Source organism: Pseudomonas sp. P135 (assembly GCF_020312125.1).
Taxonomy (GTDB): domain Bacteria; phylum Pseudomonadota; class Gammaproteobacteria; order Pseudomonadales; family Pseudomonadaceae; genus Aquipseudomonas; species Aquipseudomonas fragariae.
On sequence record NZ_JAGPYR010000008.1, the window covers coordinates 1 to 113,068 of the forward strand.

103 protein-coding genes, 3 pseudogenes and 2 riboswitches are annotated in these 113,068 nt (G+C 59.9%); of the genes and pseudogenes, 56 read left to right on the plus strand and 50 right to left on the minus strand.

Annotation, left to right across the window (positions count from 1 at the left end; genetic code table 11):
• The 10 genes and pseudogenes from KBY08_RS14050 to KBY08_RS14095 all read left to right on the plus strand — a co-directional run.
• A pseudogene (locus KBY08_RS14050) lies at positions 1-139 on the plus strand (hemolysin secretion protein D); the annotation flags it as partial.
• A gap of 59 nt (positions 140-198) precedes the next feature.
• Positions 199-2,754, plus strand: coding sequence for a calcium-binding protein (locus KBY08_RS14055; RefSeq protein WP_164920499.1), 2,556 nt, complete (start codon positions 199-201; stop codon positions 2,752-2,754).
• A gap of 322 nt (positions 2,755-3,076) precedes the next feature.
• Positions 3,077-3,988 carry a LysR family transcriptional regulator gene (locus KBY08_RS14060; protein ID WP_080267595.1) on the plus strand — a complete coding sequence of 304 codons (912 nt, stop codon included), beginning with the start codon at positions 3,077-3,079 and terminating at the stop codon, positions 3,986-3,988.
• A gap of 278 nt (positions 3,989-4,266) precedes the next feature.
• Positions 4,267-5,295, plus strand: a complete 1,029-nt coding sequence (locus tag KBY08_RS14065) for a nucleoid-structuring protein H-NS (protein WP_024651176.1) — start codon at positions 4,267-4,269, stop codon at positions 5,293-5,295.
• Complete coding sequence (locus KBY08_RS14070) at positions 5,292-6,482, plus strand: isocitrate/isopropylmalate dehydrogenase family protein (protein WP_111522318.1); 1,191 nt, start codon at positions 5,292-5,294, stop codon at positions 6,480-6,482. The genes KBY08_RS14065 and KBY08_RS14070 overlap by 4 nt, the downstream gene beginning before the upstream one ends.
• The gene (locus KBY08_RS14075) at positions 6,466-7,185 is read left to right on the plus strand and encodes an RraA family protein (RefSeq protein ID WP_058821932.1); all 720 of its coding nucleotides are present in this window, start codon (positions 6,466-6,468) and stop codon (positions 7,183-7,185) included. Before KBY08_RS14070 ends, KBY08_RS14075 begins: the two co-directional genes overlap by 17 nt.
• A 34-nt stretch (positions 7,186-7,219) precedes the next feature.
• On the plus strand, positions 7,220-7,582 hold the full coding sequence (locus KBY08_RS14080) for an antibiotic biosynthesis monooxygenase (protein WP_177410937.1): 363 nt from the start codon (positions 7,220-7,222) through the stop codon (positions 7,580-7,582).
• A 77-nt stretch (positions 7,583-7,659) separates the two neighbouring features.
• Positions 7,660-8,631, plus strand: coding sequence for an NAD(P)H-dependent flavin oxidoreductase (locus KBY08_RS14085; protein ID WP_058821931.1), 972 nt, complete (start codon positions 7,660-7,662; stop codon positions 8,629-8,631).
• Positions 8,632-8,717: 86 nt separating this feature from the next.
• Positions 8,718-9,497, plus strand: coding sequence for a hypothetical protein (locus tag KBY08_RS14090; protein ID WP_024639605.1), 780 nt, complete (start codon positions 8,718-8,720; stop codon positions 9,495-9,497).
• Positions 9,494-10,351 (plus strand): DUF6282 family protein, encoded by an 858-nt coding sequence (locus KBY08_RS14095; RefSeq protein ID WP_024639604.1) that lies wholly within the window; start codon positions 9,494-9,496, stop codon positions 10,349-10,351. Before KBY08_RS14090 ends, KBY08_RS14095 begins: the two co-directional genes overlap by 4 nt.
• 51 nt (positions 10,352-10,402) lie before the next feature.
• On the opposite strand, the gene KBY08_RS14100 is transcribed toward KBY08_RS14095, so the two are convergent.
• The 3 genes from KBY08_RS14100 to KBY08_RS14110 form a co-directional block, all read right to left on the minus strand.
• Complete coding sequence (locus KBY08_RS14100; RefSeq protein ID WP_003400502.1) at positions 10,403-11,581, minus strand: LLM class flavin-dependent oxidoreductase; 1,179 nt, start codon at positions 11,579-11,581, stop codon at positions 10,403-10,405.
• An 82-nt stretch (positions 11,582-11,663) separates the two neighbouring features.
• A complete protein-coding gene (locus tag KBY08_RS14105; RefSeq protein WP_011268189.1) occupies positions 11,664-12,641 on the minus strand; it encodes an LLM class oxidoreductase in 978 nt (325 codons plus the stop codon).
• Positions 12,638-14,203, minus strand: a complete 1,566-nt coding sequence (locus KBY08_RS14110) for an MFS transporter (RefSeq protein ID WP_024642689.1) — start codon at positions 14,201-14,203, stop codon at positions 12,638-12,640. Before KBY08_RS14110 ends, KBY08_RS14105 begins: the two co-directional genes overlap by 4 nt.
• 158 nt (positions 14,204-14,361) lie before the next feature.
• Here KBY08_RS14110 and KBY08_RS14115 point away from each other — a divergent pair, with 158 nt between their 5' ends.
• Entirely contained in the window at positions 14,362-15,258 is an 897-nt protein-coding gene (locus tag KBY08_RS14115; RefSeq protein ID WP_024642688.1) for a LysR substrate-binding domain-containing protein, read from the plus strand.
• A 42-nt stretch (positions 15,259-15,300) separates the two neighbouring features.
• Positions 15,301-15,927 carry a glutathione S-transferase gene (locus tag KBY08_RS14120; RefSeq protein WP_111522316.1) on the plus strand — a complete coding sequence of 209 codons (627 nt, stop codon included), beginning with the start codon at positions 15,301-15,303 and terminating at the stop codon, positions 15,925-15,927.
• A gap of 118 nt (positions 15,928-16,045) precedes the next feature.
• Here the strand turns inward: KBY08_RS14120 and KBY08_RS14125 are convergent, their stop codons facing one another.
• Complete coding sequence (locus KBY08_RS14125; RefSeq protein WP_003400519.1) at positions 16,046-17,374, minus strand: sensor histidine kinase; 1,329 nt, start codon at positions 17,372-17,374, stop codon at positions 16,046-16,048.
• A gap of 450 nt (positions 17,375-17,824) precedes the next feature.
• Between KBY08_RS14125 and KBY08_RS14130 the strand changes: the two genes are divergently transcribed.
• The 8 genes from KBY08_RS14130 to KBY08_RS14165 all read left to right on the plus strand — a co-directional run bounded on the left by KBY08_RS14130 (position 17,825) and on the right by KBY08_RS14165 (position 27,073).
• Positions 17,825-19,432: a M10 family metallopeptidase gene (locus tag KBY08_RS14130; RefSeq protein ID WP_111522315.1), complete on the plus strand. Its 1,608-nt coding sequence runs from the start codon at positions 17,825-17,827 to the stop codon at positions 19,430-19,432.
• Positions 19,433-19,743: 311 nt separating this feature from the next.
• A complete protein-coding gene (locus tag KBY08_RS14135; RefSeq protein WP_111522314.1) occupies positions 19,744-21,147 on the plus strand; it encodes an amidase in 1,404 nt (467 codons plus the stop codon).
• Between the two features lie 80 nt (positions 21,148-21,227).
• Positions 21,228-21,986: a DeoR/GlpR family DNA-binding transcription regulator gene (locus KBY08_RS14140; protein ID WP_024639596.1), complete on the plus strand. Its 759-nt coding sequence runs from the start codon at positions 21,228-21,230 to the stop codon at positions 21,984-21,986.
• Positions 21,964-23,244 (plus strand): M20 family metallo-hydrolase, encoded by a 1,281-nt coding sequence (locus KBY08_RS14145; RefSeq protein ID WP_111522313.1) that lies wholly within the window; start codon positions 21,964-21,966, stop codon positions 23,242-23,244. Before KBY08_RS14140 ends, KBY08_RS14145 begins: the two co-directional genes overlap by 23 nt.
• 10 nt (positions 23,245-23,254) lie before the next feature.
• A complete protein-coding gene (locus KBY08_RS14150; RefSeq protein ID WP_024639594.1) occupies positions 23,255-24,208 on the plus strand; it encodes a phosphotransferase family protein in 954 nt (317 codons plus the stop codon).
• Entirely contained in the window at positions 24,205-25,140 is a 936-nt protein-coding gene (locus tag KBY08_RS14155) for a choline kinase family protein (RefSeq protein ID WP_003400536.1), read from the plus strand. The genes KBY08_RS14150 and KBY08_RS14155 overlap by 4 nt, the downstream gene beginning before the upstream one ends.
• A 146-nt stretch (positions 25,141-25,286) precedes the next feature.
• Entirely contained in the window at positions 25,287-25,547 is a 261-nt protein-coding gene (locus tag KBY08_RS14160) for a hypothetical protein (protein ID WP_003364607.1), read from the plus strand.
• On the plus strand, positions 25,544-27,073 hold the full coding sequence (locus KBY08_RS14165; protein ID WP_054091918.1) for a sodium:solute symporter family protein: 1,530 nt from the start codon (positions 25,544-25,546) through the stop codon (positions 27,071-27,073). The genes KBY08_RS14160 and KBY08_RS14165 overlap by 4 nt, the downstream gene beginning before the upstream one ends.
• 13 nt (positions 27,074-27,086) lie before the next feature.
• On the opposite strand, the gene KBY08_RS14170 is transcribed toward KBY08_RS14165, so the two are convergent.
• On the minus strand, positions 27,087-27,983 hold the full coding sequence (locus KBY08_RS14170) for a LysR family transcriptional regulator (RefSeq protein ID WP_011268178.1): 897 nt from the start codon (positions 27,981-27,983) through the stop codon (positions 27,087-27,089).
• Positions 27,984-28,108: 125 nt separating this feature from the next.
• On the opposite strand from KBY08_RS14170, the pseudogene KBY08_RS14175 reads away from it, so the two are divergent.
• Positions 28,109-28,971, plus strand: a pseudogene (locus KBY08_RS14175) (aldo/keto reductase family oxidoreductase).
• 67 nt (positions 28,972-29,038) lie between these two features.
• Here the strand turns inward: KBY08_RS14175 and KBY08_RS14180 are convergent.
• A complete protein-coding gene (locus KBY08_RS14180) occupies positions 29,039-29,875 on the minus strand; it encodes a pirin family protein (protein WP_024660003.1) in 837 nt (278 codons plus the stop codon).
• A gap of 112 nt (positions 29,876-29,987) precedes the next feature.
• Between KBY08_RS14180 and KBY08_RS14185 the strand changes: the two genes are divergently transcribed.
• Positions 29,988-30,899, plus strand: a complete 912-nt coding sequence (locus KBY08_RS14185; protein ID WP_003400544.1) for a LysR family transcriptional regulator — start codon at positions 29,988-29,990, stop codon at positions 30,897-30,899.
• Positions 30,900-30,929: 30 nt separating this feature from the next.
• On the opposite strand, the gene KBY08_RS14190 is transcribed toward KBY08_RS14185, so the two are convergent.
• The 7 genes from KBY08_RS14190 to KBY08_RS14220 form a co-directional block, all read right to left on the minus strand.
• Positions 30,930-31,379, minus strand: a complete 450-nt coding sequence (locus tag KBY08_RS14190) for a helix-turn-helix domain-containing protein (protein WP_011268175.1) — start codon at positions 31,377-31,379, stop codon at positions 30,930-30,932.
• 284 nt (positions 31,380-31,663) lie between these two features.
• Positions 31,664-32,287 (minus strand): membrane integrity-associated transporter subunit PqiC, encoded by a 624-nt coding sequence (locus KBY08_RS14195; protein ID WP_011268174.1) that lies wholly within the window; start codon positions 32,285-32,287, stop codon positions 31,664-31,666.
• Positions 32,284-33,963, minus strand: coding sequence for an intermembrane transport protein PqiB (locus KBY08_RS14200; protein ID WP_003400549.1), 1,680 nt, complete (start codon positions 33,961-33,963; stop codon positions 32,284-32,286). The genes KBY08_RS14195 and KBY08_RS14200 overlap by 4 nt, the downstream gene beginning before the upstream one ends.
• Positions 33,956-34,570 carry a paraquat-inducible protein A gene (locus KBY08_RS14205; protein ID WP_003315385.1) on the minus strand — a complete coding sequence of 205 codons (615 nt, stop codon included), beginning with the start codon at positions 34,568-34,570 and terminating at the stop codon, positions 33,956-33,958. Before KBY08_RS14205 ends, KBY08_RS14200 begins: the two co-directional genes overlap by 8 nt.
• On the minus strand, positions 34,567-35,196 hold the full coding sequence (locus KBY08_RS14210; protein WP_003400553.1) for a paraquat-inducible protein A: 630 nt from the start codon (positions 35,194-35,196) through the stop codon (positions 34,567-34,569). The genes KBY08_RS14205 and KBY08_RS14210 overlap by 4 nt, the downstream gene beginning before the upstream one ends.
• Positions 35,197-35,461: 265 nt before the next feature.
• The gene (locus KBY08_RS14215; protein ID WP_003400556.1) at positions 35,462-35,761 is read right to left on the minus strand and encodes a protealysin inhibitor emfourin; all 300 of its coding nucleotides are present in this window, start codon (positions 35,759-35,761) and stop codon (positions 35,462-35,464) included.
• A 30-nt stretch (positions 35,762-35,791) separates the two neighbouring features.
• Positions 35,792-36,862: a M4 family metallopeptidase gene (locus tag KBY08_RS14220; protein ID WP_003400558.1), complete on the minus strand. Its 1,071-nt coding sequence runs from the start codon at positions 36,860-36,862 to the stop codon at positions 35,792-35,794.
• 267 nt (positions 36,863-37,129) lie between these two features.
• Between KBY08_RS14220 and KBY08_RS14225 the strand changes: the two genes are divergently transcribed.
• On the plus strand, positions 37,130-37,471 hold the full coding sequence (locus KBY08_RS14225; RefSeq protein WP_003319121.1) for a hypothetical protein: 342 nt from the start codon (positions 37,130-37,132) through the stop codon (positions 37,469-37,471).
• 93 nt (positions 37,472-37,564) lie between these two features.
• On the opposite strand, the gene KBY08_RS14230 is transcribed toward KBY08_RS14225, so the two are convergent.
• Complete coding sequence (locus KBY08_RS14230) at positions 37,565-37,882, minus strand: DUF883 family protein (protein WP_003400563.1); 318 nt, start codon at positions 37,880-37,882, stop codon at positions 37,565-37,567.
• A 153-nt stretch (positions 37,883-38,035) separates the two neighbouring features.
• Here KBY08_RS14230 and KBY08_RS14235 point away from each other — a divergent pair, with 153 nt between their 5' ends.
• From KBY08_RS14235 to KBY08_RS14245, 3 genes are all read left to right on the plus strand, one after another.
• Positions 38,036-38,290: a hypothetical protein gene (locus KBY08_RS14235; RefSeq protein ID WP_003315380.1), complete on the plus strand. Its 255-nt coding sequence runs from the start codon at positions 38,036-38,038 to the stop codon at positions 38,288-38,290.
• Between the two features lie 113 nt (positions 38,291-38,403).
• Positions 38,404-39,765, plus strand: a complete 1,362-nt coding sequence (locus tag KBY08_RS14240) for an MATE family efflux transporter (protein WP_011268172.1) — start codon at positions 38,404-38,406, stop codon at positions 39,763-39,765.
• Between the two features lie 22 nt (positions 39,766-39,787).
• Positions 39,788-40,438, plus strand: a complete 651-nt coding sequence (locus tag KBY08_RS14245) for a TetR/AcrR family transcriptional regulator (protein ID WP_011268171.1) — start codon at positions 39,788-39,790, stop codon at positions 40,436-40,438.
• Between the two features lie 16 nt (positions 40,439-40,454).
• Here KBY08_RS14245 and KBY08_RS14250 read toward each other — a convergent pair whose 3' ends face one another.
• The gene (locus tag KBY08_RS14250) at positions 40,455-43,196 is read right to left on the minus strand and encodes a glycoside hydrolase family 3 protein (protein ID WP_111522312.1); all 2,742 of its coding nucleotides are present in this window, start codon (positions 43,194-43,196) and stop codon (positions 40,455-40,457) included.
• On the minus strand, positions 43,193-43,435 hold the full coding sequence (locus tag KBY08_RS14255) for a hypothetical protein (protein ID WP_003400578.1): 243 nt from the start codon (positions 43,433-43,435) through the stop codon (positions 43,193-43,195). The genes KBY08_RS14250 and KBY08_RS14255 overlap by 4 nt, the downstream gene beginning before the upstream one ends.
• A gap of 582 nt (positions 43,436-44,017) precedes the next feature.
• Between KBY08_RS14255 and KBY08_RS26500 the strand changes: the two are divergent.
• Positions 44,018-44,314: pseudogene (locus KBY08_RS26500) on the plus strand (hypothetical protein); the annotation flags it as partial.
• Positions 44,315-44,351: 37 nt separating this feature from the next.
• Here the strand turns inward: KBY08_RS26500 and KBY08_RS14260 are convergent.
• Both KBY08_RS14260 and KBY08_RS14265 read right to left on the minus strand, forming a co-directional pair.
• Complete coding sequence (locus tag KBY08_RS14260; RefSeq protein WP_054091923.1) at positions 44,352-45,230, minus strand: glycoside hydrolase family protein; 879 nt, start codon at positions 45,228-45,230, stop codon at positions 44,352-44,354.
• 129 nt (positions 45,231-45,359) lie between these two features.
• Entirely contained in the window at positions 45,360-45,839 is a 480-nt protein-coding gene (locus KBY08_RS14265) for an LEA type 2 family protein (RefSeq protein WP_003400587.1), read from the minus strand.
• 190 nt (positions 45,840-46,029) lie between these two features.
• Here KBY08_RS14265 and KBY08_RS14270 point away from each other — a divergent pair, with 190 nt between their 5' ends.
• On the plus strand, positions 46,030-47,238 hold the full coding sequence (locus KBY08_RS14270) for an acetyl-CoA C-acyltransferase (protein ID WP_024642674.1): 1,209 nt from the start codon (positions 46,030-46,032) through the stop codon (positions 47,236-47,238).
• A gap of 90 nt (positions 47,239-47,328) precedes the next feature.
• Positions 47,329-48,102, plus strand: a complete 774-nt coding sequence (locus tag KBY08_RS14275; protein ID WP_058821917.1) for an enoyl-CoA hydratase — start codon at positions 47,329-47,331, stop codon at positions 48,100-48,102.
• Here KBY08_RS14275 and tssI read toward each other — a convergent pair.
• The gene (gene tssI / locus KBY08_RS14280; RefSeq protein ID WP_111522311.1) at positions 48,042-49,664 is read right to left on the minus strand and encodes a type VI secretion system tip protein TssI/VgrG; all 1,623 of its coding nucleotides are present in this window, start codon (positions 49,662-49,664) and stop codon (positions 48,042-48,044) included. The genes KBY08_RS14275 and tssI overlap by 61 nt on opposite strands.
• Positions 49,665-49,990: 326 nt before the next feature.
• On the opposite strand from tssI, the gene KBY08_RS14285 reads away from it, so the two are divergent.
• Positions 49,991-50,695 (plus strand): YebC/PmpR family DNA-binding transcriptional regulator, encoded by a 705-nt coding sequence (locus tag KBY08_RS14285; protein WP_003364547.1) that lies wholly within the window; start codon positions 49,991-49,993, stop codon positions 50,693-50,695.
• Positions 50,696-50,715: 20 nt separating this feature from the next.
• On the opposite strand, the gene KBY08_RS14290 is transcribed toward KBY08_RS14285, so the two are convergent.
• Positions 50,716-52,020: a leucine-rich repeat-containing protein kinase family protein gene (locus tag KBY08_RS14290; RefSeq protein WP_060401086.1), complete on the minus strand. Its 1,305-nt coding sequence runs from the start codon at positions 52,018-52,020 to the stop codon at positions 50,716-50,718.
• Between the two features lie 78 nt (positions 52,021-52,098).
• Complete coding sequence (locus tag KBY08_RS14295) at positions 52,099-52,644, minus strand: TetR/AcrR family transcriptional regulator (RefSeq protein ID WP_011268164.1); 546 nt, start codon at positions 52,642-52,644, stop codon at positions 52,099-52,101.
• A 106-nt stretch (positions 52,645-52,750) separates the two neighbouring features.
• Between KBY08_RS14295 and KBY08_RS14300 the strand changes: the two genes are divergently transcribed.
• On the plus strand, positions 52,751-53,980 hold the full coding sequence (locus KBY08_RS14300; RefSeq protein ID WP_111522310.1) for an MFS transporter: 1,230 nt from the start codon (positions 52,751-52,753) through the stop codon (positions 53,978-53,980).
• Positions 53,981-54,016: 36 nt separating this feature from the next.
• On the opposite strand, the gene KBY08_RS14305 is transcribed toward KBY08_RS14300, so the two are convergent.
• The 3 genes from KBY08_RS14305 to KBY08_RS14315 all read right to left on the minus strand — a co-directional run bounded on the left by KBY08_RS14305 (position 54,017) and on the right by KBY08_RS14315 (position 56,766).
• On the minus strand, positions 54,017-55,153 hold the full coding sequence (locus KBY08_RS14305; RefSeq protein ID WP_011268162.1) for a M14-type cytosolic carboxypeptidase: 1,137 nt from the start codon (positions 55,151-55,153) through the stop codon (positions 54,017-54,019).
• A 100-nt stretch (positions 55,154-55,253) separates the two neighbouring features.
• A complete protein-coding gene (locus KBY08_RS14310; RefSeq protein ID WP_011268161.1) occupies positions 55,254-55,805 on the minus strand; it encodes a DUF4880 domain-containing protein in 552 nt (183 codons plus the stop codon).
• A gap of 493 nt (positions 55,806-56,298) precedes the next feature.
• Entirely contained in the window at positions 56,299-56,766 is a 468-nt protein-coding gene (locus tag KBY08_RS14315; RefSeq protein WP_002553253.1) for an Lrp/AsnC family transcriptional regulator, read from the minus strand.
• Between the two features lie 172 nt (positions 56,767-56,938).
• Between KBY08_RS14315 and KBY08_RS14320 the strand changes: the two genes are divergently transcribed.
• Entirely contained in the window at positions 56,939-60,421 is a 3,483-nt protein-coding gene (locus tag KBY08_RS14320) for an indolepyruvate ferredoxin oxidoreductase family protein (RefSeq protein WP_111522322.1), read from the plus strand.
• A gap of 87 nt (positions 60,422-60,508) precedes the next feature.
• On the opposite strand, the gene cobM is transcribed toward KBY08_RS14320, so the two are convergent.
• The 4 genes from cobM to KBY08_RS14340 are packed head-to-tail and all read right to left on the minus strand — an operon-like array spanning position 60,509 to position 62,633.
• Complete coding sequence (cobM, locus tag KBY08_RS14325; RefSeq protein WP_111522309.1) at positions 60,509-61,258, minus strand: precorrin-4 C(11)-methyltransferase; 750 nt, start codon at positions 61,256-61,258, stop codon at positions 60,509-60,511.
• Between the two features lie 32 nt (positions 61,259-61,290).
• Positions 61,291-61,740 carry a cobalamin biosynthesis protein gene (locus tag KBY08_RS14330; RefSeq protein ID WP_024639573.1) on the minus strand — a complete coding sequence of 150 codons (450 nt, stop codon included), beginning with the start codon at positions 61,738-61,740 and terminating at the stop codon, positions 61,291-61,293.
• On the minus strand, positions 61,718-62,440 hold the full coding sequence (locus KBY08_RS14335; RefSeq protein WP_104684340.1) for a CbtA family protein: 723 nt from the start codon (positions 62,438-62,440) through the stop codon (positions 61,718-61,720). The genes KBY08_RS14330 and KBY08_RS14335 overlap by 23 nt, the downstream gene beginning before the upstream one ends.
• A gap of 10 nt (positions 62,441-62,450) precedes the next feature.
• Positions 62,451-62,633, minus strand: coding sequence for a CbtB domain-containing protein (locus tag KBY08_RS14340; protein WP_003342053.1), 183 nt, complete (start codon positions 62,631-62,633; stop codon positions 62,451-62,453).
• Positions 62,634-62,731: 98 nt separating this feature from the next.
• Positions 62,732-62,947: riboswitch (cobalamin riboswitch) on the minus strand.
• Positions 62,948-63,005: 58 nt separating this feature from the next.
• Positions 63,006-63,230, plus strand: a riboswitch (cobalamin riboswitch).
• Between the two features lie 118 nt (positions 63,231-63,348).
• Here KBY08_RS14340 and cobW point away from each other — a divergent pair.
• The 4 genes from cobW to KBY08_RS14360 are packed head-to-tail and all read left to right on the plus strand — an operon-like array spanning position 63,349 to position 69,880.
• Entirely contained in the window at positions 63,349-64,413 is a 1,065-nt protein-coding gene (gene cobW / locus KBY08_RS14345; protein ID WP_024641521.1) for a cobalamin biosynthesis protein CobW, read from the plus strand.
• 3 nt (positions 64,414-64,416) lie between these two features.
• A complete protein-coding gene (gene cobN, locus KBY08_RS14350; RefSeq protein ID WP_011268156.1) occupies positions 64,417-68,181 on the plus strand; it encodes a cobaltochelatase subunit CobN in 3,765 nt (1,254 codons plus the stop codon).
• Positions 68,181-69,215: an ATP-binding protein gene (locus KBY08_RS14355; RefSeq protein WP_011268155.1), complete on the plus strand. Its 1,035-nt coding sequence runs from the start codon at positions 68,181-68,183 to the stop codon at positions 69,213-69,215. The genes cobN and KBY08_RS14355 overlap by 1 nt, the downstream gene beginning before the upstream one ends.
• 53 nt (positions 69,216-69,268) lie before the next feature.
• A complete protein-coding gene (locus tag KBY08_RS14360; RefSeq protein ID WP_024641520.1) occupies positions 69,269-69,880 on the plus strand; it encodes a vWA domain-containing protein in 612 nt (203 codons plus the stop codon).
• Between the two features lie 157 nt (positions 69,881-70,037).
• On the opposite strand, the gene KBY08_RS14365 is transcribed toward KBY08_RS14360, so the two are convergent.
• Entirely contained in the window at positions 70,038-70,304 is a 267-nt protein-coding gene (locus tag KBY08_RS14365) for a hypothetical protein (RefSeq protein ID WP_003315350.1), read from the minus strand.
• A gap of 317 nt (positions 70,305-70,621) precedes the next feature.
• Between KBY08_RS14365 and KBY08_RS14370 the strand changes: the two genes are divergently transcribed.
• On the plus strand, positions 70,622-71,947 hold the full coding sequence (locus tag KBY08_RS14370) for a sigma-54 dependent transcriptional regulator (protein WP_011268154.1): 1,326 nt from the start codon (positions 70,622-70,624) through the stop codon (positions 71,945-71,947).
• Here the strand turns inward: KBY08_RS14370 and KBY08_RS14375 are convergent.
• Both KBY08_RS14375 and pnuC read right to left on the minus strand, forming a co-directional pair.
• Positions 71,924-72,469 (minus strand): AAA family ATPase, encoded by a 546-nt coding sequence (locus KBY08_RS14375; RefSeq protein ID WP_024641519.1) that lies wholly within the window; start codon positions 72,467-72,469, stop codon positions 71,924-71,926. The two genes, KBY08_RS14370 and KBY08_RS14375, sit on opposite strands and share 24 nt — an antisense overlap.
• On the minus strand, positions 72,466-73,029 hold the full coding sequence (gene pnuC, locus KBY08_RS14380; protein WP_003400615.1) for a nicotinamide riboside transporter PnuC: 564 nt from the start codon (positions 73,027-73,029) through the stop codon (positions 72,466-72,468). The genes KBY08_RS14375 and pnuC overlap by 4 nt, the downstream gene beginning before the upstream one ends.
• A gap of 251 nt (positions 73,030-73,280) precedes the next feature.
• Here pnuC and KBY08_RS14385 point away from each other — a divergent pair, with 251 nt between their 5' ends.
• Both KBY08_RS14385 and KBY08_RS14390 read left to right on the plus strand, forming a co-directional pair.
• Positions 73,281-74,111, plus strand: coding sequence for an undecaprenyl-diphosphate phosphatase (locus tag KBY08_RS14385; protein WP_003400617.1), 831 nt, complete (start codon positions 73,281-73,283; stop codon positions 74,109-74,111).
• On the plus strand, positions 74,108-74,542 hold the full coding sequence (locus KBY08_RS14390; protein ID WP_011268152.1) for a DUF1294 domain-containing protein: 435 nt from the start codon (positions 74,108-74,110) through the stop codon (positions 74,540-74,542). The genes KBY08_RS14385 and KBY08_RS14390 overlap by 4 nt, the downstream gene beginning before the upstream one ends.
• Here the strand turns inward: KBY08_RS14390 and KBY08_RS14395 are convergent.
• Positions 74,537-74,905 carry an MmcQ/YjbR family DNA-binding protein gene (locus KBY08_RS14395; RefSeq protein WP_011268151.1) on the minus strand — a complete coding sequence of 123 codons (369 nt, stop codon included), beginning with the start codon at positions 74,903-74,905 and terminating at the stop codon, positions 74,537-74,539. The genes KBY08_RS14390 and KBY08_RS14395 overlap by 6 nt on opposite strands.
• A gap of 126 nt (positions 74,906-75,031) precedes the next feature.
• Between KBY08_RS14395 and pcaD the strand changes: the two genes are divergently transcribed.
• The 4 genes from pcaD to KBY08_RS14415 all read left to right on the plus strand — a co-directional run bounded on the left by pcaD (position 75,032) and on the right by KBY08_RS14415 (position 78,963).
• Positions 75,032-75,823, plus strand: a complete 792-nt coding sequence (gene pcaD / locus KBY08_RS14400; protein ID WP_011268150.1) for a 3-oxoadipate enol-lactonase — start codon at positions 75,032-75,034, stop codon at positions 75,821-75,823.
• Between the two features lie 80 nt (positions 75,824-75,903).
• On the plus strand, positions 75,904-76,863 hold the full coding sequence (locus KBY08_RS14405; RefSeq protein ID WP_111522308.1) for a LysR substrate-binding domain-containing protein: 960 nt from the start codon (positions 75,904-75,906) through the stop codon (positions 76,861-76,863).
• 74 nt (positions 76,864-76,937) lie between these two features.
• A complete protein-coding gene (locus tag KBY08_RS14410; RefSeq protein ID WP_011268148.1) occupies positions 76,938-77,546 on the plus strand; it encodes an FMN-dependent NADH-azoreductase in 609 nt (202 codons plus the stop codon).
• Positions 77,547-77,922: 376 nt separating this feature from the next.
• Positions 77,923-78,963, plus strand: coding sequence for an alpha/beta hydrolase family protein (locus KBY08_RS14415; RefSeq protein WP_011268147.1), 1,041 nt, complete (start codon positions 77,923-77,925; stop codon positions 78,961-78,963).
• A gap of 9 nt (positions 78,964-78,972) precedes the next feature.
• Here KBY08_RS14415 and KBY08_RS14420 read toward each other — a convergent pair whose 3' ends face one another.
• From KBY08_RS14420 to glgA, 10 genes are all read right to left on the minus strand, one after another.
• Positions 78,973-79,626: a glycosyltransferase gene (locus tag KBY08_RS14420; RefSeq protein ID WP_003400627.1), complete on the minus strand. Its 654-nt coding sequence runs from the start codon at positions 79,624-79,626 to the stop codon at positions 78,973-78,975.
• Complete coding sequence (locus KBY08_RS14425; RefSeq protein WP_060409404.1) at positions 79,595-80,221, minus strand: SAM-dependent methyltransferase; 627 nt, start codon at positions 80,219-80,221, stop codon at positions 79,595-79,597. The genes KBY08_RS14420 and KBY08_RS14425 overlap by 32 nt, the downstream gene beginning before the upstream one ends.
• The gene (locus KBY08_RS14430; protein WP_054091933.1) at positions 80,218-80,991 is read right to left on the minus strand and encodes a PIG-L deacetylase family protein; all 774 of its coding nucleotides are present in this window, start codon (positions 80,989-80,991) and stop codon (positions 80,218-80,220) included. Before KBY08_RS14430 ends, KBY08_RS14425 begins: the two co-directional genes overlap by 4 nt.
• A gap of 13 nt (positions 80,992-81,004) precedes the next feature.
• Entirely contained in the window at positions 81,005-82,018 is a 1,014-nt protein-coding gene (locus KBY08_RS14435; protein ID WP_111522307.1) for an acyl-CoA dehydrogenase family protein, read from the minus strand.
• Positions 82,015-84,198, minus strand: a complete 2,184-nt coding sequence (gene glgX / locus KBY08_RS14440) for a glycogen debranching protein GlgX (protein WP_011268142.1) — start codon at positions 84,196-84,198, stop codon at positions 82,015-82,017. Before glgX ends, KBY08_RS14435 begins: the two co-directional genes overlap by 4 nt.
• A 156-nt stretch (positions 84,199-84,354) precedes the next feature.
• Complete coding sequence (locus KBY08_RS14445; RefSeq protein ID WP_011268141.1) at positions 84,355-84,756, minus strand: DUF2934 domain-containing protein; 402 nt, start codon at positions 84,754-84,756, stop codon at positions 84,355-84,357.
• 17 nt (positions 84,757-84,773) lie between these two features.
• Positions 84,774-87,557: a malto-oligosyltrehalose synthase gene (locus tag KBY08_RS14450; protein ID WP_111522306.1), complete on the minus strand. Its 2,784-nt coding sequence runs from the start codon at positions 87,555-87,557 to the stop codon at positions 84,774-84,776.
• On the minus strand, positions 87,554-89,632 hold the full coding sequence (malQ, locus tag KBY08_RS14455; protein WP_024641515.1) for a 4-alpha-glucanotransferase: 2,079 nt from the start codon (positions 89,630-89,632) through the stop codon (positions 87,554-87,556). The genes KBY08_RS14450 and malQ overlap by 4 nt, the downstream gene beginning before the upstream one ends.
• Positions 89,622-91,436, minus strand: a complete 1,815-nt coding sequence (gene treZ, locus KBY08_RS14460; protein WP_111522305.1) for a malto-oligosyltrehalose trehalohydrolase — start codon at positions 91,434-91,436, stop codon at positions 89,622-89,624. Before treZ ends, malQ begins: the two co-directional genes overlap by 11 nt.
• Before the next feature lie 16 nt (positions 91,437-91,452).
• Positions 91,453-93,051 carry a glycogen synthase GlgA gene (gene glgA, locus KBY08_RS14465; protein WP_011268137.1) on the minus strand — a complete coding sequence of 533 codons (1,599 nt, stop codon included), beginning with the start codon at positions 93,049-93,051 and terminating at the stop codon, positions 91,453-91,455.
• Positions 93,052-93,667: 616 nt separating this feature from the next.
• On the opposite strand from glgA, the gene KBY08_RS14470 reads away from it, so the two are divergent.
• Positions 93,668-94,159 carry a GNAT family N-acetyltransferase gene (locus tag KBY08_RS14470; protein WP_003400653.1) on the plus strand — a complete coding sequence of 164 codons (492 nt, stop codon included), beginning with the start codon at positions 93,668-93,670 and terminating at the stop codon, positions 94,157-94,159.
• A gap of 160 nt (positions 94,160-94,319) precedes the next feature.
• On the opposite strand, the gene KBY08_RS14475 is transcribed toward KBY08_RS14470, so the two are convergent.
• Positions 94,320-94,493, minus strand: a complete 174-nt coding sequence (locus tag KBY08_RS14475; RefSeq protein WP_003400675.1) for a DUF6026 family protein — start codon at positions 94,491-94,493, stop codon at positions 94,320-94,322.
• Positions 94,494-94,754: 261 nt separating this feature from the next.
• On the opposite strand from KBY08_RS14475, the gene gnd reads away from it, so the two are divergent.
• The 4 genes from gnd to KBY08_RS14495 are packed head-to-tail and all read left to right on the plus strand — an operon-like array spanning position 94,755 to position 99,983.
• A complete protein-coding gene (gene gnd / locus KBY08_RS14480) occupies positions 94,755-95,780 on the plus strand; it encodes a phosphogluconate dehydrogenase (NAD(+)-dependent, decarboxylating) (protein ID WP_412548560.1) in 1,026 nt (341 codons plus the stop codon).
• Positions 95,780-97,312, plus strand: a complete 1,533-nt coding sequence (gene zwf / locus KBY08_RS14485) for a glucose-6-phosphate dehydrogenase (protein WP_024641511.1) — start codon at positions 95,780-95,782, stop codon at positions 97,310-97,312. The genes gnd and zwf overlap by 1 nt, the downstream gene beginning before the upstream one ends.
• Positions 97,305-98,114, plus strand: a complete 810-nt coding sequence (locus KBY08_RS14490; RefSeq protein ID WP_011268135.1) for a Cof-type HAD-IIB family hydrolase — start codon at positions 97,305-97,307, stop codon at positions 98,112-98,114. Before zwf ends, KBY08_RS14490 begins: the two co-directional genes overlap by 8 nt.
• Positions 98,115-98,165: 51 nt before the next feature.
• Entirely contained in the window at positions 98,166-99,983 is a 1,818-nt protein-coding gene (locus tag KBY08_RS14495; protein ID WP_111522303.1) for a glycoside hydrolase family 15 protein, read from the plus strand.
• Here the strand turns inward: KBY08_RS14495 and alkB are convergent, their stop codons facing one another.
• Genes alkB through KBY08_RS14510 form a run of 3 tightly spaced genes read right to left on the minus strand, consistent with a single transcriptional unit; the run spans position 99,984 to position 101,197 of the window.
• A complete protein-coding gene (gene alkB / locus KBY08_RS14500) occupies positions 99,984-100,670 on the minus strand; it encodes a DNA oxidative demethylase AlkB (protein ID WP_111522302.1) in 687 nt (228 codons plus the stop codon).
• Positions 100,671-100,694: 24 nt separating this feature from the next.
• Complete coding sequence (locus KBY08_RS14505) at positions 100,695-100,877, minus strand: hypothetical protein (RefSeq protein ID WP_003400691.1); 183 nt, start codon at positions 100,875-100,877, stop codon at positions 100,695-100,697.
• Between the two features lie 14 nt (positions 100,878-100,891).
• Positions 100,892-101,197 carry a DUF1883 domain-containing protein gene (locus tag KBY08_RS14510; RefSeq protein WP_003364463.1) on the minus strand — a complete coding sequence of 102 codons (306 nt, stop codon included), beginning with the start codon at positions 101,195-101,197 and terminating at the stop codon, positions 100,892-100,894.
• A gap of 167 nt (positions 101,198-101,364) precedes the next feature.
• Here KBY08_RS14510 and KBY08_RS14515 point away from each other — a divergent pair, with 167 nt between their 5' ends.
• Positions 101,365-101,718, plus strand: a complete 354-nt coding sequence (locus KBY08_RS14515) for a hypothetical protein (protein WP_003400692.1) — start codon at positions 101,365-101,367, stop codon at positions 101,716-101,718.
• A gap of 55 nt (positions 101,719-101,773) precedes the next feature.
• Here KBY08_RS14515 and KBY08_RS14520 read toward each other — a convergent pair whose 3' ends face one another.
• Complete coding sequence (locus KBY08_RS14520; protein WP_003400694.1) at positions 101,774-102,055, minus strand: hypothetical protein; 282 nt, start codon at positions 102,053-102,055, stop codon at positions 101,774-101,776.
• 372 nt (positions 102,056-102,427) lie between these two features.
• Here KBY08_RS14520 and galU point away from each other — a divergent pair, with 372 nt between their 5' ends.
• From galU to KBY08_RS14535, 3 genes are all read left to right on the plus strand, one after another.
• Positions 102,428-103,267 (plus strand): UTP--glucose-1-phosphate uridylyltransferase GalU, encoded by an 840-nt coding sequence (galU, locus tag KBY08_RS14525; RefSeq protein ID WP_003364457.1) that lies wholly within the window; start codon positions 102,428-102,430, stop codon positions 103,265-103,267.
• A gap of 101 nt (positions 103,268-103,368) precedes the next feature.
• Positions 103,369-104,727: a glutathione-disulfide reductase gene (gene gorA / locus KBY08_RS14530; RefSeq protein ID WP_054091940.1), complete on the plus strand. Its 1,359-nt coding sequence runs from the start codon at positions 103,369-103,371 to the stop codon at positions 104,725-104,727.
• 92 nt (positions 104,728-104,819) lie between these two features.
• Entirely contained in the window at positions 104,820-106,094 is a 1,275-nt protein-coding gene (locus tag KBY08_RS14535) for a PAS domain-containing sensor histidine kinase (protein WP_011268130.1), read from the plus strand.
• Between the two features lie 9 nt (positions 106,095-106,103).
• Here the strand turns inward: KBY08_RS14535 and KBY08_RS14540 are convergent, their stop codons facing one another.
• A complete protein-coding gene (locus KBY08_RS14540; protein ID WP_058821899.1) occupies positions 106,104-107,114 on the minus strand; it encodes a DNA-binding protein in 1,011 nt (336 codons plus the stop codon).
• Positions 107,115-107,291: 177 nt separating this feature from the next.
• On the opposite strand from KBY08_RS14540, the gene KBY08_RS14545 reads away from it, so the two are divergent.
• The 3 genes from KBY08_RS14545 (at position 107,292) to ahpF (ending at position 110,612) form a co-directional block, all read left to right on the plus strand.
• Complete coding sequence (locus tag KBY08_RS14545) at positions 107,292-108,251, plus strand: site-specific integrase (protein WP_011268128.1); 960 nt, start codon at positions 107,292-107,294, stop codon at positions 108,249-108,251.
• A gap of 110 nt (positions 108,252-108,361) precedes the next feature.
• Entirely contained in the window at positions 108,362-108,925 is a 564-nt protein-coding gene (gene ahpC, locus KBY08_RS14550; protein ID WP_002553298.1) for an alkyl hydroperoxide reductase subunit C, read from the plus strand.
• A 124-nt stretch (positions 108,926-109,049) separates the two neighbouring features.
• Positions 109,050-110,612, plus strand: a complete 1,563-nt coding sequence (gene ahpF, locus KBY08_RS14555; protein WP_003315309.1) for an alkyl hydroperoxide reductase subunit F — start codon at positions 109,050-109,052, stop codon at positions 110,610-110,612.
• 93 nt (positions 110,613-110,705) lie between these two features.
• Here ahpF and gloA read toward each other — a convergent pair whose 3' ends face one another.
• Positions 110,706-111,227 carry a lactoylglutathione lyase gene (gene gloA, locus KBY08_RS14560; RefSeq protein ID WP_003315308.1) on the minus strand — a complete coding sequence of 174 codons (522 nt, stop codon included), beginning with the start codon at positions 111,225-111,227 and terminating at the stop codon, positions 110,706-110,708.
• A gap of 100 nt (positions 111,228-111,327) precedes the next feature.
• Between gloA and KBY08_RS14565 the strand changes: the two genes are divergently transcribed.
• On the plus strand, positions 111,328-111,936 hold the full coding sequence (locus tag KBY08_RS14565) for a DUF4946 domain-containing protein (RefSeq protein WP_060401079.1): 609 nt from the start codon (positions 111,328-111,330) through the stop codon (positions 111,934-111,936).
• 473 nt (positions 111,937-112,409) lie between these two features.
• Here KBY08_RS14565 and KBY08_RS14570 read toward each other — a convergent pair whose 3' ends face one another.
• Entirely contained in the window at positions 112,410-112,772 is a 363-nt protein-coding gene (locus KBY08_RS14570) for a histone-like nucleoid-structuring protein, MvaT/MvaU family (protein WP_002553302.1), read from the minus strand.
• Between the last annotated feature and the right edge of the window lie 296 nt (positions 112,773-113,068).

Genomic DNA, 113,068 nt, shown 5'->3' on the forward strand with positions numbered 1-113,068 from the left:
GAATGTGAATGGCGTGGACATCAAGTTGTCGCCGGGCATGGCGGTGACGGCGGAAGTGACGACGAACAAGCGGCGGGTGATTGAGTATTTCCTGAGTCCGTTGCAGCAGCATGCGTCGGAGAGTTTCAGGGAGCGGTAGTAAGTGGAAATCTGGATTAATAACAGTAACTCAATCGGTACTGACTCATGGGCGATACAATGGCAACTATTATCAACGGGCAGAGTGGCGATGATTGGCTTTATGGCACGTCGGCCAATGACATACTGGATGGCGGTGCGGGCAACGACAGGCTGTCTGGCGGCCTTGGCAATGACACCTATCTTTTTTACCGAGGCATGGGGCAGGACACGGTCACTGATTTCGACTGGACCGTTGGCAATATCGATACGATCAAGGTAGCAGCCGATATTGCGCCCGCCGATGTGACGGTTAGTCGCGATGGTACCTACCTGTATCTTTCGATAAAGGGAACGACTGACAAAATGTCGGTCACGTTCTTCAATAACATCAACTATCAGGTGGAGCGTGTCGAGTTTGCCGATGGGACGGTATGGGATATCGATACCCTGAAAACCATGACTCGTGGCGTGGCCAGTGATACGGCTGATACCTTGTATGGCGATGTCGGGGATGATGTGCTCGATGGCCTCAATGGTAATGACAAGTTGTATGGTGAGGAAGGCAATGATTTGTTGAGCGGAGGTGAGGGTAACGACACCTTGAATGGAGGCACAGGCAACGACACATTGAACGGCGGGGCAGGCAACGATTCCCTCAGTGGTGATGATGGCGATGACACCCTGGACGGCGGTGCCGGTAATGATTACTTGTCGGGGTCTCGTGGCAATGACACTTATCTGTTCTACAGAGGGATGGGGCAGGACACGATCAGCGAGTTTGATACGACCGCTGGTAATGCAGATACCATTAAAGTGGCTGCCGACATTATTCCTGACGATGTCGTCGTGAGGAGAGAGAACACAGATCTTTATCTCTCCATAAAGGGCACCACTGACTGGATGAAGATCTACAGTTATACCGATTCCGGTTATCAGGTTGAACGAGTCGAATTTGCTGACGGGACAGTCTGGTCGGTTAGCGATCTCAAGCGTCTTTCGCGGGTCGTGGCCAGTGAAGGAGCAGAAACAATCTATGGAGACGAGACCAGTGAGCAGCTCGATGGGTTGGGTGGTAACGATCAGATCTATGGTCTTGCTGGCAACGACGTGCTTCTGGGCGGCGCAGGCGATGACTTGCTTGATGGCGGAATGGGGTTAGATACGCTGGATGGTGGCGCTGGTAATGACATGCTTTATGGCGGCTCCGGCAATGACACGTATCTGTTTCAGCGTGGCGGCGGTCAGGATGTGATCAATGATCGCGACTGGACCGCTGGCAATATCGACACGCTCAAACTGGCACCAGGTATTGTTTCAACCGATATCAAGGTTTCGCGCGCAGGAAACAATCTTGAGCTGGCGATTATCGGTACATCGGACAAGATAACGGTTCGTGACTGGTTTTATTCTGCCGATTCGCAGGTCGAACAGGTTCAGTTTGCGGATGGCACACTCTGGGATGTAGCCACCCTGAACGCGATGGTCAAAGGCGTTGCAACTGAAGGCAACGACGTCCTGCAAGGGGAGGAATCTGTCGCAGATACCCTGAACGGATTGGGGGGGGACGATACACTTTACGGTCTGTCGGGTAATGACACGCTCAATGGCGGTGCCGGCAACGACACGCTTTACGGTGGTGCAGGTGCGGATACCCTTGATGGTGGCGCCGGCAACGACACGCTTTATGGTGGTGCAGGTGCGGACACCCTTGATGGTGGCGTCGGCAATGACAACCTTTATGGTGATGCTGGCAATGACACCTATCTTTTCTATCGTGGGGCCGGGCAGGACTGGATCAGTGATTACGACAGTTCTGCAGGCAATCTGGATGTCATCAGGGTCTCCGACAGTCTCACGCCTGCCGATATCCAGCTCAGCCGCAGTGCGTACGACCTGTATGTAGGCATCGCTGGGTCAGCCGACAAGCTTACGGTGTCTGGATGGTTCTCAAATACGTCGACCCAGGTCGAACAGATTCAGTTCTCCGATGGAACAACTTGGGGCATTGATGCGATCAGGGCGATGAGCAGTGGTACGGCCAGTCAGGGCAACGATGTTCTTTACGGCAATGATGCGCTGGCGGATTCGTTGAGCGGTCTTGATGGCGACGATGAAATCAACGGGCTGGGCGGCAACGACATCCTGTCGGGAGGGGCTGGTAATGACCGGCTTTACGGTGATGCAGGCAACGACACTCTGACAGGTGGAACCGGCAATGATCAGCTTGATGGCGGTCGGGGTAACGATCTCTACCAATTCGAGCGGGGCGACGGTCAGGATGTAATTAATGATTTTGATCCTGATGCAAACACCGACGTGCTGCAGTTCGGTGCCGGTATCGCTGCTGATCAACTGTGGTTCAGCAAAAACGGTTGGGATCTGGAAGTCGGTGTCATCGGCACGGCTGATAAAGTGACGGTATCCAACTGGTCATTCTGGGGCGCTGGCAGTTGGGAGAAGGCTCAGCAGATCGAGCAGTTTCGCACTGATGATGGCAAGGTCCTGCTGGGAGGGCAGGTTGATCAACTGGTAGAGGCCATGGCGGCTTTCGCACCGCCTGCTGCCGGTGAACTTAAGCTGTCTGAGAGTTACCAGGCTTCGTTGAACGTGGTGATTGCGAGCAACTGGCAATAACAGTAATTCAGGCTGTCGTACCCGGAGGTGCGGCAGCCTGAAGCGTTTTCTATCATTAATACGTTGCGCGAGTGAGCTAAACACTCATACAGCTAGTTATAACCTAAAGAAACGACTCCGGACACCCCCGTCCCCAATCATCCGAACCCCACTCCGCAATACCCACCCCTCAATAAACTAAACTACCCAGCGGCACCCGCTCGCTATTCGGGCCTGAGGAAGTTGTCAGCCTTATCCTTATCGTTCCACGCACCTGCCAATGCTCGGTTTAAAACATAACAGAACTACCTATTCGCACGAACCGCATAAGGATAAGGCTTGGATGACAATGACTCCAGTGGATGGATCGGCTACCTTCGAGGTTAATAACCTGTTCAGAAACCCCAGGATCTGTTTTGACTGGGAGGACCTGCGTTACTTCGTGATGTTTTCCACGGTCAGCTCCCTGAGTGGCGCTGCAAGGATGCTGGGTGTGGAGCACGCCACTGTGTCACGCCGTATCGCTTCGCTGGAGAAGTCTCTGAATGTAAAGCTTGTCGATCGTCGCAAGCGGTTGTACGAACTGACGGATGAGGGACGGCGTGTGGCGGCGATCGGGCGACAGATCGAGGCGCAGACTCAGGCTGTTGGCCGTCTCGCGGTTGCGGCTCAGGTGGTGCAGGGTGTGGAGGTGACCATCAGTGCGCCGCCGTCGGTGGCGGTCGAGAAGTTGGTGCCGCAATTGGGGGCGTTTCGGGCGATGCATCCCGGTATTGTGTTGCGGTTGTTGGGCGATCATCAGTATTCGTCGTTATCCAGCTGCCAGTCTGACCTGTGTATACGGTTTTCCAGACCTGTTGAAAGCGGTATCGTCGCGCGGCGGATTGGCACGGCTTCCTTTTCATTTTATTGCGCACGTTTTTATCTGGAGCAACGCCCTCCGGAGCATTACGAGTTTATTGCTTATGACAATGAACTGATGAGTGACAGTCAGAACGGTTGGTTGAGGGATATCGTCGGTGATCGACCCTTTGTGCTGGAGGCCAAAACGGTGGAGTTGCAAATTCGTGCTGCGGAAACCGGTGTGGGCATCGCGTTACTGCCCAGTTTTGCCGTAGAGGATAATAATCGTCTGTGCCGGGTGGAGTTGTCGGCTCCGCTGGAAGTCGATGTCTGGCTCGGCGTGCATGAAGACTTGCGCGCGGTGGCTTCCATCCAGGCTGCCATGAATTATGTGGAAAGCTGTTATCTCTAGGCAGGCCTGAGTTCGCGCTGGTCATGTTGGCGGTAAAACAGTCTTGCGGTGAAAAAATTCCCATCCCCTCATCAAATATCGACAGTTTACAAGTTCGGCTGTTTTGACGAGGATCAATATCGAGTGGAGCAGTTCATGACTCGAAACTCCGAGACGTTAAGGTGTCGGCTCGGCAAGGTTTGTTAGATGGCGCGCTGTTGGATAATTATAAAAACTCAAGCAGTGGCAAGACCATCTCAAGCACCCTGATGACACCCTAAGGACAGCCGGAGATTCTCATGGCCGACGTAAAAATTCTCGACGTTACCTTGCGTGACGGTGGTTATCGGAACAACTTCAACTTCACAGAAGATCAGGCGCAGATAGTGGTCGCTGGCTTGGCCAGTGCGGGTGTCGACCTCTGCGAAATTGGTTATTGCAAAGGATCCTTCGCCCCGAAAGGCGAGCACGGTCTGACCAGTGATGTAGGCGCAGGCTTCATTGAAAAGATTGCGCAGGCGGCCAACGGCCGTATCGAACTGGCCGTCATGGTTCACCCCAGAAACATCACCACGGATGACTTCGCCATGCTCAAGGAGCAGGGCGTTTCGATGATCCGCGTCTGTTTGAGGCGCGATCAACTGGATGAGGGGCTTGTGACCTTGTCGCTGGCTCGCGATCACGGCTTCAGCGTCAGCGCCAATGTGACGCATGTCACCTCGCAGACGCCAGGCAGCGTGCTTGATACGGCAGTGCGCGCGGAGGGTGCCGGTGCAGATATCGTTTGCTGTGCGGATTCCAATGGCCACATGTTGCCAGCCGATGTAGACCGACTGTTCAGTCGTCTCTCAAGCCGGCTGTTGGTGCCGCTGGGCTTTCACGCGCATAACAATCTGTCGTTGGCGCTGGCGAATGCAGCGGCCGCCATAGAAGCCGGCGCTGAATACATCGACACGTCCATATGCGGCATGGGCAAAGGGGCCGGCAATCTTCACCTGAGTATGCTGGTTGCCTACCTGGAGCGTACGGGCGTCAGTCATGGTTATGACCTGGTGAAAGTGATGGAACTGTCGGAAGCCACGGCCCGCGCGGTACCGCACAACAATATGCCCAGCCCGCTGATGGATGTCATTCTGGGCACTTACAACTTCCCCTATGACAGCAGTCAACGCGTGCGCGACACCCTCGAGCGCTTTCAGTTGACCTCCGAGTACCGAGCGATCGAGGTCATGTATCAGCAGGACAAGGTGGCGCGCCTCGCGCCGCGAGCGGTGTTGTCGACCATCGCCACCGGCTTGCCGAACGGCGCGAAGGGAGTCGCGCTATGACCACTCAAATGCTCCGAAAGCGCATATGTGTCTTGCCCGGTGACGGGATCGGTATTGAAGTCATGGAGGCGGCGCTTCCGGTGATTGCGGCGCTGAACCTGCCGTTCGATCTGGTACCGGCGGACATAGGTTGGCAATGCTGGAGGGCCGAGGGGGAAACCGTTCCGGCCCGGACCTGGGAGATCATGGCCAGTTGCGATGCGACATTGCTTGGCGCAATCACCAGCAAACCTCTAGCAGAGGCCGAAGCAGAGTTGCCACTGGCGCTTCAGGGCCAGAACCGCCGCTATGTCAGTCCGGTCATTCAGCTCAGGCAGAATCTCGACCTGTACGCCAATGTCCGCCCGGTCAGTGACATGACTGGCGAAAACAGATTTCGCTTTGTCGTGATCAGGGAAAACACCGAAGGGCTTTATGCGGGGCTGGACTTCGGTTGTATCCCGGATGCACTGGTGCCGCTGCTCGAAGAGCGGGAAGCCCTCGGCGCGGCGTGGCAGCGAGAAGGGCAGGATGATGCGACGGTGACGTTGCGCCTGCAGACGCGAAGTGGCCTGACGCGTATTTTCGAATACGCCTTCGAGTACGCCCGCAAGAACCACTTCACGCGGGTCACGTTTGTCGACAAACCCATGGTCCTGCGGCACAGCAGCGCCTTTGCACGGGGCATCTTCGAAGCAACAGCTCAGCGGTATCCGGACGTGACCGGGGTCATCGAGAATGTCGATGCGGTTGCCCTGTGGATGGTGCAGCGTCCCGAGCGGTTCGGGGTGATCGTTGCCGAGAACATGTTCGGCGATATTCTTTCCGATCTCGGCGCCGGAGTCATGGGAGGCCTGGGGTTTGCGCCCAGTGGCAACTTCGGCAATTCAGGGGCTTATTTCGAACCGGTACACGGCAGCGCTCCTGCCCATGCGGGGTTGAACAAGGCCAACCCCGGCGCGATGTTCATGGCCATCGCACTGATGCTGGAGCATTTGGGGTTCCCGGCCGAGTCGGCGTGTATCAGCCAGGCCGTCAGCCTGGTTTCTCGTACATCCACACGCACGTATGACCTTGGCGGTTCCCATTCCACGGCCCAGGTGGGCGACGCGATCGTTCAACAGTGCATCGAGTTGCAGTCCCGCACGTTCGGGTATGGCAACGAACAGGTTGCAGCACAGGGAGAACGTCATGTCAGCGCACTTTGAAGCTGTACCCATTGCGCAAGCCGTGCTGGAGGCATGTGAACATCTCGACACTGCGTCCTTGTCTGACGCGCTGGACAGCCTGGGGATCCAAGGTGGGCTTTCGGGTATTGCCTCGCAAGTACCTGGCACTCGTTGCGTAGGTATCGCATTTACCGTGCAGTACGAGCCGGTCGATGCCTCTGCGGCCTTCAAGGGTGCTGCCAACTATATCGATCACGTACCTGCGGGTGCGGTGATTGTCTCCTCAAACAACGGACGCCAGGACTGCACGGTATGGGGCGATATCATGACCCGCTTCGCGTTGGCCAATGGCATCAAGGGCACCGTGATCGATGGCGTGGCACGCGATATCGATACGGTCATCGAGTGCAGTTACCCATTGTTCAGTCGCGGACGTTTCATGCAGTCAGCAAAGAATCGCGCTCGACTTCAGGCTGTACAGGTGCCTCTGCTCATCGCTGGCGTAGCGGTCCGGCCCGGCGACCTTCTGGTGTGTGATGGCAGCGGGTGCGTGGTGATTCCACAGCAACTGGCCGTCGAGGTCGTACGCCGTGCCCAGGCGATCGAGCACACAGAGCGCAGCATCATTGAAGCCATATCGGCTGGCTGGCCCCTGGAAAAAGCCCGCAGCACCTATCGATACGACCAGCCCTGGCTGACTGACGCTGAAAAAGTCAGCGTCGCTGTGCCTTCACAGGCGTGAACCGATCTGCCTTCCCACTTGAATGGAAATGATGATGAAAATGGAATTGTTCGACGCTCAATCCGTCACCGATGACAACGCGGTCTATCTGGTCAATGTCGTACAGGTAAACGAGGGGGCTCAGGATCTGGCCATTCAGATTCTCGAAGAAACCGTCAGCTACGTGGCACGCACTTACAGTGCCTTCAAATGGAGCCGATTGATGAGAAGCACCGACGGCAAGACCGTCATCAATCAGGCGCAATGGAGCGATCGCAGCCAGTTCGAGTCGCTGTTTAGCGACGCAGAGTTTCTGTCGCGTTACTCGCGGTTGAAAGAAACCGGCACCTGGGAATATCACCTGTACAACGTGGCCGAGTACATCACCCCTGAAATTGCCTTACAGAAGGCCGGCTGAGCCACGACCGGCAGAAGAGGGCGGCGCACAGGCCGCCTTCGTCTGACATTCACTCGGATTTGCACAGGGATTATGCGATGACCACGATCAATACAGCACTGACCTCACTTCTGGGTATTGACCACCCGCTGATTCTGGCGCCCATGGGCGGCGCGTCCGGTGGGCGTCTGGCGGCTGCGGTTTCCCGTGCCGGTGGCCTTGGCCTGGTGGGTGCCAGTTACGGCGACCCGCAATGGATGGCGCGTGAACTGGAGATGATGCGCGAGGTGCAGCAACCCTGGGGCGTAGGCCTGGTCATGTTTACCGTGGCCAAACAGTTCGAATTGCTTCACCTGGCGCTGGAGTATCGTCCGGCGGTGGTTGCCCTGTCGTTTGGTGATGTACGCCCTTTCGTCAGGCCCATCCATCAGGCCAATGCCAAAGTCATCGTTCAGGTGCACGACGTCGATCAGGCGCTTGAAGCGCTGGACGCTGGTGCCGATGCGCTGATCGTACAAGGCGCCGAGGCGGGTGGTCACAGTTTGCGCCGCGCTTCATTGCCGCTGTTCCCGGCGGTCCGCGACGCGGTGGGTGAGCATGTCGTGCTGATCGGTGCCGGCGGGATCGCCGATGGGCGCGGCATGGCTGCTGCGCTGGCGCTGGGCATGGACGGCGTGATGATGGGCACGCGTTTTCTGGCTTCGCAGGAGGCACTGCCTTCCGAACGGGTAAAGCAGCGACTGCTGCAGGCGGTTGCGAGCGATACGGTGCGAACCCGGATCTTTGATCAGGTGCGCGGCATCGACTGGCCGGAGGGCTACAGCGGACGCGTGATCGGCAATGACTTTTCCGCTAGCTGGGCGGGTGAGGAGCAGGCTTTCGCTGCCTCAGCCGGTCAACTGCGCCTGGACTATGAAGCCGCGCTGGCGGCCGATGATGTCAGTATCCGGGCCATCTGGGCGGGCGAAGTCGCGGACCTGATCAAGGAAGTGCTGCCTGCGCAACGGATTATCGAGTCGACCCTGCGCGGGTATGCCGCCAGTGTCGAACGCCTTCGCACGCCCCGCTGAGCCTTCACGATTGAGCCCTCACGATGGAGCAACGACCGGACCCGCTTGACAAGGCGGGTCTGGTTCTTTTTGCAGGAGCAAAAGCCATGAGTCATTGCATGACCTTCCGGACCTTTGGTGTCGGGCATTCGCGCGTCTTTATTCTGTCACCGGTGATGCCGGTCTGGGACGAGGGTGGATTTGCCCAGCCGCTGATCGAGCACTTCACCGCCGCCGGTTTTCAGGTCACGGTGTTTGATTCCCTGTCGCTGCCCGTTATGCAGGGTGAGGACTTTGGTGCCTTTACCGAGCGCTGGGCCTGCGCGCTCGAGCCATGGGGTGTGCCGGATGTACTGGTCGGCGTTGCCTTGGGCGGTGCATTGGCGCAGGCACTGGCAGGCACTTCATTTCTGCAGTCGACACCTGCCTTGCTGCTGCTGTCTTCCCCGGCCAAGGCCGACGGGTTACTCGATTCCAGGCTGGGACATATGGCGGACCTGGCCGAACAGGGGCATGTCGAGCAAGCCAGGCATCTGCTGGACAATCTGGTACTGCCTGACGGGCAGTCGCATGAACGAGTAGGCCTCGCCGGCGACGAGAGTGACGCGACGCTTTCGATGCAGGGGCAGCGCTTGACAGTGGGTTTCAGGTTGCTGGCTGGTGTCGATGTCAGTGAATGTCTGCTCGATTACCAGGGCCGCGTGTTGAGCGTGTTCGGTGAAAAGTCGCAATTGGTGAGTGCACGCCATGTACTGCGTACCAGTGGCCTGCAGCAGCGCTCATTGTGCATAGACGGCGGCGGGATGCGTCCGCTGGCGGATGACTTGCAGCAGGTGCTGGACAGCATCGACACGTTCCTGATGACCCGCCAGGAGTGCGTGCAATGAGTCAGGTCGATGCGCTGAACTTCATTGATGTGCATTACCACGCCAATCCTGACGCGTTCATTCGTCGTCATGGTGCGATCGAGGCGGGCAGGTGCTACGCGCGGGTGCAGGGCAGGGTGGTGCTGAAGAATCATCTGGGGTGTACGGCAGCCCAGGCGTGGGAAGCGCGCGATCAGGGGTTTCCGGTCAGCGGCTCGGTGGTGCTGAACGAGATTGCCGGCGGCATCGACTACCGTGTGGTCGAGCGCAGCCTGTGTTTGCGTGGCGATGAGCCCGGGCGTTTCCTGGTTCACTTGCCAACCGTGACCGGCAGGACGCATGCCAGTACGCTGACCCGCAACCTGAGCCATCCGCTGTTGCGGGACAAGCCCATCAAGCCTGCCAGAGTGACATCGGACAACGGCCGGCTGACGCCACAGACGCTGGATATTCTGAGAATGGCGCGTGACTATCCGCTGGTGATCTCGACCGGGCATGCCGATGCCAATGAAGTCAGGACGCTGATCGACGAAGCGCTGCGCATCGGTGTGCCAAGGTTGATGCTCAATCAGCCTGCCAATCCGTTGACCGGTCTTGACGCGGCCGAGCTGGCGCTGATCGGCACAGAGCCATCGGTCTACATCGAGCAGACCGCACTGACGTACTTGCTGGGTTATCAGGACCGGCAGGATTTCAGCGATGTGTTGAGCCATGTCGGCAATGTGGTCTACAGCTCGGACCTGGGGCAGACCAGTCAGATCGATGTCCACCAGTGGCTGTCGCTGAGCGGGCAGTGGTTCGACGCGTTCGGCTTGAGCGACGAGCGCCGCACCGAGGTGACGCTGCTGAATCCGCAACGCATGTTGGCCCTTTAAGCTGTCCGGATAAGCGCCTCCCTGGCCAGCACCGCCAGGGAGGCCCGGCCATCAGGCTACTTCTGCGGACACCTTCGAAGTCATCGCCTCCACAACCCTGGATTCACGCAGGCCCGCGTCCTCCATCAGTGGCAGTGTTTCCCTCACGAAGTCCTTTATACCCTCATGGTAATCGAGCCACGTCAGGGCAATGCCGTCGATCCCCCAGTCAGAATATTTCCTGAACAGCTCCACGATCTTCTCGGGTGTGCCTACCAGTGGCACCCCGGCGAATCCGGCCTTGAAATGGAAACGGAAACGCACGGCGTCTTCGGGGGTGAAAATGCCGGTCTGGATACCCAGCTCGCCGGTGATGATGTCGCAGCCCTCATCGTCACCGACCTGGTTGGCGTAATAGTCCAGGTAAGCGTCTGCTTCCTCTTGCGTGTCCTTCTGCACCACATAGCCATAACACCATATCTTTATGTCGCGGCCGAACTTCTGTTTCGCCAGGTCCTTGTAGGATGCAATCTGCTCACGCACGGCCTGTTCGCCGTCCAGATGTTTGACGATCAGGAACGCGGCGTCGCAATGTTCTGCACAGAAGAGTTTGCCGCGTGGCGACCCCCCTGCGTTGATCAGGTAGGGTTTATTCAGAGGTTGTGGCTGCGAGATTGCGCCGCAGATGTTGAAATACTCGCCTTTGAAGTCGAACGGGGTCTGCTGCTCCCAGGCATTTTTTGCAATGTGCAGCCACTCTTCTGCGTAGTCGTAGCGTTTGTCGTGCTCCATCATATGGCCGTTGAACATGCGCATTTCCGCGCCATACCAACCGCAAAGGATATTCAGCCCGAAGCGCCCGCCGCTGATGTGGTCGATGGTCACCGCCTGTTTGGCCGCGAACAGCGGGTGCACGGTGGGCAGGTGCGAGGTGGTGAACACGGCGATCTGACTGGTCAGGGCTGCAATCCCGGCAGCCCAGGTGTAGGTTTCGAAACAGACACCGCCGGTATTGTTGGTGCCGCCGAAACCTTTCCAGCGGCCGACCGGTATGAAGGCTTCAAACCCTGCATCGTCGGCAATCCGGGCGATTTCCAGGTTGCCTGCCCAATCGTCTCCGCGCAGGCGTTCAGGCGCGTTGGTGACGGTGCAGCCGCCCTCGGTATTGGTGGAGAAAACACCCAGCTGTATCTTGTTCGCGCTGCTGCGCATCGGGTTGGTTTTTATCGGATAGGATTTTTCAGCGCGCATCGTGACCTCCCAGGTCGATAGTTGGATCGTTCGTCCTTGCTACATCCTGAACCTGCGGTGGCCGTGCCGACGAAGTATTCGGTCAGGCATGATCACCCCGGCGGGTCGGGAAGTACGGCAGCACATACTCTTCCAGCTCTTGTAACACTTCTGTGGCCGGACGCCTCAGTGGCTTGAGGTTCAGCGCCACATGCGAAACACCCTGTTCCCGCTGACGCTGCCACAGGGCGATGAGGGCGTTGCGCCCGGTACTGATTCCACGGCCGACTTTCATCGGCGCGTCCTTGTTCTCGTCCAGGTCGAAGAACGTCGCATAGCCGTAGGGCTTGAACTGCATCTGCTCATTGGCGCTGCGCCAGTGATTGATCACTTCAGGCAAGGTGTCGAAGCCGCTCTGATGCCATATCCAGCCGTCCATGTTATTGGCCAGCCATGTGATGTCCTGCTGACAGCGGCCGATGGCAAGCATCGGCAGCCGCCCGAAAACCGGTTTCGGCAGTAGATCCAGCGTGCCATTGAGTTGCCCGTAATGACGCGATTTGAACACTGGAAAAGACTGCTCGGTCACCGCGTGCAGCAGTTCGACGCCGTCTCTGAAGCGTTCTGCGCGGGTCTCGAAACGCTCGCCGAACGCGGGATATTCGCCGGGCCTGTCCCCTGTAGACACACCCAGCAGGAAGCGTCCTTCGAGCAACACGTCGACGCTGCACGCCTGTTTGGCAACCATCAGCGGATTGCGCAACGTCAATATGATGCCTGCCGTGCCGATGCAGATTTGCCGGGTGACCGCAGACAGTAGCGCGGCGTAGACAAAAGGATCGAACACCTGACCGGCGTCGCCGAACCCCGGATCGAGAAGCGGTACGTCGCGCAGCCACAGCGCGGCGAAACCGGCCTTGTCGGCCTGAATGGCGAGGGCCAGATGGTCTTTCATGGTCGGTGCTGCGGAGTCCGGGTAGCCCTCCAGTGGCGCGATCAGACCGAACGTGAGATGTCCCGGCGCGAACACCTTTGCAAAGGCGGGATGGCGCTTTGCGCCGGGTATTTCATAGGGACTCACTTGGTTTCACCCGCCAGTTCAAGCGTGTCGGAGGGCTCTATGGGCGGTTCTTCATGAGCGCGTACGCGACCAAGCAGGGCAAAGACCGCCACCGCCGTCAGCACGGTGGCGGCGCTGAGAATGAACAGCAGATTGCGGAATGCATTGACGTACTCTTGGTGCAGCAACGCTGACTGACCGGACAGCAGGCTTGTCGCATTGTGCAGATCGCCCAGGGCAGCGCGGTTGGCCGCTTCGGTGACTGCATCAGGTGAGACACCCTTGAGTGCGTCGAAAAGTCCCCATTGAATGAACGTAGCCAGCAGGGCACCGGCGATTGCGATAGCGATCCCGTCCGCCGAAACGCGCACCGCATTGAAGATGCCGGTGGCCATGCCGGCGCGTTCCTTTTCGACGACGCTGATCGCCATGCCATCCATCAGCCCCCAGGGCAGGCCGATACCGATACCGATCAAGGCCATCGGCAGCAACGCTGTCCTGATCGCGCCGCTGTCCAGTGCCAGCGCCAGCCATAGCAGTCCGGCCGCCACCAGCAGCAGCCCGACGCCGGACAGCAGTCCCGACGTGAAACGACGTGCCAGTTGCGCGGCAAGCAGGGGCACGATCAGCAGGGGCGCGGCCAGCGCGGTCATCATCTGCCCGGTTTCAAGGGCGCTGAGGCCGTCGATGCCAATGAAGCGCGCCGGCAGCATGATGATCAGCACGACAAAGAAAAATGCGGGAGTGGCTGCAAGAATCTGCACGCCGACAAAGCGCGCGCTTTTGAACAACGAGAGATCCAGCATGGGACGGGCGACGCGTCGCTCCACCGCAATGAATACCCAGAACAGCAGCAGTGAGCCGATGATGCCGCCCATCACCAATGGATCGGTCCAGCCCTCTTCAGGGGCGAGCAGAATTGCATAAGTGAACAGGGTCAATGCTGCGGTAAAACTGATTGCGCCCGGCCAGTCCATGCCCGTGGCGTCGGGATCCTTTGACTCGGTGGCGCTGAACAGCACCAGCAAAAATCCCGCGACGCCGATGAGTGCAGTCGCATGGAATGACCATTTCCAGCCAGCCGAATCCACCAGCGAGCCGGCTGCCAGAGGGCCGAAGGCCAGACCTATACCGAAGGTGGTGCCCAGCAGGCTGAAGACTCGGGTACGGTCGGCGCCATGAAAGGTCTGGGCAAGCGACGACATCGCCCCGGCGAACGCTGCCGCGCCGCCCAGGCCTTGAACCAGTCTGAGCAAATCTATCTGGACCACGGAAGAGGCCGCCGGAATGGCGAAGGTGGAGAGCACGAATATCGCCAGCCCGATCAACCAGACGCGTTTTCTGCCGTAGATATCCGTGAGGCTCCCGGCGGCCATCATCGCGCTGCCGTAGGTCAGGATGTAGGCGTTGATGACCCAGGTCAGCTCGACGGCTGATCCACCCAGCGCCTGGTTTATCGACGGCAGCACCACGGCAGGACCTGTGAAGCATAACGGGATCAGAATGCCGGTCAGGCAAGCGGCGAGCAGTTGTCCCCATCGCCCGGCGGTGGGCTGTGTTGGAACCTGGCGTGCTGTGGTCATGTGCAGTGTCCCTGTGAAGCGTGCCCGGGTTTTGCCGTGGTGCACGCGGTTATCCAAGAGCGATCGCCCTGCCGGGAGATTAGGGCTTGCGCCCGCAAACAAAAACAGGCTTATGTTCCGAACGTATGGGACAAGGTTGTCCTGAATAGGAGTGGGTATTGGAATCGCTCGGAAGCATCGCCGTGTTCGTTCTGGTTGCCGAAACACGGAGTTTTACCCAGGCCGGAAAGCGCCTGGGCATCTCTTCGTCGGGGATCGGCAAGAGTATCGGCCGTCTGGAGGAGAGCCTCGGCGTCCGCCTTTTTCATCGCAGTACGCGCAGTATCGCCCTGACGCTGGAAGGCTCGATATTCCTGGAGCGTTGCCGACGGATCCTGTCGGAGCTGGATGCGGCGGAAATGGAGTTGAGCAATGCCAGAGACTTGCCCAAGGGCAGGTTGCGGATCAGTTTGCCGTTGGTCAGCGGACTGGTGATGCCGGTGATCATCGACTTCATGCGTACCTATCCCGATATCGAACTGGACATCGATTTCTCGGACCGCATGGTCGATATCATTGAGGAGGGCTTCGATATCGTGTTACGCACCGGCGATCCCGGTGACTCTGGGCTGATGTCGAAGCGGATGGGCAGTTTCCAATTGCGCATTGTCGGCGCTCCGGACTATTTTGCCCGGCACGGTATACCCCGGCATCCTGGGGACCTGAGTCAGCACGCCTGTCTGTTGCACAAGTTTCCCTCCACGGGAAGGTTTGAACACTGGCCGCTGCGTCGTGAAGCAGGCGTCGACGATCTCGAGTTACCCCAGGCCATGGTGTGTAATACCACCGAGATTCTGGTGGACGTTGCGCGGGCCGGGTTGGGAATTGCCTGTCTGCCGGACTTCATGATTTCATCGGCCATTCGCAACGGCGAGCTGATACCTGTCCTGGATGACTACACGGTGCATACCGGAACGTTCAGATTGCTCTGGCCGTCCAGCAAGCATCTTTCGCTGCGCCTGCGAGTCTTCATTGATTTCATGCACGCCCATTTGTTCGCTCCCCCGACGGTGTAACCGCGCGGAGTGAGCCGGCAGCACCTGGCAAGGAGCACTGCTATGTACACGCTTTTCGGCACGCAAGGTTCGGGTTCGGCTGCGATCGAGATAGCGCTTCGGCGCTGCTCGGTGCCTTTTACCCTGTGCGAAGCCTGTGGTTGGGAGGAGGGGGCTGGCAAGGAGGCGTTGAGGCGGGTCAACCCGTTGATGCAAGTCCCCACGCTGGTACTCGCCGATGGCGCGGTCCTCACTGAAAGTGCGGCGATCCTGATTCATCTGGGCCTGGAGCACCCCGACTCCGGACTTCTGCCTGGCAAGTCCGCGCAGCGTGCTCAAGCGCTACGCGCGCTGGTTTACATTGCAGCCAATTGCTACGCCGCCATCGGGATCATTGATTACCCGCAGCGCTGGCTGGCAGGTTCCGACGATGATCTGGAGAGGCTGCTCGAAGCGGGCGCCCGGACGCGGTTGCATGAACACTGGGAGACGTTTGCCGACCTGTTTGGTGATGCCGGGATCTGGCGTTGCGATGCGCCCGGCGCAGTGGAGATTCTGGCCTCTGTCGTGACGCGATGGAGTGGCACGCGGGAGCACCTGCGTAACACCCGGCCGGATTTTCATGCGCTGTTGTTACAGGTTGACGCCGAGCCGCTGGTCAACGAGGTGATACGACGCCATTGGCCTTGAGGAACCTGGCGACAGGATGAAGCAGGTTAGAAAATAAAAAAGCCGAACAGTGAATGTCCGGCCATTTTTATTTAACGGGTATCTGAAGTAACCATGCCTCGCCGGCGATGAGCCGTTGTTATTGTTCGGTTATATGGGCTGGTGCATTCGTTGCACTGATCGGGCCCAGTATTCTCAAGTAGAGATGCACGGTAGTGCCGCTTCCCGGTGCTGTTTCAACGCGTGCGCCTCCGCCGGCATTTACCGCAAACTCCTGCACCTGAACAAGGCCAAGCCCGGCACCCGGGTCCGAACTTCTGGTCGTGAAGAAAGGTTCGAAGATCTGCTCCTTGAGCTCGGCTGTCATGCCGGGACCGTTATCTTTCACGCTGAGTACCAGATAATCGCCTTCCGGGAATTGCGGGTCGTCCTTGACGGATTCCAGCCGGGTCGAGATATGCACCTTGCCGGGGCCTGAAATTGCATCACGCGCATTGCTCAGGAGATTCAATAAGGTGGTATGCAATTGCGCTTCGGCGCACAACACGCCCCAGCCCTGGGCGGATAAGTCGAATGACAGATCCAGCGTGTCGCCCGCCGAACGCAACAGAAGATCACGGGCTGCATCGATCCGTTCGCTGACATCGATGCAGATCAGTTCGGAACCGTCCTGGCGAACGCTGTTGAGCAGGCGAGTTACCAATTGGCGACCGTGATCCACTGCCCGCAGTCCGGTATCACTGAGCGTTTCGACGTCCGTCGGGCGGCGTGAGCGCATGCGGATCAGTTGCAGGCTGGCGCTCAGTGCCTGGAGCAGGTTGTTGAAGTCATGAGCGATGCTCGCCGTGAGCATGCCCAGCGATGACACCCGTTGCGACTGGCGCAGGTTGCGCTCCAGCGCCAGGCTTTGGCTCTGTGCGCTTTCGAGTCCCAGTGCCAGCTCGGCGGCGTGCTGGTCACGTTGCTCCGAGACCAGGCGGTATTGCATCAGGGCTGCGGTTTGCCGCGCCAGTGCCAGCAGGGCACGACGTTGCTGTTCGCTCAGTACGCGCGGCCAGATATCGATCACGCAGACGGTGCCCAGTGCATGACCGGCCTCGGTACGAATCGGCGCACCCGCATAAAAGCGGATGTAAGGAGGCCCCAGCACCAGCGGGCTCTCTCTGAAGCGAGGATCGGTGGTTGCATCTTCCACCACCAGCACATCGGAGGGCTGCAGGATGGCGTGGGCGCAGAATGCCAGGTCGCGATGCGTCTCCTGCACGTCCAGGCCGATGCAGGCCTTGAACCACTGGCGTTCTCGGTCAACCAGCGAGACCAGCGCAATGGGCGCGTCGCACAGTGTTGTCGCGAGCAGCACAATGTCGTCGAAGTCTTGCTCGGGAGCACTGTCCAGTATCTTGAGATGCTCAAGGGACAGGACACGTTCTTCCTCGCTGGCGGGAAGTGGCGCAGGGTGGTGGGTCATGGGGCGCACCGCGATCGGATGAAATAGGTCTTATGATGCCTATGATCCATAGAGCGCAGCAAGGCATACGCTGCATAAATCAGCTCGGCGTGCCGGTGTCCCCTTTATTCAGGTTGCTCGTTCGACACGCAGTGAAGCAGTCCTGCGCAATCGAAGGGCGTCAAGATCGTGTTCGAACTCTCTCGGAACAGTCACTTCTTATTGTCATCGCCGGTGCTTCCAGTCTATATAACGGCGCGCCATTAAATGACGCCTGTCATGAGAATTAAAGTTCACTCGTCATAAGAAGTTGCCAGGTGTCGAGAGTAATGAGTCGGCCTTTCAGAGTACTGTTTTTGTAACTTATTATGTCCATATTTTGCGTGCCGTGTAATAAACTGCTTCCGGTTTTTGCCTTGGCAAAAGTCATGAGCCCATTAATAACGTCCGTATTCTTCTGGAGCAACGCCGATGCCCGGCCCAAATGAATCAAGTCCTGCCGAACTTCTGCCCGAGGGAGCTCCCGACGACCGAGTCACCAGCCTGTTATGGGGGCCATTCTGGCTTGGGGATTCGTCCGGCACCCATCTGACTTACAGCTTTCATAAAGCCGACTCGGTCTACGCCACTGATTACAGTCGCTCTCAGGAGCCCGGCGATGCCTATTCGCTGACCGACGCCCAGGCGGCAGCCGCAAAAAGCGCACTGGATGCCTGGAGTGCGGTGGCAGATATCAAGTTCACCGAGGTTCAGGACACCCCCGATAATGTCGGAGACATCCGTTTCGGCGGCTTCAAGGGCCTGCAAGGTACAGAGTTTGGCCAGGCTTATGCGCCGGGTACGCTGGGCCGCTCCGGCGATGTCTGGATCGGGCCGAACGTCAACGCGGCCGATCCTGCCAAGGGCACGGATGATTACCTCACGTTCATGCATGAAACCGGTCATGCACTGGGGTTGAAGCATTCGTTCGAAGCCTCGCAGTACAACGATGTGCTGCTCGATGCCAAATTCGAAGATGCGCGTTACACCATCATGAGCTACACCAACAATTACAGCTTCAAGCCCACCACGCCGATGCTGCTCGATGTTGCGGCCATGCAGTTCATATACGGCGCCAACACCCACTATCACACCGGCGACGACGTCTACAAATGGGCACCCGGGCAGTCGGTATTCGAGACCATCTGGGACGCTGGCGGCAAGGACACCATTGATGCCAGCAATCAGGAAGCATCGGTGAAAATCAACCTCAACGAGGGTGAGTTCAGCACCATCGGCAAGGCGTTTCTCGATTACAACGCGAACCCTGACGCGCCGACGTCGATGAATTCCGGTCTGGCGATCGCCTACGGTGCGCACATTGAAAACGCCATAGGTTCTGCCTTCAATGACACGCTGATCGGCAACGATCTGGATAACGTGCTCAATGGCCGCGGCGGGCTGGATACCATGATCGGCGGGCTGGGCAACGATACCTACGTCATTGATCAGGCAGGCGAACTGGACCTGGTTCAGGAAAAGGCCGACCAGGGCATCGATACGCTGAAGATCACCTACGACAATACCTCGCCCATCGCACAGGTCATCAACCTCAATACCGGGACGTTGGCGAACTTCGAGAATGTCCACCTCAAAGGCGAGGGCGCCTTTACCGTGCTGGGCAATGATCGCAACAACACTCTGACCGGCAACGATGCGGACAATGTTCTTTTCGGCGGTGCCGGCAATGACAAACTGGTGGGCGGTCAGGGCGCCGATATCATGACTGGCGGTAGCGGCGCCGACCGTTTCGTGTTCAACGATTTGTCGGAAATGGGCAAAGGCCACAACAGCGACGTGATCACCGACTTCAATAGCCAGCAAGGCGACAAACTCAGCTTCCTGAAGATGGATGCCAACGTGGACACCAAGGCCCTCGATGCTTTCAGCTTCATCGGCAGCGGCGAGTTCACCGGCGCTGGCCAACTGCGTTTCGCCGATCATGTGCTGTCCGGCAACGTCAACGGCGACCTGCATGCGGACTTTGAAATCCAGCTGGTCGGCGTCAGCGAGTTCCATGCCCACGATCTGGCGGTCTGATCGCTGACCTGAAAGACCGATCTCAATGACAGGACTGCGCCGCTGACAGGCGCAGTCCTTTCTGGCCGAATCTCCCCCTTCTTTTCTGCTTTAAATCGCGCACCGCAATTGTGCGACGCGTCTTTTTGCGCGTTTTTCGGCACCGTGACGGTGCTGTTACAAAATTTAAAACCACAAATTCAATATATCCAACAAAACCCACTTGACTCATCAGAGCCTGCTGAATGTAATGCCCCGACAGTCGTTGGTGCCGTGCATTACGCATAAGTGTCTGAGAGGTATCTGCTTTGATTGAGTCCAAGCCATCTTCCATGCCTACCGTGATTGAAGCTGCCACGCGTGTTCGCGAAGGGGGCCTGACGCCGATACGTTTGACCGAGTTGTGCCTGGCAGCGATCGAAACCCACAATTCCACACTGAATGCATTCGGTGACGTATACACCGATGCCGCGCTCGAACAGGCCGCAGGCATGACGGCCGAACTGCAGCGCGGTGAGCTACGCGGGCCGCTGCACGGCATACCCTTCGGCATCAAGGATCTCTTTTCCACTGCAGGACTACGCACCACGCGGGGGTCGTTGACTGCGCTGGAGTCGGTGCCGGTACAGGATGCACCCATCATCCGTCGCCTCAAAAACGCTGGCGCGATCATTCTCGGCAAGACAGCGACCACCGAGTTCGGCTGGACGGGCTCCAGTACGTCGCGGGTGTTCGGCAACGGACGCAACCCGTGGGCCCCGAGCCTCACCAGCGGCGGCTCCAGCTCCGGTTCGGCCATCGCCGTGGCGGCGCGCATGGTGCCTGCGGCCCTGGGCTCGGACGGCGGCGGCTCGGTGCGCATACCGGGCTCGTTCTGTGGCGCATTTGCCCTCAAAGGCACATTGGGGCGTATTCCCACCTGGCCCTGGTCGGCCACCGAAATGCTCAGTCATGCCGGGCCGATCACCCGAAGCGTGCGCGACAGCGCGTTGCTGTTCGACATTCTGTCGGGCCCCGATCCACTCGATCATCAGGCGCTGCCAGCCCCCGACGAATCCTTTCTGGCCCGTTGCGACCAGCCGCTGAAGCCCTTGCGCATCGGTTTCTGCCCGACGCTGTTCGACACGCCGGTCGATGCGCAAGTCGCTGCAGCGGTTGACGCCGCCGTGGGCAATATCGCCAGGTCGCTGCCCGTTACAGTCAGCACGCTCAAGCCGGACTGGCAGGACCCGCTGGCAACCTTCGAAACCCTGTGGGTCGCCGGGCGCGGTATTGCCTATGGCAAGGCGCTTGCGCAGAAACTGGACCAGCTCGATCCGGGCTTTGCCGATCTGATCACGCGCTCTGCCCAGTACAGCCTGAGTGATTATCTACAGGCCCTGCAACAGCGTGCGGCGTTCGCCAATCACGTGCACGCGCTGTTTGACGATTACGATCTGCTGCTCATGCCCACGCTGCCGATCCTGCCGTTTGCCGCAGACGATGTAGCGCCCGTCGGCTATGCCGGACAGGACGGCGCTGTACCGTGGGCGCGCTGGACGCCGTTCACTTACCCTTTCAACATCACTGGCAACCCGGCCGCCAATCTGCCTTGTGGGCGGAGCGACGCAGGACTGCCGATCGGTCTGCAGGTCGTCGGCCCACGCTTTGCCGATGCCCAGGTGCTGCAGTTCTGTGCTGCGGTAGAGGCCATCGCGGCCTGGGATCAGCACCTGCCACCGGTTTCGGGGCAATAGACATGTCGCTCTTGCACGCAGATCAGCGGCCCAAGGGCCCGGACACTGGAGTCATCACTTTGCAACGGAATGTCACCCCCATGCTCAATCAGCCGCGCCTGGACGAAATCATGCGTCTGCTCGTTCAACAACAGCGGGTCAAGGCGTCGGACCTTGCACAATTGCTGTTCGTCTCCGAAGAGACCATCCGCCGCGACTTCAAACATCTGGAGGAGGAGGGCAGGTTAAGGCGAATTCACGGCGGCGCCATTCTGCCCAGGTCCAGCGAAGAATTACCGCTGCAGGAGCGCAGCAGGCTCAAGCCTCGCGCCAAGGCGGGCATCGCTGTGCGCGCTGCGCAACTGGTCAGCGAAGGCATGGCGATCTTCCTCGACACCGGTACCTCGACGCTGGCGCTGGCCCAGCAACTGACCCGATTCAGCCAGCTGAAGATCATCACCAATTCGCTGGACATCGCCCAGCTGATATCGCACCAGAGCGACAATCAGGTTCTGGTTGCGCCCGGCGACGTGCGACGTACCGACAACGCCTTGATCGGCCCCCACACGCTGGAATTCGCCCGGCAGTTTCACTACGACATTGCCTTCATGGGCATCGGCGGCATTGATCTGGACTTCGGCCTGATGGATTACCAGGAGCCAGAAGCCATGTTGCGCAGAACGCTGGTCAGGCATTGCACGCGCAGTGTGGTGCTGGCCGACGATGGCAAGTTCGGTCATCGCACCTTCATCAACACCCTGCCATTTGCCGCGATCACCACCCTGGTCACCAATCGCGCGCTATCCGACGAGTTTGCGACACGCCTGGAGAACGATCATGTCGATACCCTCTATTCCTGAGCTGATCGAGCCGAGCGCAACTGATCTGGCAGCGTTCGAAGCCTTGTTTCGGCAAAGCTCGGCCATCGGTGCGACACCGGCCGGTGGCCTGCATCGGCTGGCGGCCTCGGTTGAAGACGGTCAGGTACGTGACCTGTTTAATGGCTGGCTCGAAGCGCACGGCTTCGAAGTCCGTATCGATGCGGTGGGCAACCTGTTCGGCCTCATGACCTTTGATCCGGATGCGCCTTATCTGCTCTGCGGTTCGCACCTGGACAGCCAACCGAGTGCCGGGCGTTTCGATGGCGTATACGGCGTGCTTGCCGGCGCCGTGGCGGTGTCCAGTCTGACGCGGCAATTGCTTGAGCGTGGTGAAGTCCCGCGCTGCAATCTGGCGGTCGTCAACTGGACCAACGAGGAGGGCGCGCGCTTTCAGCCGAGCCTGATCGGCAGTGGTGTGTTCACCGGTGCCTTGACGCTGGACAGCGCCTGGGAAAGCCGCGATGGCGACGGTATCCGTCTCAAGGACGCCCTGCAGGCCATCGGTTATCTGGGCAATGATCAGGTTGACTTGAACATTGCCGGGTATGTCGAAATTCATGTCGAGCAGGGCGCTGGCCTGGAAAGCAGCCAGACGGCGATCGGCGTGGTGCGCGAGACCTGGGCCGCCCTGAAACGGCGGGTACGTTTCGACGGCGAACAGAATCACACCGGCCCCACGCCCATGGCCGCGCGCCGGGATGCGTTGCTGGCCGCCGCACACACCATCACTGCGGTGCATGACGAGGCCTTGCAGCACGGCGTGCAGATGCACAGTTCGGTAGGGCGTATCGAGGTCTACCCCAATTCGCCCAACGTGGTGCCGTCGCGGGTATCGCTGCTGATTGAGTACCGCTCCCGCGACGTCGATCTGCTAAGTGCTGCCTCGGAACGCCTGGATGCAACGCTGCGTGCGATCGCTGACAAGACCATGACCGCGTTTGAAGTGGAAAGCAGCGTGCTGCGCTCACCTGCCAGGCTGCATGAAGGGTTCGCTGCACTGGCGCATGACGTAGGCGCCGAGCTGGGTTTGTCGACCACCGACAGCATGACCGTGGCCGGTCACGACGCGATCAGTCTGAACAGGCGCTATCCCGTATGCCTGCTGTTCATCCCCAGCAGTAATGGCGTTTCTCATAACGAGGCCGAATACACCAGCGATCAGGACATGCACAACGGTTTGCGCATGCTGACCGGTCTGTTGCATCGGGCTTGCACCTCGTCCGCTTCATTTGGTTGAGGGGCTGACCATGTCATATGCCGACGACTTGACCACACGCCTGCGCAGCGCATTGGCACATTGCGGGTTCGCGGCAGACGCCGGGATCGAGAACGTTACCCAGGGCGTTGCGTCACCCTCGAGACTGTCGACCGAGTGGGCCGGCTTTCGGGTCAGCAGTGCGCAGGGCGGTTGCTACGCCAAGGTTCTGCATGCCGACATGGCGCCACTGATCGATTTCGACACGGTAGCCCAGGCCAGCGACTGTGCCGGGCTTAGCGCTGCTGCACCGCGTTTACTTGGGGCAGACCAGGCCACTGGCGTGCTGATCTTCGAGGATCTGGGCCCGGACTGGCGAGCTGCGCGGCTCGACGATCTGCTCGCACCCGGCCGGCTTCAGGCACTGTGGGCACTCAAGCGGCAGGTGCATGCCGGGCCGGTGCCTGATGTGGTGCGCTCGCCAATGGCGGACATCGAGCGCCTGCGCGCAGTGTGCGAACGCGACAACGTTGCGCTGCCTGCCGAGCATCAATGGATCGACCGTTGCGTCGACATGGCCTGGCAGGCGCTGCAGAGCCGATCCGTGCAAGCGGTTCCGCTGCACGGCGACGGTGTGTCGAGCAACGTCATGGTGTCCAGCGAAGGTCAGTTGCGTCTGGTGGATTTTGACTACGGTGGCTGCATGGACCCGTGGTACGACGTGGCGATTACCCTCAACGAGCTTTATTCGTTCGAGCGCCAGTGGCGCGAAGGAATCGGCGCGTGGGCCGGGCAATGCCTGGAAATCGACTACGCCGTGTGCCGTCTGTATGCGCTGATCAACGACTGGTACTGGACATTGTGGGGGCTTTGGGCCGGTACCACGTCCTCGCGGCCACTGGAGTTTTCCAAGGTCGGGCAATGGACGCTGCTGCGGTGTCGGCAGTGCGTTCAGGACCCGCGGCTGGAAGGCTGGATGCGTCAGGTTCAGGAGGGTAGAGCATGAAAACGTTAGGGCAGTCGGTCAGTACCCAGGAGCGACAACTGGAAGCCGCCGTGCGCAGCATCGACAGCTGGCAGGGCCGCCGCGTTGACTACGAGCCTGTCAGTGGTGGCATTTCCAACACCAACTGGCGGGTCGAGGTCGAGGGTGCCGACACAGCGTACTTCTTCAAGGTGCCAGGCGTCGGTACAGAGATGTTCATTGATCGTCACACTGCTCACGAGGCCAGTGTGAAAGCTGCGCAAACCGGTTATGGCGCGCCGGTTTTCGCCTTTCTCGAAGCCTTCGGTGTCGAGGTGTTCGAATTCATGGAGGGCTGGCGGGCGTCGTCCAACCATGACTTCCTGCAACGCGACATACGCCACAGTGCCCTGCGCGGGCTCAAGGCGTTCAACGATCAGCCGCTGCTGCAACAGACCAAGACCGTGTTCGACATGATCACCGAGCACCAGAGCCAGGTGGCCGAACTCAAGGGCATCAAGCCTCAGGATGACGACTGGCTGTGCCTGCAATACCAGCGCGCAAAAGCTGCGCTGCAAGCTTCCGGGATCGATCTGGCGCCGTGCATGAACGACACGCTGGCAGGCAATTTCATGCTCAACGCGGATCGCCAGATTCGTCTGGTGGATTTCGAGTACGCCTCCAACAACGACCGCCATTACGAATTGGCGCTGTGGTTCGGCGAGATGTTTTTCAGCGACGACATGGAGCTGGCGCTGATCGAGGACTACTTCGGCCAGGTCAGCGCGCAAACCGTAGCGCGGATCAAGCTCAACAAGGCCTTGGCCGACATCAAATGGTCGACCTGGGCGATGGTGCAGCACGCGGTGTCGCAACTGGACTTCGACTTTTACAAGTACGGCGCCTGGAAACACATGCGGGCGCGCAGCATCATCAATGATTCGCAATGGGAAACCTGGCTGCGGCAGGCCTGAGTCGATCTCGTCCGGCGCGCCTTTGAACATGTAAGGCAAGTATTTCAATAATAAAAAAGTAGCGGGTAACCGCGTGTTTCTTTCACTGCTTGAGTTTTATCCGATCACTTATCCATAGCCAGATCCTGAAATTCAAGGAGCACTCCATGAGTAACGTTCCGTCCCTTTCTACCCCCGGCCGCCTGAAGAATCTGGTGTTTGGCCTGTACTTCTTCGCGCTGCTGATGATGGCGCTGTTTCCGCCGTTTTACCTCAAGGTCAGCGGCAGCAGCGTGCTGGTGCTCGGCATTCCGCTGCCGATCTTCTACTGGATTCTGATCGCGGTGCTCATGGGGCTGGGCCTGTGGATGCTCTACGTGGTCGAGTCGCTGCTGGGTGAAATTCCACAAGAGGGGGACGGGCAATGATCAGTACGACTACGGTTTCGGATCTTTACATCACCTTCGGCCTGATCGGCGTGTTTCTGGCGGGCATGATTGCGGTGCTGTACGCGACGAACCGCAAGAGCGAGAGCTTTTCCGATTACGCGGTGGGTGGTCGCTCTTACGGGCCGTGGTTCATCGCCATGTGCTACACCAACTCCTGGTGGCCGGGCGCAACGTTCACGGCGTTTTTCGCCTTGTCGGTCGGTGGCGCGCTGGGCTTTTACGGCATGGTCTACGCCACGCTGGGCGTAACCGCGATGTACCTGATGGCCAATCGTGCCTGGACCTGGGGCAAGCGCTTCAACCTGACCACCCAACCGGATTTGCTGGGCATGCGCTTCAACAGTCCCGTGGTCAAACGCATTGCTTCGATCATCGGCATCATCTCGGTATTCCCCTGGGTGGTAATGGGGATTCAGGCCCTCGCGACGCTTTTCCAGTTCGCCAGCTTCGGCCGCTGGGGCGTGACCACCTGCCTGCTGGTCGGGGTGGTGGTGATCCTGATTCGTCAGTACTGGACAGTGAGCATGGGCATGCGCGGCCTGATCATGACCGACATGTATCAGGGGTTGATTGCCTATGTGTTGTGCGCCGGGCTGTGCATCTTCCTGCTGTTCGGCGCGCAGGCGTCGTTCAGCAACCTGTCGCAGTTGCCCGCCAGCATGCTGGTGATTCCTGGCGGAGCAGGCAGTACCTACGGGCCGATGTACATGTTCAGCCTGATCTTTACCGGCGTTATCGGCTCGATGTGCTGGCCGATGAGCTTTCAGCGCATCTACACCGCCAGCGGCGTGCGTTCGGTGAAGAAGGGCACGCTGCTGACCATCCTGCTGGTCGGCGGCTTCTACGGCATTCTGATGCTCTTCGCCGCAGCAATCAGCCAGGACCCGAATGTCGCGGCTCATCCGCAACACGGCTGGTTCCTGTCACTGTTCGACATCGGCGGGCCATGGCTGCTTGGCGTGGCAATCATGATCGTGCTGGCGGCCAGCATCGGTCATGTCGACGGCTGCGTTCAGGTGTGCGGCACGCAGTTTGCCAATGACCTGGCGACCTGGAGCAAGCCACGCAGTGATCGCGAGAAGACCATTCTCGCCAAGGTCGGCATGGTGGTGTTCATTGCCGCGGCCTCATTACTGGCCTACCTGACCTTCGACTATGCCCGCCTGCAATTGCTGGCGCAGATTTCCTATCAGGGCATCATCCAGTTGGCCGTGCCGCTGTTCTTCGGCGTGTTCAGTCGTCGTGGCAACAAGCAAGGCGCGATTGCCGGCATGCTGGTGGGGATCGTGATCGCCATCGTACTGACCACGATCTACCCGGATGACATTCCGGCACTGGGTTCGTTGACCAGTGGCATCGTCGGTCTGATTTTTAATGCGGGCATCTTCGTTGCCTGTGCCGTTGCCATCAAACCGAGTGCGGATGAAGTCAGACGCGTCGACGAGTTGTTCGCCATGGCCGCGCCAGCGCGGCGCGGCGTGGGTCCGGTTGTGGCGATGAGCTGATGCCGCCTGCGGCTCAGCGCGTATTGATAAAGTCGATGAAAGCCCTCAGCGGCGAGGGCAGGTAGCGGCGCCCCGGGTAGTACAGATACGGCCCGGTGAAGCGCTGCCACCAGGGTTCGAGTATCGGTTCCAGTGCGCCGCTGTCCAGGTGAGGGCGTAGCCAGTCCTCGAACAGATGAACAACGCCCAGCCCGTCGATGGCGGCCTGCACAGTCAGATCGAACGCTCCGCCTATCCTGACGGTGAGAGGGCCTGTGGGGTCAACCTTGACGGTATCGCCGTCCCGCTCGTATTCCCACAGCGGTATGACCCCGCTGGGGAATTTTCCTCGCAGACAGGCATGCGCGAGCAGATCTCGCGGGTGCTCGGGGCGTCCTCTGGCCTGCAGATAGGCCGGTGACGCAGCCGTCGCAAAACGCTGGAACCTCGGGCCTATGGGCACCGCGATCATGTCCTGCTCCAGGCGTTCGTCGTAGCGAATGCCGGCATCGCATCCGGCTGCAAGCATGTCGACGAAGCTTTCTTCGGTGACCACCTCCAGGCGGATGTCGGGGTAGGTCTGCAGGAACGGTGTGATGATCGAGGGCAGCACCAGCCTGGCGGCGCTGACCGGAACGTTCAGCCTCAGAGTGCCTGACGGGCGATCGCGAAAGTCATTGACCACATCCAGGGCCGACTCCACTTCGCCCAGTGCGGGCACAATACGCTCCATAAGCCTGGCGCCAGCCTCTGTCGGAGCCACGCTGCGAGTGGTGCGATTCAGCAGCCGCACCCCAAGCCGCGCTTCCATGCGGCGAATGGCGTCGCTGAGGCTGGAGGCGGATTTGCCGCTGAGCCGCGCTGCCTCGCGAAAGCCTCTGGCATTGACCACGGCGACGAAGGCCAGCAGGTCCTGAATATCGGTAGTCATTGTCGTGGCCCGGTTGCTCTGTTCAGTGTTCGCTCAGGCGTACAGGTTGTGCCGATTACGCATGATTATCAATACAGTGCTCAGTGCCTATAGTGAGGAACACACATCGAATCAAGGGGCACTAAATGAATCATGCAAACAAGGCAGGTACGTTCCTGTTGGGCAGCCATCGCGTCAACCGCATGGGCTATGGCGCGATGCAACTGGCCGGGCCTGGCGTGTTCGGTCCTGCAAAAGATCCGCAGGGCGCCATCGCGGTATTGCGCGAAGCCCTCGCCCTGGGGGTAAACCATATCGATACCGCAGACTTTTACGGCCCGCATGTCACCAATACGCTGATTCGCGAAGCGCTGCACCCTTACGCGGATGACTTGCTGATCGTCACCAAGGTCGGCGCAGTGCGTGGCGCGGATGCTTCATGGAATCCTGCATCCAGCCCGGCGCAATTGACCGCGGCGGTCCACGACAACCTGAAGAACCTCGGGCTGGAGGTGCTCGATGTGGTCAACTTCCGGGCATGGGGGAGCAGCATTCACCCGCAGAAGGCTCGATCGAGGAACCGTTGACGGTGCTGGCCGAGTTGCAGCGCCAGGGTCTGATCCGTCATCTCGGGGTCAGTAACGTCACTGCCCGGCAAGTCAGGCAGGCGCAGGGGATTGCCGAGATTGTCTGCGTGCAGAATCACTACAACCTTTCGCATCGCCATGACGAGCCGCTGATTGCAGAACTGGGCGAGCAGGGCATTGCGTATGTCCCGTTCTTCCCGATGGGCGGATTTTCACCCCTGCAATCGGAAACCCTGAGCCGAGTAGCCGCTGGGCTGAATGCCTCACCGTTGTGTGTCGCTCTGGCCTGGTTGCTGCAACGTGCGCCCAATATTCTGCTGATTCCGGGCACCTCATCCATCGCTCATTTGCGCGAAAACCTTGCCGCCAGCGAGCTGGTGATTGCGCCGCAATTGCTCGCCGAACTCGATAGTGTTGCTTAGAGGGATAGCTGTTGAGCAACCCGCCTGAATGCTTTCGGGTGGGTCTGTTTTAAAGGCTGCTGCTCAATCAGAGCCTGCCTTCCTCGCGCAACAGTGCGCCGATACGTTCTATTTCCAGCTCGCCCTGAATCAGCGCGGCTTTGCTGGTGTGCACCGAGTAGTAACCTGTGACCAGTTCGTGCGGATGCTTGACTGCCGATCCCAGCACGAAGTGGGTATCACCCTTGGCGACGATGTCGATGGGGCGATCCGATTCCTCGAAAATCACCAGTTCACCCGCGCCGACCTGGCCGCCCGCGTCGAGCTGTCCAGTGTTGACTGCCAGCCAGCCTACGCTATGGCCCGCAGGCGGTGTGTAGCGCCAGTGCTCGCCATCCTTTAGCTGTACTGCCAGATAATTCATACCTTCCGGCGCCGGCAGGCTGCTCTTTGCGCTGCCGTAGCGTCCCAGCAGCACGCTTGCCGGGCCTTGTTGCGCAACCTGCGCTGCCGACAGGTATACGCTCTGTGCCGGACCATTTTCCTGCGCTTCGGGCAGCGCGACCCATAGCTGAAAGCCCCTGACAGCCGAGCCGCTTATCGGCTGGGCGTCATGCCAGACGCCATTGCCGGCGCTCATCCATTCCACACCGCCGCTGAGCAATGTTCCGGATTTGCCGGTGGTGTCCTCATAGGTGAGTTCGCCTTCGATCATGTAGGTCAGCGTTGCGATACCCGAGTGCGGGTGCATGCTGAATCCGGTTTTACCCGGCTCGGAGGTGAAGCCGATTCGATCCAGAAACACGAAAGGCTTCAACACTTGACCCAGATCGCCGGGGCTCACCAGTCGGGTGATCGGCCCACGGGTTCTGCCGGTGGTGCGATGGACGATGGCGCGTGGCCGAATGCTGACGATGCTGTTCATGGCGTTTTCCTCTGGGCCTTGATGCCTGAGCGCAAAGAATAAGCGTCAATGCATTGCTTGATTAGCCGGTATAGTTGGCTTGGACTGATCCATAAATACGAGGAATCCGCGCGTGGCGTTCGATCTCAACGATGTTGCGCTGTTCGTGCAGGTGGTGCGCAGCGGCAGTTTTGCCCAGGCAGCAAGGCACTTGGGCATGCCGTCCAATACGGTCAGTCGCAGGGTTCAGCAACTGGAGATGCAGCTGGACACTCGCCTGTTGCAGCGCTCGACCCGCAAGCTGGTGCTCACTCAGGCTGGAGAGGATTTCTATGGCCGCTGCGTGAGCGCGGTGGACGGGGTGATGGAAGCCGCAGAGCAGCTTGTGTCAGGTCGCGACGAGCCGCGCGGCCTGGTGCGTATTGCAGCGATGGCTGATTTCTTCGACTTTTTCTCGATGGACTGGGTGGCCGGTTTTCTTGCCCGTTATCCGCGCGTTCAACTGGAGTTCGTGCTCAGTGATGATCACGCCGACCTGATCGCTGACCGGCTGGACATCGCCTTTCGCGGCGGCCCCTTGCAGGACTCGGGGTACGTAGGGCGGCAACTGATCGATGAAGGCCATGACACGATGGTCGCCAGTCCGGCTTATATTGCCGCTCATGGCCTGCCTGATTCCCTGCACAGCCTGCACGGTCATTACTGTGTCAGTGCAGCGCATCGCGGTGGCGTCACTGCCTGGCGGTTGCTCGGCCCGGAGGCGAAGATGCATGAGGTGCACATTGCCAGCCGGTTCAATGCCAACACCGCACAGGCGTTGCGCAAGGCGACCCTTGCCGGGCTCGGTATCGCGTTGTTGCCCGCGACGCTGATCCGCTCGGATCTGCGGGATGGTCGACTGGTGCCGGTACTGACGCAGTACCAGCGCACCAGCCATGGTCTGCATGTGCTTTATCCCAGCCGACAGCATCTGCCGCCAGCGGTGTCGGCATTCATTGCGTTGGTGATGGACAAACTCAGGGACAAGGCGTTTCCGGCGCGCTGAACAGCCTTGGCGGCACGCGATACTTGCGCGTTACTTGATTCGTGACGTCATGTAGATCAGCCGAACAGTGGCGACGGTGATCGCTTCGGCGTCGTTCTTGATGTTTTCCAGCTGATTGCTGTCCACATTGCCAATGCCTGAGTTCGATTCGATCAGGCGGGTGAAGTGGTACAGATTCTGGGTCACGTCGTGCAGGTTGCCGTGCAGGCGTTCGACGACGCGGTTGAGCGGGGCGCTGCTCTGACTGTCTGACGTTATGACAGCGGGGACGTTACGTGTAGCGCTGAGGCCGGTGACCACATAGGCAACATCCACTCCGGCATTCGAAATGCTGGACAGATAATCCGCACGGGGGGAGCGGACGCCATTTTCGTAGTTGCCCTGGGCGTTGGTTTCCACGCCACCTATCGCCCCCAGTGCACTCTGCGAAAGCTTGAGGCGCAAACGTTCCTTTTTAAGTCGTGGTCCGATCCCTGTCATCCGTTTGTCCTCGATAAACTGTGCACCGCTACAGTCAGGGTTAACAAGCGTTTCTGGCGTCGACTGATCAGACATCCCTGCTAGGGCGAGGAATTGCGTGTTCGGTCCAATCAGGTACTAACGTACCAGACAGATGGCAGAGTGTACGTAGGAATCCGGAAGGGTGATACATTTTTGTACCGAATTGAACGTTTCGAGCAGCGACGTGCAGGTGGCTGGCACAACGGTTTCAGGCTGAATGAGGCGAAATCGGGAGGTCTTTTACGCAGACCTCCCGATAGATTTCAGAGGCAGCGCGAGGCGCGCTGTGCGGTCCAGCTCGCGGCCGTAGCGGCGATCTTGTCTGCCAGCTGGGCAACCGCTTTCTGGTGGGCCATGATGAGATTTTCCATGCCTTCACCGGCCTGCTCGCGGATCACGCTGCTGCAGGTCAGGCTCTGCCGTTTGCTGCCCGCCGTGGCACCAGCTTCGCGAAGCCCGAGTGTCCACACCACGTCAATGAGTGCGTAATTGCCAGGCATCGACTCGAAGCGCCGCACGTCGGTACGCAGCGACAGCGTTGGCTGATCGCTGTTTTTCGGCAAGCCGGCCATGTCGCGGCTGCCGAAGCGACGCTCCAGTTGCGGGGTCAGCGCATCGTGAAACTCGTCGCCCAGCGGTGATCCCCAGCGTTCGGTGTCCAGAATGGCCAGGCTGCCGTTACCCTGACGAACCACCAGCGGCGGCTGGTCGACCTGCACCGGCATGATGACCGGCAGCATTTCGAACTGGAACGGCATGGGTTTGCTGGCGGCCGTGCTCGTTGCGCTCATCGGCGCGATCAGCGTGTAGTAGTGGGTCTGCGTCGATGTGCAGGCACCCAGGCCCACTGCTGCGGCAAGTACCATCAGTTTCAGGCGCAAGGTCATTGTTTTGGCTCCGGATCAATGGCTCGGGACGAGGACGGGGCGTTGAACGAACGAGGCGCTGCGTCGCCCGTACGGCCGCGAATCAGCGATTCCGGATGGCGGCTGAGGAAGTCGGTGAGGACCCGCACCGAACGCGCGGTACGTTGCACTTCATCCATGGCCTGGCCCAGTTGCTGACGCGCTGGCGAATCTTCGGCGAACGAGTCGTTGGCAGTCCCCAGGGTTTTTTCGGCCTGCTGCAAGGTGCCGCGCATTTGCGGCAACACGCTGCTGTTGACCTGTTTGAGGGTTTTCTGCAACTCGCTGAGGGTGCCGTTGAGGTTGCCCGCCAGCTGGTCGATCGGCAAGTTGCTGAGTTTCTCGACGAATGCCTGCAGTTGCTCCTGCAGCTTGTCGAAGCTGCCCGGTACGGTCGGAATCTCCAGCGGTCGGGCCTTGGCGTTGAACGCCACCTTCGGCGCCTTTGGATCGAACTCCATGGCGATGTACAGCTGGCCAGTCAGCAGGTTGCCGTTACGCACCTGGGCACGCAGACCATTGGCCACGAAAGCACCCAGTACGCGGGCAGACTGTTCTTCTTCATCACCCGAGCCGCCGAGTTCCTTGAGCTTGGACTCGGCCGCCCCCAGGCGCTTGGGATAGATCACTGCGCCAACGATACCGGGGAAGGTCTTGGTGGCCGGATCGTAATCCAGGTCCACCGATACCACCTTGCCGATATTGACCCCGAGGAAGTCAACTGCCGCATTGACCGTCAGCCCGCGAAGCGATTGATTGAAACGCATGCGGATGTAGCGTGGCTCACCATCGGGTGGTGCCATCGCCGCGGTCTGGTCATCGAATATCTTGAATTCTGCGTTCTCGTCCGCCGGCTTCGAGTCCGGGCTCCAGTTCGGCTCGCGAAAGGCGATCCCGCCGGAAATGATCGAGGTCAGCGACTGCGTATTGACCTTGACGCCTGAGGCGCCGACGGTGATGTCGACACCGCTGGCGTTCCAGAAGCGTGTGTCAGTGGTGATGTACTGATCGTTCGGTGCGTTGATGAAAATCTGGATGTCGACGCCGCGGCCGTCCTTGGACAGGTCGTAGGCCACTACCTGACCGACCTGAATGCGTCGGAAGTAGATCGGTGAGCCGATGTCCAGCGAGCCCAGATCGTCGGTGTGCAGGGTGAAGCGCTTGCCTTTTTCACCGAAGGTCACCGGCGGCGGCGTTTCCAGGCCGGTGAAGCTGCTCTTGGTTTCCTCGGCGCTGCCTGCGTCGGCGCCGATGAAGGCGCCCGAAAGCAGCGTGTCTACACCCGAAACCCCGTGTGCGCCGATGCGTGGGCGCACCACCCAGAACTGGCTGTCGACCCGTGTAAACGGTGCGGCGCTGGTGTTCAGCTCGATGTTGGCCAGCACATGGGTGCGGTCCTCACTGAGGCTGATATCCGTGACCATGCCGATGACCACGTTCTTGTATTTGACCTGAGTCTTGTTGGCTTCCAGACCTTCGGCTGTCAGGAAGCTGACCGTGATTCTGGGACCGATGTTCATCCAGTCATGCAAGGCCATGGATATGCCAATGATCGCGGCAACGATCGGCACCAGCCAGATCAGCGAGACACGCAGGCGACGACGTTTGACTTCAGGGCGTGGCACTGAAGCAGGCGGGGGGAGGGTACTGTCAGACATCTTCAACCTCTGCGTCCCAGATAAGCCGGGGATCGAAACTCATGGCGGCGAACATCGTCATCACCACTACCAAGCCAAAAAACAGAATGCCGATTCGTGGCTCGATGGTGCTGAGTTCACGAAACTGGACAAGAGACGCCACAAGGGCCACAACCAGCACATCGAGCATCGACCAGTAACCGATCAGTTCGATGAAGCGATACAGGCGCGCACGCTCGCGCATCGCCCAGGTGCTGCGACGCTGGCAAGTGATCAGCAGCATGCCCAGCACCAGAAACTTGATGCACGGCACCAGAACACTGGCGACGAAAATCAGGATGGCGATGTCCCAGGAGCCGCTTTCGAAAAACTCGATGACGCCGCTCATGATCGTGCTTTCGCTGCGGTTACCCAATAGGTTGGTGTACATCACCGGCAGCACATTGGCCGGGATATAGAAAATCAGGGCGGCAATCAGATAGGCCCAGGTGCGGCTGATGCTGTTGGGTTTGCGTTTGTGCACAGGCGAGTCACAGCGCGGGCAGCGCGTAGCGTCCTCCTGGCAGGCATAACCGCAGGTGTGGCACAGGCAGAGCTTGTGTTCATGGGCGAAGGGGATGCCGTTCATTGCGGCTGCACTCCCAGTTCATCCCACAATCGGCGGATATCCTTGTTGGCGATCAGCAGGATCAGCACCATCAGCATGGCCATGGCCCAGAGACCGACACCGGGGTGTACATCGAGCATCCCGGACAGTTTGATGATGGCCACCAGAATACCGAGCATGCACACCTCGAGCATGCTCCATGGACGCAAGTGCTCCAGCGCACGCATGCAGGTTCTGAAGCCGGGCGCGATAATGCCCTTGTGCGCATGTACCAGCACCCAGAACAGCAGAACGATCTGCAACAGAGGGGCAAAAATGATCGACAGGCCGGCCACCAGGGCAATGATCGTGATCCGCCCTTGAGCGAGCGCTTCAACCGATTGCCAGAGTGTGACCTCGTTGGACAGGCCTTTCATATTGATGCTGATGACCGGAAACAGATTGGCGAAGACGAAAAGCATGGCTGCAGCGATGGTCAGCGCGAGCAGCTGCTCTATGGTCACTCGATGGCCACGACCGAGCAATGCCTCGCAGCGAAGGCAGAATGCCGCCTCGCCGGGCTGCAGCGGATGGGCTTCGTAGAGCGAGTCACAGTGCTCGCAGATGATCAGGCCGGAAGAGTGTTCGATAGGATGCACAGTGCTCATCGACGCCATTGATGCAGAGGTAAGGAGGTAAGAACGCGCAGCACGAAAAGATACCTCGTTAATGGCAGTGTGAAGCGTTTTTTTTTGTACGTTCAGCGCTAGCAGATCGGTACAAATCATTGACCGCCCAGGTGGTGGGTGGTTCACATGTCACTGCGCCATTATTCCACGCGCGGAGAGTGCTGGCGAATCCGGTAGCAGCGACGCCCCCATCTGACGACGAAAGGACATCGCTGCTGCCAGAGTCCTATGGCAAAAGCCTGTCTTATAGCTTGCCGGGTTTGACGCGTTGCTTGAGAAAGCCGAGCAACTGGCGGGCGGATGCAGGCACGTTGTGTTCGTCGAACGTCAGGCAGATTGCCCTGGCGTCATCCTCGATGGTGATTTCGTACTGATTCAGGTCCCGCGCTTCGTCATTGAAAGCACTGCTGGACTGCTTCAGACCGCTATCGCTCACCAACCTCTGCAATTGCTCTGCTTCGGGCTGCTCAAGGGTGGCTGTATCGACCTCACAGCGTTTGACTGCACCTGCAAAACCGCCGGATTGCACTAGACAGACCTTCATTTCAAGCACCTTTTGGTGGTTATGCTTTGCCTATACCTTGAGACCGACCTCTTTCCAGGCCGCCTGCACGGCTTTCTTGGCTTTGGGGCCGAAGCGTGGGTCCGAGGCTACTTTTATGCTGGCCTTGGCACAATCGATGAATTGACTGTCCGAGGCCAGCTCCAGCATCGTTTCATACCAGATTCTGCCCGCCACTTCCCAGGCATTTCCGCCCAGCGCCTTGGCCACCAGCACGAATGCCCGGTTGGGAATGCCCGAGTTGATGTGTACACCGCCGCGATCCTTGGCACCGGTATACAGGTCGGCCATCGTTGCAGGTTGCGGATCATCGCCCAGATCCGGATCGTTGGAATAGGCAGTGCCGGGTTTTTCCATATCGCGAATGCCTCGTCGCGTCGGCGCCGGCACCAGCAACTCCTTGCCCACCACCCAGTCCGACTCGGCGGCGCTGGTGCCTTGTTTCCACTGGCGCACCAGCATGCCGAACACGTCGGCAAAATGCTCGTTCAAGGCCCCGGATTGCCCGCGGTAGTCCAGATTCGAGGTGAAACTCTGCACGCCGTGGGTCAGTTCATGACCGATCACTTCAAGGCTGCCGGTAAAGCGCTTGAAGACCAGGTCATCACCGTCGCCGTAAGCCATCTGGCTGCCATTCCAATAGGCGTTGCTCAACGGTACGTGATCGCCGTTGAAATCCACTTCGGCGACGTGCACGGTCGAGACCAGCGACATGCCGCTGTCGTCCAGCGAGTTGCGTTCGAACAGTTGCGCATAGAAATCGTAGACGTCGCCTGAGCCATCGTAGGCTTCATCGGTTGCCTTGTCGCCCGTCGCTGCCTGGCCTTCCTTGCGCACCACGGCGCCGGGCAGATCGTCAGTGCCCTTGGCATCATGAATCACGCGATGCTTTCGTCCGTCTGGCGATTTGATCGCGTGCATGGATGGCATGGTTCGCGCAGAGAGGCGGGACGCGAGAAACGCCGAGCTACTCGTCAGGTTGGCGATGGCCCGGGCGCTGACCAGATTCTTGGGGGATTGCGCCATACGCTCGAGCATGTAAGGCGGAATGAAGCAATGCAGGGGATTTCGGTCGTCGCACATGATGAACTCCTGTACTAATGCATCGATGGCGGCAAGCCACCGATCAACATGGTCGCAGTCGTGTGACACTTCATGTCGCGTTTATATGCAACGAAATATCTGATTACATGATCGACGGTTGCCGCCAAACCTGCCTGATGTGGCGATAGCCCCGTATTGTCGGTACTTCACGTCATTGCAGAGGCAGTGCGACACCTCGACACAGGTGATCAACGGGCCGCGCGGCAATGTTAGACTCGCGCCACTTCAGACGAGGAGCAGACCTACGTGCGCAAGACGGTAATGATGATAGCGGTACTGGCTCTGGCCGGATGCGATGGAGGCGGGCCCGCCAGGGATAAAGTCCAGGGGACGGCAGCGACTGCTCCGGTCTCTACGCCGCAGTGGTTCATTCAGATGAACTCGCGGGAGGCGGTCAGCGATTCCAGCGCCTGGTTGCTCGAGCGCAGTTATGCCCCGATCATCGTGGACGTGGACGGTAAGCAGCAGGTATTGATAGGGCCTTATGAAAGCCAGGCCAAGGCCGAGGAAGAGCGCGTGGCGTTACAGGCGAAGGTGACCAAGTCGCACCGTTTTGCCGAGCCTTCGGTGGTGCAGCACACCCGCTAAGGGCGTTCGCCAGGTTTACATCTGCTTCATCACGCTTTACTGCAACGGCATTGCGGGCCGGTAACCTGACCCGCAATGCCGTCAATCAGTCGATCAACGACGACCCAGCAGCAGGCCAACTACCAGGCCAAAGCCGGCAGAAATAGCCACGGTCTGCCATGGATGACCACCGATGTAGGTTTCGGTCGCTTCGACAACCGGCTTGGTACGGTCGCGAACACTGGCCATCGAGTCCAGTGCCTGCTTGAGTTTGACGCTCAACTGCGCGCGCAATGTCTCTGCTTCTTCGCCAACCAGTGCAGCGCTTTCTTTGAGCAGTTTGTCGGATTCTTCGATCAGTGCCTGCAGGTCACTGAATGCTTGATCCTTGATTTGATCGGCAGCTTGTTGAGCAGGGGTCTTACGAGCCATGGGTGTATTCCTTTCAAGTGGTGGCAACAGTGTTCAATGGAGTCTCGCGCATCCTGAAAAGTTGCAATTGCTTGAATGACCCGACGCAAGACTCTGCAAGCAATGCCCCTTACGGGTGTAAGATGCAGCCGTTTTTAGCCGTAGGTGACTGTGATGAGTTTCAATCTGGCCAATCGGCCGCTCCCTGAACGTACCGCTCTGGAAGACGAAAAATCCCGTCTGTTCGAACTGTGGCAGAGCAATCTGGGCAAGGCCAAGGGCGAGGCGGCACGCTTGATGGGCGAGCGCGCCAAACGCAAGGGCAAGTGGTCTGAATGGGTTCGTTCCGAGCTGGACACCATGAGTCCCCCGGAATACGCCAACATGGTCCGCAGTGAAGTGAATCGTCTGATGGCGGCGAGCAGGTAGCAGCCCGACAGCGACCCGACAATCCGGCGCTGATCGTTCTTCACGTGTAGCGTGAGGGCGTCCTGGTGAGGGTGTCTTGCCTTCCTGATCCGTAAGGCCTTTTGAGAACGTTGATGGCCCAAGCCAGTGCAAGATTCACCCAGGGCAGCGTAGCGCGCCATATCGTCGTCACCGCCAGTGCCAGCGCCTTGAGCCTGTTCGCCGTCTTTCTGGTCGACATTCTCACGCTGGTCTATGTGTCGATGCTGCATGACCCCGTGCTTCTGGCGGCGGTCGGCATTGCCAAGGTCCTGATGTTTTTCAACGGCGCGCTGGCGACCGGCCTGATCATCGCCGGGGCCTCGGTGCTTTCCGCGCGCATCGGCCATCGGGCGGCCAGGTCGATACCCAGGCTCACCGGCAGTCTGATGCTCATGGTGATTACGGTCAGCGGTCTGGCCGCCGCCGCGCAGTTGACGTTCATCGTGCCGATCACAAGATGGCTGGGTGCCGAGGCGGCCACTTACGAGGCAGCGCGCAGTTTTATCTGGTTGACCCTGCCTTTTACCGCGTTGCAGGCGGTGATGCAGATGTCGGCGCAGATGCTCAGAACCATTGGTGACAACCGCCGGGCGATGGGCGTCGTGCTGTCCGCTGCCGCCACGCTGGCGGTGGCGGACCCGTTTTTCATCTTTGCACTCGGCCTGGGGCTCGACGGTGCAGGGATCGCCTTCGCTGTGTCTGCAGCAGTTTCCGCTTCCATCGGGCTGTACTGGGTGCGCAGCCGAATAGGCATAGTGTTCACGCGCAATCTGAAACTGTTGCGCCTGCATGCGCGGCATACCTTCAGGCTGGCGCTTCCGGCGATGGCGGCAAATCTGGCGACGCCGGTCGGTTTGGCTTATCTTGTCGCCTCGCTTTCGGCATTTGGCACCTCGGCTCTGGCCGCCATGACAGTGCTGGATCGGGTCATACAGTTTTCCTACTGCGCCTTTTTTGCCCTGCCTGGCGCGCTGGCTCCGGTGCTGGGTCAGAACATTGGTGCGAGCCGCGATGATCGTGTGCGATCTGCGGTCGTTTTTACCCGGCGGCTGGTGGTCTGTTACGGGCTGGCCGTGTGGCTGGTGCTGCTGCTCTGTGGTGGCATGATTGCCGACCTCTACCAGTTGGGTGACGAAGCCCGTGCCGTGTTCATGGCCTTTTGCTTGTGGGGCGGTGGCCTCTGGGTTCTGATAGGCCTGGATTTCGTCGCCATCGCGGTATTCCTGACCATGAACAGGTCGTGGTGGGTCGCGGTATTTGCCTGGCTCAGGGCAACGGCGGGTACAGTGCCGTTCGTCTTCGCCGGGACCCACTGGTTCGGCAGCAGCGGCGCCTTGCCCGGCATGTTTACCGGCAATGCGCTCATCGCGCTGATCTCCATCACCACGGCGTCGCTGACGGCGAAACGGTTTTTTACCAGCAGGGCCCCGGTCATGAGCATCGGGGCACATTGAATCAAGGCGTTATCAGGTTTTTATGGTCATCGAAGAATCAGGGAATGAATCCGCAGAAACGGCCCCACCCAAGCGTCGCCGCGCGCCCAAGGGAGACATGCGCAGAAAGGCCTTGCTGGATGCCGCTACCGTCGTTTTTGCCAGAGACGGCTATTCGAGTGCGTCGATGCGCGAGGTTGCACTGCTTGCCGGTATCACTACGGTAGGGTTGCTGCACCATTTTCCCAACAAGGAAGCCTTGCTCGCCGCCTTGCTGGAGCGCAGGGACCAGCGGGTCACCTCGCGCTTTCAGGATCTGGTCACCGAGCCGACGCTTGAAGGGTTTCTGAAGTTTCTCAAGCTGAGCATGAGTTTCAGTATCGAGAATGCCGAGGAGTGTCAGGCAGCGCTGCTGATGAATACCGAGAGCCTGTCGAAGGCGCACCCGGCATGGGCCTGGCACCTTGAGCGATTCCAGCTGACCCACGAACACGCACGCAGCCATTTGCAGGCGTTGATAGAAGCGGGGGAAGTGCGCGGCGATATCAATGTCAAAGCCCTGGCCCAGGAGATCTTCTCGGTCATGGACGGCTTGCAGATTCAGTGGCTGCGAAGCCCCCGCGACGTGGATGTCATGGCGGTTTTCGATATCTACGTGCAGCGATTGGGAAGGGATATCAAGGCTCATCCATGAGCCTTGACGGGGTGCATCAGTAGGTCTGTGCCGCGCTGACCTGGACTGCCTTGCGCAGTGGCAATGGCAGCGGGTTGCTGTCACGCGTGGTCAGTTTTTCCGGGTACAGGGTGGTCAGCGTCCTGTTGAGCGTGAGGTTCTCCGAATCCGCGCCGACGAGGATCTTGAACTTCCCGGCATCGACGTCCCAGCTTGCCGTCTTGTCGACGTAGTAAGCCAGGGAGCGCGAGTCTATCGGTACGCTGACGGTCTTGCTCTCGCCCGGCTGCAGGTACACCTTGGTGAAGCCCTTGAGCTCTTTCTCCGGACGGTCCACGGCAGGTTTGACCGGCTGCACATACAGCTGCGCCACCTCGAAGCCGGCCTTGTCGCCGGTGTTGGTCACCGTGAATTTCACGTCGATCGTCGAGCCTGGGGTCAGCACGTTGGTCGACAGTTTCATGTCGCTGTAGCTGAACGTGGTGTAGGACAGGCCATAGCCGAATGGATAAAGCGGCTTGGCGTGTTTCTTGTCATACCCGCGATAACCCATGTACAGGCCTTCGCTGTAGGTCATCTCGGTCAGCGGGTTGCTGCCGCGATAGGCCGCCGGATCCGGATAAGAGGCATAGCTCGGGTTATCCTCGATGTTCTTGTCGATCGTGACCGGCAACTTGCCCGACGGGTTGACCTTGCCGTAGAGGATCTCGGCCAGTGCCTGACCGCCTTGCTGGCCCGGGAACCAGGCTTGCAGCGTGGCGCCGACCTTGTTCGCCCATGGCTGCATATTGGCCACGCCACCGCCGTGCATGACTACGATGGTGTTGGGGTTGGCCTTGGCAACGAAGCTGATCAGTTCAGCCTGTTGGTCCGGCAGATCGAAGCCGTGGTCGGAACCTTCGCCTTCGTTTTCAGACGTGGTCCCGGTCGCAACCACCACCGCATCGTATTTCGACAGATCCTTCGGCGGACGCAACGAAGCCCAGCTCATCTGCACGCCGGTCAGGCCGCCCAGTGCGGGAATGAAATTACCCTGTACGCGCTGGTATTCCAGTTTCACGGTATAGGTCTTGCCGGCTGACAATGCGGCAGTCTTCCCCGACGTTGTCAGTGCATTCACCACATCGCCCGAGTAAGGCACGCCGTCGCTCTGCACGATGAGCTCATCATTGACCCAGAGTTTGTACGGGCCATCCGCACGCACCTTGAACGCCTGGGCGCCCGAAATGGTGGGCTTGATGGTAGTGGTGAAACGTGCCGAGAAAGCGCCGGCTGTCGGGCTGAAGCCAGACACTGCCGTGCTGCCTGCGTTGGTCACGTTGCTGCCGGTGGTCCAGTTCAGGTTCACGCCGGGCTCGACGCGCGTCAGTACCGGGTCACCGGAAAAACTGGTATTGGAGAAGTATTCGGCTTTTACCCCGGCGTTGCTGATCCCGTTGTCGCCGGTTGCTGGCTGATACCACACCGAGCTCGCCGGATTCAGGCTCATCTCTGACAGATACGTGACATCGCTACTGCTGGAGGCCAGTTGCTGCAAGCCGCTCAACTCGGTCACGTAGCTGTTGGGCGGTGAGTTAGCGGTGCCAAAAGGCGACGCCGGTACGTCGTGCGCCCAGTTGCCGATCACGGCTATTTTCGCCGAACGCTCCAGCGGCAGCAGCGGTTTGCCGGCAGCGGTGTTCTCGTTGCGCAGCAACACGATGGATTCGCGCGCGGTATTCAGCGCGGCACGCATGCCGTATTCCGGATGTTCCAAGGTCTTGGCGGTGTTGAGGTTGTTCTGCAGGTCGTAGCTGACGATGCCACGCAGGTTGCGTTTGACCTTGTCGTCGATCACGTTCTGGGTCAGTTGCCCGCTCCACAGGTAGGGCAGGAGATTGGCTTCGGTAAACTGCAGGCCGGAGGGCATGTCGATGTCCGTACCGGCCCACGCGCCCTTGAAGGCATCATGAATGGCGTTGAAGTCACTGATGACCATGCCCTGATAGCCCCATTCGCCCTTGAGCACTTCAGTGATCAGGTGATGGTTTTCACAGGCATAGTCGCCGTTGACCTTGTTGAAGCCGCACATGATCGAGGCGACATTGGCGTTCTTCACCATCGACTCGAAGCCTGGAAGGTACAGTTCGCGCAGGGTGCGCTCATCGACCTTGACGTCGATCGCCTGACGATTGGCTTCCTGCTCGTTGGCCAGGTAGTGCTTGCCGCTGGCCTGGATGCCCTGAGCCTGAATGCCGTTGACGATAGCGGGTGCCAGAACGGCGCCGAGGAACGGGTCTTCACCGCTGACGTATTCTGCCGAGCGGCCGTTGTAGGGCGTCCGGTACAGGTTCACGCCTGGCGAAAGCATCTGCTGGCCGCCGGAAATTCGCGTTTCATAAGCGATGGCCAGGCCGAATTCCTTGGCCCGGTTGATGCTCCAGGTCGCTGCCAGCGCAGACTGCGACGGGTACTGGGCGCCGAAGGTGGCGTTGTTGACGTGCACGCCCATGGACGAGTCATACGCCACGGTGCCCTTGATGCCCCACTTGAGCAGCGACGGGATCATGTGACCGTCGTTGACGCGGGTGAAGTTGATCTTTTCCGACTGGTTCATGTTATCGAGAATCGAGCTGACGCGCGCTTCGACTTCGTTGCCGGTCGCCGGGGTCACGGCGGCGAGTGCAAGGTTGGCCTGCATGACGCTGAACGTCAGCAGACTCAGGCCCAGCGTCTGTTTGAAGGCTGACAAGGCAAGTGTCCTTGCGGTCGATGTGATCGGTTGATTGAGGTTGTTCATGGTCGTTGTGCCTGGGCAGGGGCGTCGTCGGTGTTCACCGGCGCGTCGAGCAGGGACGACGAACTCTGCTGTTGGGCCGGGTTGATCTTGTCGGCGCCTGACAACTGGTCGCGCTTGGCTTCCACCTGCGTCCGGATCTGTTGATCGGAGCCAGTGGCAGGTGTGCTGGAAGTTGAGTCCGCGGCGAAAGTTAAGGCACTTTGCGCGCACAGAAGTACTGCACTGAAAACAGACAGCATTGATCTAGTCATCGATTGAATCTCGATTAATGGTTTGCAGGATAAAACGGACGGCTGTGGCAATCGCACAGGGCTCGGCTGAACAATCAGTCCAGCGCGACAGTAAACAGTTCACAGGTCGCTAAAGTATGAGTAATGGAGATTTTAATAAATGATGCCACCTGGCCATCATGTGGTTTTTTCAGAATAGGCCGGAGGTTTTAGACCGATTTTTAAGAATAAAATCGGTAATTTAGCCATTTTACAGCCATAAAAATCCATTAAATCATCAAATTTTAGAGTTTTATTGTTTTTTAATAAACCTAATTGTCGTTAGGTTTAGCGAGCTGGTAAGCTTTGCATCCTCGTGGTTCGTGCGCGTTTTAAAAAGCCAGCTCCCTAAGAGAAAGTATCGGGATGTACACGTGAATTAATGCGCGCTTAAAGGAATTTTCAGGCCTTGAAGTGCACGTTAATTAACGACGTCTTTAATTTCTATTCCATTAAATTTGGACGTGAAAGTGTGCATTACCGACCGACCATGGCCGTGTGCAGGTGGCGCAAGGGCAATAGGGATAATCAGCCGACGGCGCGTCAGTTTTTATTACGTTAAAGGCAATCGTGGTGAGTGAGGGAAAACAGCGGGTCGACCTCGCGGTGTTGAGCATCGTCGGTCGCCTGTGCTTCAGCAAACCGCAAAAACTGACCTTCGGTCAGATCTACAGGGAACTGGTGCGCGCGTATTCAAGCGCCCCGGCAATCCACGTTTGCGTGGCGACAGTCGACACGCTGGTCAGGGAAGGGCTGTTGATCTCGACAAGAGTCCTGGAACCCGATCATTCATTTCCCTACACCCAGCACATCATCAGCGGTCTGACCGAGGTCGGCGCAGCCTCGCTGAGAGGCTGCGAAAATGCGTTGACCGAGCCGCAAGGGCTTACTCGCTGTGTGGCAGCGACAGGTAATACTGGCCCAGCTCAGTCAGCTTGCCCTCAGCGTCCAGCAAACTTGAAAAGTGCGGGTCAGGGTTCATCCGGCCGGTGAACCAGGCGTATCTGAACACGTCCTGGCGCTGCTCGAGGGTGGCGACCATTTCCGCCATCTGCCGCTTCTGCTTGTCGATCGAATCAATCTGCGCTCCGTCATCCGGAGCGTGCCAATTGGCGAACTCGGTGACCCAGAAGGGTTTTCCGTACTTCGACAGCCGGTCGAGCATCCCTGGCAAGCCATAGTCGTACCAGTGAAAAGCCAGGTAATCGATGCGCGGGTCGCGATTCTGATTCATCGACCGATAGGCTGTGTAGAAGGCATCGAGCCACACGACCGGGTCACCGTAGCCCGGCATGGTTCCCCAGTTCATCGCTGGCCCCACCAGTTTTACGCCGGTCTGGGCGGCGATCTGTTCCAGTCTCGGCCAGAAGCCGGCCGCCGCTTCGGGCGTCATGTTGGCCTGATCGAGCAGATTCGGCTCATTGATCACCAGCAGATAGCGGATGGCTGAGTGAGCCAGCAGGTATTGCTTCAACTGCCCGTCGTCAACGTTGCCGTTCCATACCATCGGAATGAAATCCACGCCGTACATCGAGGCGTAGTCGTACGACGCCAGGCGGTCGTGGGGCCTGGGGCTCCAGTTGTACCACCAGCTCACGCCTGCAGATAACGCACTCAGGTCGGCGGGCAGGGCGATGTCGTAGGCGATGCCGCGCTTGGCGCTTTTTTCTGCAGCCCATGCCGGTGCTACGCACAGGCTGAGCATCAGCGCCACAAGGGCCAGAAAGGTCGGGAAAAAACGTGCTGACGGGTTCTGCGGGGTCATTGGCAAATCTTCCTTGAGGGTGGAGAGGTGCAGAGCATGCGCTGCCGTCAGCCAGCAGAAAGCATGCCACCTGTATCGTCCCGTATACCCTGCCAAACCCCGACAGGCATTACCACCGGTAATGACTTGTTACCAGGGATCTCCCTCGGCCTGGCGCAAATCCAGCGTGCCGCTGTCACTGAAGCGCATTGTGCCGAACAGGCCGCCGGCCAGCTTGCCGCGAAGCGTATAGGGCAGATTGTCCAGACGCTGGCTCTGACTAAGCCCCAGTGCCTGGCGCAAGGCAGCGAATGCCGACACGCTGACCGGCACCACCAGCACTGCCTCGGAGAAGCGTCCTACAGTGCCTTTCTGGTTGCTGACCCCGGAGGCCAGCAGCCTGTCGTTCACGTCCAGGTCCAGCGCGACGCCGCTGTAGTTGATCTCGGTCTCGTTTGGATTCTGCACCCGCAACGTGACTGCCATGCGCAGTTCCAGGCCCTGGCCGGGGATGGGTTCGATACCCACGACACTGATCGCCAGCGGGTCTCGATGGGGAATCAGCGCACAGGCGCTCAAGCCGAGGATGAGCAGCCCCGAGAGCAGGGCGCGGATCAGGCGTAGCGGCATTCGTGTGCTCCAGCGTCAGGTTCAGTGATCTTCAGACCTCGCCAGTGGTGAGAGATTCGCCGCGTCGGGCACGATGCCGGGATAGCGGCTAATCTGCCTGCCTCAACCATTGCGTCTGCAAGGCAGCAGGTTGATGATTCCCCCGTACCTTTAGAAAACCGTACCTATAAAAACAAGACTGGAGATAGCCATGTCCATCGAAAGGACACCCCCTCATCAAGACCCCGTGGTCATTGTCAGTGCCGTGCGCACGCCCATGGGTGGTTTTCAGGGCGATCTGCAGAGCCTCAGTGCCACCGCGCTGGGATCGATCGCCATCCGTGCCGCTGTCGAGCGGGCAGGCATCGAGCCTGCAGACGTGGAGCATGTGCTGTTTGGTTGTGTGCTGCCGGCAGGTCTGGGCCAGGCACCCGCTCGGCAGGCGGCGCTGGGTGCCGGGCTCAGCCATGCGACGCTGTGCAGCACGGTCAACAAGATGTGCGGTTCCGGCATGCAGAGCGCAATCATGGCCCATGACCTGTTGCTGGCAGACAGTACTGCGGTGGTGGTGGCTGGCGGCATGGAGAGCATGTCCAATGCGCCTTACCTGCTGGACCGCGCGCGCAGCGGTTATCGCATGGGGCACGGCAAGGTGCTCGATCACATGTTTCTCGACGGCCTCGAGGATGCCTATGAGCCAGGACGGCTGATGGGCACCTTCGCCGAGGACTGCGCCGGGCTCAACGGTTTCACTCGCGAGGCGCAGGATGCGTTTGCCCTGGCCTCACTGGCTCGCGCGCAAAAGGCCATTGCCGAAGGCCATTTCGACGCCGAGATCGTGCCGGTGCAAGTCACCGTGGGCAAGGAGTCGAGGCAAATCACCCACGATGAGCAGCCCCCCAAGGCGCGTCCCGACAAGATACCCACGCTCAAACCCGCTTTTCGCGAGGGCGGCACGGTCACCGCGGCCAACTCCAGTTCTATCTCCGACGGCGCAGCAGCGCTGCTGTTGATGCGTCAGTCCGAGGCTCAAAGGCGTGGCCTGCGGCCTCTGGCGGTGTTTCATGCGCATGCGGCATTTGCCGACGAGCCGGGCCTGTTTCCAACAGCGCCGATAGGCGCCATTCAGCGCCTTTTGGGCAAGACAGGCTGGAGCCTGGATGATGTGGATCTGTTCGAGATCAATGAGGCGTTTGCGGTGGTGCCACTGGTGGCAATGCGCGAGCTGGGCATCCCGAACGATAAAGTCAATGTCAATGGCGGTGCCTGCGCGCTTGGTCATCCGATCGGCGCCTCGGGTGCGCGGATCATCGTGACGCTGCTGGCGGCCTTGCAGCATCGACAACTCAAGCGTGGCCTGGCGGCGATCTGCATCGGCGGCGGTGAAGCTACTGCGATAGCTATCGAGTTTTTGAATTAGCCTTGTTAATCAATGGCTTGATCTAATAATTGAATGTTGAATCTATAAAAAGCTGCTGATTGTGTAATTAAATAAAAAGGATATTTATCAATGCTTTACGAGACTATTCTCATTGAGATTATAGGTGGTGTGGGCCTGGTCAGACTTAACCGGCCCGATGCGTTGAACGCCTTGAATGCGCGTCTGATCAACGAATTGAACCATGCGCTCGATCAGTTCGAGGCGGACAGTGCGATCGGCTGCATCGTGCTGACCGGCTCGGAAAAAGCCTTCGCCGCTGGTGCGGACATCAAGGAAATGGTCGACCTGTCCTACCCGCAGATCTACCTCGATGACCTGTTTCGTGACAGCGACCGGGTCGCGGCCCGACGCAAACCCCTGGTGGCTGCGGTGGCCGGTTTTGCCTTGGGTGGCGGCTGTGAACTGGCATTGATGTGCGATTTCATTCTGGCTGCCGAGAACGCCAGGTTTGGACAGCCCGAGATCAATCTCGGCGTGTTGCCGGGGATGGGCGGAACGCAGCGTCTGACCCGCGCAGTCGGCAAGGCCAAGGCCATGGAGATGTGCCTGGCCGGCCGATTGATCGATGCTCACGAGGCCGAGCGCGCCGGTCTGGTGGCCCGCGTGCTGCCGCTCGATCAGTTGCTGCCGGAAGCGCTTGCAGTGGCAGCGGTCATCGCCAGTAAATCCCTGCCAGTGGCGATGATGGTCAAAGAGAGCGTCAACCGCGCGTTCGAGGTGAGCCTGGCCGAAGGCATCCGCTTCGAGCGCCGGGTTTTTCACGCCGCCTTCGCCAGCCAGGATCAGAAGGAGGGCATGCGCGCCTTCATCGACAAGCGCCAGCCCGATTTCAAGGACTGCTGATCTGCATGGGCAACGATCAGAATGCGTTGCGCGTCGACCTGCAACTCGGCGGTCCGCCCGCGCACTGTGAATCCGTCATGCGCGTTGATGTGCAGGCGCTGACCGTTCGCCAGTCGAACGCAGTCGGTGGGGTAAGCAGTCACTGCGTCCTGCCCCGGATTCGCTAACAGTGCCGCGCAGATCACGGGGCGTTCGGGATGATTGTCGAGGTAGCGGACCCGCACACGTGTACCCGCCGGTAGCCGATGAATCTCCGGGCAGGCGACTTTTGCCATCGGCCAACGTTGTGCGGGTTGGTCTTCCGGGCCTTGAGCGTGCCAGTCGAAGCGGATTGAACGATATCCGGGTGGGTCCGGTTGGTTGTCGTTGCGCTGCAAGGTGGCGAAATGCTCACCGGTGACAATGGGTCGAGGGTGGCTGATCGACGGGCGAAACGGCGTTGCCCAGGGTATTACCCTGAAGCTGTTGCAGTAACCGTTGCCTTGCAGTTGTTCAGCCTCGGGTGACGAACGTTGCGCTTCGACGAGGATGCGCAGGATTGCCAGCGCATCATGGGCGGCGGCGCCCTTCAGCACCTGTAACTGCCTGCCTGCGTGAACAACTTCGGTCAGCAACCACTGATCATTAAGCAATGGCTCCGGGTGATCGAGCACCTGAATGACTTCACCACACTGCAAGGCGGTGTCGATGCTTTGTCCTCTGACATCGCTCCGTTCGCAGCGCAGGCGCTCCATTCCGCGACTGCCACGCTGCCGACTCAGTGCCTCCCGGGGACTGATCGCTCCACGTAAGCCTGGCGGTTGAAAGGCATGATTGGCCGCTATCGTCAGAGGGTGTGCATCGTGCGGCGAAGAAGGTGCGTGCGCAGGTTGCGGGTGGTCGGCGGGTTGTCTTGAAAACTGCGGAAACCCCAGTCGCTCGGCCAGGTGTAACAGCGTCTCTCTAGGCACGTCTGACGCTTGCGGGCGCTTGAAACGCACCGGCAATGGCTGCGCCGGAAAGCTGGCAGGGTCGTCCGAGAACACCAGCCGGTGGCCGCTCCGGCGATGCTCGAAGCGGAAATGCATGCCTTCTTCCTCGCACAGGCGCTGCAACAGGTGCAGATCGCTTTCGTCGTACTGGATATGCAGCGGCCTGGCAGGATAAAGACCGTTCACGTGCTCGAAGCGGTAAGCGTTCGTTCCAATACCGTGTGCTTCAAGCAAGCGCACGATCAGTTGAGGAATCGCACGGTCCTGATAGGTGCGGCGTTGTCGATGTTGCGCCAGCCGCTGCAGATCAGGCACCAGAATCAGATGGTAAAGGCTCACGCGATTCCCCTTGTGCAGCCGGGCCGCATGCTCGATACGGCCATGCCTGCCGCCGCCAGATTCGCCGAAGCTTAAAAACGCTTCGCGATGCAGCAGGCTGCGCACATCCAGCTGCGGGTGGCTGCCGATCATCCAGAGGTCGAAGCGATACGTTTCGTTGAGGGCTTCATGGCCGGCGAAGTTGATGATATGCAGATCCGGCTGGCAGTCGGTGATCGCCAGCATGAAGGGCACTTGCAGGTCCTTGCGCATCCGCGGGGCTCTCTAGCTTCAAAAACGGGGCCGCGCAGGTTACGGAATACGGAGGCGCAAAAGCATTGCTGCAAGGTTTTTCGGAAAGAGCCTACAAGCGGTGACAGAAAGAAGATGATTGCCGTTGGCCGGATTGGCAGCCATCCTGGCGAGTTCATAAGGCCAATCTGTCTGTCGGGGGTTTCATCTGCCGTGATCGCGTATAAAATGCGCCGCGCCGGACAGGGTATTTGCCGGTGACCCTTTTTCAGCGCCTTGCCAGCGCCGCGTTCTGTCAGTCATGCAGGCGCAGGCGGCGAGGTGCCTAGCGAATCAAGAGAGCAGACATGGGCGCACAGTGGAAGGTCAAGCATAAAGAAGCGGCAGCCAATGCCAAGGGACGTACGTTTGGCAAGCTGTCCAAGGAGATCATGATCGCAGCCCGCGCTGGCGCAGACCCGGACATGAACTCGCGTCTGCGGCTGGTGGTCGAGCAGGCCAAGAAGGCCTCGATGCCGCGCGAGACCCTGGAGCGTGCCATCAAGAAGGGCGCAGGCCTGCTGGGTGAGAGCGTCAACTTCGAGCGTCTGACCTACGAAGGTTTTGCGCCACACCGCGTGCCGGTGATCGTCGAGTGTCTGACCGACAACATCAATCGGACGGTCTCGGAAATTCGCGTGCTGTTCCGCAAGGGCCAGTTGGGGGCTGCGGGTTCGGTTTCGTGGGACTTTTTGTATCAGGGCATGATCGAGGCTGTTCCTGCAGCAGCGGATGCCGACCCGGAGCTGGCGGCAATCGAGGCCGGTGCTCAGGATTTCGAGCCAGGTGAAGAGGGCGCGACGCTGTTCCTCACCGAATCCACCGACATGGACGCGGTCTGCAAGGCGCTCCCGGAGTTCGGTTTCACCGTCCAGTCCGCGCAACTGGGCTATCGCCCGAAAAGCACCGTGGACGGCCTGACCGATGAGCAGATGGCCGAAGTCGAAGCGTTTCTCGAAGCCATCGACAACCACGATGACGTGCAGAACGTGTACGTGGGCCTGGCAGGTTGATCACTGCGCAATGGAGCGCTTTACGCGCTCCATGTTTTTATCTGTAGAAGAACCTCTGCCAGCGACGGTCGTTGCTGGCAATCAGGCTGCACGCACCTCGCCTGCAGCGCCTGTAGACCCGCCATGACGTTCTGATCCTGCGGATCTGCCTCGCAACGCTCCAGCAATTCCCCCAGCAATATACCGAATGCCCGCGTTTCGATGCGCTCCAGCGCCTCACCCAGCCCGGCTGACGGGTGAAAGGACGCCGCGCCGAAGTCGCTGAGCAGGCAATGGCCATCCTCCTGCACAAGAATGTTGTGACCATAAAGGTCGCCATGCGTGATCCCGCGGGCGTGCAGGTGCGCGGTGACCGATGCGATGCCTTCAGCGAGGCGCAGCAGCACCGGCAGGGAAAAGCGCGTATCGCTGGCGTAAACATCGCGGCTACAGGATTCCAGGCTCGGCGGCCCGGCCAGATTGCCGAAATCAGGGGCTATCAGCGCCATGACCAGGCCGCGCTGCTGCTCGGGATGTCCGCTGATCTGTCCAAGCACCTCGATCAGCTGTGCGTGGCGGCCTGCTGCGATGCACGCGGCCATTTCATTGAGTGGCGAGCCATCGCTGGTGACCGCGCCCTTGTACAGCTTGACCGCTGCCATGCGCTCAGCGCCGGCGTCGTGCCAGACCGCCTGCTGAATGATCCCCGACGCACCTTCGCCCAGGCGCTGGTGAAGGCTCAGGTGTTGCCAGGGGATTTCCCGGATCGGCGCGCTGGGACGTTCGGCGCACAGCGGGTTGTCAGCGAAGGCGAGCCATGCCAGCGCAGGCAGGCTCAGCAGCCAGTCCGGCAACTCGGTCAGGCGATTGGCCGCAATGCGGATCAGCTCCAGCTTGTGGCACTGCGCAAGGGTTGCGGGCAGGGTGCGCAAGCGGTTGCCGGCGAGCATCAGCTTTTGCAGGTTTGGGCGGCGGCCCAATTCGTCGGGCAGCAACTCGATGCGGTTATCGGTGAGGATCAGCCAGCGCAGGCGCGGCGGCAGTGCCGCGGCGCTGACCTGCTCTATGCGGTTGGCCTTGAGGCCGACAATCTGCAACTGCGGGCATTGGCCAATGCTTTCCGGCAGGTGTGTAAAGGCGTTGTCTGATGCGAACAGCACGCGCAGGCGGGTCAGGCGACCCAGGTCGTCAGGCAGCGAGGTCAGCCTGTTGCTGCTGAGGTTCAAGACTTCCAGCGTGTCGGCCAGGTCGAAGATTTCGACCGGGAATTCGCTCAGGCCACAGGAGAGGTCAAGCCGTTTGATGCCTGCCAGCTTGCCGGCGCGTAGGTCTGCGAGGGTATGCATGAATAGGTTCGGTCATTGATGTCGGACGAGGCGCGCATGATAACGGGAGTTGCCGCCGCTGACTCCCTGCAAAGCGGCTCAGCTCAGGCAGCGGTCGACCCATTGACGCACGCGTTCGGGCGCAGGTGCCGATTCGGCATACAGAATCCGGTAAATCATCGGCGCAACGACGGCATCGATCATGTCGTCGGCACTGGGAGAAACCTCGCCGCGAGCGATGGCACGATCGATCATGACCTGCAGCTGCTCGCGAACCATTGCCGCGCACTTGCCGACACAGCCGGAGGTGCTGGCGGCGACATCGCGCATCAATGCCCGGCCAGGTGCCGAGGACATTTCGTCCAGATACATTTCACTCCAGGTCAGCAGGTCCTGATGCAGGCTGCCCTGATCGATCGGCACGTCAGGGCGCAGACGCTCCAGGGCAGCGTCCGCCAGCAACGTGGTCAGATCACCCCAGCGGCGATAGATGGTCGACGGCGTGACGCCTGCGCGGGTCGCGATCATCGGCACGCTGAGTGCTGACCGATCGTGTTCCTGCAACAAATCGCGGACCGCGCGGTGAATGGATTCCTGCACCCGGGCACTGCGGCCTCCGGTACGAACTGCTTCTTTGATAGCCATACGGCGGACCTTAACACAAAGTATTTGCTTTAAGCGCTATCACGTCGCACACTCCGCAAAAGCTAATTTATGGCTTTAACGGATTGCATTGGCGGAGAGCGTATCCATGTCCCTTTCTTCAAACGATTCGACGTCGCCAGACGTGAAGTCTGACGGTCGGGCACCAAACCATCTAGGGTTTCTAGCGTTTACCACATTATGCTTTTTCGCTGCGTCCAGCACGCCCACGCCGCTTTATCACCTGTATCAGGAGGCATGGGGATTCTCTGCGGGCGTGCTCACGCTGATTTTTGCAGTGTATGCATTCAGCCTGCTGGCTGCCTTGCTGATGGGCGGATCGCTGTCTGACTATCTGGGACGGCGCCCGGTGATTTTCGGTGCCTTGCTGCTGCAAAGCGTCTCGATGCTGCTGTTCATTCTGGCCAGTGATGCCAGCTGGCTGGTGGCCGCGCGCCTGCTGCAGGGTTTTGCAACGGGGCTGGCGGCCAGCGCACTGGGCGCAGCCTTGCTGGACAGTGATTCGGTCAAAGGACCGTTGATCAATAGTATTTCGCCGATGCTTGGCATGGCCGTTGGCGCTCTGGGGACGGCACTGCTGGCGCAGTTCGCGCCGTTGCCGCTGATGCTCGGTTACTGCTTGCTGCTGGCCGCATTCCTGAGTCAGGCCCTGTACCTGGGACGCGTCGAGGAAACCGTCAGTCGCCAGCCCGGTGTCTGGCAATCCCTCAAGCCCTCGTTGCATGTTCCGCAGCAGGCACGGCGCATGCTATGGCTGGTCCTGCCGGTGGACATCGCCGCGTGGGCACTGGGTGGCTTCTTTCTGTCGTTGAGCCCGTCGTTGCTGGTGGCGGCGACCGGCTCCACCTCACCGCTCAATGGCGGCCTGGCGGTTGCGGCGCTGACTCTAAGCGGCGCTGCGGCGATTCTGACGCTGCGTCAGCGTGAGCCGGTGCTCGGCTTATGGGTTGGCGCGAGCTTTCTGCCGTTCGGTGTTGCGGTGATCCTGCTTTCGATCAACCTCGGTTTGTTGTGGTTGTTTTTCGTCGGCGCAGTGGTCGCAGGTGTGGGATTCGGATCGAGCTTTCTGGGCGCGCTGCGCATGCTCATGCCACTGGCGCATGCCCACGAGCGGGGCGGGCTGATGTCGGCTTTTCTGGTGCTCAGTTACCTGGCCTTCTGCATACCGGCACTGGTCGCCGGATTCTTTGCCCGCTCGGCAGGGCTGGTGATGACCAGCAATGTCTACGGGGCAGTGGTGATCACGCTGGCGCTGATCGCGCTGGCCAGTCTGATCGTACGCCGTGCGGCCAGCGCAAACAAAAATGCCCACGCGTAGGTGGGCATTTCGGTTTGCCTGAAGACAGCAGAGCCCTTAGCGAAGCTCTTTTACCATCTCGGACAGCACGGTCAGTATGTCCCCGGCCAGTTGCGCGGAACGCTTGCCTGACCAGCCGGTGACCGGGTCTGGCGCGTTGTCGTGATCCTTGAAGGGCATTTCCAGGGTCAGTGACAGGCACTTGTAGCGTTCGCCCACAGCATTGGCGGCCAGGTTCATGTTGGCCTGACCGGGTGCGCCGCGTGGGTAGCCATGAGCCGTCTGGAAGTTGTCGCTGACCTCGCACAGGCGGCTGCGAAAGCGCTCTTCAAGCTGGCGTTGCTGTGCGGTATACCCCGGATTGCCTTCGCAGGCCGCGGTGAATACGTAGGGGATTTCTTCGTCACCGTGCACGTCGAGGAACATGTCCACGCCGTATTTTTCCATCTGCTGCCTGACGAAGGACACTTCCGGGCTCAGCGCTTCGGTACTGTCCTGCCAGGCACGGTTAAGGTCCTTGCCGCTGGCGTTGGTGCGCAAGTGGCCATGAAAGGCCCCGTCCGGGTTGACGTTCGGCACCAGGTACAGGTCTGCCTCGGCCAGCAATTGCTGCAGCGCGGCGTCATCCTTTTGCTGGAGGCGTTCGATCACGCCCTCCATGAACCATTCGGCCATGTGTTCGCCAGGGTGCTGCTGGGCAATCATCCAGATCTTGCGTTTGCCTTCGGCACCGTCACCTTTGCGCAGCAGCTGAATATCCCGGCCCTCGACGCTTTTGCCGACAGCCAGCAACTGTGTACCGGCTTTTTCCTGCGCCTGTTCGATCAGCCAGTCATGGCGTTCACGGCTGTAGGGTTCGAAGTACGCAAACCAGACCTGCGGTTGCTCCGCGGCCAGGCTGAAATTCAGCGCCTTGCCGTCGAAATCCGACGCGACACGAAACCAGTTCTGATGGTCGTAGGACGCCACGGCGTTGTAGCCGCTCCAGGCACTGTTGAAAGTGGATTGGCTGGCATTGGTGAGGCTGAAGCCGTAGGTCTGGCCGACGTTCAGGCCGTCTGCCTTGAAATGAAACCACTGGAAATGCGCGCTTTGCGTGTCGGGCCGAATCGCCAGTCTGATATGCGCCGGGTCGCTTGCGTCGAGAACCTGAATGTTGCCGCTGTCGAAATCTGAACCGATAGTGAGAGTCAAGATAGGTGCCTGCTGCGTAGATGCCTTTTCAGGCCGCTACTGTACACCGATCGACATCGCGTCCTGCGACGTAAACTTCACTGCAACGGTCATCTGCGCGTCAGGAGATGGCCTCGGCGGTGACCATCAGGCTGCAGATGAAGGCGGTCAGCAGGCACCAGGCCAGATACACGCGGCGCTTGCGCCGATGCCAGCCGGATGCGCCGAGTAAAGAGGCGGGTGCCTGCAACTGACGCCACAGTCGCTCGCTGTTCTGGAAGGCCGAAAGGTGCGCGGCATCGGCGTCCAGCCAGTGACGAAACTCGATGCGTTCACTGGCGGTTGCCGCAGGGCTCTGCAAGTGCACATACCAGCGGCTGGCCTGATCCTGAATGGCGGCCTGAGTGGCAGCGCTTGTGGTGTCAGCCGCGCCAGGCACGTGGGCCTTGCCCAGCGCGCGAAGCATCGCACGCTCTACCCGCGCGATATCGACGTTCATGAAGGCTGCAATGTCGGCATAGGCTTGGCCGTCGAGTCGGCTGAGCAGGAATATCTGCCGGGTCCGGCGCGAGAGCTTGCCCAGTCGGTGGCCGAGTTCGATGGCCTGCAGCGTGGGTTGCGGCTCGGGCAGGCGGGCGGGGAGGTGCAGTAGAGACGAGAGCTGATTACTCATGATGTATCGCTCGCTGGTCGTCCATGGGAATCTTCCTTGCGATGTTGGGTAGCGTCCGTGACAAGCGTAGACTAATGAATACGAGAATCATTCTCAAGTGAAAAGTCCCAGCATTTACGTTTTATCTGCCGCATCCAGGCGTTTTTGCCCTAAAAGCATGGCCTTGATCGAAGCGCTTTTGCTATGATCCGCGTCATTGCAACACACCGCGCAATACCCAGACTTCATTAGCCTGAAGCAGCGAAACCATAAAGAAAGAACCAAAAAAAGACCCGGCAAAAAGCCGGGTCAAAAACCGTGATTAGCCTGATGAGGAGATAATCTGGAAGCCGACCTAAGACTTCCGGGTTATCCAGCGAGTCTCGCGACCCGCTGATGCAATAATAATCATTATCATTTGCAAGTCAAATGTTTTTATTGCCCTCATTGATACCGATAATCCGCCAGCGCTCGCTCGGCGGATTTTCTTTGCTCGATTTTCCCCCGATATCGTCTAGTCCAGCGGCAGCTCCGTGGTGCGCTTTACCGTGCTCATGGCGATGTTCGAGTGGGCCTCGTGGACGTGGGGCAATTGCAGCAAATGATCACGTAGAAAGCGTTCGTAGCTGGCGATGTCCTGAGCCACAACCTTGAGCATGAAATCCATCCCCCCGGCCATCGTGTAGCACTCCAGCACCTCGGGGTGGCCGATGATTGCCTCCTCGAACTCGGCCAGATAGCGGCGGCCATGGCCTGACAGCTTGACCTCGACGAACACCGTCATGCTCAGTCCCAGCTTCTGGGTGCTGAGCAGGGCGACCGTGCGTTCGATCACCCCGTCTTCCTGAAGCCGGTGAATGCGCCTCCAGCAGGGCGATTGCGACAGCTCGACCCGTTCGGCGATTTCCGCTGCGGACAGGCTGGCGTCATGTTGCAGCAGACGAAGAATCTTGCGATCGATGGGGCTCAATTTTGGCTGCATGAATTGACCTTGTTTTTTGTTCTGGTCGAAAAAAGCATGCTCAATATCAGCAGATTTGCGCGCATTTAGAAAGAAAAAGCCTCTTTGCTGCTGGCAGTCTAGTTGCAAGGCTGCCGGGCAGGACCGTCCCGGTGCAAATGACCTGACTTATAAGAACAAGAGAGGTATGCGCATGTCCCTGGCTGATATTCGTCTGGATGATAAATACCGGCTTGCCACCGGCAATCTGTACCTGACCGGCACACAGGCCCTGACCCGCCTGCCGATGCTGCAAAAGCAGCGTGATGAGGCGCGGGGTCTGAACACTGCCGGGTTTATCTCTGGCTACCGCGGTTCGCCGCTGGGCAATCTGGACAAGAGCCTTTGGGACGCCAAGGACTACCTGCAGCAAAACGCTATCCATTTTCAGCCGGGCATCAACGAAGAACTGGCCGCCACGGCGGTCTGGGGCAGTCAACAGGTCAACCTGTTCCCGCATGGCAAGTACGATGGCGTGTTCGCCCTCTGGTACGGCAAGGGGCCGGGGGTAGACCGTTGCGGTGATGTGTTCAAGCACGGCAACTCAGCCGGTGTTGCGGCCAATGGCGGTGTGCTGATCCTGGCGGGCGACGACCACGGCTGCAAATCATCGACCATCGCCCATCAGAGCGAGCATGCGTTCATCGCCTCGATGATCCCCGTGCTCAACCCCAGTAATGTCCAGGAGATTCTCGACTACGGCATCATTGGCTGGGAGCTGTCGCGCTACAGCGGTTGCTGGGTGGCGATGAAGACCATTGCCGAGAACGTCGACTCTTCCGCGGTGGTCGAGGTCGATCCATTGCGGATCAAAACCCGTATCCCCGACGATTTCGACCTGCCCGAAGGCGGCTTGCACATCCGCTGGCCGGATCCGCCGCTGGCTCAGGAAGCGCGACTCAATACCTACAAGATCTACGCAGCCAGGGCCTTCGCCCGCGCCAACCAGCTCAACAAGGTGGTGATCGATTCTGCGCAACCGCGGCTGGGCATCATCACCACCGGCAAGTCCTATCTGGACGTGCGCCAGGCCCTCGAAGAGCTGGGTATCGATCAGGAGCTGTGCGAGAAGGTCGGGATTCGCGTGCTCAAGGTCGGCATGAGCTGGCCGCTGGAACCGGTATCGGTGCACGATTTTGCCGAAGGGCTGGACGAAATTCTGGTGGTCGAGGAAAAACGCAGTGTCATTGAAGACCAGTTGACCGGTCAGCTCTACAACTGGCCCGTGGAACGCCGGCCGGTGGTGGTCGGCGAGTTCGACGAGCAGGGCCGCTCACTGCTGCCGAACCTCAGCGAGCTGACTCCGGCGATGATTGCCAGGGTGATCGCCAAACGTTTCGCGCCGTTCTACAGCAGCCCGCAGATCGAAGCGCGCCTGCAGTTTCTCAGTGACAAGGAGCAAGCGCTGCAGGCGCCGCTGTTCAACACCCAGCGCACCCCGCATTTCTGCTCCGGCTGCCCGCACAACACCTCGACAAAGGTGCCGGAGGGCAGCCGCGCCCTGGCCGGGATCGGCTGCCATTACATGACCATCTGGATGGACCGCGAAACCGACACGTTTACCCAGATGGGCGGCGAGGGCGTGACCTGGATCGGTCAGGCGCCGTTCACCGAAACCCCACACGTTTTCCAGAACCTGGGCGACGGTACCTATTTTCACTCGGGTCACCTGGCGCTGCGTGCGGCGGTGGCCTCCAAGGTCAACATTACTTACAAGATTCTCTATAACGATGCGGTGGCCATGACCGGTGGCCAGCCGATCGACGGCGTGCTGCGCGTCGATCAACTGAGCCGTCAGGTGTTCAACGAAGGCGTGCTGCGCATCGCGCTGGTTTCCGACGAACCGGACAAGTACCCGAGTCGTGAGGACTTCGCGCCGATTACCACCTTTCATCATCGGCGCGATCTGGACAGCGTGCAGCGCGAGTTGCGCGAGTTCAAAGGCGTGTCGGTCATCATCTACGACCAGACCTGCGCCACTGAAAAGCGCCGCCGTCGCAAACGCGGCACCATGCCCAATCTGGAAAAGCGCGCGTTGATCAACCCGGCGGTGTGCGAGGGCTGCGGCGATTGCGGGGTCAAATCCGGGTGCCTGTCTGTGCTGCCCAAGGAAACCGCGCAGGGGCGCAAGCGCGAAATCGATCAGAGCGCCTGTAACAAGGATTTCAGTTGCGTCGAGGGTTTCTGCCCAAGCTTCGTCACCGTGCACGGCGGCAAACTGCGCAAGCCTGCGTTGCCCAAGCAGGTCGAGGCGTTCGCGCGTCTGCCGGAACCGGTATTGCCGTCGCTCGACAGGCCGTTCAATATTCTCCTGCCAGGTGTCGGCGGCACTGGGGTGACCACTGTCGGCGCGATGCTGGGTTATGCCGCGAATCTGGAGGGCAAGGGCTGCAGCGTGCTCGATCAGGCCGGTCTGGCACAGAAATTCGGCCCGGTGGTCAGCCATATCCGCATTGCCGCGCGCCAGGAGGATCTGTTTGCCGTGCGTATCGCCGCCGGTGAAGCGCACCTGCTGCTCGGCTGTGACTTGCTGGTGGCTGCCGGCCCGGACGCGATCGCCAAGCTCGATAGCAAGATTTCCCATGCGGTGGTCAACAGTCAGCAAACACCGACCGCCGAGTTCACGCGCAATCCGGATGCCGTGTTTCCGGCCGAAGCCATGAAGCAGACCATCATCGAGGCGGTCGGCGCGGCGAAGACCCACTTTGTCGAAGCTACATCGCTGGCCACCCGACTGATGGGCGACAGCATCGCCAGCAACCTGTTCATGCTCGGCTATGCGTTCCAGTTGGGCCTGATTCCATTGACCTCGGCGGCCATCGAGAAGGCCATCGAACTCAACGGCGTAGCGGTCAACCTGAATCAGCAGGCGTTTCTCTGGGGGCGTCGTACCGCGCATGATCCCGCCGCTGTGGAGGCCTTCGTCAATCCACAAGACAAGGTCAGCGAGCCGCAATCGGTGGACCTTGATCAGCGTATCCAGAGTAACGTCGATGCCTTGAAGCAGTATCAGAACGCTGCCTACGCGAAGCGCTATCTGGCGTTGGTGCAACGCGTGCGCGACAGCGAATCGCGGGCATTTCCCGGTCAGCAGCCGACGCTGACCGAGGCGGTGGCGTTCAACTACTTCAAATTGCTGGCCTACAAGGACGAATACGAAGTGGCGCGGCTTTACAGCAACGGCGAGTTTACCCGCCAGTTGCAAGCGCAGTTCGAAGGCGACTATCGACTGGAGTTTCATCTGGCACCGTCGTGGCTGGCCAAGCGCGATCCGCACAACGGGTTACCGCGCAAACGCAGCTTTGGCCCGTGGATGCTGCGCGCTTTCGATGTGCTGGCGAGATTCAAATTCCTCCGTGGCACGGCGCTCGATCCGTTCGGTCGCAGTCTTGAGCGTCAGCAGGAGAGGGCGCTGATTGACCGCTATGTCAGCGATGTCGAACTGATCCTGCAGCACCTTCAGGCGCAGAATCGCCACACCGCCTTGAGTCTGGCACGCTTGCCGGAACGCATTCGCGGCTATGGTTACATCAAGGAAAGCGCCATGAAGGCCGCTGCCGTGCAGGCCGATATTTTGCGCAAGAGCCTGGAAAGCGGCGAAGTGGCTGCGCCGAAGCTGTATGAGGCGGCTGCCTGAGGAGCGCAATACCAATCAGCGTGCCAGCTCAGCGTTGGCACGCTTTTCATTACGCGATGCGATCGTCGTGCCGCGTAGAGGTACTGACTACAACGGCCTGAACAAGTGGGCATGCCCAGCGCGGTACAGCGAGGACTCGCTGAAGGTGTCATCGGCAAGCACACGTCCGACCAGAATCAGTGCGGTACGGCGAAAGCCCTTGGCCTGGACCTTTTCCTCAATATCCGCCAGCGTGCCAACGGCCCAGTCCTGGTCCGGCCAGCTGGCGCGGTGCACCACGGCAATCGGGCAGTCGGCGCCGTAATGTGGCATGAGCCCCTCGACGATCCGTTGCAGGTTGTTCACCCCCAGATGAATCGCCATGGTTGCCCGATGGCTGGCCAGACTGGCCAGTTCCTCGCCGCTGGGCATTGAGGTCTTGTCGGCATAGCGGGTCAGAATCACGCTCTGCGAAACGTCCGGCAGGGTCAGCTCGACGCCCAGAAGCGCGGCGCAGGCAGCGGTCGCGGTGACCCCCGGAATGATTTCGAACGGAATGTCGAGTTCGCGCAGGTGGCGGATCTGCTCGCCGATAGCGCCATACAGGCTAGGGTCTCCGGAATGCACGCGCGCCACATCCTGGCCCTGTGCGTGCGCGCGCTTGATCAGCTCGATGATCTGCTCCAGATGCAGTTCGGCGCTGTTGGTCACCTGCACGGCCTGATGGCCCTCCAGAACGGCGAGGGGCACCAGCGAGCCTGCGTAGATAATGACCGGGCAGCTGCGAATCAGGCGTTGGCCCTTGACGGTGATCAGCTCGGGATCGCCAGGGCCTGCGCCGATGAAATAGACAGTCAATGAATTCTCCGGGGTGAATGAGCGCGGGGAGATTATCCGCCGTGCGCAGGGCTGATTGCCAAGGCAAATGTGGCCTGCGCGCTTTTCTGCCGTTCGATCAGCAGCGTGGCGGTACCGTCTCCCAGTTGCGCCGCCAGCGCCAGAGCCGAGCCTTCGGCGACGCCATGACAGCCAGTGCTCTGGAACACCTGCGCAGAACGGTGCGTGAGGTGCAGTTCCCAGGCCACCAGTTGCGCAGCGTTGAAGCACACCAGCGGCACTGCCAGTTGCCCGGCCAGCTCAAGCAGGCCGGGCTCGGTTTGTTTCAGGTCGATGGACGCCAGCGCGGTCACCCGGCCGATGTCCAGCTCAAGTGCCTGCAGGCTTTGCTCGAGCAGATCGCGCAACAGCGCAGCCGAGCAGCCGCGCCGACAGCCCAGCCCGGCCACCAGTGCTGCGCCGGGTTGAAGCGTCGCTGGATCAGGCTTGATGCAGGTCGACATTGTCGTTATGCACATCGTTTCTGCGGAACAGCCAGGCACTGATCAATCCCAGCGCGACCCAGAACAGCGCGTTGGTCAGCAGCGAGGCCATCATGAACTGCGATTCCAGCGCCTCGGGAGCAAGGCTTTCATGGACCAGCGGCTGTGGCGCGCCAAGCACATGCGGGACCAGCAGAATCGCCACACCCAGTGCTTTGAGCAGCCAGTTCTGACCGAACACCAGCAAGGCCAGCCCGGCGGCAGTCGACGCGGCAGCGCCGAGCCACCATAACTGACGCTGACTCAGCTCGGCAGCGGCTGTGCCTGGCAGTTCGGGTGGTAGCCCAAGGGTCGGGGCCAGCACAAACACGGCAAAACCCGCCAGCCCCCACCATGCGCCTTGCACGGTGCGACCCGGCGCGCGCAGGGTGTAAAGCCCGGCAAGCATCAGCGCAAAGCCCACCGCGACCACCAGGTTACCGCCGGTGGTGGACAGCACACGCTGCCAGCCATTTTCGGGCTCCCAGGCCGCTTCGTCATGAGTATGGCTGTGTTCGGCCATCGCGCCGTCCGCGTGCTGATGCAGTTGCTCGGCAGGCGCGTTTTCGTAGGTCTCGGCCTGCTGGATCAGCGGCACCACCCACAGGCTTTGCAGCAGGGTCAGCAGCAGGGCGGCGAGCAGGCCGGTGAAACCTGCGGTGTAGGCGATTCGCTTGAACATTGTGTGGCCCTCAATGGCAAGGAAAGGCAGCGCTGTGACGGGTATCGTGTGCCGCGTTGTGCACGGCCGCGATGTGCGAGAAACCGGCGAAGTACACCAGGCAGGCACCGAGAAGCGCAGCGCTGATGGCGGCGGTCAGGCGTTGAGTGCGTGTGGAGCTGGGCGCGGCGGCGTGGCTGCTGATGGTCGACATGGCGTTCCCTCTTGTTGGTAATCGGCAAGCGGGCCACGCGCAAAAGAACCTGCCGGCAGACGCCGGAGGTTTCAACTGCGCCCGCCCACCGCGGGTTTGTCATTGCAAGCATATCGGGCCGGTCTCCGGGCTCGCGAGGGGCCAGGACGTCAATGCGTCAAAGCCTGCAAGGTCACCTTCCCATGCCAGTGGCACAGTGGATCAGACCTACGCTCGCTTACCGTTGCGGGGGCAGCACCGGACTTGCTCGACAACGCGAGCGCACCGGTTTCCCGTTTCACCCCGTGAGGGGCACCCGAAACAAGGCGTACAGGAGAGCATGGGCGGCGGGGCAGCGTCAATCTGAACGATTGACCTGTCTGCAGTCACTGCGTAGCCTTACCGGTTCGAGGTTCTCCCCGGGTAAAACATCACCCAGTGGAGCTAAGACGGGAATGCGGTACATGCCGCAGCTGCCCCCGCAACTGTAAACGGTCATGTTCATTGCACAGCCACTGCTGCGGCGGGAAGGCGCGATGAATGCGTGTCGGCACATTATTCATTGCCTGCCGCACGCCGCCGTGAGCCAGGAGACCTGCCTCGAACGGGCCACACATACTGCGGCCCTGGAGAATTCTCACTACAACCGGGCGGGGTGATCCGGTGGCGATCCGATCTGCGTGTCATGCATGCGGTTCTCGTCCTGTTTGCCCGCCGCATTGCCAAAGGGCACCTGATGAAAACACTGGCCAAGCTTCCCGTCACCATCGTCACCGGCTTCCTCGGCTCGGGCAAGACTACCCTGTTGCGGCACATGCTCGATAACGCCGAAGGGCGGCGCATTGCGGTCATTGTCAATGAGTTCGGCGAGCTGGGCATCGACGGAGAAATCCTCAAGCAGTGCACGATCGGCTGCACCGAAGAAGAAGCCAACGGCCGGGTCTACGAACTGGCCAACGGCTGCCTGTGCTGCACCGTGCAGGAAGAGTTCTTCCCGGTCATGCGCGAACTGGTCGCACGCCGTGGTGACCTGGACCATATCCTGATCGAGACCTCGGGGCTGGCGCTGCCCAAGCCGCTGGTCCAGGCTTTTCAGTGGCCGGAAATCCGCAACGCCTGCACGGTCGATGCGGTGATCACGGTGGTCGACAGCCCGGCGGTACTGGCCGGTACCTTCGCTGCCTTCCCGGATCAGGTCGATGCGCAGCGCAAACTCGATCCCAACCTGGACCACGAGTCGCCCCTGCACGAACTGTTTGCCGATCAACTGGCCAGCGCCGATCTGGTGATCCTCAACAAGGCCGACATGATCGACGCCGAAGGTCTGGCGACGGTGCGTGCCGAAGTTGCCGAGGAGCTGCCGCCTGCGGTCAAGGTGATCGAAGCCAGCAGCGGTCGCCTGCCGATCAGCGTGCTGCTGGGTGTTGGTGCCGAGTCCGAGCTGCACATCGATGCTCGCAAGACCCACCATGATCACCACGACGATGACGATCATGATGACCACGATCACGACGCGTTCGATTCGATTTCCCTGAAGCTGCCGCAAGCCGATGAAAAAGTCCTGCTCGATGCACTGAATCAGCTGGTGGTGCAGCACGGCATTTTGCGTGTGAAGGGCTTCGCGGCCATTCCCGGCAAGCCGATGCGCCTGCTGATTCAAGGTGTCGGCACGCGTTTCGACAAGCACTTCGACCGCGCCTGGCGTGCCGATGAAGAGCGTGCCACGCACCTGGTGCTGATCGGTCAGGAGCTGGATGCCGCAGCCCTGCAAGTGCAACTCAACGCTGCGATTGCCGGCTGACCCATGCATTTACTGAGAACCCAGCCCGGCGGTTTCGTACCTGACGACAATATTGCCGATCTGGGCCAGACGCCGGCCGAGCTGGTGATTCTCTGCAGCGGCGACTCCAGCCTGGCGCTGCTGGCCGAAGCTGCCCGGCAGCTCCCCGAAGACTACCCCAGCCTGCGTCTGGCCAACCCGATGCAGGTCCAGAATCACGCCTCTGTCGACCTGTACGTCGACGAAGTGCTGCGTCACGCAAAGGTCATCCTGATTTCTCTGCACGGCGGTATTGGCTACTGGCGCTACGGCGTCGAGCGGCTGATGGAGCTCGCGGCACGTGGGGTTCAGGTCATTCTGGTGCCCGGTGATGACCGCCCTGATCCGGAACTGAGTGATCTGAGCACCGTGTCTGCCGCAGAGCGCGATCGACTCTGGCAGTTCCTGCGTCAGGGCGGCCTGCAGAACGCGCTGCAACTGTACAACTGCATGGCCAGTCGCTGGCTGGACCGCGATTACTCATGGGCCGAGCCCGCGCCGTTGCCGCGCACGGCCATCTACCATCCGCGACTGGCAAGCGCGCAGCTTGCCGATTGGCAGGCAGACTGGCTTGCCGAGCAGCCGGTGGCGGCGCTGCTGTTCTATCGCTCGCACCTGCAGGCCGCCAATACCGGTTTCATCGACGAGTTCTGTACGCGCTTGCAGGCGCAAGGCATCAACCCGCTGCCCATTGCCGTGGCCAGCCTCAAGGAACCCGGCTGTTTCACTCAGGTGGAGGACTGGCTGGATGAGGCTGAAACCGAGCTGATCCTCAATACCACCGGTTTTGCCCAGTCGAGTCCGGAAGCGCCGCATCTGCGGCCGTTTCGGCGCAACGTGCCGGTCATTCAGGCCATCTGCGCGCAGGACAACGAGCCTGCCTGGCAGGCCAGCGAACAGGGCCTCGGCGCTCGCGATCTGGCGATGCACATTGCCTTGCCGGAGCTGGACGGACGGATCATCAGTCGGCCGATCAGCTTCAAGGACCTGGCCTGGCGCAGTGAGCGCAGCCAGTCGGACGTGGTCTGCTACCGCGCCCAGCCGGACCGGATGGATTTCGTCGCGGAATTGGCGCGGCGCTGGATCGAGCTTGCACGCCTGCCCAATGGCGAAAAGCGCGTGGCACTGATCCTCGCCAATTACCCGACTCGCGACGGGCGGATCGGCAACGGTGTGGGGCTCGATACGCCTGCTGCGGCGCTGAATATCCTGCGCGCCATGCAGGCCGAGGGCTATCCGCTGGCACCGTTGCCGGACACTGGCACCGAACTGATCCAGCAACTGCTGGGCGGCGTGACCAATGATCTGGACAGTATCGACCAGCGCCCGTGTCAGCAGAGCATGGCGCTGGAGGAATACCTGGCGGCTTTCAACGAACTGCCGCAGGAAAATCGCGATGCGGTGAACGCCCGTTGGGGCACGCCGGACACCGATCCGATGTTTCGCAGCGGCCGGATGATGATCGCCGGCCTGCGCTTTGGCCTCACGTTCATCGGCATTCAACCGGCGCGGGGTTATCAGGTCGACCCGAGCGCGGTGTATCACGACCCGGATCTGGTTCCCCCCCATGGCTATCTGGCGTTCTACTTCTGGCTGCGCAAGGCCTACGGCGCGCATGCGGTGGTGCATGTCGGCAAGCACGGCAACCTCGAGTGGCTGCCGGGCAAGGGCGTGGGGCTGTCGCAAACCTGCTGGCCGGACGCGGTGCTGGGCGCCATGCCGAACATCTATCCGTTCATCGTCAACGACCCGGGCGAGGGCGCACAGGCCAAACGGCGCACTCAGGCGGTCATCATCGATCACTTGATGCCGCCGCTGACCCGCGCGGAGACCTACGGCCCGTTGCGCAATCTGGAACTGCTCGCCGACGAATTCTATGAAGCGCAAATGCTTGATCCGCGCCGCGCGCGCGAGCTGCAGCGTGACATTCTCGAACTGGTTCGTGAAACCCATATCGACCGCGAACTGGCGTTGGGCGAGAACCTCGACAGCGATGCCGACGCGGCGCTCTGGCTGCCACGTCTGGACACTTACCTTTGTGACCTGAAGGAATCACAGATTCGCGATGGCCTGCATATCTTCGGTCAATCGCCGCAAGGTCGCCTGCGCATCGACACTTTGCTGGCGCTGCTGCGTATTCCGCGTGGTGACGGGCGTGGCGCGCAGTCCAGTCTGTTGCGCGCGTTGAGCAAGGCGTTCGAGCTGGACTTCGACCCCTTGAACTGCGAGCTGGCCGAACCCTGGACCGGCCCGCGTCCTGCTGCGTTGCAGCACCTGAGCAGCGACCCCTGGCGCAGTGCAGGCGACGCGCGCGAGCGGCTGGAGCTTTACGCCGCCATCCTTATCGAACGCGTCACGCAGGGCGAAGCGTTGACCGACTTGCCGGCGCACGATGATCTGGCGCTGATTCTCGACAGCTTGCGTGACGTTGTCGCGCCGCGTCTGGATGCCTGCGGCCCCGGCGAAATGCAGGGCATGCTCGATGCCCTGAGTGGTCGCTTCGTTCCGGCAGGCCCCAGCGGCGCGCCGAGCCGGGGCCGTCTGGATGTGCTGCCCACCGGCCGCAACTTTTTTACCGTGGACGTGCGCAACCTGCCGACCACCACGGCCTGGCGAATCGGCTTCCAGTCCGCCAACCTGTTGCTGGAACGTCACCTGCAGGACCATGGCGATCACCTGCGCCAGCTGGGCCTGTCGGTATGGGGCACTGCGACCATGCGTACCGGCGGTGACGACATCGCCCAGGCCATGGCGCTGATGGGCGTGCGTCCGGTGTGGGCGACGGGCAGTCAGCGGGTCGACGACTTCGAGATTCTGCCGATCAGCCTGCTCGACCGCCCGCGAGTGGACGTGACACTGCGGGTCTCCGGTTTCTTCCGCGACGCGTTCGCCAACCTCATCAAGCTGTTCGACGCTGCGGTGCAGGCCGTCGCGGCGCTTGACGAGCCCGACGACCTGAACCCGCTGGCGGCCAGGGTCCGTGAAGAACGGCAAGGCTTCCTCGCAGAAGGCCTGGACGAAGACGAGGCGGCGCGTCAGGCCGGCTGGCGGATATTCGGTGCCAAGCCCGGTGCCTATGGCGCTGGCGTACAGGGTGCTATCGATGGCCGCCTGTGGCAGAGCCGCGACGACCTTGCCGAGGTTTACCTGAACTGGGGCGGTTACGCCTATGGCGCTGCCGATGAAGGTACGCCTGCGCGTCAGCGCTTTGCCCAGCGGCTTTCTCAGGTGCAGGCGGTGCTGCAGAATCAGGACAATCGCGAGCACGATCTGCTCGACTCAAATGACTACTACCAGTTTCAGGGCGGCATGCTCGCCGCTTCTGAAAGCCTCAGCGGGCAAAAGACCGCCAGTTATCATGGCGATCACAGCCAGCCCGACCTGCCGAAGATCCGCACCCTCAAGGAAGAGCTGAACCGGGTGATACGCTCGCGCGCAGCGAATCCGAAATGGATCGAAGGGGCCAAGCGCCATGGTTACAAAGGCGCATTCGAGATGGCCGCGACCGTGGATTTCCTGTTCGCGTTCGATGCGACCACCGAGCTGATCGATGATCACCAGTACGCGCTGCTCGCCGACGCCTATCTGCTGGACCCGGCGACTCGCGATTTCATCGCCGAGCACAACCCCGATGCCTTGCGCGACATGACCGAGCGCATGCTCGAAGCCCAGCAGCGCGGCCTCTGGCAGGAGCCTGGCGAGTATCAGCAGGCGCTGGAAGACCTGCTCCTGGACATAGAAGAGAACTGATGACCGTGTCTGATTCAACGATGAGCGAAACTCCGCATTTCCCACTGGCTGCTGTGGTCGGTGCCGATGACTTGAAACTGGCGTTATGCCTGACTGCCATTGACCCGCGCATCGGCGGCGTGTTGATCGAAGGGCCACGGGGCATGGCCAAATCGACGCTGGCCCGCGGGCTGGCCGATGTGCTGGCCAGCGGTCAGTTCGTCACCTTGCCGCTGGGCGCTACCGAAGAGCGTCTGGTCGGCACGCTGGACCTTGACGCCGCGCTGAGCGAAGGCCGCGCGCGCTTCTCTCCGGGCGTGCTGGCCAAGGCCGACGGTGGCGTGCTGTATGTCGATGAGGTCAACCTGCTTGCCGACCATCTGGTCGACCTGCTGCTGGACGTCGCGGCCAGCGGCGTCAACCTGGTCGAGCGCGACGGTATCTCCCATCGTCATGCTGCGCGTTTCGTGCTGATCGGCACCATGAACCCCGAAGAGGGCGAACTGCGCCCGCAGTTGCTGGATCGCTTTGGCCTCAATGTGGCCCTGAGCGGCCATACGCTGCCTGCCGAGCGCAGTCAGATCATCCGTCGCCGTCTGGATTTCGACAGCGATCCGCAGGGCTTCTGCCAGCACTGGCAAACGCAGCAGGATGCCTTGAAGCAGCGCTGTGAACAGGCACGTCAGTTGCTGTCGGGCATTGAACTGGATGACCAGTCCCTGGCAATGATCACCGAGCGCTGCTTTGCCGCAGGTGTCGACGGCATGCGCGCCGATCTGGTCTGGCTGCGGGCTGCGCGCGCGCATGCGGCGTGGCGGGGGGCCGGGCACATTGAAGAGCAGGACATCGAGGCGGTTGCCGAATTTGCCTTGCGTCATCGGCGTCGCGAGCCCTTACCGCCGCCGCAAAACTCCGAGGCGCCGCCACCGCCACCGGGCTCGTCCAGCAAACAGGCCGAGCCTGAAAGCGGGCAGGGCAACTGGGGTGAGTTGCCCGCTCAGGCCGTCACGACCGGATCACGCCGCGAAGTGCCGAGCTGGCCAAAAAAGCCCTAGGCATCCGCCCCCGCGCCATACAGGGGGCGGATGCCATTCCCCGTCCCGGTCGACTGGCCAGCGGCAGGCAGGGCGCTGTGCGTGTCGGAGCTGACGGCCCGGTGCAATGGTTGCCGACCTTTTTGCGCGGTCAGCCGAAGAGCTACAAGGACCTGGTTCGCCAGCCGCGTAGCAGCCGGCCCAGCGAGTTATTGCTGGTGATTGTCGATGCTTCGGCGTCTACCCGCCGCCATCAGGCGTTGAGTCAGGCCAAGGGCCTGCTGTCGCAGATGTTCGACGATGCCTATCGACGCCGGGCTCGGCTGGCCTTGCTGACCGCCAGCGGCACTGCGCCACGCTGGCAGCATCAAGGGCTGAAGGCCTCGTCGGCGTTGACACCCTGGCTGGATGCACTGGGGGCTGGTGGTGGTACGCCGTTGCCGGAAGCGCTGCAACAGGCGGCTGAATGGTTGGCGCAACGGCAAAAACGCTATCCGGCTGAACAGCAGCGGGTTCTGGTGCTGACCGATGGTCGGATCAAGTCGTTACCGGCACTGCCTGCGTTCGACTGCGCCAGTTTGCTGATCGATATCGAGAAAGGCCCGATCCGCCTGGGAAGGGCGCGGGAACTGGCATCGAGTCTGGGGGCCGAGTATCGGCACATCGATGAGTTGAAGCGGGTCTGAGGATGGGGAATCCGTCAGGCCCTGCTCTCTTGCCGATGCTCTGCGGGGTTGGCGCGCGCAGAGCATGGCACTGAGAACACATTCCTGTGGGCGCGGCTAGTGCGGCGATCCCACAGGTTTTCCATTACGCCAAGCGGGGAGCCCGCTCGGTCAGGCATCAAGCCGGCATGGTCCACGGCTCAAGGTCGTAGCCTTCGTTGCTGATTTCTGCACGGGCCTGTTCCAGAGCGCTGGCCAGCTGGCGCTTGTCGGAATAGGTGCTGCTCGGGATCTGCTTGCGACCGATACGGTTGCTGGTGCGGTCGATCACCGTCAGGCTCAGTTCGCCGTTACCGTCCTGTGGTGCCCAGGCAACACACTGGAAGGGTTCAAAAGCGTGTCCAGCGATCAGAAGTGCATCGTTGAAGCGCAGTGGGGCGTTCATGGTCGTTTCCTCAAGTGCCCATATCAATTCAGTCACGTCGGCGGGCTAACCGTCCGGCTGGTTACTTGTGTTGATGAACGACAAGGGGTCATGAGTCACACTGTTCACTGAAAATAGTTGCGAATTATTTTCGGCGGGCACGCGCGTGAAAAAGGGTCGGGCAGGTAACGCATTAATGGCCGCAGGTTATGAGCGTTAGACCCAAACGGTACAACGCCGCGTCAAATATTTGCTAGGGTGATGGTTGGGCTCGCCAACAGACTGTTTATAAAAAGCTTTTAAAAATCCCTCAATACGCCGGGCGCCAAGGAAACTTCATGCATGGATCGGCCCCAACACGACGTCTGTTAATGCTCGACGGCGGTGACGACTGTCATCCATTGATCGCAGTTCTGATCGCAGCCGGCTGGACGGTGCAGGAAAGCCCATCGGGTTCGGCAATCATTTCTGATTGTGATGTAGGCCTCATTCACCTGACGTCCGATCATTTTGAACACGTGTCCAGGCTCGAGGCGCTGTTCGTTAACAGCCCGGTGCGCTGGATTGCAGTGCTGTCAGCCAGTGATTTGCGACGTGAGAAAATCGGCGATTTCGTCTGCCGTTGGTTTTTCGACTTCCATACGCTGCCTTTCGATGCCGGTCGGCTGCATGCCTCGCTGGACAGAGCATTGACTGCCGGGCACCCGAATGTGCAGGGCGCGCCATCGCAATTCAGCGCGGAGCCCGAGCTGCTCGGCGACAGTCGGCCTGTCCGTGAATTGCGCAGGCTGCTGAGCAAACTGGCGCCCACCGATTCGCCGGTACTGATCAGGGGCGAGCGGGGCACGGGCAAGGAACTGATCGCGCGCAGCCTGCATACTCAGTCCTTGCGACGTGACAAACCCTTTATCGTCGTTGATTGCGCAACGCCTGACGGGCAGTCGATCCACGCCGTGCTGTTCGGTCATGAGGACGGCGAATTTGACGATGCTCAAGAGCGCAGGGTCGGGCTGCTTGAGGCCGCAGACGGCGGCACGCTGTTGCTCGATGAGGTCGGTGAGCTCCCGCTGGATACCCAGGCGAGCCTGCTGCGCTTTCTCGAAGACCGGCAGATCGAACGCGCGGACGGCGGCGAACCGATTGCAGTGGATGTGCGGGTGCTGGCCGCGACTCGCGAGGATCTTGAAACGGCCGTACGCAAAAAGCGCTTTCGCGATGACCTGTATTACCAGCTCAATGTACTGCAGGTCGGTGTAGCGCCGCTGCGCGAGCGCCATGGCGATCTGGCGCTGCTGGCTAACCATTTCGCCCATTTGTACAGTCAGGAAACCGGCAGGCGGGCGCGCAGTTTCAGTCAGGATGCGCTGGTGGCGCTGGGCAAGCACGATTGGCCGGGCAATGTGCGCGAACTGGCCGGTCGCGTTCGGCGCGGGCTGGTGCTGGCCGAAGGCAGGCAGATAGAGGCGGCAAACCTGGGCCTGCTTGGCGAAGAGGACAGCATTGGCAGCATGGGGACGCTGGAGGATTACAAGTCGCGTGCCGAGCGTCAGGCGTTGTGCGACGTGTTGACGCGCCACAGTGACAATTTGAGTGTGGCGGCCAGAGTGCTGGGTATTTCGCGGCCAACGTTCTATCGGCTGTTACACAAGCACCAGATCCGCTGAGTCGCCCAGCAACTGTGAGACAGCGGTCAGCGCCTGTTCGCGGCGCTGCTCCCAGTTACCGCCCACTACCCGGTAAGCCTGCAGGTGGTGTTCCAGCCATTCCCGGCTGGCGTCGAAAAAGGCCTGGCGTTCACCCAACTGCGGCTGGCAGCGCTGGCCGTCGCTGATCCAGTCAACGCCTTCGGGCGACAGCAGCAGGTGCAGGTCATAGGATCGGCTCAGCAGTTGCTGTTCGATCCACGCAGGGCAATCGCCGAACAGGGTGCGGCTCCAGAGCATGTTGCTCAACAGGTGCGTGTCGAGTATCAGCAAGTTTGGCTCGGCGCTGCGCGCGGCGTCCTCCCAGGCCAGCTGGCCCCGGGCGATGGCCGGTATGTCGGCGTAATCGGTATCGCGGCCCTGCTGATCGATGAACTGCCGGACGTATTCGCCGACCAGCAGGCCGCCAAACCTATGCTGTATTTGCGCCGACAGCCAGCTCTTGCCGCTGGACTCGGGGCCGGTGAGGACCAGAACTTTCATCGCGCCAGCGCCAGATCGTTACGCCACTCGCGCCAGCCCTGTACCGCCAGCAGGGTGAACAAGCCATACAGCGCAGCCGTCAGGTACAGCTCCTTGTAGATGAACAGGCCGACGAAAATCACATCGAGCAGGATCCACAGCGGCCAGCACTGAACGCGTTTTTGCGCCATCCAGACCTGCGCCACCAGACTGAACCCGGTCAACGCGGCGTCCAGCCAGGGTTGTGCAGCATCGGTGAAATGCGCCATGCCGGCACCCAGTGCAACGCTGATGAGTGCGCCGACCGCCAGCCCCTTGAGCACCGAACTGTTCTGCAACGTGGTTACGGCTTTGACCGGCAGGCCGTCACCGTGCCGGGTCCATTGCAGCCAGCCATAGACCTGCAGGCCTGCGTAGATGACCTGCAGAAGCATGTCCGAATACAGCTTCACGTCGAAGAATATCCAGATGTAAATCACCACCATGACCAGGCCGATTGGCCAGCACCAGGGATTCTGCTTCACTGTCAGCCAGACTGCGATAACGCCGATGGCGGCAGCGAAGAGTTCAAGCCCGGACATGGCGGCTCCTTGGTGAGGGTAGTGAGGGGTGGGGCCGGCGATTGTATGCGCTTCTGCGCGCGGCGTGCAGCTTGTGTTGCGCCAGAGCTTACGTCAGCAGGCGTTGTGCGTGCAGGTCTGCTAGCATTCCGCGCCGTGCATTTGCGCGAGTTTCTTCAAGCTTCGTTCAGGCATGTAGCGGCATAGTGGCAAGCATTTTTTACACGACAACATTAAACAGCGAGCCTGCGGCATCGCTTCATGGGGGAATGATGGATCTTTGGACCGCTGCTCAGGCGTTGATATTGGGTGTTGTAGAAGGGCTGACGGAGTTCCTGCCGATCTCCAGTACCGGGCATCAGATCATCGTCGCCGACCTGATCGATTTTGGCGGCGAGCGCGCCATGGCCTTCAACATCATCATTCAGTTGGGGGCGATTCTGGCAGTAGTCTGGGAGTTTCGGCGCAAGATCCTCGACGTCGTCGTGGGTTTGCCCAAACAGCAACAAGCGCAGCGTTTCACCCTCAACCTGCTGATCGCCTTCATGCCGGCCGTGGTGCTGGGCGTGATCTTCGCCGATACCATTCACCACTACCTGTTCAATGCCATTACCGTGGCCACGGCGCTGGTCATCGGTGGGGTGATCATGCTTTGGGCCGAGCGCCGCGAGCACACCGTGCGCACCGAAACCGTCGATGATATGAGCTGGAGCGATGCGCTCAAAATAGGCTTGGTACAGTGCCTGGCGATGATCCCCGGCACCTCGCGTTCGGGTTCGACGATCATTGGCGGCCTGCTGTTCGGCCTGTCCCGCAAGGCGGCGACCGAATTCTCGTTCTTCCTGGCCATGCCGACCATGGTCGGTGCCGCGGTGTATTCGGGCTACAAGTACCGTGACATGTTTCGCCCGGACGACTTTGCGGTGTTTGCTATCGGCTTCGTTACTTCGTTCATTTTTGCGATGATCGCAGTGCGCGGTTTGCTCAAGTTCATTGCCACTCACAGCTATGCGGTGTTCGCCTGGTATCGCATCGCTTTTGGCCTGCTGATTCTGGCGACCTGGCAGTTCGGCTGGATCGACTGGGCATCGGCCAAGGCATGACAGCGAGCCGCGAGTCGTCACGGCCAGCCAGCCGTGGCAGGTCGCCGGTCCGGCAACTGCGCTTGAAGGTCCTGGCGTTGTTGCTGCTGTGTGCGTTACCGGTCTACGGCACGGCGTCGCTGTGGCTGAGGCAAGTCACGCCGATTCCGGCGCTGGTCCTGATCGTCATGAGCCTGCTGGCGTTCGTGCTTTACCGGCATGACAAGCGACAGGCCGGCAACGCGGGCCAGCGCACGCCGGAGAACGTCCTGCATGGCGTCGAGCTGCTCGGCGGCTGGCCCGGCGCGCTGCTGGCGCAGCAGGTGTTCCGGCACAAGACCCGCAAGGTGTCTTTTCAGGTCGTATTCTGGCTGATCGTGCTGCTGCATCAGGCGCTGTGGATTGACTGGCTGTTTCTGGGCAAGCGGCTTGTGCAGCTGTTGCCGTTATAGCTTCAGGCCGATCTGTTGCCGTTTCGGCAGCCTGCCGACCACCAACTGGTGCGAGCGGGTCAGCAGATCGCGCAACTCATCGGCGCTCAGCGTCTGTACGTTTGCCACGCTGATCCAGTGCGCACGCGCCAGGTAGGGCGCAGGTCGTATGCCGGGTCGATCCACGTAACCCAGAAACAATTCCGGGTGGACCTTGAACGCAAGGTCCTCGCCGGTCAGACCCATGACCGCGAACATTTTCTTTTCGGCGACGGAAAAAACCCGCACGCCGCCCCACTTGTAGTCTTCACGCGCACCCGGCAGATCGAGGCAGAATCTGGCGATGTCCTCCTTGTGCAGGCTCTTTTGCGGGCTCTTTGGCATGGATGCTCCCTGGGTTTTGACGGCGCACGGTAAGCTGTTCGATAGCCGCACGGATATTCGATCAGCCGATTGTATGCTGCTGCGACACTCATTAGTGTGCAGCTTTGTCTTTCTCCGGAGTCTCGAATGTCTGCCGTGCAACTCGCTGATGGTCAACTGAACTACCTGCTCGAAGGCCCTGCGGGCGCGCCGGTGCTGGTCTTGTCCAATTCCCTGGGCACTGATCTGCACATGTGGGACAACCAGGTGCCTGCCTTTAGCCGGCACTTTCAGGTGTTGCGTTACGACACGCGCGGCCATGGCAAATCGCTGGTCAGCGAGGGCAGTTACAGCATCGAGCAAAACGCTCGCGACGTGTTGGCGCTACTCGACGCGCTGGGCATCGACAAGGCTTTCTTCTGCGGCCTGTCCATGGGGGGGCTGATCGGCCAATGGCTGGCAATCAATGCGCCGCAGCGCCTGCACAAGGTCGTTCTGTGCAATACGGCCGCCAAAATCGGCAACCCCGATGTCTGGAATCCTCGCATCGAAACCGTGCTGCGTGACGGCCAGGCAGCCATGGTCGCGTTGCGCGATGCCTCGATCGCACGCTGGTTCACACCATCCTTCGCGGACGCCGAGCCTGCTGCCGTCGACACGGTCGTCGGCATGCTGGCACGCACCTCGCCACAGGGTTACGCGGCCAATTGCGCGGCTGTGCGCGATGCGGATTTCCGGGAGCAGATCGCGTCCATCGAGCTGCCGGTGCTGGTGGTCTGTGGCACGCAGGATGCTGTAACGACCCCGGCGGACGGGCGTTTCATGGTCGAACGGATTAAGGGAGCGCAGATCATCGAACTGCACGCGGCGCACCTGTCCAGTGTCGAAGCGGGTGAGGCATTCACTGTACCGGTGCTGGCATTTCTGACTGCCGAATGACCCGGCGCGATCCTCCGTCCCGGTCTTGAGGCACGGGGCACGGCGCTGCATACTCCCGGCTCTGAAAACGAGGTGGCCGGGTGTTTGATCTCAACGATCTGTTTTATTTCGTCCAGGTGGTCGAGTGCCTCGGCTTTGCGCCGGCAAGCCGCAAGCTGGGGATCCCCAAGTCCAAGCTCAGCCGGCGCATTGCCGGACTCGAGGAGCGCCTGGGTGTTCGGCTGATTCACCGCTCGACGCGCACCTTTGCGGTCACCGAAAGCGGGCGTGACTATTACGCTCACTGCGTGGCCATGCTGGTCGAGGCCGAGGCGGCCGAAGAGGCCATCCTGCGTTCCAAATCCGAACCGCAGGGCAGGGTGGTGATCAGTTGTCCCCCTGCTTTGGCGGCGATGGGCTTCAACGAGACCATCGCCCGTTTCGCGGCCGAGCACCCCAAGGTTCAGATCCAGGTCGAAAGTACCAACCGACGCGTCGACCCGCTGACCGAGAACATCGACATTGCGCTGCGTGTGCGCTTTCCACCGCTGGAGGACGACGGGCTGGTGGTCAAGAAGCTTGGGCACAGTGCCCAGCGTCTGGTGGCACGCGCCGACCTGGCGGCCAGGCTGTCGGCAACGCCTTCTCTCGACGCGCTGTCGACGCTGCCCAGCCTCGACATGCCTTCTTCGAATCATGAGCACCGCTGGTTGCTGGAGACGCACCCCGGCCACTATGCCGAAATACGCCACACGCCCCGGCTCATCAGTTCGGACCTGGACATGATGCTGCAGGCCGCGTTGCAGGGTGTCGGTGTGGCCCAGCTTCCCGAGCTGATTGTCAGGGAAGCCTTGCAGGACGGACGCCTGGTAGAGCTGTTCAGCGAGCACCGACCCAAGTGCGGCATCGTGCATGCCGTGTTCGCCTCGCGCCGTGGTCTGCTTCCTGCCGTCAGAGGCCTGCTGGATGTGTTAGAGACCTCATTCAAAGAGCTGAGCCTGAGCCCTGACTCACTCTATTGTTCTCTCAATAGAACGAACAGTCGCATTCAAGACCACTAATCATCTATTGCGATCAAGGATAGGATGCTCGCCACTTCATCGCTCAGTGGCGATTTTCTTATGGGAGCTACGTTATGAATCTATTGCACCTCGACTCCAGCATCCTCGGCGATCACTCTGCTTCGCGTCAGCTGACCCATGAGGTTGTCCAGGCCTACCTGACTGCGCACGCCGACAGCCAGGTCACCTACCGCGATCTGGCCAGCGATGCGCTTGGGCATTTCTCAGCCGCCAGCCTCGCCGCAGCGGGCACGCCGGTAGAAGTCCGTGACGCCGCCCAGCAGCAGGAAGTGGCAGGCAACGAAGCCACCTTGCAGCAGTTTCTCGATTCGGACGTGCTGGTCATCGGCGCACCCATGTACAACTTCACCATCCCGACCCAGCTGAAAGCCTGGTTTGACCGGATTCTGATCGCGGGTCGCACGTTCCGTTACTCCGAAGCAGGTCCTGAAGGCCTGTGTGGCGGCAAGAAAGTCATTATCGTCTCTACCTCGGGCGGTCTGCACGCCGGGCAACCCACTGGCGTAGGTCACGAAGAGCTGCTCAAGGCGCTGTTCGCCTTCATCGGTATCACCGACCTGCAATTCGTCCGCGCCCACGGCCTGGCATATGGCGAAGAGCCGCGTGCCAGCGCCATGAGCGCTGCTCAGCACTACATCCAGAACGAGCTGTTCGCGGCCTGATCAAAAGCCGTCTTCACGAAACTCTACAACCTGCGCGGGGTTTTCCTGCCGGGTTGTGGAGTTTTTTTGTTTCTGATGCATGGCGATGGGCTGCGCTGAACGGCGCGCTGACGGGATACAACCTTGACAGCTTTCTTACAGGTAGCGGGGTTCTTAGGGGACTAGACTAGCCTTTTCGAGCACTGCCTTGTCAGGCTGGCGGAAATATCTGCCCTCGCAAAAAAACAACGGGCAGTTTATGGCCCGGCTTGTGCACTATTTCTGTTTTCAACACTCATATCTGGGTGGGAACGGCGCGCTGGAGCATGATGCTCGACACAAGCGCTTGATGGATTGTCCGGACGAGGTTCCGGATTTGCAAAGGTTGGGCCTTGCCATGGTACGTCTTTGTGCAGTGATGCTGGTTTTCCTGCTCGATAGCCTTGTTTCGGTGCACGCTCAGGCGGATGAGTCCTGGAGCGCGGGCTATCACCAGTTGAGTTTCCCTGATCCGCTGGATTCCCAGCCGGTCGAGGCCATCGCCTTTTACCCGTCGACCGCGGCCGAGCAAGTGAGCATGCTTCATGGTTACCGTGTCGAGGCCGGTGAAGAAGCGCCCATCGCAATGGGCCGTTTCCCCTTGTTGTTGCTGTCGCACGGCAACACCGGTACCCCGCTGGCACTGCATGACCTGGCTACTTCGCTGGCCCGCCAGGGGTTTGTGGTGGTTGCCGTGGTCCATCCTGGCGACAATGATCGCGATCACAGCCGTCTCGGCAGCCTGAGTAACCTGTACGGGCGACCGCTGCAGATTTCCGAAGCGATCAGCACGGCCTTGCTCGACCCCTTGCTGGCCCCCTATCTCAATGCCCGGCAAGTGGGCGTGATCGGTTATTCGGCCGGTGGCGAAACCGCGCTGATTCTCGCCGGCGCACAACCTGATCTGCAGCGTCTGCGTCAGTACTGCGCCGAGCGCCCGACAGACCGTGATGCGTGCAAGACGCAGGGCGAATTGGTCGCGGACCGTGATGACCTTCACGCTCAGGCGGATCCGCGGGTCGGCGCATTGATGTTGATGGCCCCGTTGAGTCTGATGTTCGGCCGTCATACGCTGGGTGATGTGCACGTGCCGGTACTGATGTACGCGGGGGATGACGATCAGTTGCTGGCGATCGACCGAAACGCAGAGGCGCTGGCGCGCAAGCTGCCGCAGCCACCCGACTACAAGTTACTCGCCGGCGCAGGGCACTTTGTCTTCATGGCACCGTGCAGTGATGAGCAGCGCGCGAGTGCGCCGTTGCTGTGCAATGACCCTGACGGCGTGGACCGCGAGGATATTCACCGTAACCTGAGTGCCGAAGCGGTGCGCTTCTTCAGTGCGGCGCTCAATTCCGCCGACGATGACCGTTCAGGCATGCAGACGGCGCATCATCAGTAAACACGCCGTTCAGGCATTCAGCGAACTCAGAAAATCGCCGAACCCGCCCCTGGCTTTCGAGTCGAGGCGGGTGCTGGTTGTGACCTTCGGGCGGCAGCTCCAGGCAATCCGCGCACCGATCAATTCCAGTTGCCGAACCAGGTGCACGTCCTCGTGGCAGGGCAGTGCCGGAAATCCACCGGCGCTGATATACGCAATCGAGCTGACGCCCAGGTTGGCACCATGAATGTGTCGGTGGCCGTCACGGTGCTGATAATGCTGCAGGTAAGCGGCCTGTGCGGCCGCCGAGATGTCCTTGCTCCAGTCGCCGGGCGTCACCGTTCCGCACACCGCGTCGGCATCCAGCGCCAGCTGTTCGGCAAGCCAGTCGTTGGCCACGGTACTGTCGCCATCGGTACACGCCAGCCAGCGTGCGCCCCGGTCGAGAAGAAACTCCGCGCCCTGTGCCCGAGCCTGGCCCACGTTGCGCGCCGACACTTCGAGAATCATCACGCCATGCGCCCGTGCGATCTCCGCCGAGCGATCGGTGCAGCTGTCGAGAACCACCAGCACTTCCACGCATTCGCCCTTGAGGTCGGGGTGTGCAGCCGCCTGCTTTATCGTTTCGAGACACAAGTCGAGTAACTGCTCTTCATTGTGCACCGGGATCAGAATGCCGATCATCGGAGAATTCCTGTTCTGCTACGGATGTTCCATCACGACTCCACAGGTCCAGCAGGAAATCCTGTTCGTGATGACTGAAAAGTCGGTGCATGGACAAGCGTGCAGCAAGGATGTCGTGAACCGCCTCGGCGTTCAGCGGGCAGCCTTCGATATCGGGCCGCCAGTGACAGGCGAGCAACTGGCCGTCCGGTGTCAGGGCCGCCAGTGCGCGGTCGATCAGGCCGTGCAGGTCGTCGGCGTCCAGGTAATAACCTATCTCGCTGAAGACGATCAGGTCGAATTCGCCCTGCGGCCATTGCTGCGGCAAACGCGCCTGCAACACTCGGACATGGGGCTGGTCGGCCAGACGCTTGCGTGCCAGATCCACCGCCAGATTCGAGGTGTCGCAGCACACCAGTGCATCGCAGCGCCCGGCAAGGTCGGCACTGAGTTCGCCGTTGGCACAGCCGGGCTCGAATATCGAGCGGTAGCGTTCGCGGGGCAGGGCCGCCAGGGTCAGGGCGCGCTTGCGCCGTTCATACCAGCGTTGCTTGAATGCCCACGGGTCATCGTTGTTGAGAAACAGCTCATTGAAATAACTGTCCTCGACGCTCATGTGAACACCACTTCAAAGGGCTGCAGCAGCCTTTCCAGCACTGTGTCCGGCAAAACCGGGGAAAGACCGATGGCCGGATCACCGTGCAACTGACTGGTGAACGCCTGGGCGGCATTGCGTTTATGGGCCAGCGTCACCGGATCGAGCAGCAGCTTGCGCGCTCTGTCCCACGGCAGACGCTGGTCTTCAGGGTCAGCCCAGTGCCAGGCCCAGACCGGCACTTCGTGGAACTGTGCTCCGGTTGACGCGCAGGCCTTGGCACTGGCTCTGCCGACCGCTTCATGGTCGCTGTGGCCATCTTCTGCCCAGGTGGCGAACACCACGTCGGCAGGGCCCAGATGCTGTTCAAGAAAAGTCACCAGCTGATCTTCCGCTGCGGCCACGGCGCCGTCCTGAAGGCCACCACGCAACCACTCAAGGCGCTCGGCAGGTATGCCGAGGCGATTCAAGGCTTCGGCACTTTCCTCAGGTCGGGCTTTGGACAGACGATCGACGGGCCAGAGCGTGGAGCCTGGATGGCTGGCTGTACCATCGGTGACCGAGATCAGTAACAGATTGCGTTCCAGTTGTGCCAACTGGCTCATCAGACCGCCACAGGCCAATACTTCATCATCCGGGTGCGGGGCGATGATCACGGCTCGGCAATTGGTCGGCACCAGCAGGTCAGCGGTGATCACAGGCAGGCCGTGCAGCCTGGTCGAAGCATTCCAGGCGGCGAGGGAAGTACCCTGGCCGGACTCGTCATCACTCACTACGAACCCTTCACTCATGTTCGATACGCTCTCATAGTGACCACGTCCGTGCAGCGGGCAACGCCTTGCCGGCCAACTGGCCCAATGCCGCCAGGTCCTGTTCGGCGTGGCTCTGACGCAGGAAAACCGGCAGATCGGTGATCAGCCGGGCAAAGTGCGGGTCTTTGCAATAAGGCCCGGCGCCGACGGCCCGGCCCACATGCTGGATCACCAGATCGGCGGCTTGCTCGACATAAGCACGGCAGCGTCTGGCAAGCACTTCGGCATTATCGGTCGGGGCCTGATCCAGGTGCGTGGCAGCGGCGCGCAACACATCGATTGCGGCATGCAGCGCTACGTCCGCAGCGCCGAGGTGCGCGAGGGCGTGCGGCTCTTCGCGCTTGGCGACATGTGAAAGGAGGCGCTGCGCAATGGCGCGGGATGCGCCGTACCAGCAGGCCGCAATGCCGATGCCGCCCTGCCAGAAGCCAGGTCTGTCGAGATAGCCACCCGGCGCACCGATCGCTTGACCGATGGCGTTGTCGAAGACCACATCAATGCTGCCGGTCGCACCCATGCCCACTGCGCGCCAACCGTCGCTGGTCATGTGTACGCCGGGCTGGTCAAGGCGTACTGCAACCAGCTGCTGGTGATGATCGACGTCCCATGCCGTGATCAATGCGTGGCTCAACGCCGAAGCGCCTGAGCACCATGCCTTGCGGCCGTGCAGGCGCAAGGCATCACCTGCGCCGCTGATATTCACCCGTGCCTGTGGCGGCTCTGCCGCCCACATGCCCCAGGTGCTGAATTGTTCGGGGGGCGGGGCACCCAGTTCGGCCATGATTGCCAAGGCGTCTGTGTGCCCCTCGTACAACTTGCACAACCCCAGGTCGTGACCTGCAACGCAGGCCAGCGCCCGCCAGCGCTCAAGTGTCTGACCGCGGGCAGGCAGGGGAAGCTGATCCAGACCTTCATTGACCAATGCCTGTAAGCACTCGCCCAGCGCACGCGTATCGGCATAACCGTGCTTGCGCCAGTCGAGGAACTCACTCAAGGCATCAATCATTGCTGGTCTTCACGCTTCAGTTCGAACAGCAGCAGGGAACGCGGCGTTACGGTGTATTGCGAACCGAACGCAAAGTGCTCCTTGCTGCGTGCATCATCCTGATTGGTGTCGATCAGGCACTCGTAATGGGTACCTTCAGGCACTTCCGGCAGGGTGAAGTTGACGCCGTCGTGATGCGCGTTGACCACCAGCAACAGCGTGGCGTCGGCACCCGCGCGACGGATACCGGTTTCCTGTGCGCGACCATCCATCAGCATGCCCAGGCAACGGCCATTGGCATCGTGCCACTGCTCGACACTCATCTCGTTGCCATCCGGAGCAAGCCAGGTGACGTCCTTGACGCCGATCTCTTCGTTGTAGTCGCCTACCAGGAAGCGGCTGCGACGCAGGATCGGGTAGGTCTGACGCAGCTTGATCACGCGGGTGACGAACTTGAGCAGCGCTTCGCCATCTTCGTCCAGATCCCAGTTGATCCAGCCAATCTCGCTGTCCTGGCAGTAGGCATTGTTGTTGCCGTGCTGAGTGCGCGCGAACTCGTCGCCCGCAACAATCATCGGCGTGCCTTGTGCCAGCAGCAGGGTGGCGAAGAAGTTACGCATCTGGCGCAGACGCAGGCTGTTGATTTCCGGATCTTCGGTCGGACCTTCGACGCCATGGTTCCAGGACAGGTTGTTGTTGCTGCCATCCTGGTTGTTTTCGTCGTTGGCTTCGTTGTGCTTGTCGTTGTACGACACCAGGTCATGCAGCGTGAAACCATCGTGAGCAGTGATGAAGTTCACGGATGCCTGCGGACGACGACCGCGCTGGTTGAACATGTTGCCGGACGCGGTCATGCGTGCAGCGAAGTCGGCCAGTTGAGCTTCGTCGCCTTTCCAGAAGGCACGAACCGTGTCGCGGAACTTGTCGTTCCATTCCATCCAGCCTGGTGGGAAACCGCCCACCTGGTAGCCGCCCGGACCGCAGTCCCACGGCTCGGCGACCAGTTTGACCTGACGCAGCACCGGATCCTGACGGCAGGCGACCAGGAAGCTATGGCGTTCGTCGAAACCATCGTGGTAGCGGCCCAGAATGGTCGCCAGGTCGAAGCGGAAGCCGTCGACGTGCATTTCCGAAGCCCAGTAACGCAGCGAGTCGGTGACCATTTGCAATACGCAAGGGTGGCTCAGGTCGAGGGTGTTGCCAGTGCCCGAGTCGTTGATGTAGTAGCGCTTGTCGTCCGGCATCAGGCGGTAGTACGAGGCGTTGTCGATACCACGCATCGACAGGGTAGGGCCCAATTCGTTGCCTTCAGCGGTGTGGTTGTAGACCACATCGAGGATGACCTCGAGACCGGCGTGGTGCAGGTGCGCAACCATTTCCTTGAACTCGGCAATCTTGCCGCTTGCCAGGTAACGCGGGTCCGGGGCGAAGAACGCGATGCTGTTGTAGCCCCAGTAGTTGGTCATGCCCTTTTGCAGCAAATGCTGGTCGTTGACGAAGGCATGAATCGGCAGCAGCTCGACGGAGGTCACACCCAGCTTGCGAATGTGCTCGACGACCGGCGCTGATCCGAGACCGGCGAACGTGCCGCGCAGCTCTTCGGCCACCTCAGGGTGACGCATGGTGATGCCGCGTACGTGGGTTTCGTAGAAAATCGTTTTATCCCAAGGCGTGCCAACGCGCTGATCACGGCCCCAGGTGTAGGCCTCATCGATCACCTTGCTTTTCGGTACGAAAGGGGCGCTGTCGCGCTCGTCGAAGCTCAGGTCGCCGTCAGGATGGCCGATGGTGTAACCGAACAGCGCTTCCGACCACTTCAGTTCGCCGACCAGTTGCTTGGCGTACGGGTCGATCAGCAGCTTGTTGTGGTTGAAACGATGACCATTCTTCGGATCGTACGGGCCGTACACGCGATAGCCGTAGATCTGGCCCGGGTGCGCATCCGGCAGATAGCCGTGGTAAATCTCGTCGGTGTATTCCGGAAGTTCGATGCGCTCCAGTTCGATTTCGCCAGTGGAGTCGAACAGGCACAGCTCTACCTTGGTGGCGTTTGCCGAGAACAGGGCGAAGTTGACGCCCAGGCCATCCCAGCTTGCACCGAGAGGAAAGGGAAGTCCTTCACGAATGCGAGACGGGGTACTGCCAGGGTTGTCTAGCGGGGCTGAATTATCTTCTGCCGGTGTAGTGGACTTCGTATTCATGGTGACTTCCTGACGTCGAATGATTTTCTGAGCGGCCAAGGCCGCTATCGAAGCCGCGGGCTCCGATACTGACGATAATCTAAGGGGGTGTAGCAGGCCTCATCTCTGGTCAGAGCGAGACCTGCAATAATTGACCGGTGCGCGGCCAGAAGAGTTTCAAGAATTCGACGGCTTGCGCGGCTTCTTGGGAGCAGGTTTGGCGGGCGCCTCTTTGGCAGGAGCGTCGGTTGCAGCGGCTGCAGCTGGCTTGGCCTTGGGAGCAGGTTTGGCAGCCGCCTTGGGTGCAGGCTTGGGCTTGGCTTCACCAGCAGGCTTTGGCGCAGGCGCCGATTTTGCAGCGGGCTTGGCTGCGCCCTTGGCAGGCGCCTTGGCGCTGTCTACCTCAGGCAGCTTGGGCTTGGTCGATTTGCGCACACCGGACTTGTTCGGCGCCAGCGCTTCGGCCTCGGCCAGCTTGCGCGCCATTTCCCAGTGACGCTCGTCGTGACCGGAAGGTTTACCCTCCGATTCCCAGATTTGGTAAGCAAATTCGCGAATTCTTTTTTCGTCGGCACTCATCTTGAGACTCCCAGCTATTACATAGTTTGAATAAGCAAATTGACGGAAAATCTTTCAAGCGCTGCACTGAGCGGTACTTCCCGATCACTCGTCACGACAACGTCAGAAAAGAGTCCCTTCCAGTCAGAACCGGAGTCGGCAAACGGCAGAATGATCCGCGTGTCGCCCCAATTGGCAGCATTAATCAATGGAGTTTGCGCAGTACCCAATAGTTCACTGCATGTGCGTGGTACTACGATGATAGCGCGCACTCCGTGTGTCTCCCGGGCAAAGGCCATCACCTGTTCGGCGTGGCTGCCCTTTATTTCCAGAGGTTGATAACTGCCCTCGCTGAACAGTCCCGGATGTTCGGCACGCAGGTTCAAGACCTTCGCGATCAGTGCCTGCTTGATGCGCCCGTCTTTCCAGTCGGTCAGCAGGTCGGTAACGCTTGCGTCTTCCGCCAGGGCCTGTTTCCGGGCAGCGTAGTCAACCGGGCGGCGGTTGTCCGGATCCACGAGGCTGAAGTCCCAGAACTCGGTGCCCTGATACAAGTCGGGAACACCGGGTACGCTCAAGCGTAGCAAGGTTTGCGCCAGACTGTTGAGCGCGCCGGCGGTGCCAATACGGTTGGCTGTCGCACTAAGGGATTGGCGCAACGCTAGGGCTTCCGGTGCCAGCAGCAAACGCTCCAGAAATTCGCGGCAAGCGGTTTCGTAGGGCTGATTCGGTGCACTCCAGCTACTTTGCAGCTTGGCTTCGCGCAGGGCCTTCTCTTGCCACTGCACCATGCGCTTGGCGTATTCCTGGTGAGCTTGTTCGCCTTCCAGGCTCAGCGGCCAGCTGCCCAGCAGGGCCTGATAAAGCATCAGTTCGTCGCCCGCGCTGATCGTCGGCTCGTCACCCTTGAGTGGCATTGCCAACTGTCTCCAGCGCTCTACCTGTTCGGCGTACCACGGGGCGCACTCGCTCAGGACTGCAAGGCGCGTACGCGTATCTTCGCCACGCTTGTGATCGTGTGTTGCGGTGGTCAGCAGGTTGTATGGAAACTTCTCCAGACGCTCCAGGCAGACCTGATGGAAGTCCTCCACCGGCGCACTGAAGTGCTGAGGATGGAAACCCACATCATTGCGCGACAGTAGCACGGCAGAGCGGTAGAACGAGGTGTCCTCGACGGACTTGGCGGCAACCGGGGAGGTCAGTTGCTGGAAGCGTACGCAGGCATTCTTGTAGAGCTTGCGCAGCGGGCCGCGTGGCAGTTTTCGCCACGGTTCGCCACCCAGCCAGCGTGCCAGATAATCCAGCACCGGCCAGTCGCCTTCGTTCAGCGTCGCGCGCGCGCCTTCCATTGCCTGCTGGAAATATTTGTCGTCCTGCGCCGAGCGGCCGCACACCGAGATATAGGTGCGATAAATCGGGAAGTTGACGATCAAGGCGAGCAGGGCACGGCGAATCGCACCCAGGGTGAGGTCGCGGCTCATCAAATCACTGCGAGCAACCTGCAGCAACGATTGGGCAACGTTCTCGAAATCGCCCGCCAGCGTGCCGTGCAAGACCAGATCACGGGCCACCAGCACTTCCTGATCGAAGTCAGCGGTACGTTCTGTCAGGCGGCTCCACAGCTCACCCAGAGGCTCTTCGCCCTTGGGGTCATGCTGCAGCAATGACACCTGGTTCATGAACTCGTAACCTGTCGTGCCGTCAACGCTCCAGTCTTCACGCAGCGGCTCGTCGGGGCCGAGGATTTTCTCGACGAAGATCGGCAGATGATCGATCTGCGCATGCTCGGGGCGCAGCTTGAGCAGGCCTTTGACCCGACGATGCAGCTTGCGACCGTAGCCGCGCGGGTCGGCCAGTCCATCGATGTGATCGATACGCAGCCCGTCGACCAGGCCGTCGGCAATCAGCTGAAATATTTTCCCGTGAGTGGCCTCGAATACCTGTGGCCGCTCGACACGCAGGCCGCCCAGCTCGTTAATGTCGAAGAAACGCCGCCAGTTGATGTCATCCCCGGCGGTGCGCCAGCTGGCCAGACGATAGTGCTGGCGCTCCAGCAACTGGTGCAGGCGCTGGAAGCCTTCCGGCTTGCTGGAATCGAAATGCGTTAGGATCTGCTCGATACCCTTGAGCACCTGCGGGTCCTTGGCCAGCCCGGCCAACTCGGCCCTGGCCTGGCGTGCGCGCTCATAAGCTTGCGGGAACTGCGCCAGTGCGTTGAAACGCTGGGCCATGTCCTTCAGTTGTGGCTGATCCACGGCCTGCAACAGCGAGTCGTAGGTCAGTGGGCAGATCGGAAAATGATGCTGGTAGTGTTCGATGTAGAACGAACCGCGCTCGGCATCGAAACGCAGCGGGATTTCGCCAGCCTGCAATACCGTGCCGTAGTCGCTGCTCAGGAATGGCAACAACAATTGGCCTTCTAGCAGCGGGTCGGGCGAATTCCACTGAATGTCGAAGAACTCTGCATACGGACTGCGACGGCCCCATTCCAGCAGGTCCAGCCACCATGGGTTGTCGGCACCGCCGACCGCCATGTGGTTGGACACGATATCGAGAATCAGGCCCATGCCGTGCTCGCGCAAGGTCTCGACCAGGCGCAGCAGGGCAGGTTCGCCGCCCAGTTCCGGGTTGATGACCGTCGGGTCGACCACGTCATAGCCGTGCATCGAACCGGCACGCGCTTTGAGCAGTGGCGACGCGTAGAGGTGGCTGATACCCAGACTGGCGAAGTAGGGCACCAGCGGTACGGCGTCGTCGAGGGTGAAATCCTTGTGGAATTGCAGGCGCTGGGTGGCGCGCAACGGTTGTAATGGACGGGTCATTGATCACGCTCCGTAGCCTGCAGCCGGGATCGGGAGAGTAATTCCAGTCGTCGAGCAGCATTCGGGTTATCAAGCAGAGAGGCCGCATCGCCGGGAAGACGTCTGCGCCAGTTGGGGTGACTGTCAATGGTGCCGGGCAGGTTGGCCTGCTCCTCGACACCCAGCGCGTCTTCTATCGGCAGCAGTACCAGTGGCGCACGTGTATGACCCAGGTAGCTGATGCTCGCGTCGATGATCTGGGCCGGGTCTTCAGTCTCGGAGGGCAGACTGTCGATATTCTGGCTCAAGGCACGTCGCAGGCTTTCATATTCCCGGGTGCGCTCTTCGCGCCACTGCGATTCATGCTGTTCGTCAATGTGGCCGAGGCGCGCATTCCATTCGATATCCAGTTCGCTGAGCCAGCCTGCGAGGGTAGGCAGGTCGTGGGTACTGGTGGTCGCCAGCGCTTGATCCGACCAGTCGAGAATCGGCTTGAACTGACCATTGTTCTGTTCGAACAGCAGTACGCGCATCCCGAGAATCGCTCTGGCGCTGAGTTTTTCGCTCAAGCCTTCTGGCACCGTACCGAGGTCTTCACCCAGCACGATCGCCTTGTGTCGCCAGGATTCCAGACTCAGCAGGCGAAGCATGTCATCCAGCGGGAAATTCAAGTAAGCGCCTTCGCTCGGAGGTGCCCCTTGCGGGATGACCCAGAGGCGCTGCAAGCCCATGACATGGTCGATACGCAACCCGCCGGCATGGGCAAAGTTGGCCCGCAGCATCTCGATGAACGCACGAAAACCATTACGCTTGAGGCCGTCCGGCGAAAACGCGGAAATCCCCCAGCTCTGGCCGGCACGGTTGAGAATGTCAGGGGGGGCGCCGACGGTCAGGGCCGACAGCAACTCGTCCTGGCGGCTCCAGGCCTGGCTTCCGGCACCGTCGGCACCCACTGCCAGATCGGCAATCAGGCCGACGCGCATGCCGCTGCTGCGTGCTGCAACCTGTGCGCGTTCGAGACCACGGGCTATGAGCCATTGGGCGAAGGCGTGAAAGCTGATTTGCTCGCGATGGCTTTTGGCAAATGCTGCGACTGCGTCACTGCGAGGGTCTTTGAACTGCTCCGGCCATTCATGCCAGTTGTTGCCGATGTTCAGCGTTTCGGACTCGGCACACAGCGCCTCGAAGCGGCAGTGATTTTCCAGCGCTTCGCCACCGCTGTGGCGGAAGCTGTTGAAGTCTTCGTGCAGCGGGTGATCACCCGCACTGAAGCCTTCGTAAAGCGCGTGAAGCGCTTTCCATTTGGCGTTGGCCGCAGCTGGCCAGTCGATCAGCGTCTGTGTTTCAAGGCGCTTCATCTCGTCGCCGACACGCGCGTCTTCGATTGCTTGACGCCACGCACTTTCACCGAGAATCGCACCCGGCGACGCATACAGACTGTTGAGGAACAGCCTGCTGGAAGGGGAATAAGGACTGTAACGGTGAGGGTCGTTGGCGAACATGGCGTGGATCGGGCTGATGCCCAACGCGTCGGCACCTCGCTCGCCAGCAGAGCGCAAGACCTTCTCCAGTGCTTCTGTGTCACCAAAGCCGCCATCACCTTCGCGGCGCAAGCTGTAAAGCTGAGCGGTCAACCCCCAGCCGTGCGGCTTCGAGGTATCGGTAGCCATTGCCATGCTGAAGCAGGTTTTCGGCGCGACCGCGATGGTCAGGTGCTGGCCGGCAATTTCCAGCTGTTGATAGCCGGGCGGGGCCAGTGCCGGGAGCTCTGCATTCGAGGTGAGTCTGGCATCCAGCGAAGAACCGTCTTCGAGGTGTAGCGTGAATGGCGTCTGTGGAGCAAACCACTGAGACAGGTCCAGGTTGCTTTCCACATCAACCGTCAGCAGTGGCGGGGCACTGGCACCGTGACTGGCTTTTTGCAGGCGCAGCAGGCTGGCATCGATAGCCTCGCCGTTTTCAGCAGGATAGCCCAGCGCCTCCAGTACCTTGCGCAGCACATCAGGGCTGACGGTCTGCGGCCGAGCGTTGGCATCGACCCAGTGCACCGACAATCCTGCCTCGGTCGCAAGCCTCTCCAGTTGCTCATTGTTCATCCTGTTCCTCCAGAACATCACTCGCTTTCAGGCTGACAATGGCCGTGTAAGCATTGAGGGTGCCGGGTGGGGAAAGTTCGGACGATTTTTCGGCGCTGGAGAATATCTCGCGGGCACCCGTTTGTGGCGGCGCATCGACCGCATGCTCGCTGAGATTGAGGTCGATACGCAGTTCGCTGCCATCGCCCAGCGTCCAGCGCGCGCTGACCGCCTTGTCGCCGAGAGTATCGGTACTCAGGAAGCGTGCGCCCTGCAGGCGTGGCATGATTTCCTGGTGCCGTAAAGCCAGCAACTGCGTGTAGAACTCCAGCCAGCTGCGATGATCCTGACCTATGTCGGTGTCGAGATCGACTGCGGAAAATGCCGGGCGTGAGGCTTCGAACGTCTTGATGTCGTTCGGATCAGGAATGTGCTCGCGCTTTTCCGGGTCGGCGAACGCGGCGAAATCAGCGAACTCCTTGCGACGTCCCTCGCGTACCGCATCGGCCAGTTCGCCGTGGTGGCTGGTGAAGAACAGAAACGGCTCGCTGGCCGCCCATTCATCGCCCATGAACATCAGCGGAATCATCGGTGAAAGCAGCAGCAGGGCGGTGGCGGCTTTCAATGCCGCAGGCGCACAGAGTTGCGGCAAGCGTTCACCGAGTGCGCGGTTGCCGATCTGATCATGGTTCTGCAGAAACAACACAAAAGCCGACGGCGGCAGGTGCGCACTTGGCTCGCCTCGCGTATGCCCGTGGCGCGTCGGTTCGCCTTGATAGACAAACCCCTCGCTGAGCAGGCGCGCAAGTTTTTGCGTCGGCTCTTTGGCGAAGTCGGAATAGTAGGCGTCGGTTTCACCGGTCAGCAGCACGTGGAGGGTGTTGTGCCCGTCGTCGTCCCACTGTGCATCGAAACCTTTTTCCAGAAGGCTGGCCTGGTTGAACTCGTTCTCCAGGTTCAGCCACACGTGTCTGCCGGGTTCAATGCGGCTACGAACCCGCTCCGCGAACTCCGGCAGGAAGGTCTTGTCGCGAATGGCGTGAACAGCGTCCATGCGCAGGCCGTCGAAGCGGTACTCAAGCAGCCACATCAGGGCATTGTCGACAAAAAAGTCGCGCACCTGCGGACGTCTGAAGTCGATCGCATCGCCCCACGGGGTGTGCAGGTCGCTGCGGAAAAACTCCTTGGCATAACTGCCCAGATAGTTGCCGTCCGGGCCGAAGTGGTTGTACACCACGTCCAGGATAACCATCAGGCCAAGACCGTGAGCGGTGTCGATCAGGTGCTTGAGCTGTTCAGGCGTGCCGTAGGACGATTGCGGAGCATAATGCAGAACGCCATCGTAGCCCCAGTTGCGATCACCGGGGAACTGCGCAAGCGGCATCAGCTCGATCGCGGTAACGCCCAGTCGGGCAAGTCGCGGCAGGTGCTTTTCCACCCCGGCGTAGCCACCCATGGCGCCCACGTGCAGCTCATAGATCACTGCTTCATGCCATGGACGACCGTTCCATGCAGTGTTCTGCCATGAATAAGCGTGAGGGTCGACTACGAGGCTTTCAGAGTGAACATCATCAACCTGTGCCCGGGAGGCGGGATCAGGAACGTCCAGATCGTGGTCGATCCTGAAGCGGTAGCGGGTACCCGCCTTGCAGCGGGCCTCAAGTACGAACCAGCCGTCGGACTGCGGCAGCATGGCCAGTGACTGGCCATCCTGCAGTTCGACATTCACGAATGAGGCATCCGGTGCCCAGAGGGCAAACCGGGTGTGTTCAGGGTCCAACAAAACGGCGCCGTGGCGCCAGTTATCGTCTGTACGCAGTGGCATCCATTAAATCCTTAACCTAGTAGTTGCTGGAAACGCTCACGTTTTTCTTCAACAGGTCGCGATAGAGATCTGCGTAGGGCTCTACTGCCTGATGCCAGTTGAAGGGAGCCGCCATGGCACGGCAGCGCATGGCGTTGAGCAGCTCCGGATGGGCGAAGACCTGGAAGGCGCGATCCAGTGCCTGGGTGTAGCTTTCGACTGTCGATTCATTGAACAGGAAGCCAGTGACACCGTCTTCGATCGTATCGGCCAGGCCGCCGGTATTGCGTGCGACAGGCAACGAGCCGAAGCGTTGCGCGTACATCTGGCTAAGCCCGCACGGCTCATAGCGGGACGGCATCAGCAGGAAATCGCTGCCGGCGAACATGCGTCGTGCGTCGGTTTCGTTGAAGCCGATGCGCACGCCGACACGTCCGGGGAAGCGGGCAGCCAACTCGCGCATGGCCTCTTCTTCCTCCGGTTCACCGCGGCCGATGATTGCGATCTGCCCGCCATTGTTGACGATGTGCTCGGCGACGCCGATCGTCAGGTCAAGACCTTTCTGATACACAAGGCGCGATACCACCGCGAATAGCGGCCCGGTCGAGGCGTCCAGTTCGAACAGCTCACGCACATAGTCAGCGTTGATTTCCTTGCGCGTCCATTCGTTGGGCGCAAAGTGGCAGATCAGGTGTTCGTCGGTGGCCGCATCCCAGCTTTCGTCAATGCCGTTGGGGATGCCGCTGAGCTGGCCCTTGTTGGCCTTGCTTTGCAGGAAGCCTTCCAGGCCGCAGCCGAACTCCGGGGTGGTGATTTCCCGAGCGTAGGTGGCGCTGACGGTGGTGATGTGGCTGGCGAACGCCATACCCGCCTTGATGAACGACAGCTGGCCGTAGAACTCCATGCCCTCAGGGGTAATGGCGGAGTCCGGGATACCCAGCTCACGGCTCGAGGCTGTGCTTACCGTGCCTTGATAGGCTAGGTTGTGAACAGTGAAGATGCTGGGCGTGGACTGCCCGCGCCAGCGCATGTACGCAGGCGCCAGGCCGGCTGGCCAGTCATGGGCGTGAACCAGCTCGGGGCACCACTGGCTCTTTACTTCGCCGGCGGCGAACTCGGCGGCTGCCAGGCCCAGGCGGGCAAAACGAATATGGTTATCAGACCAGTCGCGACCGTTGCTGTCGGCGTAAGGGGTGCCTTCGCGCTCGTAAAGCTCCGGGCAGATCAGCACGTAGATCACCAAGCCATCTTTCATGTCCATGCGACCGACCTTGCAAGGTGGCAGTGCTGCATGCCCGCCCAGCTGGCTGATGATATGGATCGGATTACCGCTGTTAATGACCTGCGGATAACCTGGAATCAGTACTCGAACGTCGTGCAGGTGACGCATGGCTCGCGGCAGCGCGGCAGACACATCGCCCAGCCCACCGGTTTTCACCAGATCGGCCAGTTCGGAGGTCACGAACAACACTTTGCGTCTGTTGACCTGGGACATGGTCGGCTGAGGCTGGACAGTCGACGTTGGCATTTGCAACACAGGAACGCTCTTGGTAGAGAACACAGGCAGATGAGTCAGCTCGCCGACAGGCTGGTTAAAACTCTCTCCCTTCTGGGTTTTCACAGCGGCGCTAATCATCAATTTTTCCCCTTAAAACAGTCTTGGTGCATCACTTGATTTTTATTGGCCATTTCCTATGGCCGGGTACACATACGTGCACTACGCAAGATCGATACCCGTTTGGACCATGCATAGTGACAAAGCGGTGTGATGTCGCCATTACCGGATGTCAGCCAATAGCATAGATGCTCTAATCAGCTGACCCGGCGGTTTTGGAGAAGTTTCGACTTTTTTATTTGCGAATGTCTGGCACAGGCTTCGACGCCCTGTGTGGTGGCAGGCTGCAGGTGGCAGCCCGGCTGTCGCTGCGCTTTTTTACCGCTTTTTTCTACGTCCCGAGGGGGCGTTACCGGCCGTCGGATCGTTGGACAATCGCGCCCAGGCGCTTGGTTTTCATCACTAAATAGCGCTGGTGTCGGGCTGTGATGGGCAGCAACGGTGCAGAACGCCTTTTCCCGGGGCGTGTAGCGGTCAATCTTCGGGCGCGACGAGAAAATCCCTACATCTTCGCTGGAACATTTTGGCGCAGGGCAGGATAGAATCAGGCCACAAGTCCCGGCCTTGACGCTGGCCTGAGGCATTACCCTTTGACTGATTTCACTGAATCACTCTGATCGAATTGACGAGGATGGAAATGGAAGCCCCCGAGGTACTGGTACTGCAAGCGAGTTACACCAATCCTGTGCACGCGGATGCGATCGGGTTCGTTTTGAACGAGTATTCGATGGATGCCATGGGTGCAGGACGGCCTCTGTCGAACGACACCCGTCAGCAGTTGGCAATCGAACTCGCGAAGCGTCCGTATGCGTTCAGCGTTCTGGCATTCATTTCGGGAGAGCCGGTGGGGCTGGTCAACTGCTTCGAGGGGTTTTCAACCTTTGCGTGTCGTCCACTGGTCAACATTCATGACGTCGCGGTGCTCTCGCAATACCGTGGCCTCGGTATCAGCCAGAAAATGTTGCTCAAGGTCGAGGAGATTGCACGCCAGCGTGGCTGCTGCAAGCTGACGCTTGAGGTTCTGGAAGGCAATGAGGTCGCACAGGGTGCGTACAGAAAGCTCGGTTTCGACAACTATCAGTTGAGCCCTGAAACGGGGCGTGCCATGTTCTGGCAGAAGGCACTGTAGAGAGCCGAGTCGCCAGGGTGGCTTTTTTGATCGTTCAGGTGCAGGCCGAACGGGTCGGAAGACGGAACAGATGGCGGGGACCAACAGAAGGGCAGGTCAGGTGGGCAAGCCGGATTATCGGACTTGCCCTGAGGCGTTTTGAAGAATGATACAGTTGCGGTCAGGCTTGAAGCATCTTGCCGGGGGCGGATAACTGCGATTGCTGCAGCATCGAGCTCAAATGAGCCACTTTTTTCTGCAACTGCTCGCGCTCTTCTTTTAATGTGCGCAGTTCATCACGACGGATAGTGACGTACAGGGTTTGTGGTGCAAGTGCTGGTAGTACAGTGCCCATTGCTCACCTCGCAAATGGCGGATTCAACCTCAGAGAGGTCCGTGGCAATGACTTTCAATCCCTGACCGCCGCTGCTTACCCTCTCTATCGGCATCGATTTTGATTTCTTTTGCATGATTTTGGAACTTTTTTATTTTTAATTGTCGCGAATGTTTATTAATCGCGACAAAATGCACCACAGGGGGGCGCTCGCGTCTTCATCTTCTCCAAGGGAACCGACGTTCCGCCTCGCTTGACTAATCAGCATGCTCGCAACCGTCGATGCGCTGGACGGCAAACGAGGCACCTTTTTACGATTTAAGGAGCACCTTCATGCAACTTGGGATTATTGGACTGGGCCGTATGGGCGGCAACATCGCACGCCGTCTGATGCTGAATGGTCACTCGACTGTGGTGTACGACCGTGATGAAGCATCGCGCAACGCCCTGGCCAATGACGGTTCGACTGCGGTCGCAGACCTGAAGGAACTGGTCGGTGCGCTCGCCAGGCCCCGTGCTGTCTGGGTGATGCTCCCGGCCGGTGCGCCGACCGAAGAGACCATTCAGACCCTCAGCCAGTTGCTCGACGCCGATGACGTGATCATCGATGGCGGGAATACCTTCTACAAGGACGACATCCGGCGCGCTCAGGAATTGACTGAAAAGGGCCTGCATTACGTCGATGTCGGCACATCAGGCGGCGTCTGGGGTCTCGAACGTGGCTACTGCATGATGATCGGAGGCGAGGCCGCCGTTGTCGAGCGCCTCGATCCGCTGTTCGCGACATTGGCTCCGGGTCTTGGCTCGATCGAGCGCACCCGTGACCGCACCTCGACCGATGATCGCGCCGAACGTGGCTATATCCACTCCGGCCCTGCGGGTTCCGGGCATTTCGTGAAGATGATCCACAACGGCATCGAATACGGAATGATGCAGGCGTTCGCCGAAGGCTTCGATCTTCTCAAGCAGAAAAACTCCGAACTCCTGCCGCCTGAGCAGCGTTTCGACCTGAACACGGCGGATATTGCCGAAGTCTGGCGTCGTGGCAGTGTGGTGTCGTCCTGGCTGCTGGACCTGACCGCCGACGCCCTGGCCACCGACCCTCACCTGGATGCATTCTCCGGTTCGGTTGCCGACAGCGGTGAGGGTCGCTGGACCATCGAAGCGGCCATCGAGCAGGCGGTTCCGGTTCCTGTGCTGTCCAGCGCCCTGTTTGCGCGTTTCCGTTCCCGCCAGACAAGCTCGTACGCAGACAAGATGCTGTCCGCCATGCGCTTTGGATTTGGTGGCCACAAGGAACCCAAGTAATGGGCCTGTCGCGTGGCAGTGCCGAGCAAAAAACCGAGGTAGCCCCACCCACGACGCTGTTTCTGTTCGGTGCCCATGGCGACCTGGTCAAGCGCCTGTTGATGCCGGCGCTTTACAACCTGTCACGCGACGGTCTGGTGGATGAAGGGCTGCATATTGTCGGCGTCGATCACAATGCGATCAGCGATGCCGATTTTGCGAAAAAGCTCGAGAACTTCATTCGTGATGAAGCCGCCGGCAAGGTTGCCGGCGGCGGCAAGGATCCGCTCGATCCTGCGTTGTGGAGCAAGCTGGCCGAGCGCATCAGTTACGTGCAGGGCGACTTCCTCGACGATTCCACCTATCAGGACATCGCCAGCAAGATCGAGAGCACCGGCACCGCGAACGCGGTGTTCTATCTGGCCACCGCGCCGCGGTTTTTCAGTGAGGTCGCCCAGCGCCTGGGCTCGTCAGGTTTGCTGCAGGAAACCGAAGACGCGTTTCGTCGTGTCGTGATCGAAAAGCCGTTCGGCTCCGATCTGGCCAGTGCGGTCGAGCTCAATGGCTGCCTGCTCAAGGTCATGAGCGAGAAGCAGATTTACCGGATCGACCATTACCTGGGCAAGGAGACGGTGCAGAACATTCTGGTCAGCCGTTTCTCCAATGGCCTGTTCGAGTCGTTCTGGAACAATCACTACATCGATCACGTACAGATCACGGCGGCGGAAACCGTAGGCGTTGAAACCCGTGGCAGCTTTTACGAGCACACCGGTGCCTTGCGTGACATGGTGCCCAATCACCTGTTCCAGCTGCTGGCGATGGTGGCGATGGAGCCGCCTGCCGCTTTCGGTGCCGATGCCGTTCGCGGTGAGAAAGCCAAGGTGGTCGGCGCGATCCGGCCCTGGAGCCAGGAGGAAGCCCTGGCCAATTCGGTGCGTGGCCAGTACGCGAAGGGCGTGATGGGCGACAGGCAGGTCGTCGGTTATCGTCAGGAAGATCGCGTGGAGCCGGACAGCAGCACCGAGACCTACGTTGCACTGAAGGTCATGGTCGACAACTGGCGCTGGGTGGGTGTGCCGTTCTACCTGCGCACCGGCAAGCGTATGAGCGCACGCAGCACCGAAATCGCCATTTGCTTCAAGCCTGCTCCGTACGCGCAGTTCCGCGATACCGAGGTCGACCGGCTCAAGCCCAACTACCTGCGGATCCAGATCCAGCCTAACGAAGGCATGTGGTTCGACCTGTTTGCCAAGCGTCCAGGCCCGAAACTGGAGATGGAAGATATCGCGTTGGGCTTCGCCTACAAGGATTTCTTCGAGATGCAGCCCTCTACCGGGTACGAAACCCTCATTTATGACTGCCTGACCGGTGATCAGACGCTCTTCCAGCGTGCCGACAACATCGAGAACGGCTGGCGTGCCGTGCAGCCGTTCCTCGATGCCTGGGCCGCGCAGCCGCAAGTGCAGCTTTACGAGGCTGGCAAGGATGGCCCGCAAGCGGGTGAAGAGCTGCTGAGTCGTGACGGTCGGGAATGGAGAGAATTGAATGTCTGAACTGCCTGTACAGTTCCTGTTGTCCGACATCGACGGCACGTTACTGCGCCGTGATCACAGCCTTAGCCAAGCCAATATCGACGCCGTCAAGCGCCTGCGTAATGCCGGCGTTCACTTCACGCTGGCCAGCAGTCGGCCGCCCAGGGCCATGCGCCAGGTAATCGAAGCGTTGAGTGTGGATCTGCCCACCGTGGCGTTCAATGGCGGCACCATCACCCATCCTGATGGCAGCCTGCTGGTTGCTCATCGCATTGACCCGCGCGCCGTTCGCATTTGTCTGGAGTTGTTTGCCGGGCAGAACGTTGCCATCTGGGTGTTTGCCGATGATCAGTGGCTGCTGCTCGATCCTCACGCCGATTACGTCGATCATGAGCTCCGTGCACTGGGCTATGGCTATGTTCAGGTCGAGAGTTTCGAGCCGTATCTGGATCGCGTCGACAAGATCGTCGCGGCCAGCGCCGATTTCGAGTTGCTCAAGACCCTTGAGGCGCAGCTCAATCCGCAGATCGAAGGGCTCGCGCTGGCGGCCCGTTCGCAAAAATACTACCTGGATGTGACTGCGCTGGAGGCCAACAAGGGTTCCGCTCTGGTCGCGCTGGCGGACTATCTGGGCGTCGACCTGTCGCGTACGGCGGCCATAGGCGACGGCGGTAACGACGTGGCGATGTTTCACAAGGCAGGCTTGTCGATTGCGATGGGGCAGGGCGAGCAGACAGTCAAGGGACAGGCTGATCATGTTACTGATAGCAATGAGCAGGACGGAGTGGCCAACGCCATCGAGCGTTACATTCTGAGCGCCTGACCGAACGGTGTTCCCACGTTAACGAATCATCATCACGACGGGCATTTCTGAATGGCTGCACTGATCGAAGACTACGCATTGCTGGGCAACTGCGAGACGGCGGCGCTGGTCGCCCGTGATGGTTCGCTGGACTGGTTGTGTTTCCCCCGCTTCGACTCGACGGCCTGTTTCGCCGCGCTGCTGGGCGGTGATGAGCACGGCCGCTGGAAGATCGCGCCAACCGCCGAGGTTATCGCTGTCGAGCGTCGTTATCGCGACGGCACGCTGATTCTCGAAACGGTTTTCGAAACCCGTGACGGTCGCGCCATGCTGATCGATTTCATGCCCATGAAGACCTCCGGCCACGTGGTGCGCATGGTGGTCGGGCTGTCCGGTCGGGTCGAATTCGCTGTGGATCTCGCCATACGTTTCGATTATGGCAGCAGCGTGCCCTGGGTCGAGCGCAAGGATGCTCATACGCTGACAGCAGTCGCCGGGCCGGAAATGCTGGTTTTGCGCAGCCCCGTGGCCCTGCACCCACAGGATCATCACACGGCCAGCCGTTTTCACGTCGATGAAGGCGAGCGCAAGGTCTTCACGCTGGCCTATCAGGCATCCTTTGCGCCCTTGCTCGATCAGATCGATGCCGACCAGGCCTTGGACACCACCGCAGCCTATTGGCGCGAGTTTTCTGATCGCTGCCCTGACGTCGGGCCGTGGACGGCGCAGGTAAAGCGCTCGCTGATTACGCTGAAAGCCATGACCTATGCGCCTACTGGCGGCATCGTTGCGGCCGTGACCACCTCATTGCCCGAACAGTTGGGTGGCGAGCGCAATTGGGATTACCGCTATTGCTGGTTGCGCGACGCCACCATGACCCTTCTGGCGTTCATGAATCTGGGCTATTTCGAGGAAGCTCAGGCCTGGCGGGACTGGTTGCTGCGCTCGGTTGCCGGTAACCCGGAACAGATCCAGATCATGTACGGCGTAGGCGGCGAGCGGCGTCTGCAGGAATACGAGTTGCCCTGGCTGAGTGGCTACGAACACTCGCTGCCGGTGCGTGTCGGCAATGGTGCGGCGACGCAGGTTCAACTGGATGTCTATGGCGAAGTGGCCGATGCGATGATCCAGGCGCTGCGCGGCGGTATGGCGCAGCATCCGCGCAGCGTGGCGATTTCAAAGGTGGTCATGCCTTATCTGGAGAAGATCTGGCACCTGCCGGATGCGGGCATCTGGGAGATACGCTCCGAGCCGCGCCACTTTACTCATTCGAAAGTCATGGCCTGGGTGGCCTTTGACCGTAACGCTACGCAGATCGCCCAGGCTGCCGAGAGCGATGAGGATCGTGCGCTGGCGACGCATTACCGGAAGGTGGCGGACGAAATTCATGCCGATGTCTGTCGCCACGGTTTCGATGCCGAGCTTGGCAGCTTCGTGCAGACCTATGGCTCGACAGAGGTGGACGCGAGCCTGCTGCAGATTGTGCTGACCGGTTTTCTCGCGCCGGAAGACCCACGCGTTATCGGCACCGTCGCACAGATCGAGCGCACGCTGATGCAGGATGGTCTGCTGTTGCGTTACGACAACGAGCGCAGTGTCGATGGTGTTGCCGGTCGTGAAGGGACGTTTCTGGTCTGTTCGTTCTGGCTGGCCGATGCCTATGTCTTGCTCGGCCGGGCTGATGATGCCGCGCAGCTGTTCGAACGGTTGTGCGGTTTGTGCAATGACGTTGGCCTGCTGGCCGAGCAGTACGATCCGAAGGGTGGGCGCATGCTGGGCAATTTCCCTCAGGCGTTCAGCCACATCGGCATCATCAATACGGCACTCAACCTGCACCGGGCGGTATGTCCGGCGCTGGCCAGGACTTCCGGCGCGCTTGAAGAGGCCTGATCAGCTGTCGCGGCCAGCCTTGCGAAAGGTCAGGTTGATCCGTTGCTCACCCAGCTGCGGATGCTCGGCCTGCTTGATGGGCAAAATGCCGTGGAAGCGCAACCTGTCCTCGCCACCCCAGACCACCACGTCGCCATGAAACAGGGAGATGCGTTGAGTCTTGTCGCTGCGCAGCAGGCCGCCGAACTGAAAGATGGCCGGTATGCCCAGTGATACGGAGACCACTGGCCAGCGATGGTCGTATTCGTCTCGGTCCTGATGCAGGGACATCTTGGCGCCCGGAATATAGCGATTGATCAGGCAGGCGTCAGGCACGAACCCGGCATAGCCGGCTGCCAGTGCGGCATCCTGCGCCAGCTGCATGAATACGTCCGGCATCGTCGGCCAGGCCTGTCCTGTTTGTGGGTCGGTCGCGCTGTACCGGTAACCGTGGCGGTCGGTTATCCAGCCCAGTTGTCCGCAACTGCTCAGCGCTGCAGACATGCTCAGACCGCTGGGGGTCTGCATGTGCCGGAACGGGGAGAGGCCCAGTGTCTCTTCAAGGGCAGGCAGCAGCTGCGGCATGGCCGGCAGTGCAAAGCCTCTGAACAGCCATGACCCGCGCCCGATCCGCTCATCGCTGCGAGGCTGGGCCGTCTGGTCCGCGAACAGGTCCAGAGTGGCGGGAGTGTCACCTTTGCGTTGCATGATCGGATCGAGCTCCGGTAAGTATCAGAGAGCCTTGCTGACCTTGACCTCGGTAATAAGGTCGTTGCTCTCGCCGTGCATCTTCTTCAAGGCGGCCTCGGCTTCTTCGGTGGATGCCGATTGCAGCTGGGCGAATTCGAAGCGGCGTTCGCCATTGAGCTTGTAGCTGACAGCAAATTTGGTCGTGCGCGGGGCTGGATTGTTCACGGTGACTCCTTGCATCATCCCAGGCGAGAGGTCGAGCGCCGGACGATCTTGATCTTGTGAGTGAAGGGCAGTTTGCGTCCGGCATTGGTATCTGCCTTGCGCCCTGCGGTATCGATGGTGATGTTCCAGAAACCGGTGCTTGGCGCGGCGATCTTGGCCGGAAATCTGTCAAACGCACCGCCATGATAGGTGTGCCGACCACCATTTTTGAAACTGCGAAAATTCGCATCGTTCATCAGGCGAATATTGCAGGTCTGAGAGCATTCGATGACGACAAGATCGTCCTCGTTGAGATGCTCACGCTGGTGTACGAATTTCATGACGGGCTCCGAAATTGGGGTTTTTCTGAAAAATCAAAACGATAGCATGCGACGCCCGCAATTTGACGTCGGTGAGTATTAATTTGCCGTGTTTCCGGGAAAAAATGCCTCAGTCGGGATTTAATTGCGTTGAGGCTTGTCGTAGGACCTTTATTTGGAGGCTTTGTATGAAACTGGCTGCTGTAGTAGTCCTGGCTCTGGCAATCACTGGCTGTGCCACAGTGAACGACATTGAGCATACACCCCCCACCATGAACGTGATGTCGGGCAAGAATCCTCAGGAATACGCCGATTGCTTCGCTGGCAAGATCAGCAGCAGTCGCAAGCCGCCTCTGATCGAGCCTCGCCATGACGGCCTGCGGGTCATCGTCGCGCAGAAACTCAGCAAGTCACCCGCAGCAGTAGTGGATATCGAGAGCCGCTCGGGCGGAAGTACGATCAAGGTCTACGAACGACTTGCCAATGTGCCCATCCGTTTCAGGGATGTGCAGAACGCTGCCGAAGCGTGCATTTCAGGCTGATCGGTCAGGCTCGGTCAGCTGGCCCTGTCCGCGGTGGACAGGGCGGCAGACCTGATTACTTGCAGACCACCAGCACGCTGCGACTTTTGTAGTTGCCAACGTCCACGCCCAGCGTCTTGTCGCTTTCGGCAGGCTGTGGGGTGCCATCTGTGCCAACAATTTCATAACCCGTGCCTGCACAGGAAGCATCCGCTTTTTCGTAGCAGCTTGCCCAGGACATCGCCTCGCCGGAGCAGTCGATGCTCAAGCCCTGTTTGCCGTTTTTCAGGTAGGTGTTGGAGGCGGTTGCGCAGCCGGTAAGGCCCAGCACAGCAATAATGGACAAAATTCTGATCATGTTTTTCGCTTCGAGATAAGGCCAGGGAATTAACAAATGCGAGCGTTGGACTGGTAATAGGTGCCATCGTTCCGCCATGTTTTGCATCATAAACTGCCTGCTTCCCGCTTGTCGCCGCCTTGCCATTCACGAAGCCTGATGTAAATGCTGCAGCCGTCCGGAAAGGCATTCCGAGCCTGCTGTGCTGGCCCTGAGGGTCGTTTAATGGTGTTCTGCGCTGCATTTATGTACAGGCAATATCCAGAAAGTGCGGAACTATCTGTACGAGTATTCCTCTATCATGGCATCGGACGGCCAAAGGCAGCATTGTAAGGTGACTGCCTCATCATTAGACTGCGCCGTTAACACCAACAGCCCTTACCAAGGACTTTTATGATCAAGAAATGCTTGTTCCCAGCAGCCGGTTACGGCACTCGCTTCCTGCCAGCGACCAAGGCCATGCCCAAGGAAATGCTGCCGGTGGTCAACAAGCCACTGATCCAATACGGTGTTGAGGAAGCCCTCGCTGCAGGCCTGACCGAAATTTCCATCGTGACCGGTCGTGGCAAGCGCGCTCTTGAAGACCACTTCGACATCAGCTACGAGCTCGAGCACCAGATCAAGGGTACTGACAAGGAAAAGTACCTGGTCGGTATTCGAAAGCTGATCGACGAATGCAGCTTCTCGTACACCCGTCAGACCGAAATGAAGGGCCTGGGCCATGCGATTCTCAGCGGTCGCCCGCTGATCGGCAACGAAGCGTTCGCCGTGGTTCTGGCGGATGACCTGTGCGTCAACCCTGAGGGTGATGGCGTGCTGGCGCAGATGGTCAAGCTGCACAAGCATTATGGCTGCTCGATCATCGCCATCCAGGAAGTCGATCCGCAGGAAACCAACAAGTATGGCGTGATCGCTGGCGAAGAGATCAAGCCAGGCCTGTTCCGCGTGACCAACATGGTTGAAAAGCCGAAGCCTGAAGATGCGCCGTCCAATCTGGCGATCATCGGCCGCTACATCCTGACTCCGGACATCTTCGAGAAAATCGAGCAGACCGAGCCGGGCAAGGGCGGTGAAATTCAGATCACCGACGCCTTGATGAAGCAGGCTGCCGAAGGCAACGTACTCGCCTATAAGTTCAAGGGCGAGCGTTTTGACTGCGGTGGTGCGGAAGGTTACATCCAGGCTACCAACTTCTGCTTCGAGCACTTCTACAAGACCGGCAAAGCTCATTGATACCTGAATGACGATGCTGTGAAAACGCCACCTCCGGGTGGCTTTTTCATTTCTGAATAGCCGCCGTGCGGTTATGCTGTAACTCTGCCCAGGAGATAGCAATGGCCTTCGATTTTGATCTGTTTGTAATTGGCGCCGGTTCGGGCGGTGTCAGGGCAGCACGTTTTGCTGCCGGTTTTGGTGCGCGGGTAGCCGTGGCCGAAAGCCGTTATCTAGGTGGAACCTGCGTCAACGTGGGGTGCGTTCCCAAGAAGTTGCTGGTGTACGGAGCGCATTTTTCCGAGGATTTCGACCACGCCAAAGGATTTGGCTGGTCATTGGGCGAGGCCAGTTTTGACTGGTCCACGCTGATTGCCAACAAGGACAGTGAGATCACCCGCCTCAACGGCATCTATCGTAAATTGCTGGTCGACAGCGGCGTTACTCTGCTTGAAGGCCACGCAAAGATCGTCGGGCCGCAGCAGGTCGAAATCAACGGTCAGACCTACAGCGTCGAGCGCATTCTGATCGCCACCGGTGGCTGGCCGCAGGTGCCTGATGTGCCGGGACGCGAGCATGCCATTACGTCCAACGAGGCGTTTTACCTCAAGACGCTGCCAAAGCGCGTGGTGGTCGTGGGTGGTGGCTACATTGCCGTGGAGTTCGCTTCGATCTTCAATGGCCTGGGCGCCGATACCACGCTGGTCTACCGCCGCGAACTGTTTCTGCGTGGTTTTGATGGCGGTGTTCGTACCCATCTCCACGAAGAGCTGCTCAAGCGTGACATGACGATTCGCTTCAACAGCGATATCGAGCGCATCGACAAGCAGGCCGACGGCAGTCTGCTGTTGTCCATGAAAGGCGGCGGCACTCTCGAAACTGATTGCGTGTTCTACGCAACAGGGCGTCGGCCGATGCTCGACAACCTCGGTCTGGACAGTGTTGACGTCAAGCTGGACGAGCACGGTTACATCAAGGTCGATGAGCATTACCAGAGCAGCGAGCCTTCCATTCTGGCCATCGGCGACGTCATCGGAGGTGTGCAGCTGACCCCGGTCGCGCTGGCTGAAGGCATGGCGGTCGCGCGTCGACTGTTCAAGCCCGAGCAGTATCGCCCGGTAGACTACAATCACATCCCGACGGCGGTTTTCAGTCTGCCGAACATTGGTACGGTCGGTCTGACCGAAGAAGATGCAATCAAGGCCGGTCACGATGTGCAGATTTTCGAGAGCCGTTTCAGGCCAATGAAGCTGACCCTGACCGATGATCAGGAGCGCACATTGATGAAGCTGGTCGTCGATGCGAAAACCGACCGCGTGCTGGGCTGCCATATGGTGGGGCCGGATGCTGGCGAAATCGTCCAGAGCCTGGCCATTGCCATCAAGGCTGGCGCGACCAAGCAGGTATTCGACGATACTATCGGGGTGCACCCGACCGCAGCAGAAGAGTTCGTCACCATGCGCACGCCTGTCAAACGTTAAGTCACGCAGCGCCCGGAGTTCAGGAAGAGCTCCGGGGTAAAGGCTTGAAGAGGATGGATCCCGACGTGAATAGAGAACAACCACCGGCCAGAATGCCATTGCATTCGGCTGAGCAGGATCGCGAAGTCGCGCAGTACATCGACGCCTTGCGTGAAAGCGAGCGTCAGTTCAGGACATTGGCTGACAACATGAGCCAATTGGCCTGGACTGCCAGCCCCCGAGGGCAGGTCCACTGGTACAACGAGCGTTGGTATGCCTACACCGGTGCCTCGCTTGAGGCCATGACGGCCTTGGGCTGGCGCTCGGTTCTGCATCCTGAGCATCGCGAGCGGGTGATGGCGCGTTTGCAATACTGCTTTTCCACCGGTTCGATCTGGGAAGATACCTTCCCGATCCGTGGCAAGGACGGTGCGTTCAACTGGTTCCTGTCGCGCGCGTTACCCCTGCGCGATGCGCGGGGCCACATCACCCACTGGCTGGGTACTCACACCGATATCACCGCTCAGGTCAATGCAGAAGAGGCGTTGCGCGAACTCAACGAGAGTCTTGAGTTACGCGTCGCCGAGCGTACGCGTGAGCTGGAAACCGCCAATAAGTTGCTGCAGGCCGAAATTGCCGAGCGGGCGATGGCTGAGGAGGCCTTGCGTCATGCGCAGAAGATGGATGCGATCGGTCAGTTGACCGGGGGCATCGCCCATGACTTCAACAATGTACTTTCCGGCGTGATTGGCGCACTGGACATGATCAGGCTGCGTGTAGCGGCCGGGCGGATCGGTGAGGTCGCGCGCTACCTGGATGCGGCAGCGAGCTCGGCGAACCGTGCTGCCGCGCTGACCCGCAGGCTGCTGACATTTGCCCGCCGGCAGTCGCTCAACGTCACTGTAGTGGACGTCAATTGCATGGTCCGCTCCATGGAGGAGCTGTTGCGAGGCACGGTCGGCGCTCATGCGCATCTGGAGATCGAGCTGGAGGAGGGGTTGAGCGCGGTGCGCACCGATGAGCACCAGCTGGAAAATGCCTTGTTGAATCTGGTCATCAACGCTCGCGATGCTGTGCCTGTCGGAGGGAGGCTGTGCGTGCGCAGTCGCTCGTTAACACTGGCGGCGCAAAAAGAGGGTTTGCTGCCTGGCGACTACATACAGCTCAGTGTTGAAGATAACGGCTGTGGCATTGCTCAGGACGTTATCGACCAGGTGTTCGACCCGTTTTTCACCACCAAACCGGTAGGTCAGGGCACCGGGCTGGGTTTGTCGATGGTCTACGGCTTTACCCGGCAGAGTGGCGGGCACGTGCATATAGAAAGCACTGAAGGTCAGGGCACCCGGGTTCATTTGCAGCTGCCATGCGGCAAGGCTGCGGTTGCCTGAAGCTTCTGGTCATGGCTTGTCCGCTGGCTTCTTTCTGGTGGCTTTAGGCTTGTCCGGCTGATCGAGCCTGATCTGCAGGTTCTCCAGTGCTGCTTCCTTCTTGGTCAGCAACAGTTCCAGCATGCGGCTCTGCTGCTGCGCATCGGTCATGCCTTGTTTGAGCGCGGCGTTTTCGTCCTGCGCGCCGCGTAACCGTTCTTCCAGCAGGGCGCATTGGGTGCGGGCGTGCTGCTGTTGTTCTGCGAAGGCAGCATTCTGTGTGTTGGCCTGCTTCAGCTGGTCGGTCTGGCTGTGCAGTTCGCGCAGGGTGTTGCGATTTTCAGCCAGCAGTCTTTCGTTGTCTCGATTGAGCTGTGTGATGTTTTCCTGGTGCATGGCAAGGCCTTGTTGTGCCTGTCGCAGTTCCATTTGCAACTGCTGAACCTGACCTTCGTGGCGTCGCTGCTCCTGCTCGCGTTGTTCCTTGATCGCGTTGCGATAGTGCTCCAGCGCGTCGCGGGCATGCTGGTGCTTTTCTTCCAGGGAGTGGATCTGCCCGTCCTTGTCGTGCAGGCGAGCCTCCAGGTCCTGATTGGCCTGAAGCAGTCTGGCGTGTTCTGTCTGTACATCCTGCAGTGTGCGTTGCGTGTGGAGCAGGGCGGCAGCCTGCTGTTCCAGTGCCTCTTCACGCTGCTGTGCGTGCCGATCCAGTTGACCGATCTGCTCCTGAGTGGCCGCAAGTTGCCGCTGGAGGGTGTCGCGTTCGGCCTGGTGCTGATCGTGCGCCTGATCAATACGCTCTTGCGCCTGTTCCTGAAGCCTCTGGGCGAGATGCGCGACTAGGTCGCTCAATTCCTCATTGATATCCGGTGCCGGGGCTTGCGTGGATTCAAGCTCCTTCAGATAGCGGTGGATGGTGGTTTTCGAGCCCGTATTACCCATTTCGATACGTACCGCATCGATGCTGGGGTTTTCGCCTCGGGACAGCAGCGATGCTCTCGCTTTCTGCACTAAGGCCTTGTTTACACCGCCGCGGGCCATGCTCTCTCCTACGATTTCGTACTGTGGTATGTACTCTGTAATTACATACTATATATTTTGAGATAATTAGCTATTTTTTGAATTAATTAACACGGGATATTGGCGTATTATCCCGTGTCAGGCGCTGTCAGCTCCCTTTGACGCGTCGCTACCGGTACACCCGAGCAGGTTTGAGCCATGAATGACGTTGATCGCTATATCGAGGCGGCGACCCGCGACAACACGCGCCGCAGCTATCGGGCTGCCATCGAGCATTTCGAGGTGACATGGGGCGGCTTTCTGCCGGCGACCAGCGAAAGCGTGGCGCGTTACCTGGCCAGCCACGCGGGAACGCTGTCGGTCAATACCCTGAAGCTGCGCTTGTCAGCGCTGGCCCAGTGGCATGTCAGCCAGGGTTTTGTCGATCCCACCAAGGCACCGATGGTGCGCAAGGTCATCAAGGGCATTCGTGCGCTGCATCCTGCGCAGGAAAAGCAGGCCGAGCCATTGCAGCTACAGGATCTGGAAAAAGTCATCGCCTGGCTGGAGATCGAGATACACGAGGCGAAGGCGCAACACGACCAGCCGCGTCTGTTACGCGGTCGACGTGATTCGGCGTTGATCCTGCTGGGGTTCTGGCGCGGGTTTCGCAGCGACGAGCTTTGCCGCCTGCAAATACAGGACGTCAAGGCCATCGCCGACTCGGGAATCAGCCTTTATCTGCCGCGCAGCAAGGGTGATCGCGACAACCTGGGCCGGACCTATCAGACCCCCGCGTTGCAGCGGCTGTGCCCGGTGCAGGCCTATATAGAGTGGATCAACTGTGCCGCGCTAGTGCGCGGGCCGGTGTTTCGGGCCGTGGACCGCTGGGGTAATCTAAGCGAGGAGGGGTTGCACGCCAACAGCGTCATCCCGTTGCTGCGTCAGGCCCTCCAGCGTGCAGGCATCGCCGCCGAGCACTACACCAGCCACTCGCTGCGCCGTGGCTTCGCCAGTTGGGCGCACAGCAACGGCTGGGACCTCAAGTCACTGATGTCCTATGTAGGCTGGAGGGACATCAAGTCGGCGATGCGCTACATTGATGCCGCTCCGTTCCTGAGCCCATCGGAGGCGGGGAGCGGTCCGAAGGTTTCTTCTATCAATAAGCTGCCTTCATAGTGAAAAGCAATCAGTGACATCAGGTTTGCCAATGAGCGATTGTCATCGATCATGCGTAAGCTTCACTTCATCGAATTCACAACCCATCCAACCCATCAGGAGATATACCGATGCCTATCATCAACAGCCAAGTAAAACCGTTCAAGGCTACCGCATTCAAGAACGGCGCTTTCGTTGACGTCTCGGACGCGGACTTCAAAGGCAAGTGGTCTGTCGTATTCTTCTACCCGGCCGACTTCACCTTCGTATGCCCGACCGAGCTGGAAGACCTGGCTGACAACTACGAAGAGTTCAAGAAGCTGGGCGTTGAGATCTACAGCGTTTCGACTGACACCCACTTCGCCCACGCTGCATGGCACAACACCTCGCCAGCGATCGGCAAGATCCAGTACACCATGATCGGTGACCCGACCCTGACCATCTCCCGCAACTTCGACGTGCTGATCGAAGAAGCCGGTCTGGCAGATCGCGGTACTTTCGTGATCAACCCTGAAGGTCAGATCAAAATCGTCGAGCTGAACGACGGCGGTGTTGGCCGTGACGCTTCCGAGCTGCTGCGCAAGATCAAGGCTGCTCAGTACGTTGCCGCTCACCCGGGCGAAGTCTGCCCAGCCAAGTGGAAAGAAGGCGAAGCTACTCTGGCTCCGTCCCTGGACTTGGTTGGCAAGATCTGAGTCGCATGAATCGGCTAGGGGCGTTGAGCTCTTGAGCAAGTAAACCACATCGCCCCAAAAAACGCCCGGGCGGTCATCGCCTGGGCGTTGTTATTTCTACCCTTTGTAAACAGGAAGCCGCCACATGTTGGACGCCAATCTTAAAGCCCAGTTGAAATCCTATCTGGAGCGGGTTACTCGCCCCATCGAGATCGTCGCGTCCCTTGATGACGGCGCGAAGTCCCAGGAAATGCTTGCACTGCTCAATGATGTGATCAGCGTTTCCAAGGACGTCACCCTGAATGACAGCGGCACCGACGCACGTACTCCGTCGTTTTCGCTGAGCAGCCCAGGCCACGATATCAGCCTGCGTTTTGCCGGTATCCCCATGGGTCACGAATTCACCTCGCTGGTCCTGGCGCTGCTGCAAGTCGGCGGCTATCCACCCAAGGTCAGTGCGGAAACCATCGAACAGGTTCGCGCGCTTGAGGGCGAATTCCATTTCGAAACCTATTTCTCGCAGTCCTGCCAGAACTGCCCGGACGTTGTCCAGGCACTGAATCTGATGGCAGTACTGAACCCTGGTATCAAGCACGTCGCTATCGACGGTGCGCTGTTCCAGGACGAAGTCACCGATCGCAAGATCATGTCCGTACCGAGCATCTATCTGAACGGTGAATTGTTCGGCCAGGGCCGCATGGGCCTGGAAGAGATTCTGGCCAAAATCGACACCGGTGCCGGTGCGCGTCAGGCGGAAAAACTCAACGCCAAGCAGGCTTTCGATGTGCTGGTCGTGGGCGGTGGCCCCGCGGGCTCTGCGGCGGCGGTCTACGCTGCCCGCAAAGGCATCCGCACCGGTGTTGCCGCCGAGCGTTTCGGTGGTCAGGTACTGGACACCATGGCCATCGAGAACTTCATCTCGGTACAGCATACCGAGGGGCCGAAACTGGCCGTGGCGCTTGAAGAGCACGTCAAGCAGTACGAAGTCGACATCATGAACCTGCAACGCGCCGACAAGCTGATTCCTGGCGCAGCCGGCGAGTTGCATGAAGTGAAGTTTGCCAGCGGTGCCAGCCTCAAGGCCAAGACGTTGATCCTTGCCACCGGCGCACGCTGGAGGGAGATGAACGTGCCGGGCGAGCAGCAGTACCGTAACAAGGGCGTGGCTTATTGCCCGCACTGCGACGGTCCGTTGTTCAAAGGCAAGCGCGTCGCCGTTATCGGTGGTGGTAACTCGGGTGTCGAGGCTGCAATCGACCTGGCAGGTATCGTGTCCCATGTGACACTGCTGGAGTTCGACGTGCAGTTGCGTGCCGACGCGGTGCTGCAGCGCAAGCTGCACAGCCTGCCGAACGTGACCGTGATCACCAGTGCGCAAACCACTGAAGTGACGGGTGATGAGCAGAAGGTCAACGGCCTGCGCTACAAGAACCGCACCACAGGCGAAGAGATCACCGTGCCGCTCGAAGGTATCTTCGTGCAGATCGGTCTGCTGCCCAACAGCGAATGGCTCAAAGGTGCCATCGAGCTGTCGCCGCGTGGCGAGATCGTGGTCGATTCTCGTGGAGAAACTTCGGTGCCGGGTATCTTCGCTGCCGGTGACGTGACAGTCGCCCCGTACAAGCAGATCATCATCGCCCTGGGCGAAGGTGCCAAGGCCTCCCTGAGCGCCTTTGACCACCTGATCCGTACCTCCGCACCGGCTTGATCGGACAGCGGTAAACAAAAAGCCCCGTGAGCGATCACGGGGCTTTTTGTTTTTCAGGCTGATCGCTCCTCGCCGGAGCGATCACCGCCAGTCTCAGAGCGGTGTAGGCTGGATGATCTCTACCCAGTAGCCATCCGGGTCCTTGATAAAGGCCAGGCTGTTCATGCGGCCGTCGGACAAGCGCTTCTGGAAGTCGACGCCGAGGCTTTCGAATCGCTCGCAGGCGACTTTCACGTCAGGCACCGACACGCAGATATGGCCAAAGCCGCGCGGGTCGCTGTTGCCGTTGTGGTACGACGCTGTGGCATCGCTTTCGGTGCCGTGGTTATGGGTCAGCTCTAGAATGCCGGGGATCGACTTCATCCATTCGTTGCGCGCAGCGTCGTCTTCCGGGATCTGCGCCTTGTCGACCAGCGCCAGGAAGTACAGGCTGAATTCGGCTTCCGGGAAGTCTCGTTTTTCGACCAGGCTGAAGCCCAGTACACGGGTGTAGAAGTCCAGCGATTTGGTGATGTCCTTGACGCGCAGCATGGTGTGGTTGAACACAAACTGCCGGGTGGCCGCTTCAGGATTGGCTGTGACGCCCGGTAGGGTGTTGAGTTCGTGCAAGCTCATCAATGTGTCTCCAACAGAATGTACAAATAATGCCAAATGATACGGGGCAGGGCGAGCAGTGCCAAACCCGGCTTGGATAACGTCGCGTCGGCCTTGCTCGATGCCGACAACAGGCTCAGAATTTCCGGTCAACCGTTCTGGCGACCCGATCATGATCCTTTCGCACTACCGACGCTCCGTGCCAAGCCTGTGCCTGTTCCTGCTGCTGGGCACTGCCCAGGTCCATGCCGCCGATGCGATGATCGTCTGGCCCGCAGGCTGGGAGGTCGAGTCGTTACCGACCGAGTCGGGCGAGCCCGTTCAACCTTCCGTGCAGGTCAGACAGCGCGCGGTTAAAAACGATCAAAGTGGAAATCCGCTGATGGTCATGGAGCTCACCCAGACGCGCCTGACGCCGGGGCATGAGGTCAACGTCCAGGGCGTTCTGCTGGAAATGCGCAAGTCGGTTCAGGTCAATTTTGCCCGCAGCGGATTGCAGAGCGCCTGCACGCATGTCCGCGAAAGCCGGCTCAGCGTGGTGCCCGCGCTCGAAACCACCTGCACCATTACCCAGAACGGTGTGCACGTGCTGACCCAGACACTGGTCGCGGCCGCCAGCAAGGATCTGGCCTGGTCGTTGTCTTATGCGGGATCGGCAGACGGCTATGCGAGCAACAAGGATGAGGCACTGCGTATTCGCGAGAGTCTGCGTCTGGACATTAGGCAGTGACATCTGCCTTTTCGCAGGCAAAAAGAAGCCCGCCGAGGCGGGCATGGGGCGCTATTCCTTTAGCGGTCTTCATCATCCGAGAGTCCATGTGAAAAAAGTGTGAAGCTGCGCTGGGCTGCGCATTCGATGCTGTTCAGCGCACCGAATCATTGAGAAACAAATAGTGCTGTATCTCATCATGCTGTCGACCTGAATAATTACTCTACACACTTCAGCAACTGTTCAGGTTTGTAACTGTGTGCTGAATCGCATAATCCGGATTTATTGGCGTCATTATTCCCGCGGCATTTACCCGGTGCATTGAAGTATACGAACCGGACAGTTCACCTAATCATGTATATGAATTCCCGGCGCGGACCGGCAGGCACTGTGTGATGACGCCTGAGCGCAGCGCTGCAATGCGCAGGTGTTCATCTGCAGTGCCGGAGATAAAAAAGCCCTGCACGTGCAGGGCTTCAAGTGACAACTTGCAATCAGGCACGCAGCCATGAATCAACAGTGTCTACACCGTATTGCTCTTTCCACGCCTTGAGGCCGCGATGGTTGCCGCCCTTGGTTTCAATCAGCTCGCCGGTGTGCGGGTTCTGGTACACCTTGACCACGCGTGCACGGCGACGCTTGGGCCCTGCGGGTGCAACCAGCGAGGTGGCACTCGAAGGGTCAAGGATTGCGATGATGTCACGCAGGCTTTTGCCGTAGGTGCCCATCAGGTCCTGGAGCTTTTGCTCGAATTCGATCTCCTTCTTCAATCCGGCGTCATTCTTCAACGATTCCAGCTGTGCAAGCTGTTCCTGAAGGGCTTTCTCTGCTGCTCGAAACTCGGCAAGTCTGGACAATTAATATACTCCAACAATGTAATGGCTGTTGTCAGCCCTATAAAGCGATGAGACAAAACTGATGGGTCGATTCGCTCACTCGAGGGTGCCCGATACCTGCGGTTTCTATGCTGAAACTTGGCCTTTGCGGCTTGTCGTTGTGCAGATAGAGGGTATTTATAACTCAGTCGCCCGCAAATGATGCACTTTTTTTTTCAGTTAGAAAATAGCCTTTCTCAAATTCGTTAAATGGCATGGGGGAACGATGTTGGATATAGGGGGTGATGTCCGTGTTGTAGGCTGAGGGGTGTTGTAAG

What these genes read in the sequence shown, in the direction of transcription:
- KBY08_RS14075 (WP_058821932.1), top strand. Translation starts at nt 6,466, where the DNA reads ATGTCAGCGCACTTTGAAGCTGTACCCATTGCGCAAGCCGTGCTGGAG.
- galU (WP_003364457.1), top strand. Translation starts at nt 102,428, where the DNA reads ATGATCAAGAAATGCTTGTTCCCAGCAGCCGGTTACGGCACTCGCTTC.
- KBY08_RS14090 (WP_024639605.1), top strand. Translation starts at nt 8,718, where the DNA reads ATGAGTCATTGCATGACCTTCCGGACCTTTGGTGTCGGGCATTCGCGC.
- KBY08_RS14260 (WP_054091923.1), bottom strand. Translation starts at nt 45,230, where the DNA reads ATGACCCCGCAGAACCCGTCAGCACGTTTTTTCCCGACCTTTCTGGCC.
- pnuC (WP_003400615.1), bottom strand. Translation starts at nt 73,029, where the DNA reads ATGTCCGGGCTTGAACTCTTCGCTGCCGCCATCGGCGTTATCGCAGTC.
- KBY08_RS14055 (WP_164920499.1), top strand. Translation starts at nt 199, where the DNA reads ATGGCAACTATTATCAACGGGCAGAGTGGCGATGATTGGCTTTATGGC.
- KBY08_RS14515 (WP_003400692.1), top strand. Translation starts at nt 101,365, where the DNA reads ATGAAACTGGCTGCTGTAGTAGTCCTGGCTCTGGCAATCACTGGCTGT.
- KBY08_RS14120 (WP_111522316.1), top strand. Translation starts at nt 15,301, where the DNA reads ATGTACACGCTTTTCGGCACGCAAGGTTCGGGTTCGGCTGCGATCGAG.
- KBY08_RS14295 (WP_011268164.1), bottom strand. Translation starts at nt 52,644, where the DNA reads ATGGCTATCAAAGAAGCAGTTCGTACCGGAGGCCGCAGTGCCCGGGTG.
- KBY08_RS14265 (WP_003400587.1), bottom strand. Translation starts at nt 45,839, where the DNA reads ATGCCGCTACGCCTGATCCGCGCCCTGCTCTCGGGGCTGCTCATCCTC.
- KBY08_RS14495 (WP_111522303.1), top strand. Translation starts at nt 98,166, where the DNA reads ATGGCTGCACTGATCGAAGACTACGCATTGCTGGGCAACTGCGAGACG.
- KBY08_RS14520 (WP_003400694.1), bottom strand. Translation starts at nt 102,055, where the DNA reads ATGATCAGAATTTTGTCCATTATTGCTGTGCTGGGCCTTACCGGCTGC.
- KBY08_RS14425 (WP_060409404.1), bottom strand. Translation starts at nt 80,221, where the DNA reads ATGAGCGTCGAGGACAGTTATTTCAATGAGCTGTTTCTCAACAACGAT.
- KBY08_RS14130 (WP_111522315.1), top strand. Translation starts at nt 17,825, where the DNA reads ATGCCCGGCCCAAATGAATCAAGTCCTGCCGAACTTCTGCCCGAGGGA.
- ahpF (WP_003315309.1), top strand. Translation starts at nt 109,050, where the DNA reads ATGTTGGACGCCAATCTTAAAGCCCAGTTGAAATCCTATCTGGAGCGG.
- KBY08_RS14065 (WP_024651176.1), top strand. Translation starts at nt 4,267, where the DNA reads ATGGCCGACGTAAAAATTCTCGACGTTACCTTGCGTGACGGTGGTTAT.
- KBY08_RS14210 (WP_003400553.1), bottom strand. Translation starts at nt 35,196, where the DNA reads ATGAGCACTGTGCATCCTATCGAACACTCTTCCGGCCTGATCATCTGC.
- KBY08_RS14215 (WP_003400556.1), bottom strand. Translation starts at nt 35,761, where the DNA reads ATGAAGGTCTGTCTAGTGCAATCCGGCGGTTTTGCAGGTGCAGTCAAA.
- gloA (WP_003315308.1), bottom strand. Translation starts at nt 111,227, where the DNA reads ATGAGCTTGCACGAACTCAACACCCTACCGGGCGTCACAGCCAATCCT.
- treZ (WP_111522305.1), bottom strand. Translation starts at nt 91,436, where the DNA reads ATGCCACTGCGTACAGACGATAACTGGCGCCACGGCGCCGTTTTGTTG.
- KBY08_RS14150 (WP_024639594.1), top strand. Translation starts at nt 23,255, where the DNA reads ATGTCATATGCCGACGACTTGACCACACGCCTGCGCAGCGCATTGGCA.
- alkB (WP_111522302.1), bottom strand. Translation starts at nt 100,670, where the DNA reads ATGCAACGCAAAGGTGACACTCCCGCCACTCTGGACCTGTTCGCGGAC.
- KBY08_RS14390 (WP_011268152.1), top strand. Translation starts at nt 74,108, where the DNA reads ATGACAGCGAGCCGCGAGTCGTCACGGCCAGCCAGCCGTGGCAGGTCG.
- KBY08_RS14415 (WP_011268147.1), top strand. Translation starts at nt 77,923, where the DNA reads ATGGTACGTCTTTGTGCAGTGATGCTGGTTTTCCTGCTCGATAGCCTT.
- glgA (WP_011268137.1), bottom strand. Translation starts at nt 93,051, where the DNA reads ATGATTAGCGCCGCTGTGAAAACCCAGAAGGGAGAGAGTTTTAACCAG.
- KBY08_RS14475 (WP_003400675.1), bottom strand. Translation starts at nt 94,493, where the DNA reads ATGGGCACTGTACTACCAGCACTTGCACCACAAACCCTGTACGTCACT.
- KBY08_RS14070 (WP_111522318.1), top strand. Translation starts at nt 5,292, where the DNA reads ATGACCACTCAAATGCTCCGAAAGCGCATATGTGTCTTGCCCGGTGAC.
- KBY08_RS14110 (WP_024642689.1), bottom strand. Translation starts at nt 14,203, where the DNA reads ATGACCACAGCACGCCAGGTTCCAACACAGCCCACCGCCGGGCGATGG.
- KBY08_RS14435 (WP_111522307.1), bottom strand. Translation starts at nt 82,018, where the DNA reads ATGATTGATGCCTTGAGTGAGTTCCTCGACTGGCGCAAGCACGGTTAT.
- tssI (WP_111522311.1), bottom strand. Translation starts at nt 49,664, where the DNA reads ATGCGCAAGGACCTGCAAGTGCCCTTCATGCTGGCGATCACCGACTGC.
- KBY08_RS14490 (WP_011268135.1), top strand. Translation starts at nt 97,305, where the DNA reads ATGTCTGAACTGCCTGTACAGTTCCTGTTGTCCGACATCGACGGCACG.
- KBY08_RS14365 (WP_003315350.1), bottom strand. Translation starts at nt 70,304, where the DNA reads ATGAACGCCCCACTGCGCTTCAACGATGCACTTCTGATCGCTGGACAC.
- KBY08_RS14155 (WP_003400536.1), top strand. Translation starts at nt 24,205, where the DNA reads ATGAAAACGTTAGGGCAGTCGGTCAGTACCCAGGAGCGACAACTGGAA.
- KBY08_RS14395 (WP_011268151.1), bottom strand. Translation starts at nt 74,905, where the DNA reads ATGCCAAAGAGCCCGCAAAAGAGCCTGCACAAGGAGGACATCGCCAGA.
- KBY08_RS14410 (WP_011268148.1), top strand. Translation starts at nt 76,938, where the DNA reads ATGAATCTATTGCACCTCGACTCCAGCATCCTCGGCGATCACTCTGCT.
- cobN (WP_011268156.1), top strand. Translation starts at nt 64,417, where the DNA reads ATGCATTTACTGAGAACCCAGCCCGGCGGTTTCGTACCTGACGACAAT.
- KBY08_RS14285 (WP_003364547.1), top strand. Translation starts at nt 49,991, where the DNA reads ATGGGCGCACAGTGGAAGGTCAAGCATAAAGAAGCGGCAGCCAATGCC.
- KBY08_RS14255 (WP_003400578.1), bottom strand. Translation starts at nt 43,435, where the DNA reads ATGCTGTCTGTTTTCAGTGCAGTACTTCTGTGCGCGCAAAGTGCCTTA.
- KBY08_RS14510 (WP_003364463.1), bottom strand. Translation starts at nt 101,197, where the DNA reads ATGAAATTCGTACACCAGCGTGAGCATCTCAACGAGGACGATCTTGTC.
- KBY08_RS14235 (WP_003315380.1), top strand. Translation starts at nt 38,036, where the DNA reads ATGAGTTTCAATCTGGCCAATCGGCCGCTCCCTGAACGTACCGCTCTG.
- KBY08_RS14545 (WP_011268128.1), top strand. Translation starts at nt 107,292, where the DNA reads ATGAATGACGTTGATCGCTATATCGAGGCGGCGACCCGCGACAACACG.
- KBY08_RS14385 (WP_003400617.1), top strand. Translation starts at nt 73,281, where the DNA reads ATGGATCTTTGGACCGCTGCTCAGGCGTTGATATTGGGTGTTGTAGAA.
- KBY08_RS14450 (WP_111522306.1), bottom strand. Translation starts at nt 87,557, where the DNA reads ATGACCCGTCCATTACAACCGTTGCGCGCCACCCAGCGCCTGCAATTC.
- KBY08_RS14245 (WP_011268171.1), top strand. Translation starts at nt 39,788, where the DNA reads ATGGTCATCGAAGAATCAGGGAATGAATCCGCAGAAACGGCCCCACCC.
- KBY08_RS14240 (WP_011268172.1), top strand. Translation starts at nt 38,404, where the DNA reads ATGGCCCAAGCCAGTGCAAGATTCACCCAGGGCAGCGTAGCGCGCCAT.
- KBY08_RS14275 (WP_058821917.1), top strand. Translation starts at nt 47,329, where the DNA reads ATGCTTTACGAGACTATTCTCATTGAGATTATAGGTGGTGTGGGCCTG.
- KBY08_RS14100 (WP_003400502.1), bottom strand. Translation starts at nt 11,581, where the DNA reads ATGCGCGCTGAAAAATCCTATCCGATAAAAACCAACCCGATGCGCAGC.
- KBY08_RS14095 (WP_024639604.1), top strand. Translation starts at nt 9,494, where the DNA reads ATGAGTCAGGTCGATGCGCTGAACTTCATTGATGTGCATTACCACGCC.
- KBY08_RS14195 (WP_011268174.1), bottom strand. Translation starts at nt 32,287, where the DNA reads ATGACCTTGCGCCTGAAACTGATGGTACTTGCCGCAGCAGTGGGCCTG.
- KBY08_RS14125 (WP_003400519.1), bottom strand. Translation starts at nt 17,374, where the DNA reads ATGACCCACCACCCTGCGCCACTTCCCGCCAGCGAGGAAGAACGTGTC.
- KBY08_RS14375 (WP_024641519.1), bottom strand. Translation starts at nt 72,469, where the DNA reads ATGAAAGTTCTGGTCCTCACCGGCCCCGAGTCCAGCGGCAAGAGCTGG.
- KBY08_RS14445 (WP_011268141.1), bottom strand. Translation starts at nt 84,756, where the DNA reads ATGAGTGCCGACGAAAAAAGAATTCGCGAATTTGCTTACCAAATCTGG.
- KBY08_RS14370 (WP_011268154.1), top strand. Translation starts at nt 70,622, where the DNA reads ATGCATGGATCGGCCCCAACACGACGTCTGTTAATGCTCGACGGCGGT.
- KBY08_RS14355 (WP_011268155.1), top strand. Translation starts at nt 68,181, where the DNA reads ATGACCGTGTCTGATTCAACGATGAGCGAAACTCCGCATTTCCCACTG.
- KBY08_RS14340 (WP_003342053.1), bottom strand. Translation starts at nt 62,633, where the DNA reads ATGTCGACCATCAGCAGCCACGCCGCCGCGCCCAGCTCCACACGCACT.
- KBY08_RS14300 (WP_111522310.1), top strand. Translation starts at nt 52,751, where the DNA reads ATGTCCCTTTCTTCAAACGATTCGACGTCGCCAGACGTGAAGTCTGAC.
- KBY08_RS14205 (WP_003315385.1), bottom strand. Translation starts at nt 34,570, where the DNA reads ATGAACGGCATCCCCTTCGCCCATGAACACAAGCTCTGCCTGTGCCAC.
- KBY08_RS14535 (WP_011268130.1), top strand. Translation starts at nt 104,820, where the DNA reads ATGCCATTGCATTCGGCTGAGCAGGATCGCGAAGTCGCGCAGTACATC.
- pcaD (WP_011268150.1), top strand. Translation starts at nt 75,032, where the DNA reads ATGTCTGCCGTGCAACTCGCTGATGGTCAACTGAACTACCTGCTCGAA.
- cobW (WP_024641521.1), top strand. Translation starts at nt 63,349, where the DNA reads ATGAAAACACTGGCCAAGCTTCCCGTCACCATCGTCACCGGCTTCCTC.
- ahpC (WP_002553298.1), top strand. Translation starts at nt 108,362, where the DNA reads ATGCCTATCATCAACAGCCAAGTAAAACCGTTCAAGGCTACCGCATTC.
- KBY08_RS14250 (WP_111522312.1), bottom strand. Translation starts at nt 43,196, where the DNA reads ATGAACAACCTCAATCAACCGATCACATCGACCGCAAGGACACTTGCC.
- KBY08_RS14420 (WP_003400627.1), bottom strand. Translation starts at nt 79,626, where the DNA reads ATGATCGGCATTCTGATCCCGGTGCACAATGAAGAGCAGTTACTCGAC.
- KBY08_RS14270 (WP_024642674.1), top strand. Translation starts at nt 46,030, where the DNA reads ATGTCCATCGAAAGGACACCCCCTCATCAAGACCCCGTGGTCATTGTC.
- KBY08_RS14190 (WP_011268175.1), bottom strand. Translation starts at nt 31,379, where the DNA reads ATGACAGGGATCGGACCACGACTTAAAAAGGAACGTTTGCGCCTCAAG.
- KBY08_RS14165 (WP_054091918.1), top strand. Translation starts at nt 25,544, where the DNA reads ATGATCAGTACGACTACGGTTTCGGATCTTTACATCACCTTCGGCCTG.
- KBY08_RS14290 (WP_060401086.1), bottom strand. Translation starts at nt 52,020, where the DNA reads ATGCATACCCTCGCAGACCTACGCGCCGGCAAGCTGGCAGGCATCAAA.
- KBY08_RS14220 (WP_003400558.1), bottom strand. Translation starts at nt 36,862, where the DNA reads ATGTGCGACGACCGAAATCCCCTGCATTGCTTCATTCCGCCTTACATG.
- KBY08_RS14330 (WP_024639573.1), bottom strand. Translation starts at nt 61,740, where the DNA reads ATGTCGACCTGCATCAAGCCTGATCCAGCGACGCTTCAACCCGGCGCA.
- KBY08_RS14160 (WP_003364607.1), top strand. Translation starts at nt 25,287, where the DNA reads ATGAGTAACGTTCCGTCCCTTTCTACCCCCGGCCGCCTGAAGAATCTG.
- KBY08_RS14315 (WP_002553253.1), bottom strand. Translation starts at nt 56,766, where the DNA reads ATGCAGCCAAAATTGAGCCCCATCGATCGCAAGATTCTTCGTCTGCTG.
- KBY08_RS14310 (WP_011268161.1), bottom strand. Translation starts at nt 55,805, where the DNA reads ATGAGTAATCAGCTCTCGTCTCTACTGCACCTCCCCGCCCGCCTGCCC.
- KBY08_RS14080 (WP_177410937.1), top strand. Translation starts at nt 7,220, where the DNA reads ATGAAAATGGAATTGTTCGACGCTCAATCCGTCACCGATGACAACGCG.
- KBY08_RS14565 (WP_060401079.1), top strand. Translation starts at nt 111,328, where the DNA reads ATGCCGACAACAGGCTCAGAATTTCCGGTCAACCGTTCTGGCGACCCG.
- KBY08_RS14540 (WP_058821899.1), bottom strand. Translation starts at nt 107,114, where the DNA reads ATGGCCCGCGGCGGTGTAAACAAGGCCTTAGTGCAGAAAGCGAGAGCA.
- KBY08_RS14085 (WP_058821931.1), top strand. Translation starts at nt 7,660, where the DNA reads ATGACCACGATCAATACAGCACTGACCTCACTTCTGGGTATTGACCAC.
- KBY08_RS14140 (WP_024639596.1), top strand. Translation starts at nt 21,228, where the DNA reads ATGCTCAATCAGCCGCGCCTGGACGAAATCATGCGTCTGCTCGTTCAA.
- KBY08_RS14135 (WP_111522314.1), top strand. Translation starts at nt 19,744, where the DNA reads ATGCCTACCGTGATTGAAGCTGCCACGCGTGTTCGCGAAGGGGGCCTG.
- KBY08_RS14230 (WP_003400563.1), bottom strand. Translation starts at nt 37,882, where the DNA reads ATGGCTCGTAAGACCCCTGCTCAACAAGCTGCCGATCAAATCAAGGAT.
- gorA (WP_054091940.1), top strand. Translation starts at nt 103,369, where the DNA reads ATGGCCTTCGATTTTGATCTGTTTGTAATTGGCGCCGGTTCGGGCGGT.
- KBY08_RS14335 (WP_104684340.1), bottom strand. Translation starts at nt 62,440, where the DNA reads ATGTTCAAGCGAATCGCCTACACCGCAGGTTTCACCGGCCTGCTCGCC.
- KBY08_RS14470 (WP_003400653.1), top strand. Translation starts at nt 93,668, where the DNA reads ATGGAAGCCCCCGAGGTACTGGTACTGCAAGCGAGTTACACCAATCCT.
- KBY08_RS14180 (WP_024660003.1), bottom strand. Translation starts at nt 29,875, where the DNA reads ATGAACAGCATCGTCAGCATTCGGCCACGCGCCATCGTCCATCGCACC.
- zwf (WP_024641511.1), top strand. Translation starts at nt 95,780, where the DNA reads ATGGGCCTGTCGCGTGGCAGTGCCGAGCAAAAAACCGAGGTAGCCCCA.
- KBY08_RS14170 (WP_011268178.1), bottom strand. Translation starts at nt 27,983, where the DNA reads ATGACTACCGATATTCAGGACCTGCTGGCCTTCGTCGCCGTGGTCAAT.
- KBY08_RS14145 (WP_111522313.1), top strand. Translation starts at nt 21,964, where the DNA reads ATGTCGATACCCTCTATTCCTGAGCTGATCGAGCCGAGCGCAACTGAT.
- KBY08_RS14320 (WP_111522322.1), top strand. Translation starts at nt 56,939, where the DNA reads ATGTCCCTGGCTGATATTCGTCTGGATGATAAATACCGGCTTGCCACC.
- KBY08_RS14200 (WP_003400549.1), bottom strand. Translation starts at nt 33,963, where the DNA reads ATGTCTGACAGTACCCTCCCCCCGCCTGCTTCAGTGCCACGCCCTGAA.
- glgX (WP_011268142.1), bottom strand. Translation starts at nt 84,198, where the DNA reads ATGAATACGAAGTCCACTACACCGGCAGAAGATAATTCAGCCCCGCTA.
- malQ (WP_024641515.1), bottom strand. Translation starts at nt 89,632, where the DNA reads ATGAACAATGAGCAACTGGAGAGGCTTGCGACCGAGGCAGGATTGTCG.
- KBY08_RS14430 (WP_054091933.1), bottom strand. Translation starts at nt 80,991, where the DNA reads ATGAGTGAAGGGTTCGTAGTGAGTGATGACGAGTCCGGCCAGGGTACT.
- KBY08_RS14060 (WP_080267595.1), top strand. Translation starts at nt 3,077, where the DNA reads ATGACAATGACTCCAGTGGATGGATCGGCTACCTTCGAGGTTAATAAC.
- gnd (WP_412548560.1), top strand. Translation starts at nt 94,755, where the DNA reads ATGCGCTGGACGGCAAACGAGGCACCTTTTTACGATTTAAGGAGCACC.